The organism is Brevibacterium sp. LAARM3_SD1 (assembly GCF_057364765.1).
Genome location: NZ_JBNFOL010000014.1, coordinates 1 through 90,308, shown reverse-complemented (window position 1 = coordinate 90,308; position 90,308 = coordinate 1). Strand labels below are relative to the sequence as shown.

The window sequence follows — 90,308 nt, the reverse complement described above, 5'->3', positions numbered from 1 at the left end:
CGGCGGCCCAGCAACCTCGCGCGAGGTTGCTGGGCCGCCGTCAGGTAGTTCTGAGGAAATGGAAGTCGACAGATGCACAGAGTGATCAGACTCGAGGGGAACATCTCGAAGTTCATCGGTTGGATGCTGGTCGTCATGGCGATACTCGCGTTCATCACGGTGATCCTCTTGGCGATCTTCGCCGATCCCATACTTCTCATCTTCCTCTTCGGCCCGGTCATCCTTCTCATCGGCGCGTGGGTGAATTTCCACATGGGTGCCCGCGCCCGGCTGGAGATCACGCCCGAGGAGTTCATCTGGTGCGGCTTCACCGGCAGACCCCGTCGGATTGCGTGGAGGGATCTCGATCGCATCCTCATCCCTGCCCCTGGTTCTCGTTATCGGCTGGCGGCGGCCGCGCGTCTCAGAGACGGTCGGATCGTCGAAATCGACTCGCTGTGGCTGTCTCCGACGAACCCCGCGAACATACTCGCGCCGCCCGACCACACCGAGGCGCAACAGGCCCTCATCGACGGCCACAAAGCCTATTTGGCAAGAATGTCAGGTCAAGACCAATTCCCCATGCGCTGATAGCAGGCCTCCTTCACCACCAGCGTCATTTCGCCCCGATGCAGCGGTGCACATAGCTGCCGGCGATGAGTGATGGCGCACTGACGGTAGAAAGCGCCGCGAAGGGGAGGAAATACTAGCAGCGGTACGGTTACTGATCCGCGGTGCGTTACCGGTACCGCGGCGGCTTCTGACAGTTCGGGCAGAGGTGAGTGCCCCGCCCGCCGACGGTGATCTTGACGATCTCCGTCCCGCAGCGCACGCATTCCTGTCCCCCGCGCCCGTAGACGAGCAGAGCCCGGTCGAAGTAACCGGATTCGCCGTTGACGTTGACGTAGAGAGCGTCGAAGCTCGTGCCGCCCACGGCCAGGGCATCGCTCATCACCTTCGTCGCGGATTCGAGAACCTCGACGAGGCGGCTCTTCCGTGTCCGCGCCGGCACCGCCAGAGGGTGGACTCCCGCCCGGAACAGTGCCTCATCGGCGTAGATGTTCCCGATCCCGCTGACGAGCGTCTGATCGAGCAACGCGGCCTTGATCGCCGTGCGCTTCTTCGCCAGGTCCGCCACGACCCGTTCCGGATCGAACGCGGGCTCGAGCGGATCGGCAGCGATATGCACCGCCGAGGCGGGGACGAGCCGACCGTAGCCGTGAACAAGAGGTTGGACGCCGATATGGCCGAAGATCCGTTGGTCGACGAAGCGCAATTCGCGTTCGCTGTCGAGGTGGAGAATCGCCCGAGTGTGCCGATGGATCTCCTCGCCGGGCGAGTGGATGCGCAGCTGGCCGCTCATGCCCAGATGCACGAGGATGCCGAGCTCGGGCCGCGGCAGCGACTGACCGGAAGAGGACTCATTCCCTTCCCCCAGGCTCAGCCACATGAACTTCCCGCGCCGTTCGGCCCGTAGGATGCGCGCCCCGGTCACGGCCGAAACGAACCCGGAGACCGCGGACGGGTCGATGCGCCGCTGGGACGTCGTGCCCAGAATTCGGGGATCGGCCACCTCGGCGCCGGTGATCGTGGTTCCGGCCGTCCATTCGTCGACGCCGCGACGAACGCTTTCGACCTCGGGAAGCTCAGGCATCAGAACATCGCCCCATCAGTCAGCAAGGAAGACCCCAGCGAAGAACCTGTCGGCGAAGACGACCTCAGCAATGGACCCACCGGCAGAGGCGAACTCAGCGCCGGTAGTCCGGGTAGATGGTGCGGATGGCTTTGACAGCCACCTCGGCGGCCGCGGCTTCGGCGGCCTTCTTCGAGGATCCGTCGCCGGCGCCCCAGTTGTTCGCACCGAGCATCGCGGTGGCGGTGAAGACCATGGCATGGTCGGGCCCGGACGAGGTGATCTCGTAGCTCACGGTGCCCAGGTCGAGGTCGGCTGCGGCCTCCTGCAGTGTGGTCTTGAAGTCCATCCCCGCGCCGAGGTTGACCGCGTCGTCGAGCATTCCGTCGATGAGGCGGTGGACGAAGGCGAAGGCCTCTTCGCGTCCGCGGGAGACGAAGGTCGCGCCGATGAGGGCCTCGACGGTGTCGGCGAGGATCGAGTCCTTGTTCCGGCCTCCGGTCAGCTCCTCACCCTTGCCCAGCAGGATGTGTTCGCCGATTCCGTGCCGGCGGGCGATCGATGCCAGCGCCCGCGTGTTGACGACCGCCGAACGCATCTTGGCCAACTGGCCTTCGGGCAGATCCGGGTTGTCGTAGAACAGCGACTCGGTGGCCACAAGGCCCAGGACGGAGTCGCCGAGGAATTCGAGGCGCTCGTTGGTGGGGATGCCACCGGCTTCGAAGGCGAATGAGCGATGAGTGAGCGCGAGACGAAAAGTCTCGGGATCAATATCGATCCCGAGACTCTTCTTCAGTGCTGCTGTGGTGTCAGTGTCCACAGTCTCAGACGTCAGCGACCTTGCGGCCCTTGTACTCGAGGTACAGCGGGGTGCCGGCTGCGTCTTCGACGACCTTGGCCTGGTGGGGGCGCGAGTACACAACGCGACCGTTCTCCACAGTCTTGACCAGGTTCGGAGCCTTGGCCTTCCACTGCGAACGACGGTGGCGGGTGTTGCTGCGCGACAATTTACGCTTCGGAACAGCCACGTCTAGCTCTCTTTCTTCTCTTCCAACAGATTCTTCAATGATGCGAACGGCGATTCGGATTCGTCCTCGTCCACCTCGAGGTCCTCCCCCAGGGTGTAGCTGAACTCCTCGCTCTCATCCCGTGAGGGATTGAACGGCAGAGCCATCACGACGGCGTCTCTGATCGCGGGCTCGAGGTCGAGCTGATCCCGGTCGATGACGTAGGAGTCCTCGTCCCCTTCGGCCTGCTCATAGACGTACATCTCCTGGATGTCCACATCTATAGGCAGCTCGATGGGTTCGAGCGTCCTCGCGTCTTCGCCGCGGGCCGTCGCCGAGACTGTCCCCGACACGTAGATCCCCTCCGACACACTCTCGAACATCAGCTCGAGCGTCAGTGGTGAACCTTCCGCAACCCCGATCACTTCGATCTTGAGATCCGCTGGAGCCGACAAGGTGGTGTTCACCCGTTCCCACTCACCCGGCTGACCGAGCAATCCCATGGATCTGAGATCATAGACGAATTCAGATCTGTTCTTCATGCCCTGTCCTCCTGGTGCGTTTGAGGATGTCGCTCCTGCGTTCACACGCGACTCACCATTCTAATCATCTTGGGCGGCCATTACCAATCGATCCGGAACCGCACCGCCAGTGTTCCTCGTCACCAACACCGTTCCTCGTCACCATCGTTCGTGATGATTGCGCCAGGTCACTCCCCCGGCGATGATGAGCAGCGCCCCGGACATCGTGAACACGATCCCGGAGCCGGCGACCACCGTGAGCGCCGAGGCGGCCGATGGGATGGCGACCTGGCTGAGTCGGTTGCCCGCCAAGCGGATCGAGAGCACCGCAGCCCGATTCTTCGCATCGGCCAGCGCGGACACCCAGGACATGGTCAGCGGCTGGGTGAGCCCGAAGCAGAACCCCGCGACCGTGAGCAGCACACCGAGCATCCACGGCTGGCTGAACACGGGGATGAGGACGACGCTGATGCCGGCCATCGCCGAGGCGGTCCACAACAGAGACAGGTCCCGCCACCTGGCCGTGAGGCTTCCGATGAAGAGCCGTGAGATCACCGAGGCAAGGGTGCGCAGTGCGAGCAGCCACGTCACCGTGGTCACCGACAGTCCGTTCTGCTGACCGATGAGCGGCAGGTAGGCGGTCATCAGGTCGACGGCGGCGAGCGTGGCCATGGACGCGAAGATCGCCGGTTTCATCCCCCGCAGCGACAGCAGCGCCCACGGCGACTGTGCGCCTTCGGCCGCGTCGGCGCGGGAGACGTGCGGAGTCCTGCCGCGGAGCATGACGATGACGGCAGCGATGAGAGTGAGCGCGGAGACCGCGGTCATGAACCACAGCGCGTTCGTGATTGCCGTATCGCCGGAGGTGGCATCGGCGACCATTCCCGCCAGGGGCAGTCCGACGGTCTGGCCGACCGAGACGCCGAGGGTGAGGTGGCCGAACTTCGAGGTCATCTGCGCCGCCGGGAAGCTCTGCGGGATGAGCGCTTGGGAGGCGACCGTGGTCAGCAGCTGCCCGACGCCGAGGCTCATCGTGGCGATGAGGAGCACGCCGAGGTTGGGCGCCAAGGCCGCGAGCGCGACGGGCAGCACCGACAGGACCGTTCCCGTCCACAGCACCGCGGTGGCGTAGCCCCGATCGACGAGGCGGCCGACGAAGAGAGCGGTGAGCAGAGGGACGAGGGAGTACACGGCCGTCATCAGGCCGAGGACGACTCCCGTTCCGCCGAGCTCGAGGGTGCGGTAGGAGATGAGAACGCGGACGCCGTTGTAAGTGGCATGCGCGAGGACGGTGTGGATGACGAGGCCTGGGAACCAGGCCCGGTTCGCTGGAGTTGCCGGGCCCATCCCTCAGCGAGCGCCGTCGTCGACGGCGGCATCGCCTTGCAGGGCCGCCAGCACCGAGGTGGGGACGAGGCCTTCGATGTCTCCGCCGCCTCCGTGGACTTCCTTGATGAGCGAGGAGGAGACGTGCTCGAATTTCGGATCGCCGGGGACGAAGATCGTCTCGAGTTCGGTCAGGTGCTTGTTCATCAGGGCCATCGGCAGTTCGTAGGCGAAGTCGGTGCCCGACCGCAGGCCCTTGACGACGGCAGGTGCGCCGATTCTGGTGCAGTAATCGACGAGGAGCCCACCGGAGACGAGGTCGATGCTGATGTTCTGCGCACCCTGTGTGCGCTCGTCGTCGGCCAGGGAACGGCGGATGAGGTCCGCGCGGACCTCCGGGTCGAAGCGACCGGACTTCGAGGGATTGTGGACGACCGCCACGACGACCTCTTCGAACATCCGAGAGCTGCGGGCGATGATATCGAGATGACCCATGGTGATCGGGTCATAGGAACCGGGGCAGACGACCTTCATGCCCTCATCGTATCGTTCGGACGCTCACGCAGCTGCAGCCACTGATCGTCGGCGGGTGTCTCGTCGTCGTGGCCTTTGACCACCTGAGCTTCGAAACCGTCTTCGGGTCCGTGCAGACGCGAGGCCGCCTCGGCCATGATCCGGGCGACGATCGCCAGCGAACGGGGTTCGTCACCGGCGGCGACGGCCTCGGCGAGTTTGCGGTGGCTGTCGATGAGGTCGCACCGCACCTCGTAGCCGCGCTGATCGGACAGCGACAGCAGCCGGGTGTGGACCATCGAGACCTTCATGAGGTCGATCAGCCGCGCCGATCCGGAGCACGCGACGATCGCGTGGTGGAAGTTGAGGTCGGCATCGCCGATCGTGCGCGCAACGTTCTCCTCGATGGCGTGTTCGAGCTCCCGCAGAGCCTGGCGAATCCGTGACATGGACCGCCCCTGCCGGACGATGAGCTTGACCGCCTGCGATTCGATCGCCTCGCGAACGGCGTAGACGTCGTCGATGTCTGCGGTGCGCATCCTCCTCACATGCACGCCCCGTCCGGGAGCATGCGTCATCACGCCTTCGCTGATGAGACGCTGCAGAGCCTCCCTCAAAGACGGTCGCGACACCTCGAGCAGCTCGGCCGTGCGCACCTCGTTGATCGACTGACCGGGCTCGAGCGAACCGGAGTAGATGGCGTTGCGGATCTGGTCGACGATGAGGTCGATCGTCGAAGCGCGGACCACTTTGCGCAGCACCGGGAGCTCGGAAGTCGGAGGATTCGTCACGGTCACGATCATATAACGTTGTCAGACAGTGTGACATTCGGACAACATGAGTATTGAATACTGTTTCAGAGACGCACGTCACCATGGTGTGCCGATGTTCGACGAAAGGGACAGCTATGAAATCCATCAAGGGACTGGCCGCCGCGACCTCGATTCTCGCGCTGACGGTCACACTGGGTGCCTGCGGCGGAAGCGACTCCGACGAGTCCGCTCTGCAGAAGGCCATCGACGAAGGAAAGATCTCTGTCGGCTTCGCCGGTGAAGCCCCGTACAGCTTCGAAGAGGGCGGCGAACTCCAAGGAGCGTCGGTCGCTCTGGCGAAAGCCGTGTTCAAGGAGCTCGGCGTCGAGGACGTCGAAGGCGTCAACACCGAGTTCGGCTCTCTCATCCCCGGCCTCAATGCCGATCGCTTCGATGCGATCTCGGCCGGCATGTCGATCCTGCCCGACCGCTGCGAACAGGCGTCCTTCGGTGACCCCGAGTTCATGTACACCACTGCCTTGATGACCAAGGAAGGCAAGCTCGACGGGATGAAGAATCTCGACGACGTCAAGGAGAAGGGCGTCAAGCTTGCCACCATGACCGGCGCCATCGAATCCGACTACGCCAAGGACCTCGGCATCAAGACCCAGCAGGTCGGCACCCCGCAGGACGGCATGGACGCCGTGACCACCGGTCGCGCCGATGTCTTCGCGCTCACCGCCATCTCGCTCAACTGGATGGCGAAGAACAGCGAGGACTCCGGTGTCGAGGTCAGCGATTCATTCGTCCAGGAGATCGACGGAGTGCCGCAGGTCGGTGCCGGTGCCACGGTCTTCCGCAGCGATGACGAGGAACTGCGCGACGAATGGAACAAGGGCCTGGAGAAGATCGTCTCCGACGAGAAGGCCTACCTCGACGTCGTCGGCGACTACGGATTCACGAAGGAAGAGCGCCCCGACGGTTCGATCACGACCGATCAGCTGTGCAAGGGCGAACTTCCCACCGCTGATTCCTGAGTCGGTTCTTCCCAAGCACCATGAATGACAATGTCACGACGTTGCTGAACTTCCTCCCACAGGTGTGGGAGGGAGTTCAGACAACCATCATCCTCACGGTCGCCGGCAGCATCGGCGCCGTCATCATCGCACTCATCCTCGGTCTGACGATGACTTCACCGAGCGCCTGGTTGCGCGTTCCGGCTCGCATCGTCGTCGAGTTCTTCCGCGGCACCTCGCTGCTCGTGCAGCTCTTCTGGCTGTTCTACGTTCTCCCGCTCCTCGGCGTCGATTTCGACCCCATGGCCTGCGGTGTCGCTGCCCTGGCCCTGAACTACGGAGCCTATTCCGCCGAGGTGGTCCGCTCGTCGATCAAGACAGTGGCGCCCGGCCAGTGGGAGGCTGCGATCGCGCTGAGCCTCTCCCCCACCCGCCGCATGATCCGCGTGATCTTCCCGCAGGCGTGGGCACTGATGATTCCGTCCTTGGCGACGCTGCTCATCCAGCTGCTCAAGGGCACGGCGGTCGTCTCCTTCATCACGCTCTCCGACCTCACCGACAAGACCGAACAGCTGCGCCAGGCGACCGGCGACACGATGTTCGCCTATTCGATCAGCCTCCTCATCTACTTCGCACTGGCGTGGCTGCTCCAGGAGTTCATGAACTTCCTCGAACGCAGGGCCACTGCCGCTCTGGGCCGCAGGCGCCCGAACTCGCGCACCGATCGTCGCGAGGCCAGGCGCACGGCCCGGGCCGATGCGGCACGCACGAAGGCAGGTGACCTCTGATGTGGAATTGGGAATTCGCCGCCGAGGCGCTGCCGATCCTGCTCCGCGGGTTCGTCAACACTCTCATCGCCACCGTCGTCGGCACCGTCATCGCCGCGATCCTCGGCCTCATCCTGGCCGTGGCCATCCGCGGCCTGCCGCGCTGGATCAACTGGCTCGTCCGCCTCATCGTGGCGTTCATCCGCAACACCCCGCTGGTCGTCCAGCTGCTGTTCGTCTACTACGCATTCGCCGACATTCCGGGTCTGGTCAATGTGCCTGCCCTCGTCATCGGCTTCATCGTCATCGGCATCCACTATTCGACGTACATGTCCGAAAGCTACCGAGCCGGAATCGACTCGGTGCCGCCGGGCCAGTTCGAGGCCGCCACTGCGCTGTCGCTGCCGCCGGTGCGCACCTTCACCGCGATCGTGCTGCCGCAGGCTCTGCGGGCGACCATTCCGTCGCTGGGCAATTACGCAGTCGCGATGTTCAAGGACACCCCATTCCTGTTCGCGATCTCCGTCGTCGAGCTCGTCACCGCGGCGAAGGAATTCGGCGGGTCGACCTTCGCCTACACGGAAGCCTTCACTCTGGCGGGAATCATCTTCCTCATCGCCAGCTACCCGACCTCACTGCTCATTCAGAGATTGGATCGACGCCTTGCCACCTACTGAGAACACCCCCACTGCACCATCCGCCTCGGCGACCCCGGCGATCGAGTTCAAAGACGTGGAGAAGAGCTTCGGGCCGACCACCGTGCTCAAGAACCTCAACTTCACGGTGGCTCCCGGCGAACGCGTCACCCTCATCGGGCCCAGCGGTTCGGGCAAGACGACGATCCTGCGCCTGGTGATGACCCTCGAGGAGCTCACCGGCGGATACATCTATGTCGACGGGAAACCGCTGACCTTCGAGGAGCGCGACGGCAAGCGCGTCGAGCTGCCGAAGAAGCGCACGCGTGAGATGACCACGCGCATCGGCATGGTCTTCCAGCAGTTCAACCTGTTCCCGAACATGACTGTGCTCGAGAACATCATCGAAGCGCCCGTCCATGTGCTCGGCAAGTCCAAGGCCGAAGCGAGCAAGGAAGCCAAGGAGCTGCTCGAACGCGTGGGCCTGGCTGACAAGGCCGATGCTCATCCGACCCGCCTCTCCGGCGGTCAGCAGCAGCGCGTGGCGATCGCCCGTGCGCTGGCGATGAGCCCGGAGATCCTCCTCCTCGACGAGGTCACCTCGGCCCTCGACCCCGAGCTTGTCGGAGACGTGCTCGGAGTGCTGCGCGATATCGCCGAGACTACGGACATCACGATGCTTCTGGTCACGCATGAGATGCAGTTCGCCCGCGATGTCTCTCACCGGGTGATGATGTTCGACGGCGGTCAGGTGCTCGAAGAGGGTCCGCCGGACCAGATCTTCAACAACCCGCAGCACGAGCGCACCCGCTCGTTCCTCTCCAGCGTGCTCTAGTCCTCCGCGGCTGCCACAGCGTCGGACTCCCCGACGAGCTGGACGAAGTGGATCGCAGTCTCGCCGAAGGTCTTCGCCCGGAAGACTTCGAGGCCCTCCGGCATCGTCGGCTCCGGCGAGCGTGCGGCGCGTTCGACGACGACGATGGACTCCATGTCCAAGTGCGTGCTCAGACGACTGAGGATCTGCGTGACCGCGTCCTCACCCAACGGGTAGGGCGGGTCCATGAACACGAGGTCGAAGACCCGTGACTCCGGGTGACTGGGTCCGGGCAGTCCGGACAGGAAGTGGAGCACATCCCCGGCGTGGACCGTCGCGGAATGGTCGAGGCCGAGCTTGTCCGCGTTGGACTCCAGCGCCCGCAGCGAGGCCAGAGAGGAATCGACGAAATCGACTTGCGCCGCGCCCCGGGACATCGCTTCGAAGCCGAGACCGCCAGAACCGGCGAAGAGGTCGAGGACGTTCGCGGCCTGCAGCACTCCGTAGCCGTCGAGCATGGAGAACAGTGACTCCTTGACCCGGTCGGACGTCGGCCGGGTGTTCGCCCCCGACGGGGAGGTCAGTCTGGCCCCTTTGTGTGCTCCGGCGATGATTCTCATGTCTGCCTCCTCAGCCTGCCTCGATGAAGTGGGCGTCGTCCTCGGGCAGGACGCGCCTGATGAAGGCCTTGAGTGCAGGCACCGCTTCAAGAGTCGGGTCGATGGCCACGATCTGCTCGGCGATCGTCTTCGCTTCGGCCACGATCTCGGAGTCGCGGAGGATCGACAGGTGCCGCAGTGAGGATCCGCCCCACTGGGACCCGCTGAGCACATCGCCTTCGCCGCGGGCATCGAGGTCATATTCGGCCAGAGTGAAACCGTCGAGCGTCTCGGCCACCGCCTGCAGCCGTCCATAGCTCGCGTCCGTCTCGCTCATCTCGGTGAGCAGGAAGCACCGGGCCGAGCTGCCGTCACGTCCGACGCGTCCGCGCAGCTGGTGCAGCTGTGCGACACCGAAGTTCTCGGCTTCGATGATGACCATCATCGTCGCCCGTGCGACGTCGACGCCGACCTCGATGACCGTCGTCGAGACGAGGATCTCGATATCGCCCCTGACGAAGTCCGCGAGCACCCGATCCTTCTCCGCGGCGGACATCCGCCCGTGCAACAGGCCGAACTTCTTGCCGGTCAGCTCCGGGGTCTCCTGCAGCTTCCGCGTGATGTCTTCGATCCCCTGCTTCTGACCGAGCACCTCCCCGGATTCCGGATCTTCGATGTCCATCGGTTCGATCCGCGGGAAGACGACGAAGACTCCCCTCCCGTCCTCGACGGTCTGCCGCATGAGCTCCCGCACCCGGGCATACCAGTTCGGTTGGTCGACGATCGGCACCACATGCGTGGCGATGTCCTTCGGGCCCGCCGGCATCTCATCGAGCGTCGAGATATCGAGGTCGGCGAAGACCGTCATCGCCACCGTGCGCGGAATCGGAGTCGCCGACATCACGAGGGTATGCGGGGTCGTCTCTCCGCCCTTGGCGCGCATCGCCTCACGCTGTTCGACACCGAAGCGGTGCTGCTCGTCGACGACGATGAGACCGAGGTCGGCGAACATCGTCGACGCCGACAGCAGCGCATGTGTGCCGACGACGATGTCGATGTTCCCGGTGACGAGGTCGAGGGCGAGTTCACGACGGTCCTTCGCAGGCATCGACCCGGTCATCAGAGCCACCGTCACCTGATCGTCGTCGGAGAGCAGCGGCGACAGCGCCATCTGTTCGTTCAGCAGGCTCTGGATGGAATGGAAATGCTGAGCGGCGAGCACCTCGGTGGGGGCGAGCATGGCGGCCTGGGCGCCGGAGTCGACCGCGGTGAGCATGGCCCGCAGTGCCACGAGGGTCTTACCGGAGCCGACGTCACCGTGCAGGAGCCGGTGCATCGGCCGATCGGCGGCCATGTCCTCGGCGATCTCCTCGCCGACCCGGACCTGGGAGGCGGTGAGAGTGAAGGGCAGGTCGTCATCGAAGCGGCGGCTCTTCGCCCCTTGGGTGAGCAGCGGTGTCGCCTTCTCCGCGGCCAGGGTCGCCTTGCGGGAGGCGAATTCGGTCTGCAGGGCGAGCGCTTCCTCCCACTTCCACCGCAACCGGGCCCGTTCGACATCCTCGATCTTCCGCGGCCGGTGCATATCCTCGAGCGCGGTGCGCAGATCCGGCAGTTCGTGGGCCTCCCGCAGCCCTTTCGGCAGCGGGTCGTCGAACTCTTCGTCTCCGGCGACGGTGAGCAGGGTCTTGATCGAACTCCACAGCCGGGACTGAGCGATGCCTTTGACGGCGGGGTAGATGGGGAACGGGGAATTGAGGTCCTCGGGAGTCCATTCGTGGTCATCCTCGGTGCGGTTGAGCCACACCGGCGACGCCAGGGTCAGCTGCCCGCGGAACGATTCGACCTTGCCGCCGAAGACGACGGTCAGCCCCGGCTTCAGCGACTTCTCCAACCAGTACTGGTTGAAGAACGCGATCTTCATCGACTGCTTCCCGTCGTGGACGATGACCTCGGTGATGGTGCCTTTCCGCTGCTTCATCCGCCGCGTCTCCACCCGGATGACTTCGGCCTGGATGATGGCGGTCTCTCCCAGAGGCAGTTCGCCGAGTTCCGTGCGCTCCCCGGGCACGAGGTAGCGCCGGGGGAAGAAACGCAACAGGTCGGTGACCGTATACACCCCGCGTTTGGAGAGGTGAGTGCGGTCGGCCTTGCGGAAGTTGTCTTCGAGCCGGGTCGTCATTCGACCCCCATGATCACGAGCACCCCGGGGTCTCTGGCATCGATGTCCTGGAAGTGGACGGTCCCATGCGACTTCTGGATCCAGTCCCGCAGATGGTCGAGCACCTCCGGTGCGCAGTCGGGTCCGTGGACGACGGTGAGCAGCTCTCCCCCGGCCCCGAGCAGCCGATCGGCGAGCTTCTCGACCAAGGTCCGCAGCTCCGTGCTCTGAGTCTTCGCTCTGCCCTCGATGAATACGCGGTAGAACTGCGCCGGATGAGCCGCCACAGCCGTGCCCAGACCAGAGCCCGTGCCCTGCCCCGAACCTGCACCAGCAGCCGCACGGCCTTCCCCGTCCTCGTGGACGACGGGCAGCATCCCTGTCGGCGGGTCGGAGGCGAGCTGATCGGCCGAGTAGATCGTGCCCACCCTGGTGCCCGCGGCCGCTTCGGTCATGTCCGCAAAGATCTCCCCCGCCGGTGCGAAGGGATCGTAGACGGCCAGGGCCGAGAGCAGGGTGGCGACGTTGCGGGAGCGCACGACATGCGCGCCCAGCCCGGTCAGGGACTTCAGCGCCGAGGTGGAGCTGGGGATGACGATGACCGCCCGGTCCTCGGCGGCGATGAGTTCGGACATCGTCTCGAACAGGTCCCCCACCTCCGGGGTCAGCGCCGTGGCACCGTTGAGCGCGCTGTGCATGAGCAGTCCCGTGCCCTTGACCAGGGCGATGAGCTTCGTCTCGCCCTCCTCCTCGTGCATGCGCAGGTCTTCCATATCGAGCCGGGCGATCCCAAACTCGCCGAGGCGGTCGATGACGGTCGCGGCGGTCGCTTCGTCGGCGACGTGGACGTGGACCTTGGCCGCGTTGATGACGATGGAGGTCCCGCCGAGGCGGTCGAGTTCGTCGCCGAGCGAGTCGGTGGGTTCGGTGGCGAGGACGGCGACGATCTCGAGTTCGTCGGCGGTGGCTTCGTGGATGATCTTCGGTGCGCGGGCCACCTCGGCGAGCATCGAATCCTGCGGTGTGCGGCCGGTGACGGTGGCGTAGAGGAGGTCGAAGAGTTCGACGATTCCCGTCGATCCGGCGTCGACGACCTCGGCCTCGCGCAGCACCGTGAGCTGTCCGGTGGTCTCACGCAGGGCGGATCGGGAGCGTTCCCGCACGGCCGCGATGACCTCGAGCAGGTCTGCTCCGTCGTCGGCGCGCTCACGGGCTTCGGTGGCCATGGCGTCGAGGACGGTGAGCATGGTGCCGTCGACGGGACGGGCGACGGCGGCCCGGGCACGGTCGGACGCGGTCTCCAGGGCGGTGGCCATCGCGTCGGCGGTGGCGACGGTGACTCCGGCCAGGGCATCGGCGACTCCCTGCAGGGCGACGGCGAGGATGAGTCCGGAGTTGCCGCGGGCGCGCGTCCGGCTCCGGCGGCGAGTGCCGCGATGACGTGCGGGAGGGTGACCGGTCCGGTGAGCTCTTCGACGGCGAGGTAGGCGGCACGCAGGGTGTGGTACATGTTCGTGCCGGTGTCGCCGTCGGGGACGGGGAAGACGTTGAGCTCGTCGATCTCGGTGCGCTCCTTGCGCAGCCGGTCGACGGCGCGGCGGGCCCAGCGTGCGGCCAGACGACCGTTGAGGCTGATGGCGTTGCTCATGTCACTTCCCGAAATGGCTGAAACCGCTCGCCGGCACGGGTGTGCCGTCGAGGCTGACATCGTGTCCGGTGCGGACCCGTCCGATTCTCCGCCAGCCTACTCCAGGGGACTGACGCGACGGCGCAGACGCGGCGAAACCGTGGTCCTCTCCCCCGTCCAGGACCCAGGACAGGGCCAGATCCTCCGCTGTCGCAGCCGTCCCATTCGCTGCCCGCGCATCGAGCACGAATTCGGCCGCCGGCAGCAGCGGGTCGATGAGGTCGGCCAGCAGAGCCCTATCGAGCTCGATGCCCACCCCCGAGGCGGTCGCCACCCGGGCGAGGTCGAGGCTGAGTCCGTCGGAGACGTCGATCATCGCAGACGCCCCGATCACACGCAGTGCACCGTAGTCCGGCCGTGGGGCCAATTGAGTCTCGATGAGGGGACGCAGTTCCGGGCCGGCGGTCTCGCGTCGCAATCCGGCGAAGAGCAGGTCGAGTCCGGCGGCTGCCCGTCCGACCGTCCCGGCCAGATAGAGCGAATCCCCGGGCTGGGCGCCGGAGCGCAGAATCGCGGAACCCTCCGGCACCGTTCCGAGTGCGGTGATGGCGATGACGATGAGTTTGGATGACGACAGATCGCCCCCGATGATCGGCACCGTGCATTCCAGCGCGGCACCTGCCCGCTCGGCTTCGTCGAAGAGCCCGGAGTACAGCGCTTCGAGGTCGGCGATATCCGTGTCATCCGGTATGGCCAGGGACACGAGCAGTCCGTGCGGGACCGCGCCCATGGCGCAGACATCGGCAAGATTCTGGGCCGCGGCCTTGCGCCCGAGCAGCTCCCAGTCCAACCAGTCGCGGGTGAAGTCCTCGTTCTCCACAAGCATGTCCGCGGTCGAGACGAGTCGGCCCTCCGGTGCGGTCACCGCCGCATCGTCTCCGGGTCCGACGATCACGTGCGCGGGCTCGGGGTTGCGGGTGAGCACGCGGGAGACGATGTGTGACTCGCCAAGTTCGGACAGTCGGGTCATGGCTCCAGGTTATCGGGAGATACGGTAGTCCTATGAGATCTCGCCCTGCTTCGACGCGCCGTTCTCCGCGTCCCGCGCACCGTCGTCGTTCTCTCACCATCGTCGCCCTGGCCGCGGTGGTCACGGGTCTCGCGGTGACCGGATGTTCGCGCACCGTCATCGTCGAACCGGCCAAGGACGCGGCGGATCCGAAGTGTGCCGACATCATGCTCACCCTGCCCGATGAGATCTCGGGCCAGAAGGCGCGCACCACCTCGTCGCAGGGCACGAAGGCCTGGGGAGATCCCAACGTCGCGGTGCTGCGCTGCGGAGTCACTCCTCCCGGCCCGACGACGGATCAGTGCGTGAGCGTGTCCGGGGTGGATTGGATCTCGAAGCCGGCAGAAGACGACGATTCGACGTGGAAATTCACCAGCTACGGACGCACACCGGCCGTCGAAGTGCTGGTCAACCGCAAGGCTGAGTCCGGCAACGACGTGCTCGCCGCAATCTCACCGGCTCTGTCGAAGCTCCCACCGGAGAACGAGTGCGTCGGCGCCGAGGACATCGCCGGCTAGAGCCTGCCCGCGACGCCCCAGCTCACTTCGCGCGGGCGTGATCGATCAGGGCGATCGAGATGAGTTCGCCGATGAGTTCGGAGTACTCGAGTCCCGACTGCGCCCACATGAATGGGTACGCCGAGGTGGGGGTGAACCCGGGCAGGGTGTTGAGTTCGTTGACGACGACGTCCCCAGAATCCGTGACGAAGGTGTCGACGCGGGCGAGCCCGGTGCAGTCGAAGAGACGGAACACCGAGGCGGCCAACTCCTGAACCCGGGCTGTCACCGTCTCGTCGAGGTCGGCAGGACAGGTGACCTCCGCGGCGGCGAGGTCCAGGTACTTGGCGTCGAAATCGTAGAAGGAGTGGTCTCCGCTCACCCGGATCTCCCCCGGCTTGGACACGCGCAGATCCGTGTCAACGACGGAGCCGAGCACGGCGCATTCGACCTCACGACCGCTGACCTCGGGTTCGACGATGACCTTGGAGTCGTGCTCGAAGGCGCCGAGCAGGCCGGCTTCGAGGTCGGCCGCCTCGGCGACGCGGCTGACTCCCATGGACGATCCGGCACGGGCAGGTTTGACGAACACGGGCAGGCCGAGCGCGGCCACTCGCCTCTCCGCCTCCGCGCGGTCCGCGGCCCACATCGTCTCGGTCACGAGCTCCCACGGGCAGGTGGGGATTCCGGCCTGGGCCATGAGTGACTTCGTGTAGTGCTTGTCCATGCTCGCGGCCGACGAGAACACTCCGGAGCCGACGAAGGCGGTGCTGCTGAGTTCGAACAGTCCCTGCAGGGTTCCGTCCTCACCGAAGCGTCCGTGCAGGAGCGGGAAGAACACGTCGACCGAACCCAGTTCGGTGTAGTTGCCCTCGGCGTCGCGGTGCAGCAGCGGTGCCCCGTCGGCGGAGACCGGTGGGATCACCTCGGTGCCGTTGTCGGTGACTTCGGGCATGGCCTGCGGATCGAAGCGCATGCTCGCCCAGTCGTCGACGACCCGCCATACGCCGGTCTTCGTGATGCCGATCGGCAGGACGTCGAAGGCAGTGGTGTCGATGGCACCGATCACTCCGGCCGCCGTGACGCAGCTGACGGAGTGCTCGCTCGAACGGCCTCCGAAGAGGAATGCGACAAGGGGCCGGTGATCGTTGTCTGCCATGAGTTTCCTTGCTGAAGTGGTACTCCCGCGAACTGGGGTCGGACGCGGGGTGCGCACACCGGTTCAGGTGTGCGCGGACTGAAAGACTTTAGCTCACTTGGCCTCGAACGTGCATTCCAGCCACGCCCGTCCGATGCCCTTGAAGAACATGTTGAAGCCGGCGAAGGCCGGTGATGCGGATTCGTCGATGCCCAGCGGTTCGGCCAGGGCGGTGACGATGAAGAAGTAGCGGTGCGGTCCATGGCCCTCCGGTGGGGCGGCTCCGACGAAGCGGGGTTCGCCGGCATCGTTGCGCAGAGTCACGGATCCGCCGGGCAGGAGGTCGGCGGCCGGGTCACCGGCGTTGGTCTCCAGGCTCGTCACGGAGGCGCCGAGGTCGGTGACGACCCAGTGCCAGAAGCCCGAACCCGTCGGTGCGTCGGGGTCGTAGCAGGTCACGGCGAAGGCCTTGGTCTCCTCGGGGAATCCGGACCAGGACAGCTGTGGGGAGACGTCCTCACCGCCGGGCACGCCCATGGCACCGGAGAGCTGGGGGCCGGTGAGCACCCCACCGTCTTCGATGTCGGTGCTGGTCAGCGTGAAGGTCGGAAGTTCGGGAAGGTTGAAGAACGGTGAGTTGGCGCTCATGTGTGCTCCTAATTTTCCAGCGGGTGGCCTGAGTCGTTCGGCTCAGGCCGGTGGTCCTTCGTGCTTACGTTTCCGAGACAACAGCAATCCGGCGAGTTCGTCAACCTGCAGTTTTCCGCCCAGCACCGCGCAGACCGCCTCGGTGATGGGCAGGTCGACGCCGTTGCGGCGGCCCAGGGCCAGGACGGCGGGAGCGGACTTCACGCCTTCGGCAGTCTGGGAGGTGTGGGCGATGACGTCCTCGAGGCTCATCCCCTCACCGAGGTGGCGCCCGAAGGTGCGATTGCGCGACAGGGGTGAGGCGCAGGTCGCCACGAGGTCGCCGAGTCCGGCGAGCCCGGACAGAGTGTGTGCTTCGGCGCCCATCGCCGCGGCCAGACGAGATGTTTCGGCGAGCCCGCGGGTGATGATCGAGGCCTTCGAGTTGTCGCCGAGCTTCTGTCCGTCGGCGATGCCCACGGACAGGGCGATGATGTTCTTGATCGCACCGCCGATCTCGACGCCGACGACGTCGGTGTTCGTATACGGGCGGAAGTAGGCGTTCGCGCTGATCTCCGCGACCACCTCGGCGGTGGTGATGTCGGAGGACGCGACGACGGTGGCGGTGGGCTGCCGGTCGGCGATCTCGCGGGCGAGGTTCGGGCCGGAGACGACGGCGATCTGGGATTCGTCGACCTCGGCGACCTCGGCGATGACCTCGGACATGCGTTTGCCGGTGTCGACCTCGATGCCCTTCATCAGGCTCACGAGCTTCACTCCGCGCTTCAGGTGCGGCTTCCACCGGGTGAGGTTCTCGCGCAGGGTCTGGGCGGGGACGGCGAGGACGATGACATCGGCATCGGTGACGGCGGCGATGTCGTCGTCGGTGGAGCTCAGCCTCTCGGGCAGGGTGCGCTCACCCAGGTAGCGCTCATTGGTGTGGGTGGAGTTGATCTCGTCGGCGACCTCGGGGCGGCGGGCCCACAGGGTGACGGGGAATCCGGCATCGGCGATGACAGCGGCATAGGTGGTTCCCCACGATCCGGCTCCGAGGACGGTGATCTTGTCGACGCTCATTCGCCTGACTCCTTGCTCGTGAAACGCTGCGGCAGTTCGCGTTCGGACAGTTCGGCCACCATCGCCGCCACGGTGTTCTTCACACGCTGGGAGAGGTCTCCCATAGTCTTCTTCTCATCCCGGTGATCCCACAGGTCCGAATAGTCGACGGCGGGACCGAAGGCCACGACGCAGTCGTGGCTGAAGGGGCGGAAGCGCACCTTCTTCTGCCCGCGGGGATAGATCGTGTTCAGTCCCCAGTGGGCGACGGGGATGATCGGGGCTCCGGTCTCCAGCGCGAGCCGGGCGGTGCCGGTCTTGAAGTGCTGGGGCCAGAAGTCGGGGTCCTTCGTCAGCGTGCCCTCGGGGTAGATGACGACTGTCTGGCCGTTCGCCAGGGCGTCCTTCGCGTATTCGAGGGAGTCTCCGGCCGAGGCGGAGGCTCGCAGCACGGGGATCTGCCCGATGATCTTGAGGATCTTGCCGAGCACCCCGGTGAACAGCGTCGACTTCGCGAGGAAGTGCGGCATCCGGCCGTTGCGCTTGAGCGCCAGACCGACGAGGATCGGGTCGAGGTGGTTGGCGTGGTAGGCGGCGACGATCATACCCGTGCCGGCCGGCGGCAGGTTCTCGACGCCCCGTATGCTCATCTTCGTGGCCGTGCGCATGAGTCCGAAAGCCGCCGTGGCCGCGACGGTGCCTGCGCGGTTCTGGGAACGAACCGCTGCGGGGTCGAAGGAGACGAGATCGTGGTCGTTCGCCTCCGGTTCGGTCACCCGGCTCATGCAGAGACCTCGGCACCGAGACCGGTGAGCTTGTCGAGGAAGTTCTCGTAGCCGCGGTTGATGAGTTCGATGCCGTGGACCTCGCTCGTGCCCTGAGCGGCCAAGGCGGCGATGAGGTGGCTGAAGCCGCCGCGCAGATCGGGAACGTCGATGCGGGTGCCCTTGAGGTCGGTGGGTCCGGAGATGACGGCCGAGTGCTGGTAGTTCCGCCGGCCGAAGCGGCAGGGAGTGCCGCCGAGGCATTCGCGGTAGAGCTGGATCTGCGCACCCATATCGCGCAGGGCGTCGGTGAAGCCGAACCGGTTCTCATACACGGTCTCGTGGATGATCGACAGCCCTTCGGCCTGAGTCATCGCGACGACCAGCGGCTGCTGCCAGTCGGTCATGAAGCCTGGATGCACGTCGGTCTCGAGGGCAAAGGACCGGAGTTTGCCGCCAGGGTGGCGGAAGCGGATGCCGGACTCCTGCACATCGAATTCGCCGCCGATCTTGCGGAAGACGTTGAGGAAGGTGATGAGCTCAGGCTGGCTGGCGCCTTCGACGAAGATGTCTCCGCCGGTGGCCAGAGCCGCCGAGGCCCAGGACGCGGTCTCATTGCGGTCGGGCAGGGCGCGGTGGATGAACCCGCGGAGGGTGTCGACACCTTCGATGCGCACCACACGGTCGGTGTCGACGGTGATGATCGCGCCCATCTTCTGCAGCAGAGCGATGAGATCCATGATCTCGGGCTCGATGGCCGCGCCCCGCAACTCGGTGACGCCTTCGGCGCGCACCGCGGTCAGCAGCACCTGTTCGGTGGCTCCGACGGAGGGATAGGGCAGTTCGACCTTGGTGCCCTGCAGGCGGCTGTGGGCCTTGAGCATGATGCCGCCGGGGGTCTTATCGACCTCGGCTCCGAACTTGCGGAGCACATCGAGGTGGAAGTTGATGGGGCGGTCGCCGATATGGCAGCCGCCGAGGTCGGGGATGAATGCCTGACCGAGGCTGTGCAGCAGCGGGCCGCAGAAGAGGATCGGGATACGGGAGGAACCGGCATGGGCATCGATGTCGACGATGGACCCCGAAGCCACATCGGCCGGATCGAGGTGGAGTTCACCGTCGGTCAGGTCACCGTCGGGACCGGAGGTGACACGCACTCCGTGGAGTTCGAGGAGTCCGGTGACGATCTCGACGTCGCGGATCTGGGGCACGCCGCGCAGCACGGACGGGGTCTCACCGAGCAGAGAGGCCACCATCGCCTTGGGCACCAGATTCTTGGCGCCGCGGACTCGGACGGTGCCGTCCAGCGGATTTCCCCCACGTACTTCGAGCATGTTCCTCCCTGATTCCGATGATCGGATCCGGGCAGGATTCCACCCGGAGACGGTGCCCGCTGATTGCCGCGGGCACCGTCCTAGACTAACCCAGCCGACGGTCTCCCACCCATTCGCCGAGGTGGCCCCGAGGTCGCGTTCGAGCGTTTCGGTGGGCCGCCTCGGGGGAGGTCGGATCGTGGCGCTGGGTTGCCGCGGTGAGGGTCAGACCTTAGCGGGCAGGGTCGTGGGTTTGAAGGCGAAGCGGGAGGATTCGTAGGCGACGATCTCGTCTTCCTTGGCCAGGGTGAGGCTGATGTCGTCGTGGCCTTCGAGGAGGCGCCAGCGCGTGTAGTCGTCGATCTGGAAGGATACGGTGACGGTGTCGCACGTCACGGTCTTCTCATTGAGATCCACGGTGATCGAGGTGCCGGGGTGGTTCTCGAGGATCTTCCAGATGAGTTCGATGTCGGCCTGTTCCAGCTGGGCGGCCAGCAGGCCCTCCTTGCCCGAGTTGCCGCGGAAGATATCGCCGAAGCGCGAGGACAGGACGACGCGGAAGCCGTAGTCCTTGAGCGCCCAGACGGCGTGTTCGCGGGAGGATCCGGTGCCGAAGTCGGGGCCGGCGACGAGGACGGAGCCGTTCGCGAAGTCGGGGTCGTTGAGGACGAAGTCGTCGTTCGACCGCCAGCGGTAGAACAGGGCGTCCTCGAAGCCGGTGCGGGTGACGCGCTTGAGGAACTTCGCGGGGATGATCTGGTCGGTGTCGATGTTGGATCGGCGCAGAGGAACGCCGGTGCCGGTGTGGGTGGTGAAAGCTTCCATGGCTCGTCCTCCTTCTTCAGTCGTTCGCCGAGACGGGTGTCAGGTTCAGGGACAGGCGGTTGTCGGCCCATTCCACGGGTTCGGCATCCCGCGGCAGGTCGGCGACGTCGCCCGGTGAGGACAGGGTGCCGCGCACCGCGGTGGCTGCAGCCACGAGCGGGGACACGAGGTGGGTGCGTCCGCCCTTGCCCTGGCGGCCTTCGAAGTTGCGGTTCGAGGTCGAGGCGCAGCGTTCGCCTTCTGCCAGCTGGTCCGGATTCATCCCTAAGCACATCGAGCAGCCGGCGAAGCGCCATTCGCCGCCGAAGTCCTTGAAGATGACGTCGAGGCCCTCTTCTTCGGCCTGGAGGCGGACCTTCGCGGAGCCGGGGACGACCATGAAGCGGACGTTGTCGGCCTTCTTCCGTCCACGGACCACCTCGGCGGCGGCCCGAAGGTCTTCGATCCGGGAGTTCGTGCAGGAGCCGAGGAAGACGGTGTCGACTTCGATCTCGCGCAGCGGCGTGCCCGGGGTCAGGCCCATATAGGCCAGCGCGTTGGCCGCGGCGGCTTTGTCGTTCTCGTCGGTGAAGTCGTCGGGGCTGGGTACGCTTGCCGACAGCGGCAGGCCCTGGCCGGGGTTCGTGCCCCAGGTGACGAAGGGTTCGATGTCTTCGGCCTTGAGCACGACCTCGGCGTCGAATTCCGCGCCTTCGTCGGTGTAGAGGGTCTTCCAGTACTCGACGGCGGCGTCCCAGTCAGCGCCCTCGGGGGCGTGCGGGCGGCCCTTGACGTATTCGAAGGTCGTCTCATCGGGGGCGACCATTCCGGCGCGGGCGCCGGCTTCGATCGACATGTTGCAGATCGTCATCCGGGCTTCCATCGACAGCTGGCGGATGGCCGAACCGCGGTATTCGAGGACGTAGCCCTGTCCCCCGCCGGTGCCGATCTTCGCGATGATGGCGAGGATGATGTCCTTGGCGCTCGAGCCCTCGGGCAGGTCGCCGTCGACGGTGATCGACATCGTCTTGAAGGGCTTGAGGCTCAGTGTCTGCGTGGCGAGCACGTGTTCGACCTCGGAGGTGCCGATGCCGAAGGCGAGCGCTCCGAAGGCACCGTGGGTGGAGGTGTGCGAGTCGCCGCAGACGACGGTGGTGCCCGGCTGGGTCAGGCCCAGCTGCGGTCCCACGACGTGGACGATGCCCTGGTCGGCGTCGCCGAGGCTGTGCAGGCGGATGCCGAATTCCTCGGCGTTCTTGCGCAGGGTGTTGATCTGCGTGGCCGAAGTGGGTTCGGCGATCGGCTTGTCGATGTCCCAGGTCGGGGTGTTGTGGTCCTCGGTGGCGATGGTGAGGTCGGGGCGACGCACGGGGCGCCCGGCGAGTCGGAGTCCGTCGAAGGCCTGCGGGCTGGTCACCTCGTGGACGAGGTGCAGGTCGATGTAGATAAGGTCCGGCGCACCGTCAACACCTCGTGAGACGACGTGATCGGCCCAGACCTTCTCGGCCAATGTGCGTGGCATGGTTCCTCCCGCCGGTGCAGGGATCTCTGCACCCGATGTAGACCTGACGGGCCGAGGTACGACCGCGTCGATGAACTGCTGAGTGCGCACTGGAGTGAGTGCGTACTCGAAATCTACTCGCCCGTATCGCAATGCGAACTTGCATCTCGCCCACTGAGACGCGCACAATGGTGCCTATGACAAGCAATGGTAGCGGCGTCGGAGTCATCGACAAGGCCGCAATGGTTCTCTCCGCACTTGAGGCCGGACCCGCCTCTCTCGCCGAATTGGTGACGCTGACCGGACTGGCACGCCCCACTGCCCACCGCCTGGCTGTTGCCCTCGAATTCCACCGCATCGTCGGTCGTGATCTGCAGGGACGGTTCGTCCTCGGACCGCGTCTGGCCGAGCTGTCCTCGGCCGCCGGCGAGGATCGCCTGCTGGCCGCAGCCGGTCCCGTTCTGGGACAGCTGCGCGATCAGACGGGTGAGTCCGCTCAGCTCTTCCGCCGCCAGGGCGATCTGCGACTGTGCGTGGCCGCGGCCGAGCGTCCGGTTGGTCTGCGCGACTCCGTGCCGATCGGTGCGACCCTGTCGATGCGCGCCGGTTCCGCAGCTCAGGTGCTTCTTGCCTGGGAGGAGCCGGACCGCCTGCATACGGGTCTGCGCGGCGCGCGGTTCTCCGCCACCATGCTCTCCGGTGTCCGTCGCCGAGGATGGGCGCAGTCGATCGCCGAACGTGAGCGCGGCGTCGCCTCGGTGTCGGCTCCCGTGCGCGGGCCGAGCAATCGCGTGGTCGCGGCCGTCTCGATCTCCGGACCGGTGGACCGCCTGACTCGCCAGCCCGGTCGCCTGCATGCAAAGTCGGTCATCGATGCCGCGCGTGCACTGACCGAAGCACTCGTGCGCGGCTGAACGCAGCTGAACCATTCGCGGGCCCGGGAGATCTCTCTCCCGGGCCCGCTGTCTGTACTATGGCCCCATGATCGCCGCCCAGAGACGCAATATCATCGTCGACACGATCGAGAGAGACGGCGCCGTCTCCATCACCTCCCTGTCGGAGAAGCTCGACACTTCGGCCGTGACCATCCGCCGTGACCTCGACCAGCTCGCCGAGGAGGGCAGGCTCATCCGCACCCACGGCGGTGCCGTGCTTGCCTCGAGCGCGCGGGAGTCGAGCTATGCGGAGAAGCTCGAGCAGGCTCTGGCCGAGAAGACGGCGATCGCTCGCGCCGCTGCGGCGCAGGTGCGCAACGGCGATGTCGTCGCACTCGGGCCCGGGACGACGACCGAGCTGTTGGCCAAGGAGCTCGTCACGTGCTCAGGTCTGCGTGTGGTGACGAATTCGCTGCTCGTCGCCGAGGCCATGGTCTCCTCCCCCGACAATGAGGTCATCGTCGTCGGCGGACGGCTGCGCCATTCGATCCGGGCCTTCGTCGGCGGGGGCACGGTGTCTCAGCTGCTCAAACTGCGCGCCGATACCGTCTTCCTCTCCGGCAACGGCCTGGCCGCAGATTTCGGGCTGTCGACACCGGCGTTCCCCGTCGCCGATACGGATCGGGCGATGGCCGCCGGAGCCGGACGCGTCACCGCACTCGTCGATCACACGAAGGTCGGGCTCCGCTCGTCGGTGCTCACCGTCCCGACCGAGCAGATCCACCAGCTCATCACCGACTCGAAGAGCGAAGAATCCGAGCTCACGGCCCTGCGTGAGGCAGGCGTCGAGGTCGAGGTCGTCTGACCTGCCGACCAAACGATCAAAACTGTTCAGGTTCGATCACTAGCGATCAGGCTCACAATCCTCTAAAGTGTCCACTCGGGTGTCACACACCACAAGCATCCATGCATTGACGCATTTTGAAGCCATGCACTGACGCATATGGAGGAACCTTGGAAGCAATCCGCTTGGACGCACAGTGGATCGACTATCTGCTGATAGCGATCTACTTCATCTTCGTCCTCGGCATCGGGTGGTTCGCCAAACGCGGGATCTCCTCGAGCATCGAGTTCCTCCTCTCCGGACGGAGCCTCCCTGCATGGGTCACGGGTCTCGCGTTCGTCTCGGCCAACCTCGGCGCTGTCGAGATCATGGGCATGTCCGCTACGGGCGCCCAGTACGGCATGCCGACGATGCACTACTTCTGGATCGGCGCGGTCCCGGCGATGCTGTTCCTCGGTGTCGTGATGATGCCCTTCTACTACGGTTCGAAGGTCCGCTCTGTTCCGGAGTTCATGCGCAGACGCTTCGGCACGGGCGCTCACCTCGTCAACGCGCTGTCCTTCGCCGTCGCACAGCTGCTCATCGCCGGTGTCAACCTGTTCCTGCTGGGCACGATCGTCAACCGTCTGCTCGGCTGGCCGCTGTGGATCACGCTCATCGTCGCCGCCGCCATCGTCCTGTCCTACATCACCCTCGGCGGGCTGAGTGCGGCGATCTACAACGAAGTGCTGCAGTTCTTCGTCATCGTCGCAGCCCTTCTGCCGCTGACCCTCATCGGCCTCAACCGCGTCGGCGGCTGGGACGGACTGGTCGACAAGGTGAGCAATGACGGGATGCTCGGCGCCGAACAGCTGAGCAGCTGGCCCGGCGAACAGCTCTCCGGGTTCTCCAACCCCGTCCTCTCCGTCGTCGGCATCGTCTTCGGCCTCGGCTTCGTCCTCTCTTTCGGCTACTGGACGACGAACTTCGTCGAGGTCCAGCGCGCCATGGCTTCGAAGTCGATCAACGCCGCGCGCCTGACCCCGATCATCGGCGCCTTCCCGAAGATGCTCATCCCCTTCATCGTCGTCATCCCCGGCATGATCGCCGCGGTCCTCGTTCCGCAGATGACGCAGTTCAAGGAGATCTCGGCCAACATCGACGAGGCGACCGCGCTCGAACAGACGGGCGTGACATACAACGATGCGCTCCTGCTGCTCATGCGCGAAGTCCTGCCCAACGGCCTCCTCGGTGTGGCGATCGCCGGCCTCCTCGCCGCGTTCATGGCCGGCATGGCCGCGAACATCTCCGCCTTCAACACCGTCTTCAGCTACGACCTGTGGCAGCAGTACGTGGTCAAGGACCGCGAGGACGACTACTATCTGAAGATCGGCCGCTGGGCCACGATCGGCGCCTGCGTCGTCGCGATCTTCACGGCGCTCATCGCGGGCAACTTCTCCAACCTCATGGACTACCTGCAGACGCTGTTCGGCTTCTTCAACGCCCCGCTGTTCGCCACGTTCATCCTCGGCATGTTCTGGAAGCGGATGTCGGCGACCGCCGGTTGGGTCGGGCTCGTCGGCGGCACGCTGTCGGCCGTGTTCGTGTTCATCCTCGCCGAGACCGGCGTCCTCGATCTGCCCGGTCAGGGTGCCGCATTCCTCGCGGCCAGCACGGCGTTCGTCGTCGACATCGTCCTGTCCGTGATCGTCACCATGTTCACCACGCCGAAGCCCGCCGCGGAGCTGCGCGGACTCGTCTATACGGAGACCCCGAAGTCCGACTTCGAGGACCTCAGCGAACCGAAGCCGCCGTTCTGGAAGCGCCCCGTGCCCGTCGCGGGCGTCGCCCTGGTGCTCGTCATCATCCTCAACGTGACCTTCGGCTAAAGGAGCCAGAGACCCATGAGCAAATCCAACGAACTGACCAGGACCGCAGGCGCCTTCGACGTCCGCAACTTCATCGGTGCGCTGCTGGCGATCTTCGGCGTCATCCTCACGATCGCCGGAATCGTCGGCTTCACTCCCGACGAGGCCGAACGCACCGGCGGGGTCGATGCGAACCTGTGGACCGGCATCGGCCTCATCATCGCCGCAGCCGTCTTCCTCATCTGGGCGAAGCTGCGCCCGATCCGCATCGCCGAGACTCCCGACGAAAGTACGGACACCGGCACCGAGGCAGCCCCCGGCACGAACTGATCCCCTGAGTCCGCGCGGGGTCGGCTGATTCCCTATGCTCGCGCGGGGTCGGGTCAGAGTCCTGCCATCGCGCTCAGAGTCGCGACATCGCCGCGACAACCTCGGGGATGTCCGCGACCGGCACGGCCCTCGATCCGTTCTCGAGGACGAGGAGTCGGGCACCTGGAATTTCCCGGACGATCGCTTCTCCATTGCCCACGGGGAAGAACGGATCGAGTCGCCCGTGCACGACCAGCGTCGGCAGGATCAGCTGAGGCAGACGTTCCCGCCAGCGGGGTCGGCAGTCGAGGCGGGAGAACACCATTCCGAGCTGATCAGCCAGATGCGTCTCCGGGTTCGAGTCCTGCGTCCGCTCCCAGATCCGCACAGCGACATCGCGGGCCGCTATAGGGTCGTCACTGAGGATTCGTGCGCCCTCAGCCATGAAGTCGGCCGCCTCGTCGACGTCCGTCCAATCCGGCTGCGGCAGGGAGAAGAGCGGCCCCATCGTGGCCTCATCATGATCGGGCAGGTCATCGTCGACGGGTCCGGGAGCGACCGGGCGGGTCCCGATGAGCGTGAGCGCCGAGAACGCATCCGGATGGTCGAGAGCAGCGACCTGCGCGACCATTCCGCTGATGCCGATACCGGCCAGATGGGCGGGTCGCTCGTCGAAGGCCCGAGCGAGTGCGGCCGCATCGGCGGCGAGGTCTCGCAGAGTGTAATCCGGTGACTCGAGGTCACCGTGGCTCGAGTCACCGGCATCACGGAGGTCGCAGCGCACAACGTGGCGTCCTTGCTCTGCCAGCTGCTCGCATAGGGAGTCGGGCCAGGACAGCATCGTCGGTGCCCCGAGGCAGAGAACCAGCGGCGCATCCGGTTCACCAAACTCGTCGACGCCGAGGCTCACTCCATTGACCTCGCAGATGTCCATACCGCTCCCCCGCCTCATCGCGTCTCCATCGACCGCCGACTCGACCGCGGCCGGCTTCGGTTCAAGCATGAACCGCTGGGGTTCGGAGAGTCAACGGTGGATCAGCTCAGTCGAACCGGGCGGCGCCCCCGCCTGCACTGACGGCGAAGATGTCCGGTTCCCTAAAGCCGTGTTCGGCGAATGCTGCGGTGACGGCGTCCCCGACCATGTCGACCTGGTCTGCGTGGATGAGCGCGATCCCCGAGCCGCCGAAGCCGCCGCCGATCATCCGCGCCCCGAGCGCCCCGGCTCCCATCGCGGCCGCTACTGCCACGTCCAGTTCGACGCAGGAGACCTCATAGTCGTGTGCCAATGATTCGTGGGAGGCCACCAACAGGTCGCCGATGGCGCGGATGCGCGCGTCATGGTCGTCGCCGGCTGAGCGTTCGTTGTCTTCGAGCAGTTCGACGGCGGCGCGGACGCGCGCGTTTTCGGCGATGACGTGTCGCACGCGCTTGCGCTGTTCATCGGTCAGCTCGCTCAGGTCGACGTCATCGGCGAGTTCCCGCAGGCTGTCGACGCCGAAGATCGCGGCGGATTCCTCGCAGGTCTTCCGCCTCGCCCCATACCCGCTCTCACTGTGCGAGTGCGAGACCTTCGAGTCGATGACGAGGAGTCTGAGTCCCTCGGCATCGAGGTCGAAGGGAATCTGGCGGGCGCTGAGGTCCCGGCAGTCGAGGAAGAGTGCATACCCGGCCTCGGTCATGATCGACGCGGCCTGGTCGACGATCCCCGTCGGCGCACCGACGAAGTCGTTCTCGGCCCGCTGAGTCAGCAGCACCTTCTCCCGGTCGTCGAGACCGAGGTCGAACACCTCGTCGAGGGCGATGAGCACCGCGACTTCGAGAGCGTGCGATGACGACAGTCCGGCGCCGACGGGCACCGTGGACTCGATATAGAGATCAACTCCGCCGAGGATCGTTCCGGTCGTTTTGGCGATCTCATCGACGACGCCCGCGGCGTGGCTCAGCCAGCCGGGCAGGGTACCGGGCACGAGTTCCGCGGCCGTGAACTGGCCGGACAGGCGCTGCCCGGTTTCATCGCGATGATCAGAGACGATGCGGATGCTCTCCCCGCCCCGAGGCGGCTCTACAGTTCCCGTCCCCACGACGTCGTCCTCGCCTCGTCCTTCAGAGCTGCCCTCGGGTCGCTGACCGATGGCGACGTACACGGCCCGGTCGATGGCGATGGGCAGGACGAACCCGAGGTTGTAGTCCGTGTGTTCGCCGATGACGTTGACACGTCCGGGCGCACGGAAGGAGCCGAGCGGACGGTACCCGAACAGGGCCTCGAACTCTTCGGTGAGATGATCGGGGGTCGGGGCCGCCACGGTCGTCGACGTCTCGGCGCTCATCGTCGATCCCCTTCCGTCGCGGTCGCGGCGCTGTTCGCGGTCACTGAGCTGCTCGCACTCGCGGTCACGGCCACCTCGGCGACGGGTTCCAGGGTCACCGCACGCAGCCTGGCTGCGGTCTCTTCGGCGGAGACGTCACCGACGAAAGCGCCCATGGCGGCCTCCGACCCGGCGAGGAACTTCAGTTTGTTCTCAGCTCTCCTCGGGCTCGTGATCTCGAGGTGGAGCCATTCGGCGCGACGGTCGGCGCTGTTGACCGGCGCCTGGTGCCAGGCCGCGATATACGGTGTAGGACTCGGGTAGAGGCCGTCGATGCGCTGCAGCACTTCCGGGTAGACGCGGGCCAGGTCGTCGCGTTCGGTCTCGTCGAGTTCGTCGACGCTTCCGACCTGGCGGTGCGGCACGATGTGGACTTCGATCGGCCAGCGGGCCGCGAAGGGCACGAAGGCGGAGAAGTGATCGGTTTCGAGGATCATCCGCTCCCCTGCCTCACGCTCGAAGGCGAGCACGTCGCCGAGCAGCGATCGCCCGGTCCGGCGCAGGTGATCGTGCGCTCGTGCCGAGGTGATCGCGGTGTGCGGGGTGACATAGGGGTAAGCATAGATCTGTCCGTGCGGGTGATTCATCGTCACCCCGATCTCCTCCCCGCGGTTCTCGAACATGAAGACCTGCTCAATGCCAGGCAGGGCGGAGAGTTCGGCGGTCCGGTCGGCCCAGGCGTCGATGACCGTGCGGGCGCGTGCGGTGCCGAGCCCGGCGAAGGAGCCGGTGTGCTCAGAGGAGAAGACGACGACTTCGCAGCGGCCGAATCCGGGTCCCGACAACGCAGAGCTCACGGTGTCGGCGGAGTCGGCGGCCGCCTCGGCGAAGGTCTCGTCCACCGCCTGATACGACGGAACGTCACCGGGGCCGGGGCCGAGTGAGGGGAAGCGATTCTCGAAGACGGCGACGTCGAAGTATGCGGCCGGGATCTCCGTGGGACGGTCCGGTGTCGACGGGCACAGCGGACATTCGGCGGCGGCCGGCAGGTGGGTGCGCGTCTGCCGGTGTGTGGCAACGGCGACCCATTCGCCGGTGAGGACGTCGAAGCGCAGGATGCCGCTGTCGGGTCGCGATTCGTTGGGCCGGGGGTCGGCGGCGATCGTCGGTGCAGGTGAATCGTGGTCCTGGAAGAACAGGATCTCGCGACCATCGGACAGGTTCGCCCTTTGATGCGACGCTGGCATCAGACCTCCCAAAAGTTATCATTTTCGATCATAATGCTAACATCTGGCGGCTCGGATAGGCACGGACAGAGTAGAATATCCGCAACCGTTCCTCCCGCTCACGAGCCCCCTGGAGACCCATGACCGCCACCATCGAACTCGCATGTGACGAGTCAGCGGCTGTCATCTCCCCCATCGGCGCGAGCCTGGTTCGCTTCAGCGTCGGCGATCGTCCGGTCGTGGTGCCGATGAACGCCTTCGACGGTGCCGTGCTCGCCCCGTGGCCGAATCGGATCGATGGGGGTCGTTTCGATTTTGCCGGCGCCAGCCATCAGCTGCCGATCACCGAGCCCGAGCTGGGTAATGCTCTGCACGGTCTCGTCGCCGATGTCGAGTGGTCCGTGGTCGAGCGCACAGAGTCGACGGTCAGTCTCGAATACACGTTGGAGGCGACGGAGGGGTATCCGTTCGAGTTCGCCCTGCAGGTCGATTTCGAACTCACCGAGGCGGAGCTGCGCATGCGTGCACGTGCCCTCAACACGGGGTCCGGTCCCGCCCCGTTCGGTTTCGGTTTTCATCCGTGGCTCTCGGCTGGCGCATCTGCCGAAGATGCCGGCGGCCCGGAACATGACTGCCTTGTAGATGAGGCGCAGCTCGTCATTCCCGCCGCACATTGGCATGAGACGAATGAGCGGCTGATCCCCACGGCCGTTCGTCCTTTCGATGACGGTACGGCGGTCCCTGCCGATCACGTCTCCGATGATTCCGCATGCATGGTGTGTAAGGACTTCCGGGCATTGCGTCTGATCGGCGGAACGGTCCTCGATGACGCTTTCGGGCAACCTCGGCGCGGTGACGACGGGTGGTCGCGGGCACGGTTGAAGGGCACAGATCTGCGCGAGGTCGTCGTTGGAATGGGGCCCGGTTTCCGAACCTGGCAGACATGCACGGGTGACGGGCTCGACGAGGATCTGGCGCGGCGGGCGATTGCGATCGAGCCGATGACGTGTCCGCCGAATGCCTTCGCCGCGGGCGAGGCAGGCGTTGACTTCGATGTCGTCGACCCAGGTGACGAGCTTGCTGTGGGGTGGAGCATCGCCCTCACCGGCGTCGACGGCGAAGCTTCCGGCTCGAGTGCGGCTGAGGCTGAGAACGTCCCAGCAGGTTCCGACGGATCTTCGACAGCCCCTGAGGCAGCCGACTGAACGGGCACACTGAGCCGACTGGCCGAGTCTGCAAGCCGAGTTGCTGCTTCAGCATTCCTCCCACAATGACAGTCGCCCTGCCACGAGTCCGCGCATCCTGATAGGTTGCGACTACAGGCAGATATCAGGCGAGCGTGCCCTGCTTGGGGTGCGTTCCTTTCTCGAGAGGGACACAATGTCGACACCGCAGAACCCGAACGACCCCAACAGCAACGCGTCTGAGCACAACCTCGACGGCCAGAACTCAGCAGCGGGAGACCAGCCGAAGGATCCTCAGTCCGCTCAGCCCACCTACCAACAGGGCACCTATGATCCCAACGCCTATCAGGCACAGGGGCAGCAGTACGCGCAGCCCGGCGCCTATCAGCAGGATCCCTATCAGCAGGGCGCCTACTCCCAGGGAGCGGCGCAGCAGCAGGCTTACGGTCAGCCAGCATACGGTCAGGCACCTCAGCAGGCCGGGTTCTTCAAGTCGCTGTTCGACATCCGCTTTGACAACTTCATCGCCGTGAAGTGGGCGGGCTTCATCTACATCATCGCGATCGTGGTCGCGGCCCTGTCCTATCTCGGCACCATCGTCGCCGGAATCACCACGGGAATCGCCGCCGGTGCGACCTCAGGCTACTTCAACGACGGACCGAGCTTCAGCGTGCTGCCGCTGATCCTCTCGATCGTCTTCGGCTGGATCATTCCGGCGCTGTGGGTCATCGGCGTCCGTCTCGTGCTCGAGCTCATCGTCTCCAACATCAAGACGGCTGAGCACACGAAGCGCATCGCCGATTCCGTCTCACGCTGAACCCGATTCCACGCAAACATCCGACTGACGACTCAACCACGTCGGGAAAGTCTGGACTGGTCCTGTGACAAGGAAGTTCGCTGATGAGCGAGTATGTTGATTGGTTAAACGGGCATGACGAGCCAGTGGGTCTCACCGTGCTGCTGCCGGGGAGGAACTATCCCGCGACGATGCCGTTGCTGACCTTCGCGGGCCGAGCAGCCGTACAACACGGCTGGCACGTTCGTGCGGTGTCATGGGACGCGCCCGACCTCGACACTGAAGCCACCGTCGAATGGGTCGGGACACAACTGGCGGAGGCAGTCGGCGACTTCGAGGGTCGGGTCTTGGTCGTCGGGAAGTCGCTGGGCACTTGCGGGGCCGCCTATGCCGCCGCGCGAGACTATGAGGCCATATGGCTGACTCCCCTGCTCCATCTGCCGCAGGTGGTCCAGGCGATGTCTGACAACACAAACCGGCAGATGCTCATCGGCGGCACAGACGACCCAGCATGGAATCCTGACGCAGCGCGCTCAACCGGGGCTACGATCACCCAGATCGATGACGCCGATCATGGAATGTTCACTGACGACGCAGTGCGATCTGCGGAGATACATGTCGAAGTGACGCGTGAGATCAGCCGGTGGCTCGGAAACACATAGGTACTGCCACTCGAACGCCTGTGAATTAGAGTGAGCCCCGCACCGAAATTCGATGCGGGGCTCAACCGTACCCCCGAGCAGATTCGAACTGCCGTTACCGCCTTGAGAGGGCGGCGTCCTAGGCCACTAGACGACGGGGGCTCAGAACAACACTCCTGGACTGATCCAGACTGTGTCCGCTGGGCTACCAGGACTTGAACCTAGACTAAATGAACCAGAATCACTCGTGCTGCCAATTACACCATAGCCCAATGTTTTTCAAGGCATTCCCCGTGGAGAATTCCCTGAGCAACGAGATATAACTCTACACAAGCACACCGCCTCACGACAAATCCGAGAGCCTCATTTTCGGTGTGATCTCCTTAACACAACAGGCTGACCGAGACCGGCCCGCCGACAGGCTCAATTCTCCCCTGCCGACGAACCCCGGCCTCACCCGCGAGCGAGGCCTATGAGCCGGTCGAAGACCCTGTATCCGTCGGCGCGCAGACCATTGTGTTCGTACTCGTTCGTCACCCACGGCTGCACCCCTGACAGATGCTCGGCCGTGGCCAGCGAATACTCCACCGGCACGTAGGCGTCCTCGAAATACACTGCCGCAGCACCGCGCACCGAGGCGGCCCGCAGAGCGTCGACATCGTAGAGACCGGGCCACTGACGTGCGGCAACGAGCTCGGCCACCTCGGCGAAGGGCTCAAGCTCCGGATCCTCGTGCAGCGACTCAGGCCCGGCGTGCTCACCGGCCAGCAGAGTCGGGTCCGCACGGACGGCATCGGGCATCGCCCGCCTGGCCGCCCAGTTCGTCACCGAGCCGTCGGCCCAGCAGGATTCGTGGATGACCGCATACAGCGGATTGCGTCCCGAGAACGGCAGGGACGCAGCGAGGTCATGCCGGAACGCCGCCGAGCCGAAATCGTGGTCGAGCAGATAGTGCAGCTTCTCCGGACCGTCGGAGGACCCGAGGAAGTGCCCGAGCAGACGGATCCGCTCCGGCGTCGCCCGTGCTCCCCCGGGCAGGGCGAGACCCTCACCGACGGACGCGAGCTCGACGAGCCTGCGCATCTTCTCGAGGTCGCCGGGGAAGGCCGTGTAGTACTGCTCGGACTTGCGGATCATCCCCTCCCACGTCCGTCCGTAGACGGTCGCCGGGTCGCGGCCGATCGCCGGCAGACCGCCGGTGAAGAACACCTCGTGCAGAGCGCTCGAATGCGCGGAGATATAGCGCAACGTCGTGAATCCGCCGAAGGACTGCCCCAGCAGGGACCACGTCTCCGCGCCGAGGTGGCCGCGCAGGATCTCCGCGTCCTCGACGATCGAATCGGCCCGGAAGTAGGACAGCGCCTCGGCGATCGCGACCGGGTCTTCCCCCACCGACTCGAGGCCGGTGATGGCCCCTTCGACGGACCCGATCGGGTTCGACTTCCCGGTGCCGCGCTGGTCGAGCATGACGACCTGGAACTCCTCGAGAGCACGCTTCACCCACCCTCTGGGGCCGCCGACGATGCCCGGACGCGGAGCTTCCACGCCGGGCCCGCCCTGCAGGTACACGAGGTAGGGCTTCCGGCTGTCCGCCTCGGTGGCGATGATCCGGGCAAACACGTCGATCGTGTCCGGCAGATCCACCTTCCCCGAGGCGGCTGACGCGGCGCTCTCCCCCGCCGAGGCGGCGTCCCCCGATCGTCCGAAATGGTCGAAGGGCACGGTGATCGTCACGTCTTCGAAGTGCAGTCCCCCGCGGGTCCAGCTCGATTGCTCGACCATGGTCACAGCTGTGCCGCGAGTGCCTTGAGGCGCTTCAGCGAGGAGTCCTTGCCGAGGATCTCCATCGATTCGAACAGCGGCGGGGAGACCTTGCGGCCGGACACAGCCACGCGCAGCGGACCGTAGGCCAGGCGCGGTTTGATCTCCATCTCGTCGACGAGCTTGGCTGAGAGCACCTCTTCGAGCTTCGCCGTCGTCCATTCCTCGAGTACTTCGAGGACCTCGATGGAAGCGGCAAGAACGTCGGGCGCGGAGTCCTTGAGCGTCTTCAGTCCGTCCTCGGCCATGACGAGGTCGTCATCGGAGGTGAAGAGGAACGCGAGCAGGTCGGGAGCCTCTCCGAGCAGCTTCATGCGGGTCTGCACGAGCGGAGCCGCCTCGTCGAGGATCCGCAGCTGAGCCTCCGTCGGAGACTCCGGGAGCACCTCGGCGGCCTGGAGGTACGGCACCAGACGGTCACGGAAGTCGCCGAGCTCGAGGAGGCGGATGTGGTCGGCGTTGATGGCGGTGGCCTTCTTCACGTCGAAGCGGGCCGGGTTGGGCAGGACATCGTGGATGTCGAAGGCTTCGGTGAATTCCTTGACGCTGAAGATGTCGCGGTCGGGTCCGATGGACCAGCCGAGCAGTCCGAGGTAGTTGATGAGTCCCTCGGGGATGAACCCGTTCTCGCGGTGGAGGAACAGGTTCGATTCGGGGTCGCGCTTCGACAGCTTCTTGTTGCCCTCACCCATGACGTAGGGCAGGTGGCCGAACTCAGGGGTCGCCTCGGCGATGCCGATGGCCTTGAGGTGTTCGTAGAGAGCGATCTGACGCGGGGTCGAGGACAGGATGTCCTCGCCGCGGAGCACATGGGTGATACCCATGAGCGCGTCGTCGACGGGGTTGACCAGGGTGTACAGCGGCTGGCCATTGGCACGAACGACGACGAAGTCGGGAACAGTGCCGGCCTTGAAGGTGATGTCGCCGCGCACGAGGTCGGTGAAGGTGATGTCCTCATCGGGCATGCGCACGCGCCACACGGGTTCGCGACCCTCGGCGCGGAAGGCAGCCTTCTGCTCGTCGGTGAGGTCGCGGTCGTACCCGTCGTAGCCGAGTTTGGGGTCACGGCCCGCAGCCTTGTGGCGGGCCTCGACCTCCTCGTTGGTGGAGTAGGACTCGTAGATGTGGCCGCCGGCCTTGAGCTTCTCGATGACGTCAGCGTAGATCTCACCGCGCTGCGACTGGCGGTAGGGTCCGTTGTCGCCGCCGACCTCGATGCCTTCGTCCCAGTCCAGGCCCAGCCATTTGAGCGCCTCGACGACCTGGCCGAAGCTCTCCTCGGAGTCACGTGCCGCGTCGGTGTCTTCGATGCGGAAGACGAACTTGCCGCCGGTGTGCTTGGCGTAGGCCCAGTTGAACAGGGCCGTGCGGACCATGCCGACGTGCGGGGTGCCGGTGGGTGATGGGCAGAAACGAACTTTGACGCTCACGATTGTCCTTTGCGTGATCTTCTCGGGTGTGAGTCTGTGGTGTGCGCGGTGGCGCGGTTGGTGCGGTGGCGCCGGTGGCACCGGGTGGTGTGGTGGCGCTGGATGCGATCGCCGAGGCGGCGGTCGGCTCAGGCGTCCATGACCGGGTTCGACAGGACGCCGAGCCCTTCGATGGCGATGTCGACGCGATTGCCGGACACGATCTGGCCGACCCCTTCCGGGGTTCCGGTGAGGATGACATCGCCGGGCAGCAGGGTGATGGTCTCGGACAGGTGCTCGATGATGGTCGGGATATCGAAGATGAAGTCGGCGGTGGTGCCGTCCTGTTTGAGTTCACCGTCGACCCAGGACCGGATGTTCAGGTCGTCGACGTCGAGTTCGGTTTCGATCCAGGGACCCAGCGGGGCCGAGGTGTCGAAGCCCTTCGCCCGAGTCCACTGCTTGTCGGACTTCTGGAGGTCGCGCAGAGTGACATCGTTGCTCGCGGTATAGCCGAGGACATGGTCAAAGGCGTTCTCCGCCTTCACACCCTTGGCCACACGGCCGATGACGACGGCGAGTTCGGCCTCATAGGAGACGTATTCGCTGATCGCTGGCAGGCGGATGGGGTCACCGGGGCCGATGACCGAGGTGTTCGGTTTGAAGAAGGTCACCGGGGTCACGGGAACCTCGTTGCCGAGTTCTGCTGCGTGTGCGGCGAAGTTGCGGCCCACGCCGATGACCTTCGAGCGCGGCAGGATGGGGCTGACCAGACGCACGTCGTCGATCTTCAGCCTCTCCCCTGTCGATTGGGCCGGAGAGAAGAAGGGGTCCGAGTCGAGGACGGCGAGTTCGAGTCCCGACGTGTCCCAGTTGCCGTCGGTGATCGGCGGCACTTCACCTTCGACGACTCCGTATTTGGGTTCGTCCTGATGTACAAATCTGGCGATACGCATGTGCCCCAGTCTAGTCAGTGCGGGCCGCCGTTCGCGCGTCGGTGCTCGTCGGCGTCGCGACGTCGACCTGCGAGACTTGTGTCATGCCCGATCCGCACCTCCCGTACACCTTCGATCTCGCCCGCATTGGGGCCGGATTGCCTGCCGCCGCGCTCATTGATGAGCTGAACCTCGCCGAGGCGGCTCCCTCCCCGAGGTTGGTCGTGGAGGCTCCTCCCGGTACCGGCAAGACCACCGTGGTGCCGCCGATGATCGCCGAGTACTTGGCTGGTGCTGTCGGGTCAGCTGGCACGACCGGGTCGGCTGGCGCAGCCGGCGGCACCGGCTCAGCCGAATCCCCGAGCCGCATCATCGTCACCCAACCCCGCCGGATGGCTGCCCGCGCCGCGGCCAGGCGGCTCGCGTCGTTGACGGGGACCCGCCTCGGCGAGGTGGTGGGTTTCACCGTTCGCGGTGAGTCGCGGACCTCGGCTGCGACTCGGATCGAATTCGTCACCACGGGTGTGCTCCTGTCCCGACTGTTGCGCGATCCTGAGCTGTCCGGCGTCGCCGGGGTCATCCTCGACGAGGTGCATGAGCGGCAGTTGGATACGGATCTCGCGTTCGCGATGTGCCGGGAGTTGGCGGATCTGCGTGAGGATCTGTCGGTGGTCGTCATGTCCGCGACCTTGGATGCGCAGCTGTGGGCCGCGCGCCTCGGGGACGGGCCGCAGGCGCCGGCGAACCTGCTGTCGGTGGCCGCAGATGCTCATCCTTTGGAGGTCCGCTGGGCGCCGGCGAAGGAGCGACCGCTCGATGCGCGGGGTGTGACCTGGAATTTCCTTGATCACCTGGCCGCGGTGACGGTGCGTGCCATGGAGGAGCATGCCACCGGGGATGTGCTCGTCTTCGCACCCGGTGCGCGCGAGGTCGACGAGGTGGCATTCCGGGTGCGCCGTCGAATTGGGTCGAGCGCGGATGTGAAGGCAGGCACGAGCGGGGACGCGAGCGCGGCCGGCGGTTCGAATGCTGCAACGGTCGAGGTGCACACGCTGACGGGGCGGACGCCTGCGAAGGAACAGGACGCGATCCTTCGGCCGCGGACGGACAGTGGACGGAACCGGCGGGTCATCGTCTCGACGTCGGTCGCCGAATCGGCACTGACCATCGACGGTGTGCGCATCGTCGTCGACTCCGGACTCTCCCGGGGACCCCGCCTGGATACAAGGCGGCACATGTCCGGGCTGGTGACGATGCGGGAGTCGAAGGCCTCCGGCACACAGCGCTCCGGTCGAGCCGCCAGGCAGGGACCGGGTGTTGCGTATCGGTGCATGTCAGAGGCGGATTGGGCGAGTCTGCCCGAGCACACTCCTCCCGAGGTCGCGACCTCCGATCTCACTTCCGCGGTCCTCGCGCTGGCTGTCTGGGGCGGAGACGAGAGCCTGCTGCCCGATCCTCTGCCGGCTGGTCCGAAGCGGCAGGCAGTCGACAATCTTGTGGCGTTGGGTGCTGTGGAAGTGGCAGCGGTATCAGACGACGCAGGAACCGAGCTCCCAATCTCAGCCCTCCACGTCACCGCAACGGGGCGGACGATCGCGAGGATTCCGGCCTCGGTGTGGTCGGCACGTGGCCTCCTCGACGGGGCTGACCTGCTCTCTCCTGCTCGTGCGGCCGAGGCGATCGCCGTCATCGAGTCCGATCAGAGGGCTCCCGGCGCCGACCTCTTCGCTCTGCTGCGCCAGTTGAGACGCAGCAGAGATGCTCGATTCATTCAGGACCGCAGGCGGTTTGCGTCGACCGCTCGCGAATTCGCCTCGGAGAGCGAAGGCGAGAGCACCGGCAGCGGAACTCGCAGTGGAGGTGACGTCGCCGGCCACAGCGGAACTGCTGCCGACGAATCCACCCGCGTCTCCGGCACATCGCTCACTCCCGAGGACCTCGGCCTCGTCACCTCGTTGTCGTATCCGCTGCAGATCGCGCGGCTGCGCAGCGCCTCGGACTCCGAATACCTGCTGGCATCGGGCACCGCGGCGAGCCTTCCACGGGACTCGTCCCTGCAGGGCAGTCCATGGTTGGCCATCGCCGAGGTGGGGCTGTCCGGGTCGCGGGCAATCATCCGGTCAGCGGTTTCCATCGACGTCGACACCGCGGAACTCGCCGGCGCCGGACTGCTGCACACGGAAGAGACGGCGAGGTTCGAGAGCGGCAAGGTCCGTGCAGTTCGGCGCAGCCGCCTCGGCGGAATCGAGCTCTCGTCCACCCCGATTCAGGCCGGCCCCGAGCTCGCCCGCCGCGCCATCGCCGAATCAGTGCGCGAGCGGGGAGCCCGCGAGGTTCTGCGTCCGTCCGAGGCTTTCGAATCGCTGCGGGCCAGACTCGGTCTCCTCCGCGCGGTCTTCGGCGAACCGTGGCCGGAGGTGACGTGGGAGCACCTGTCGGTCACGCTCGATCAGTGGTGTCCGGAGGCGCTCGACCGGATCGCGAAGGGCTCCGACCCTGCCCGCGTGGATCTCACATCTGCGCTGCGCACTCTGTTGCCATGGCCCGAAGCGGCCCGGCTCGATGAGTTGGCCCCGACCCATATTGAGGTGCCCAGCGGATCCGCGATCCGTCTCGAGTACCCGGATCCCGATCTCGTCGACCCAGGCACCACTTCCGACTCGGACGACGAGGCGACGGCCGCACCCGAGCGCACCGAGATCCCGAGCCCGATCCTCGCGGTCAAACTCCAGGAGTGCTTCGGCTGGACCGATGTGCCTCGCGTCTGCGACGGGCGGGTGCCGGTCACGATGCATCTGCTCTCCCCCGCGCGCAGGCCGTTGGCGGTGACCAGCGATCTGGCATCATTCTGGGCCAACGCGTATGCCCATGTCAGAGCCGAGAATCGGGGCCGCTACCCGAAGCATCCGTGGCCGGAGGATCCGCTGACCGCGCCTGCTGCGAAGGGCACGAAGCGCTCAGGGCGCTGAGCTGGAGCCCGACTCGACGGTCTGGGACAATGGTGCGGTGACTTCCGCGCCCTCCACGACTCCCGCCCCGCACGGGGCGGGGACCGAGCGTACCGACACATCGTCGGGCCGCCTCGGTGACGGTGTGGTTCCTGCCTCCCATTGGCGCGAGTTGCGCGACGGGCACGAGCAGCGGATCGCTGAGCGCACCGATGCGCATATCGAGCGGCGGATGCGGCAGGAGAGCCATCCGGTCGAGGATTTTCTCTTCACCTATTACCCGTTCAAGGTCGGGCAACTGAAGAAATGGCACCCCGGTCCGGGTGTGCGCGTCGAACTCGCCGAGGCGGCCGATCGCCGGTATTTCGACCGACGCTGGTATCGCGTCGACGATCATCGGAACGTCGCCGAGGTGGACCTCGAGTCCTGGCGCGCGGACCGTGGGGATGGGGCGAAGTTCATAGCCTCCCTGCTGACGTCGACGTTGAACCGGGAGGCGAATTTCGGGTGTTTCGGCATCCACGAGTGGGCGATGGTCTACCGGCTCACCGACGAGCATCGTCGGCATCAGCAGGTGCCGCTGCGGCTGAGTCCGGCCGAGACCGATGCCGTCGTCGAAGGCCACCGCATCCAGTGTTCGCATCATGACGCGTTCCGTTTCTTCACCGAGCCGGCCCGGCCGCTCAACACTCTGCAGCCGAGCCGCGATGGCATGATCAGCAACGAGCAGCCAGGGTGTCTGCATGCGGGGATGGACCTGTACAAGTGGGCGATGAAGATCTCGCCGATCGCGGACTCGGACCTCGTCGTCGACTGCTTCGATCTGGCTCTCGATATCCGCACTCTGGATATGGAGGCCTCCCCCTACGACTTGCGCGGATGGGGCTACGGTGTCGTGGCCATCGAGACCGCTGCGGGCAAGGCCGAGTACATGGAACGGCAGAAGGAGTTCTCCGGCAGGGCGCAGTCGCTGCGTCGTCGGCTGCTCGATGCCTTGGCTGTCGCCGGAGTCCATCCGCGCTGACGTGTCGGCGGCTGCCGGCCCGCCACGACGTTCCTGCCACAGAGCGGACACACGCGTACTGTGCAGGTCGCGGGTCTTATGATCGAGAGTATGCGTGCCGTCGTCTTCGATCAGTTCTCTGTCCGCCCTCAGCTGCAGGAGATCTCTGCACCTGCTGCCCCCGATGCGGGCGTCGTCATCGACGTCGAGGCCACCGGGGTGTGCCGCAGCGATCATCACGCGTGGGCCGGCCACGACTCGACCATCACCCTGCCCCATGTTCCCGGGCATGAGCTGGTGGGTCGGGTCGCCTCGGCGGGGGTCGGGGTAGAGAAATTCCAGGTTGGGCAGCGAGTGACCGTACCGTTCGTGTGCGGGTGCGGGACGTGCCGGTGGTGCGACTCGGGCAATGCGCAGGTCTGCCCCGATCAGACGCAGCCGGGGTTCACTCATTTCGGGTCATGGGCGGATCAGGTCGTTATTCACAATGCCGATGCGAATCTCGTAGCTGTGCCCGAGGAGCTGCCTGCCGCGGCGGTAGTCGGGCTCGGGTGCCGGTTCGCGACGGCCTTCCACGGTCTGCGCGTGCGAGCTCGACTTGCTGCGGACGAGACGGTTGCCGTGTTCGGCTGCGGCGGCGTGGGGCTGTCGGCGATCATGATCGCCCGGGCCCTGGGCGCTCGGGTAATCGCCGTCGACGTCAGCGATGCGGCTCTGGGATCCGCCCGAAAGTTCGGTGCCGAACGATGCGTCAATGCCAGCAGTCTTGACTCGGCCGAACTCAGCGCCGAGGTGGTCGCACAGTTCGCGTCGACCGGTCCCGATGGGGTGTCGGTGACCGTCGACGCTCTGGGTCGGGAGGACACGATCCGGGCGGCGATCGGTGCTCTGGCACCGTTGGGACGGCATGTGCAGATCGGTCTGCTGCCCGCCGAGCCGGTCGTCGATCTGCCGCGCGTGATCGCTCTCGAGCTCAGTGTGCTCGGCTCGCACGGAATGGCCGCGGCCGAGTACCCGGAGCTCGTGGACCTGGTCGTCCAGGGGCGGCTGCGCCCGCAGGACCTCGTCGCCAACGTCATCGGACTCGACGAGGCACCCGCGGCGATGGAGGCGATGGGCTCTCCCGCCGCCTCGGCAGGGATGACGATCATCGACCTGGGGCGCTAATGCCCATCACCCTTCGCCGAGTGACTCCCGCATACCCGTGGCGAGGGAATCGATGAGGTCCTGATCCCCGCGGACACCAGGTTGGAATGGCAGCCGCAGGTGGTCTTTGTTCTTGTCCCGGTAGCGCGGAATGACGTGCATGTGGAAGTGGAAGACTGTCTGCCACGCATCGGCACCGCAGCAGTTGAGGAGGTTGACGCCGTCCGCTCCCCACGCCGAATAGGCGTGCTTGGCGATGCGCTGAGACTCGAGCGTCACCGCCGTCAGATCGTCAGCCGGGATGTCCCGCAGATCCGTGCTGTGACGTTTCGGCACGACGAGCAGATGCCCGTCCGATCCCGGCTGGATGTCCATGAATGCGAACGTCGATTCGGTCTCGGCGATCGGCGCACTCGGCGCCTCACCTGTGATGATCTGGCAGAAGATGCAGTCGCTGCTCATCAGATCCGATTCCTCCCTCACCGTGAGTGGGCTGGTGTTCTGCTGCGCCTCTCAGACCATGATGGCGAGGACGACGTTCGTATCCTGGCTGTCCCAGCGGCCCAGCAGCAGACCGGCGTCGGACTTCTCCGCCGGCGACTCGGGAGACAGGCGGTAGAGGATCTCGACGTCTCCTGCACCTGGCAGCGGCCCAGTTCCGAAGGCGTGAGCCACATCGGTGATCTCTTCGCCCCGGTTGCCCTCATCGTCGACGCGGTACTGCTTCGCAGCCGTTGACGCTGTGGCGATGGTGTGGTCGAGGCGCTGCCGGAACAGCGGGTCACCCATGCCGGCGTAGACCCACCGCTTGCCGAGCACCGAGTGCTCCATATTCGCCACGAAGGCCTGGTCGGCGCCCTCGAGCGGTGCACCGCGGTAGGTCAGCGGCACCTGCAGCAGCTGGTCGCCGCTGCGCACAATGTGGATCTCGATGCCGACCTCACCGGCGGGGTCATCGAAACGGTATGCGGTGACGGCTTCGAGCGGGTTCGCCTCGAGGTCGAGCTCGGTGGCCCAATCCTGTTCGGCCACCCAGTCGGTGACGACGTCGAGCTTGCCAGGGTTGAGCTGAGCTGCGTAGATATCTGCCATGGCGGTTCCTCCTGAGAACTGGGTGACGACGGTCTCAGGTGCTGCTGGTGTCAGGCCTTCCGAGTGCCGGGGATCCATTCTCCGTCGACGACTTCATAGTCGGCGAAGACGGCCGGAGCCTCTTCGCGCATGACTTCACCGATCTTGTTGAAGATGAGGCGGATCTCCTCTTCGGCACCCTTCGCGGTGCGCATCTCGATGACGTGGCGCAGTGAGCGGAGGTTCGCGGTGTAGACGATGCCGGTGGCCAGGCCCTCGGGGGCGAAGCGGCGCATGAACGAGGTCATGTGCTTCTTGTGCGAGAACTTCGTGCCTTCCTCGTCGAGCTCGAAGTGCTCGGCCATCCACTTCTGGTGCTCCTCGAGGGTGTCGAGGACCTTGAGGCTGCGTTCCATGAGCTCGGGATCTTCCCGCGCCCACTCCGGGAACCAGAACGGAATGTCGGAGAGACGGACGTAGCGCAGCGATTCCTGCGAGAACGCCGATCCTGCACGGTGACGGATGAGTTCGTGGGTGAGCACGCGTGAGACGTTGTGGAGGACGAAGGTGAAGTTCGCGTGTTCGAGCACGGATCCGTGCTGGGACTTCACGACGTTGCCGAGGTACTGCGCGGAATCGGTGCGCACGCGCGAGACGTTCGGGTTGAGTCCCGGCTCCCACGAGCGATAGCACATGCGTCCGGAGAACTCGAGGAGATCCTCGGCGTCCGGGGATTCGGCCTCTTCGACACGGTCCGCCCAGGAGGTTCCGCCCACCCCGTCGAGGTAAGTCCTCATCGCTTCCCAATCGATACTGGGCTTGGCGAGCAGTTCAACGGACGGTTCGACCTGGCGCATGGCTCTCCTAGTGAAGGGGACGTGATTGATTCCCAATCCTACAGACAGCTCGACTCGTTTCGTTGATGGGTCCGCGCCGAAATTCTGTTCGTCTCAGCCCTGTTGGCTGGAGGCCTCGAAGCGTCCATGTTCGTCGAGGTTCCGTAAGCTTCCGCCCGCATCGACGACATAGGCCGCGGCATCCGCAGATTCCACCATCACCGAGGTGGCCACGCCGTCCACGTAGACGACCGCGGCATGGTCATCGATGGCGATCCCCGGTGCGGGCAGGCTCCCATCCGTGATCCAGCCGAGGAATGATTCCTCCCGCCCTGGTTCTCCGTGGAAGTGCGGGCAGGAACTCCCCCGCAGAAACCCGAGCCCGTCGCTCAACGGTGCCAGCGGACCGAACGAATCCGTCGAAGAGGCGTCGAACCAGCAGTTCGCACCGGCACTGATCCCGGCGAGGATCGTGCCGCCGGCAGCCGCCTTCCTCATCAGATCGTCGACTCCATGCCGACGCCAGAGGCTGAGCAGGTTCGCTGTCGAGCCGCCGCCGACATAGATGAGGTCCATGTCGAGCAGCATCGCCGGATCCTGATAGTCCCACGGACTCTGTCCGAACAGGGAGAGGACGTGGGTCTGTGCTCGACCGTCGAAAGCCGCTTCGAACCTCTCGATGTAGTCACGGCTGTCGCCGGAGGCGGTGGGGACGAAGCAGACTCGCGGAAGCCCGGATGCGGCACCTCGCCCACTCACATCTGCGGAAGTCGATCGACCTCTGTCCGCGGACGTCCGCCGCCTCGCCATCAGCAGAAGTTCGTCGTCAATGGCCGAGTTCCCGGTTTCGGACATCGAGAACCCACCGCCGCCGAGAGCCACGATCGTGCCCCGGAAAGCGGTGGGTTCGGAGGCGTTCACGCCACCCGGTGCGTCCACTTCTCGGTCCCGAATTTCTCGTCGACGAGTTCCTGCGCCCGCTTGAGCTCCTCCGGGGTGTAGGTGCCAAAGGTGGCCCCATATCGGCTGGCGAAGGTGTCGGCCATGACATCGATGATGTCCTTGCGTGCCTCACCGGTCTGGCTCCGCAGCGGATCGACGCGCTTCTTCGCACTCGCCACGCCCTTGTCGGAGATCTTTGCTTCGCCGATGCGCAGAACTTCGACCATCTTGTCCGCGTCGATGTCATAGCTCATCGTCGCGTGGTGGAGCAGTGTGCCGTCGCGCATCCGCTTCTGTGCGGCACCGCCGATCTTGCCGCCGGTCGAGGAGATGTCATTGATCGGTTTGTAGAACGCCTCCACCCCGAGGGTCTTCAGAGCCGCGAGCACCCACTGGTCGAGGAACACGTACGACTCCTCGTAGTCGAGACCGGCGACGAGGGCAGGCGGGACGAACATCGAATAGGTGATGCAGTTGCCGCCCTCCATGAACATGGCTCCGCCGCCGGAGATGCGACGTACGACCTGAACCTCGTGCTTGTCCACACCTTCGGGCCGCAGCTCGTTGACGTAGGACTGGAAGGCACCGATGACGGTGGCCGTGTCCTCCCACTCCCAGAACCGCAGCGTCGGCTGGCGACGACCTGCCGCGACCTCTTCGAGCAGAACCTGATCGAGCGCGACATTGAGCTGAGTGGGCAGCACCTCGCCGCGGATGACCTGCCAGTCGAAGTCGGTGAAGTTCGCTGCCGAACCCAAAGCGCGACGCACGACCGTGGCGATGTCGGCAGTGGAGAACCCGTGCATCGCCAGTTCTGAACCGTAGCCGGCCAAGGCCTCGTCGAGGCGGCCGCGCAGTGTCGCATTGTCGGCGTTGACGCTGGCGCCGACGAGGGCCGGTGCGAGGTCGAAGTAGGCTTCTTCGGGTTCGAGGAAGAAGTCACCGGAGATCTTCAACTCGGTGATGGTCTTACCGTCGGAGGTCACATCGGCGACGACGAGTTTGCCGCCGATGACCTTGTATTCGCCGTGGAAGTGCTGCGTCTCGTTCGTCATGTCTCCCAACCTACTCTCCTGTCAGTGCGTTCCACATGAACCGGTAGCTCAGGGCCCGGGTGAACGCGGTCTGCTCATTGTCCGAAGCGGCGGAATGTCCGCCTTCGGTGTCTTCGAAGAACCACACGTTCTCAATTCCCTGAGCCTGCATCCGGGCCGCCATCTTCCGGGCCTGTACAGGTCCCACCCGGTCATCCGAGGTCGCCGTCCAGAACAGCACCGGCGGATAGTCCTGCCTGTCTTCGAGGAGATGGTAGGGCGAGAATTCCTTGATGAACGCCCAGTCCTCGGCCACGTCCGGGTCACCGTATTCGGCTTTCCACGAATAGCCGGCGCTCAGCTTCGTGTATCGGGCCATGTCCAGCAGCGGAACTCCGCAGGAGACCGCGCCGAAGAGCTCGGGATACTGGGTGAGCATATTGCCGACCAGCAGGCCCCCATTCGATCCGCCGGCGCAGGCGAGAGTCTTCGGGCTCGTCACTCCGCGAGCGATGAGATCGTGCGCCACGGCCGAATGGTCTTCATAGCAGCGCATCCGGTTCTCCCGCATAGCGGAGGTGTGCCACTCGGGTCCGTATTCGCCACCGCCGCGGATGTTCGCCAGCACGTAGACGCCTCGGCGGCCTTCTGGGAGGGTGCTTCCGGTGGTGCTCCGACTCAGCCAGCCGATGCCCACGACGGGTGAGTATCCGGGAGTGCGGCTGACTTCGAATCCGCCGTAGCCGTCGAGCAGTGTGGGATTGTCACCGTCGAGCATGAGGCCCTCGGCCCCGATCTGGAAGTACGGGATCTTCGTTCCGTCGGCGCTGGTGGCGAAGTGCTGCTGAACGCTCAGTCCTTCGGCGTCGAACATCGCCGGTGCCGATTTGATCACCTCTGTTGTGGGTTCAGCCGAGTCCGTTCCCAAGGTTCCGTAAGACAGGGTCGAGGGAGTGAGGAAGCCGGTGCTGACCATCCAGAAGTCGTTGGCGGTGGCCGGATCGAACTTGTCGACCGCGCCGAGGCCGACCATGTGATTGGCAGGAACACCGGGCAGGGTGGATTCGACGAAGTCGTTGCCCAAATCGAGGACTGTGAGCTTCGACTGCACGTCGGCGAGCAGCTCGAGCACGAGGTAGTCGCGTGTGAAGGTGAAGGACTGCAGCGAGGTGTGGGCATCCGGGGTGAAGATCACGCGCGGAGTGATCTCGCCTGCCTTGACCGCGTCGATATCGGCGATGGCAAGGCCGCCGGCTGCCACCTCGGTGGTGGCGGACTTCCACGTCGACTGGGGACGGAAGAGCACGAGGTCGCGTTCGAAGCCGACCTCGACGTCGGTGGGGACGTCTACTCGGTTGAGTGCGTCGGCCCACTTCGTCGGTTCGGTGGAGAGCGAACCGTCTGCGGCCGTGATGTCGTCGAGGTCGAGGAAGCTCATCGTCGAATTGAAGAAGTCGATGGCATCGACGATGACGGCGCGATCGGGGGTTTCGGCGTCGGGCCGGATATCGCTGCCGACGAAGATCGCCACATGGTCACGGGGCACTTCGGCGACGATCGGGGCGTCGTCGAGGCTCTGGCCTCGGCGGAGGGCTCTGGCTTGGCGTGGATACGACGAGGTCGTCAATGAGTCGGCGTCGGTTTCGGTGGCGACGAGCACGGTGTCATCGTCAAGCCAGGCCAGCCGCGTCTTGGCTGCGGGGATGTCGAAGCCACCGGCGACGAAGGCGCGGTCGTCGAGGTCGAATTCGCGGACTCGGTGCGAGTCGCCTCCATCCGGGGACAGGAGGACGAGTGCGCGCCGATTGTCGCTGCGGCGCACCATCGCACCTGACCAGACCCAGGCGGTGTCTTCGTCTGCGGCCAGTTCGTCGAGGTCGAGCAGCACCTCCCAGTCGGGTGCGGCAGTGCGGTAGCTGTCCCAGGTGGTGCGTCGCCACAGGCCCTTCGGGTTCGTCTGATCCCGCCAGAAGTTATAGAAGTGGTCCCCACGTTTGGTGACCATCGGAATGCGGTCGTCGGAGTCGAGCGCGGTGCGCAGATCACCGGAGATGTCGTCGAAGAGGTCGTCGTGGAATCGCTCGAGGGTCTTCGCGTTCTGGTTCTTCACCCAGGCGATCTGCTCCTCGCCATAGATGTCTTCGAGCCAGAGGTTTTCGTCGTCGGGCAGATCGGCGCTCGTCGTCGGGGCCGTCGCTGGGGAGTCTTCTTCACGCATGGCCCCATCCTAGTGACCGCCACTGACGTGGGTGCCTCACCGTGGGCTGCGGAACATGACCAGGCCGGGCTGCCCGTTGGGAGCTTCGGGGCCATGGCCGAGCTCGGTGAAGCCGAGTCTCTCGTAGAGCCGTCGTGCCGGGCTGTCGATGTCGTCGGTCTGCAGCCAGCAGCCGTACTGTCCGACCTCCCCGATCCACGCTTCGAGAGTTCGCCGGCCCAAGCCTCGATCGCGCTGTTTCGGTTCACGGGCGAGCAGATTGAGGGCAAAGGTCGATTCGAGTTCGGTCGAAGCCTCGCCGAGGCGGCTCTGCAGTTCGAATGCCCACGGATACTTCTGTTCTTCCCATTTCCAATGGTGGCCGTAGGCGAATGAGCTCAGCCGTCCGTCGGGCTGGGCCCGTGTCAACGTCATGAGGACCTGTCCGTTGCGGACGGAGATGTCGTAGACATCGGCAAACATCGCCGCGAACCGGGGGTCCTCGTTCAGCGGTGGTTCAGCGGCAGCCGCGCCGTAGAGCGCTTCGATCTCGCTGCGGGGAGGGAGGACTCCGGAGATCCCCGGGCCCGAGGGCACGCCCCGCCACAATGGGCCCAGCCCATTGAGCATTCCCCACACGATTTCGACCGCTGGGCCGTCTGCTGGGACGGAGCGTGCAAGGAAGTCACCGGGCGACGGCTGCCCGTTGAGGTCGTTCATAACTATCACCATAATCCTGCGATGGATCAGGCAGTTGAACTTTCGGTGACCACTTGCCATCGCCCCGGAGGACACGTTATGAGCAGGGCCTCGCCCGCTCGTTCGCCGCCCCTGGCAACCGCTCTTCCTCCTGGGCGATGGCTCGGGTCACGGCTCTTCCACCTAGCCGACGACTTGGCTCACCGCCTGCCCCTATGCTCGAGAATTGCAGCGCAGAGGAGTTCTTCGGTGGGACTCATCGGTCGTTCGTCGGCATCAAAGATGTCGATTCCAACTGTCGTCCCGCCGATATCGACGGTTGCCGGCTGCGAGCTCCGGCGTTTGTACCGCCATGGGATCATCACCGAAAACTCGGGACCGGATTTCAGTGGCGCAGGACAAGCACTGTCACCTGGCGAGGCAGCAGCCGCATCAGCTGAGGCTTCGTCATGACGCTCCCCCGGTTCGGGACCGTGTTGCCGACCGGGATCGCGCTCTTTGCCACAATGTTCTTCCTGACTGGCAGCACCCTTGGTATCGAGAGGATGCTTTGGATCGGGAGGACCGAGTGGTTTGGTGCGGGTCTTGTAGTGGTGGCCGGTCGGTGTGACGACCTCGAGGGCATCGGCTGTCGCCTTATGGCGCCACCCGCCGAGTTCCTTGAGATAGTTGCAGGCCGCACACAGTCCAGACGAGTTGTCCCAATCGGTTTCCCCGCCGGCGGCGACGCCCTCTGCGTGGTCTGCGTGTTTGATGGGCGCCTCGCACCAGGGCGAGCGACAGACATCGTCGCGGAAGACGACCATTCGCCGAAGCAGGCGGGAGAATTCCCGGCGGCGCGAGTCCATCCGCACGAGCTGGCCGTCCTCGGGCCGCGTGTACAGCCTGCGGATGAAAGTGGCAGCTTCGTTCTCGGCCACGATGTTCCGTGCGGCTTTCGCCGGGATCGGTCCGACACCGGGGAACCACGCCGATTCCTCTCCTGGCCCGAACAGACTGCTCGCGTGCATGATGAGGTGGACCTCGGTCGGCACGGCCTGGGCGGATTCCTGCCCGGTCAGTCGCTCGACCAGCAGATCAGCCGCGATCTGGCTCTGCGATCGCCCGTCGGAATCGCCCGTAGCGATGACGGTTTGGGCCGACTTCTTGAGGTTGGCGAATGCAGCCACGGCCTGCGACATCGGCAGCAGGGCGGTCAGATAGGCCATATTGCCCGGCGCGGGACGCACACTGACCGAGCGCTCTTCGACACAGCGCTCCAGGTGGTCAACCGCAGCCTGCTGGTCGAGCTTCTGCGCCAGCGCCCGCACTTCGTTTCCGAGGCGCCTGACACCGACCTCTGGGAGGCGTTCGGCCATGCGCTCGTCGAGCTCGAGCTTCTTCTCCCGTGGAAGCCAGTCGGACTCTTTGGCGACGACCCTCGCCTTCTCTTCGGAGATGTCGCCGCCCTTCATTGCTGCGTAGGTCTTGGGCAGGTCCATGAGGAGAGTGCGGGAGAATTTCAGCAGTGCGTCTCCACGGGAGCGCGAGACCTTCCGCGCCAAGGCCACCTCGGCGCCGAGGCCGCGTCCCTGTTTCTTGCCGGCAACCCCGTCCTCGGCTTCGCGGTTGCGGCGGAGCATGTCAAAGGTCGTGGTTTCGCGGGCCTGTGCGGCAGCACAGGCGGAGGTCAGCTCCTCGAGTGCCGTGATGCGATCGATCGCTTCTTCCTCGGTCTTGGCCGGAGGCAATTCGGACAGGCTGTCGCGCCACCGAAGGATATCGGTGAGTGCGTCTGGAACCTGCTTTGCCTCCATGCCCAGAACACTATAGGTCGGCACTGACACGAGAAATATGACCAGCGTTCTCGCAGGTCAGAGGCTATACCTGCGATTTCAGGGCACTTCCTCGGCGATGCCAGTGCTCACAGACTGGAAGAGCCCCTAACGGAGCAACCTCGGAGCGGAGAGATGAGCGAGCTCAGCTCAGTTCTTCGCCGGTAGTCTCTCGTGCGAGGAAGCCCATGAGCAGCACTGCGACGACGACAAGCGCACCGGTGAGGATGAACGTCAGGGTGAGTCCGAGCACCGGCCACATGAACGCACCGAACACGATCGGGGCGATTCCCGTGGCCAATCTCGACGCCGCTGATGCCCAGCCGAAACCGGATCCGCGCAGTCGGGTCGGATAGAGCTCGGAGACGTAGGTGTAGAGCGTCGGAATGGCGATCTGGATGACGAAGCCGAACCCGATGATCGTGGCCTTCGCCCCGAACGTGAGGTTCGCACCGGAGGCCTCGATGAACACTGCCGCCCCGACGAGGAGCACCGCGGCCACGATCGACGAGACTCCGAGCACCCATTTGCGACCGAACCGTTCGACGATGAGCGCGGAGACGATCACGCCGAGGATGCCCACTGCCGTCATCGCCCCGGTGACGAGGAACGCCGCCTGATCGGCGAGCCCCTGCTTCTTGAGGATCCCCGGCAGCCATGTCAGTGCCGCATAGTAGACAAGAAGGACGGAGACGAAGAGCGCCCAGGCCACGAGTGTCGTCTTCGCGGAGTGCTGCCACAGCTGTACGAGCTGACCACTGGCTGCGCGAAGTTGCCTGCCGACCTTGGGTCCGTTGGCCGGTGTCGCTGGCCTTGCGTCCGGGGCCGCACCATGTCCGCCCACCGGTTCATGCGTCCATTCGGTGACGTCGGCTCCGGTGCGTTCGACGAGGCGGGCGATGATGGCATCGGCTTCTGCGTAGCGCCCGACGGAGGCGAGATAGAGAGGTGATTCCGGAATTCCGAAACGCACGGCGACGGTGAGCAGGGCGGGAATGATCATGACGAGCATGATCAGTCGCCAGTCCCCGAAGTCGAGCAGGTAGGCCGACACGAACGCGCAGAGCGAAGCTCCGATCGGCCACCAGCCGTCCATCGCGGTGAGGACACGTCCGCGGTGGCGGCTGGGAGTGAACTCCCCGACAAGGGCGTAGTCGACGGGGATGCATCCGCCGAGCCCGAATCCGGCGAGGAAACGGAAGAGGATGAACCACCCGTAGGCGGGTGCGAATGCTCCGGCGACGGTGAAGATCGAGAACACGAGGAGCGTGAGGGTGAACGCTTTCTTCCGCCCGATGACATCGGCGATGCCGCCCCAGATGAAGGCCCCGAGAGCCATGCCGATGAGGTTGGCGGTCGCGATCCAGGCGGCCTGGCCGACGCTGAGACTCCAATAGTCGCTGAGCAGCGGAATGAGGAATCCGTTGAGGGCGACGTCCCACGCGTCGAACATGAAACCGAGCCCGCCGATGAAGAAGATGGCACCTTGAGTGCGCCATTTCCATGGCAGGCGAGCGATGACTTCGGAGGCTGTCGGTACCGACGCCGAGGTGGTCGTGTGCACGAGGCCACAGTACCTCAATTAACGCACAACTGAGTAAAAGAATTCGAGTGCGGTCACAGAAAAAGGCGGGCCGCCGCGAATCTCTTCGCAGCGGCCCGCCTCATGAGCATGGTCGGGAAGCGCCCAAGCCAGGCCTCACCACCCACAACGGTCAGCACTGCTCAAAGCAGACGGAGCCACTTACATCAGCCGGCGCCGCACAGACCAGACGGTGCCTAACGAATCAGGCCAGGCGCACGAGCCAGCTGTTCTTGTCCTCGACGCGTCCGTACTGGATGTCGAGCAGCGTCTTGCGCAGCTCCATGGTCTTCTCACCAGCGTCCTCACCATGGTCGATGGTGAAGTCTTCGCTGACGAGCTTGCTGATCGGCGTGATGACCGCAGCGGTGCCGCAGGCGAATGCCTCGACGATCTCGCCGCTGGCAGCACCCTCACGCCACTCTTCGATGGAGATCTGACGCTCTTCGGGCTCAAGCCCGAGCTGCGGTGCGAGCTCGAGCAGCGAACGGCGGGTGACACCGTCGAGGATCGAATCGCTGAGCGCAGGAGTGAGCAGCTTGCCGTCCTTCGTCACGAGCATGAGGTTCATACCGCCGAGCTCGTCGACGTACTTGTTCTCGACCGAATCGGTGAAGAGCACCTGCTGGCACCCATTGGCGGCCGCCTCATTGGTTGCCACCAGCGACGATGCATAGTTGCCGCCGCACTTTGCGAAACCGGTGCCGCCGGCGCCGGCGCGCTTGAGCTTCGGCGAGAGCCAGATCGACAGCGGCTTGATGCCGCCGGAGAAGTAGGGTCCGGCCGGCGAGGCGATGACGTAGTAGTCGACCTCGTGGCTCGCCCGCACGCCGAGGAAGCGCTCCGTGGCGATCATGAACGGGCGCAGGTACATGCTCGACTCGTCGGCTTCCGACTCCGGCGTCGGGACCCAGGCCTGGTCAAGGCTGACCAGCTGCTTGAGCGAATCGATGAAGTCCTCTTCGGACAGCTGCGGCAGCGCGAGGCGTTCGGCGGACTTGTTGATGCGCGCGGCGTTGCGCTCGGGTCGGAAAGTCCACACCGAACCGTCGGCGTGACGGTAGGCCTTGAGCCCTTCGAAGATCTCCTGGGCATAGTGGAGAACTGCTGCCGCCGGATCGAGCAGCAGCGGCCCATACGGCCGGACCTCGTGCCCCTGCCAACCGTCATCGACCGTGTATCGGATGTGCGCCATATGGTCGGTGAAGTACTGGCCGAAACCGGGGTCCTTCTTGATGTTCTCGCGCACCAGCTCGGGTTGCGGCTGGAGGTTCTTAAGAACGGTGAAATCTGTCATGAAAACTCTCTTCTCATTTGTGATGAGTGACACTTTCAGGGTAGTCCATCACCCCGGTGCTCGTTGCACCGGGGTGATGTCGTCGATCCTGAGAACAGGTGTCGCTCGTTTGGGTTCAACCTCGCAGAGGTGACCCCGTCGTCACCTGCCCGCCCCCTCGCCGAGGCGGTCGATCACGTCAGCCGAGACGTGCCGCGATCGCGTCGCCCACCTCGGTGGTGGACCGCTTCGTTCCGTCGCGCCCGGCAAGGTCGGCCTCAACGGCCGTCTCGATCGCCTTCGCCACGGTCTCGAGTCCCAGATGGGAGGCCATGAGGGCTCCCGAGAGGATCGAGGCGGTCGGGTCGGCGATCTGCTGGCCGGCGATGTCCGGAGCGGACCCGTGGATCGGCTCGAACAGGCTCGGCGCGGTTCCTTCGACATTGAGGTTCCCCGAGGCGGCCAGACCGATTCCGCCGGTCACCGCAGCAGCGAGGTCGGTGAGGATGTCACCGAAGAGGTTGTCGGTGACGATGACGTCGTAGCGCTCGGGGTTCGTGACCATGTAGATCGTGCACGCATCGGTGTGCTCGTAGTTGACGGCCACCTCGGGGTACTCCTGGCCGACCTTCTCGACCACGCGACGCCACAGGTGACCAGCATGGACCATGACATTGTGCTTGTGCACGTAGGTGAGCTTCTTGTTCCGGGCCTGGGCGCGGGCGAAGGCGTCGCGGACCGCGCGCTCGACTCCGTACCAGGTGTTGACCGAGACCTCGGTCGCAACTTCCTGCGGGGTGTCCGTGCGCACGGATCCACCCGATCCGGTGTACGAACCTTCGGTGCCCTCACGGACGACGACGAAGTCGATCTTGCCGGGATCGGCCAGCGGGCTGGTGACTCCGGCGAACAGCTTCGAGGGGCGCAGGTTCACTGCATGGCCCAGCCCGAAGCGCATCTTGAGGATGACTCCGCGCTCGAGCACGCCGGAGGGCACGGACGGATCCCCGCAGGCGCCGAAGAAGATGGCATCATGTCCACGCAGCGATTCGAGCTCTTCGTCGGTGAGCGTCTCACCGGTCTCGTGGTAGCGCTGCGCGCCGACGGTGTAGTCGGTGAGCTCGAGCTCGACGGGCTCGCCGGACACCTCGATGGCGCGCTTGAGGACTTTGAGGCCTTCGGGGACGACCTCGTTGCCGATTCCATCTCCGGGCATGACTGCGATTGAGAACTTCATGCTCACAGAATAGGACTCCATCTCACGATACAACTGCGGCGTCTTACAATGTGAACTGTCGTCCGCGGCGATGCGCAGGCGAGGAACCGCGACCCGCAGTGAGCATCGTGCCCGAAAGCGGCCAGCCACCTCCGAATACGGCCGACAGCCCTGGGCGCACCACTCCGCGATACGTGTGCGGGCATGAACAATTTCACGTCCCAAACCCTGCTTTCAGCTACACATCCGACGCCGCAGGGACGAAGATGGATAGTGCACCCCAAACCCCGTGGGGGCCACACAGAAACAGCCCCGAGAGAAAGTCGATCATTGACCGAGACCATCCGCAACGCCCGTGCCGCAGCCCTGCCCGCCAAACTCTCCCGGTCCTGGCTGCTCGTCAATGCTGCGAAGGAGGAGATCTTCACTCCTGCGCAGACTTCGGAAGCGGACTCCGTCATCTTCGATCTTGAAGCCTCCGTCGCCGACGACAAGAAGCTCGAGGCTCGTGACAATGTCGTGCGCGCACTCGAGAACGGAATGTCGGCCTGGGTGCGCATCAACAAGATGGAATCCGAATTCTGGGACGACGACCTCGCCGCCGTCGCCATGCTGCCTGGCCTGCGCGGAGTCATGCTCCCTGAGACCGAACGCCCCGAACAGGTGTCCTACACCGCGATGCGTGCGAAGGCCGGACTTCCCGTGCTCGCCCTCCTCGAATCGGCGCGCGGAGTGGAGAACGCCACCCGCATCGCCGAGGCGCCCGGCACCTTCCGTCTGGCCTTCGGAACCAATGACTTCCGCAAGGACACCGGCTTCTCCGGCGATCCGATGGCCCTGGCCTATGCCCGTTCGCGCCTGACGATCGCCTCCCGCATGGGCGGCCTGCCCGGCCCCATCGACGGACCGTCCCCCGCCGATGCCGATGATGAGAGGGTCTGGGCCGACGCCGAGGTCACCCACATGATGGGCATGACCGGAAAGCTCGTCCTCACCGTCGACCAGGTCAACACCCTCAACGAGGCGATGAGCCCGAGCGAGGACGAACGCGACTGGGCCCGCCAGATGCTCGAAGCCGCCGAAGGCGGGTCCGAGATCACCGACGGCTCCTACCTGCCGCGCCTGGCCCGTGCGAAGAAGATTGCTTCCTTGGCGGACACCTACGGTCTCTGGAACGCTTGAACCGGCAGCCGTCCTGGCTGCTCTGGGCGACGCTGCCCGCCGCCCTGTTCGTCATCGCCTTCGGACTGTGGCTTCACCTCGAGTGCATCGGCCCGACCCCGATCGATCAGTCCTGGCTGGAACTCGTCGGCCTCGATCGGGGCTCGGTGCCGTACTGGATCTCCGTCGTCCTCGCCGAGGTCGGCGGCGGCACCGGCGTGGTCATCTGCACCGCGCTGCTCACCGGCATCTTCGTGCTGCGCAGACGATTGCGCTCGGCGATCTTCCTCGTCACTACGATGCTCGCCGGCGTCGCGGCTTCGGAGATCCTCAAGGCCATCGTCACCCGCCTGCGGCCGGGTGATCAGCTCTACGAGTCCTTGGGCTTCTCCTATCCCTCGGGACATTCGATGGGCGCGGCCGCACTGGCCATGAGTCTGGCGATCATCGCCTGCCGCCGACATCAGCGCGAATCAGCAGCTCAGGCAGCAGAAACTCAGCCACCGAGGATGGGCTTCCATTGGTCGTTCATCCTCGCCGCGGTCTGGATCCTCGCCATGATGTGGTCGCGTACCGCACTCCAGGTCCACTGGCTCACCGATACGATCGCCGGAGCCTTCATCGGCATCGCCGTCGCCGTTCTCGCCGACGAGTTCTGGACCCTGACAGCACAGAGGACCCGTTCACCCCGCTTCGCTCTGTGGCTTGCGGGATGAACGGGTCCTGTTGCTGCGGCTTCAGTCCTCCTGCAGCGAGACGCCGGTGAAGGCCGAGGCGTTCACGGCACCGGCCACGGCCTTGACGACCTCGTCGGAGACGACAGAATCCACGGCTAGGACGGACAGCGCCTCGTTGCTCGTCGATGCGGGCGAGACCTGCATGCCCGCGATATTGACGTTGTTGGCACCCAGCGCCAGACCCAGCTGACCGATGATTCCCGGACGGTCCTCGTAGCGGAAGATGAGCAGGTTGTCGGTCAGCTCGATCTCGAGCGAGTAGCCGTCGACTTCGGTGAGCTTCTGCACGAGCTTCGGTCCGGTCACGGTGCCGGACACGGAGATGCGCTGCCCGCTGCTCGTCGTCGCGGTCAGACGGGTGATGTTGCGGAACGATTCGCAGTACGGATCGGTGACGAGTTCGACGCCGATTCCGCGCTCTTCGGCCAGCAGCGGAGCATTGACATAGGAGACCTGGTCGGACACGACGTCCTTGAACAGGCCCTTGAGTGCGGAGAGCTTGAGGACGGAGACGTCCTTGTCGGCGATCTCGCCGTTGACCTCGACCTTGAAGTGCGTGACCGAGGAGTCGGCCAGCGCATTGACGACCCGGCCCAGACGTTCGGCCAAGGGGATGCCGGGACGCACATCCTCGTGGATGGCACCTCCTGCGACGTTGACCGCGTCGGGGACGAGCTCGCCGGCCAGGGCCTTGCGCACGGACTTCGCCACGGCGACGCCGGCCTTCTCCTGGGCCTCATGGGTCGAGGCGCCCAGGTGCGGGGTGACGTTGACGGCGTCGAGGTCCATGAGCGCCGAGTGCTCCGGCGGTTCGACGTTCCAAACGTCGATTCCGGCTCCGCCGACCTCACCGCTGGCCACGGCCTCGGCCAGGGCCGCCTCGTCGATGATGCCGCCGCGGGCGACGTTGATGAACCGGGCGCCGGGCTTAGCCGCCTTGAGCTCCTCGGTGCTGATCATGCCGACGGTCTCCGGCGTCTTGGGCATGTGCACGGTGACGAAGTCGGACACGGCGAGCAGACCAGGCAGGTCGAGGACCTCGACGCCCATCTGAGCCGCACGGGCCTGAGTGATGTAGGGATCGTAGCCGACGAGGCGCATGCCGAAGGCCTTCGCGCGCTCGGCGACGAGTCCGCCGATGCGGCCGAGGCCGACGATGCCCAGGGTCTTCTCGTAGAGTTCGACGCCGGTGTACTTCTTCCGGTTCCACTCCCCTGCCTTCAGCGAAGTGTTTCCGGCACCGAAGTAGCGAGCCGAACCGAGGATGTGAGCCATCGTCAGCTCGGCTGCCGAGATGATGTTCGACGTGGGTGCGTTGACGACCATGACACCCGCCGAGGTGGCTGCGGGGACATCGACATTGTCGAGTCCGACTCCGGCGCGGGCGATGACCTTGAGGTTCTTCGCAGCGTTGATGGCTTCGGCATCGACCTGCGTGGCCGACCGGACGAGGATCGCATCGGCGTCGGCGATGGCGGGCAGGAGCTGGGATCGGTCAGCGCCCTCGGTGTGACGGATCTCGAAGTCTCCTCCGAGAGCTTCGATGGTGGCCGGTGACAGTTCTTCGGCGATGAGCACGACGGGCTTGGGCACTGATTTCCTCCTGTTGCGTCCGGACGCGTCCACCTTATGAGACTTTCAGGATTCCTTCACAAGGTCTCAGATTCTGGGAACAATCGCTCAACAGAACTGCCAGCCGGATCAGAAACCGTTCGGCGAATACGGCGCTCGGCCGAGACTGAACATCGCACTGGCGAGCACAGCGGACCCCGGTGTGTGCTCATCGATGCGTCCAGCCGGGCGAGGATGACGGGATCGGCACCGCCGAGGAACAGGGAACCGAGCTCGGCGATGCCGAGCCCCAGATCTGCCGGCGTCGAATCGGAGGCGGGGGTCACCTCGGCGCTCTCACCATCCGAGGTGATCGTGAAGCGTCCACCGGCGAGGTCGAGGGAATCGTCGATGTCGATCGTCAGCGTTCCGGGCACGTACCAGGGCCGGGCTTCGAGCGCGGCCTTGACGTCGAGGATGCGGATCCAGATGTTGTCCTCGCTCGCGACAGTCTTCACGCGCCGGGAATCGGTGAGCAGCCACGGCAGCGGGGAGTACTCGGCGGACTCGCCGAAGGTCACGCGGGTCGACAGGTCGATGGCGGCGAGGAACGACCACAGGGAAGCGTAGGCCGCATCGGTGGCGGCCACGAAGTCGATGATGTCGACGGTCGGCGGGGTCTTCGACCAGCCGGCGAATTTGTAGGACACATAGCCGTCGGGCTCGCCATGTTCGTCGAAGTGCAGGGCCGCGCGGACGCCGCGATCTTCTTCGCCGGTCTCGGTGTTCAGCGCCCCGGTGGCACGTTCGATGTAGGTCTGCTGGCGCTCCATCGCTCCGGGCGAGGTGCGCATGAATCGGTCGTAGATCCTCGGAGCGAGTTCGCGCAGCTCGCTGGGCAGGCACATCTCGACCCGGCGATCGGGTTCGCGGACCATCTTGAACCCGGGTGAGGTGTCGACCTCGATCGAACGCAGCCAGGTGGCCACGCCGAAGCCGAAGCGCGAGTAGATTCCGCCTTCGGTCGCGGTCAGTGCGGCGAACGGGTAGCCGGCGGCCTTCGCCTCGGCGAGGTCGGTGGTCATGAGCGATCGGAGGAGTCCGCGCCGGCGATGCGTCGGGCGCACCGTGATCCAGGTGATGAGGTGGCCGGGCACCAGTCGGCCGCCGCCGACGTTGACGAGCTTTTCAAACCACGCGAAGGTCGCGACCGGGATGGACGAGTCCAGTCCGTGTCCGAACTCCTGGTCGGCGTAGACGGCCGTGAGCTTGCGCCCATCGGCGATCGCCCGCTTCACTCGTCCGACCAGGGCCTTATCCGTGGAGCGGGGGTCGTGGAAGCCGACGCTCGTCGAGGCGAAGTACGCCTTGGTGCGCTCATCCGGCTCGCCGGTGGCTTCGTCGATGGTGGGCTCGAAGTCTTCGAATCTGTAATTCGTCACACATCCACAGTAGTCCAGTTCGGTGCCGCCATCGGAAGATTCTCCCGGGTGAATGCGCAGGAGCCCCGGACACCACACGGTGTCCGGGGCTCCTCTGCTCAGTTCTGCTCAGTGTCGAGCGATCAGACTCAGCGAGCGGCAGTGCCCTCGGTGTAGTCGTCGTCCGAGTCCTTGAGCCATGCGAACATCTTGCGCAGTTCGCGGCCGGTGGACTCGATCGGGTGCTGCTCTTCCTTGGCGCGCAGCTCCTTGAACTCCGGTGCGCCGTTCTTCTGGTCGTTCATGAAGCGCTCGGCGAACTTTCCGTTCTGGATGTCGTCGAGGACGCCCTTCATGTTCTCCTTCACCTCGGGGGTGATGACGCGCGGGCCGGAGACGTAGTCGCCGTACTCAGCAGTGTCGGAGCAGGACCAACGCTGCTTGGCGATGCCGCCTTCGACCATGAGGTCGACGATGAGCTTGAGCTCGTGGAGGACCTCGAAGTAGGCGATCTCGGGCTGGTAGCCGGCCTCGGTCAGGGTCTCGAAGCCGTACTGGACGAGGTGCGAGACGCCGCCGCAGAGCACGGTCTGCTCACCGAACAGGTCGGTCTCAGTCTCCTCGGTGAAGGTGGTCTTGATGCCGCCGGCGCGCAGGCCGCCGATGCCCTTGGCGTAGGACAGGACGGTGTCCCAGGCCTTGCCGGAGGCGTCGACCTCGACGGCGACGAGCACGGGCACACCGCGGCCGTCGACGAACTCACGACGGACCACGTGGCCGGGTCCCTTCGGGGCGACCATGATGACGTCGACGCCCTCGGGTGCCTTGATGTAGTCGTAGCGGATGTTGAAGCCGTGGATGAACACGAGGGTCTTGCCGGGAGCCAGCTGATCCTTGATCTCGTTGTTGAAGATCTCGGCCTGAACCTGGTCGGGTGCGGCGATGGTGATGACATCGGCCCATGCGGCCACCTCGGCGGGGGTGCCGACCTCGAGGCCTTCGGCCGTGGCCTTGTCCCGGCTGGGCGAACCTTCCTTGAGACCGATGCGGACTTCTGCGCCGGAGTCGCGCAGGCTCAGCGAGTGGGCGTGGCCCTGGCTGCCGTAGCCGATGACGGCGACCTTCTTGCCCTGGATGATCGACAGGTCTGCATTGTCGTCGTAATAGCGTTCTGCTGCCATAGTTCTAGCTCCTTATGCTTACGGGGTGATGTCCCCATTGTTTCACAGTTCGGTACTGCTGTTCACTTATTGAGATGACGGGGGTTCCACAGGTTGGAACGCGAAATCAGCTCCGGAGGGCGCGGTCGGTGATCGACTTCGCACCACGGCCGATGGCCACGGTTCCCGACTGCACGATCTCCTTGATGCCGAAGGGCTCGAGGACCTCGCGCAGCGCTTCGACCTTGCCGAGTTCACCGGTGGCCTCGATGCTCACGGAGTCCGGTCCGACGTCGACGATCTTCGCGCGGAACATCTCCACCGCCGAGGCGACCTGCGGACGTGTCGCCGTATTCGCCTTGACCTTGTAGATGATGTGCGCACGACGCACCGAGGTCTCGGGTTCGAGCTCGACGATCTTGATGACGTTGACGAGCTTGTTCAGCTGCTTCGTCACCTGCTCCAGGGGAACATCGTTGACGTCGACGACCACCGTGATCCGCGAGAGCTCTTCGTGCTCGGTCACACCGACGGCGAGGCTGTGGATGTTGAAGCCGCGACGGGCGATGAGCCCGGTGAACCGGGTGAGCACACCGGGCTTGTTCTCGACCAGGACAGAGAGTGTGTGCCGGCTGTTGTTCATTCCAGGCCTCCTTCGATCTGAGCCACGGAACGCACCGTGCCGTCTTCGTTCGCTCCAGCCTCGGCGATGGCGCCTCGGCTTCCTCTTCGCCCTCCCCGTCGAATTCGGGGCGGATGCCGCGGGCGTACTCGATCTCATCGTTCGACACACCTGCCGCGACCATCGGCCACACCATCGCATCCGGCGGGACTGTGAAGTCGAGGACGACCGGTCGGTCATTGATCGACAGCGCCTTCTCGATCGCGGCGTCGACATCCTCGTTGCGGTCCACGCGCAGCGCTTCGCAGCCGTAGGCTTCGGCCAGTTTGACGAAGTCGGGGATGCGGATCGTCTCGTGACCGGTGTTGAGGTCGGTGTTCGAGTAGCGGCCGTCGTAGAACAGGGTCTGCCACTGGCGGACCATGCCCAGGGACGAGTTGTTGATGATCGCGACCTTGATCGGGATGTTGTTGAGCGCGCAGGTGGCCAGTTCCTGATTGGTCATCTGGAAGCAGCCGTCACCGTCGATCGCCCACACGACACGGTCGGGCTGACCGACCTTCGCACCCATCGCTGCGGGCACGGAGTAGCCCATGGTGCCGAGTCCGCCGGAGTTCAGCCAGGATTTGGGACGCTCGAACTCGATGAACTGAGCCGCCCACATCTGGTGCTGTCCCACTCCTGCGGCATAGACCGCCTCGGGGCCGGTGAGAGCGGAGATCCGGGAGATGACGTACTGCGGATCGCACAGTTCGCCGTGCGTCTCATAGCCGAGCGGATAGGTCTGCTTGAGACGATTGAGGAAGCGCCACCACGGTTCGCGCTGACGCTCCAGGGCCTTGGGGAACTTGCTGCGCATCTCCGCGAGCATCTCGGCGAGCACTTCGCGGGCATCGCCGACGATCGCGACATCGACCTCGCGGTTCTTGCCGATCTCGGCCGGATCGATATCGGCGTGGATGACCTGCGCGTTCGGGGCGAAGGAATCGAGCTTGCCGGTCACTCGGTCGTCGAAGCGGGCGCCGATGGCGATCAGCAGGTCGGCCTTCTGGAAGGCGGTGACGGCAGGCACGCTGCCGTGCATTCCGGGCATGCCCAGGTGCAGGTGGTGGGAGTCGGGGAAAGCTCCGCGGGCCATGAGCGTGGTGACCACGGGGATGTTCGTGGCCTCGGCCAGGCGCAGCAGCTCCTTCTCGGCCTCCGAGCGGATGACTCCGCCGCCGATGTAGAACACGGGGCGCTGAGCCTCCGACATCAGACGCGCGGCCTCGCGGATCTGCTTGGCGTGCGGCTTGAGGATCGGGCGGTAGCCGGGCAGCGCCGGCTCCTCCGGCCAGACGAACGGAGCCGTGCCGGTCTGGGCGTCCTTGGTGATGTCGACGAGCACGGGGCCGGGACGACCGGTGGTTGCGATGTGGTGGGCGTTGACGAGGACTCCGGGGATATCCTCGGCGCGGGTGACGAGGAAGCTGTGCTTGGTCACCGGCATCGTCATGCCGACGATATCGGCTTCCTGGAATGCGTCGGTGCCGAGCAGCGTCGAGGCCTGCTGGCCGGTGATCGCGAGCATCGGCACGGAGTCCATGTTCGCGTCGGCCAGCGCCGTGATGAGGTTGGTCGCACCCGGACCCGAGGTGGCGATGCACACGCCGAGCTTGCCGGATGCGGCCGCATAGCCTTCGGCCGCGTGGCCGGCGCCCTGCTCATGGCGGACGAGGATATGGCGGATCTTCTCGGTCTCGAAGAGCGGGTCATAGGTGGGAAGGATGGTGCCGCCGGGAAGCCCGAATACCGTGTCGACCTCGAGCTTCTCGAGGCTGCGGACGATCGCCTGCGCGCCGGTGAGGACCTCGGGGCCGGTATTGCGGCGAATACTGGACGGTGTGGCTGTGACCGGTGCGGACGCGGGTTGAGTGCCCGTGTCCTTCGCGGTCGAGGGCTTGGCTGCCATCGATTCCTATCCTTCCTAGGTTTCCTTCTCATCTCCGCATTAAAAAAGCCCCTCCGGATTCGGTAGGGGCGCGCGGAACGTGTCGTCTCGACAGGCTACGGAAGATCCGCGCTCTGGCTAATAACGACGACAAGAAGGTGAGTCATGCCTCAATAGTTCACCGCAGCGCTTGAGGGTGTCAAACCTCGCAAACGTTCGTCCCAGAATTCGAGACTTCGGATAGTTGCCATGCGAGACTCGCCGAGGCGGCGCCGCGATCACATCTGCCCACCGTCCACGGCCCGTCAGCGCTATTCAGCAGTGTCATTCAGCGCAGAAAGACAGTCCGATTCAGCGCACAGAGAAACGGGAAGCCCGTTTGCCGGATTCGTGGAATAGGTCACAGTGTCCGACTAGGCTGGAGTATCGTGCGCCCCCTCCTCCGTTTCTGGCCTGATCTCCGCTCACGCATCGGCGTGTACGCCCTCGTACTCGTCCTCACTCTCCTGGCCAACGGAATCCAGCTCATCATCCCGTGATCACCGGATACATCGTCGACGGGCCCATCGCCCACCGCGATCTGTCGGCCTTGTGGCTGCCGGTTCTCGGGGTGCTGTTCATCGGCATCGCCGAGGCGGTCGGAATGTGGGCGAGGCGCATGGTCGTCGCTCCCGTCGTCTCGCATTGGGAGGTGACGTGGCGTTCGCGTCTGTTCGATCGTCTGCAGTACACCTCGGTGGCGATCCATGATTCCTGGGAGTCCGGCCAGCTGCTCTCGCGCGCGGTGAATGATCTGTCCCAGCTGCGTCGCTTCTTCGCGTTCGGTCTGCCGTTCCTCCTCTCCACACCGATCGTGCTCGCCGTCGGCACGGTGATGCTCGTGATCATGCAGCCGGTGTTCGGTCTGATCATGATCATCATGGCGGTGCCGGCGATCATCGCGGTCGCCGTCTTCGAGAAGCACTACCGCGAGACCTCCCGCCGGTCGCAGGACACGATGGGCGAACTGACCACGGACGTCGAGGAATCCATTCAGGGCATCCGCATCCTCAAGTCCTTCGGCCGCTCCCCCTGGGCCGCCGAGCGCTTCTCCGAGATCTCGACCCGGCTGAAGTCCCTGGAGGTCCGCAAGGCGAAGCTCGACTCGTGGCTGTGGAGCGTGCTTCTGCTGCTGCCGACTCTGGCGCAGGCGGCGATCGTCGCCGTGGGCACCTGGGGAGTCATCGAAGGCTGGACGACGATCGGCACGGTCGTGGCGGCCGTGACGATCTCGATGGTGCTGCGTATGCCCATCGAGATGCTCGGCTTCCTGCTCGCCGATGCGCTCATGGCGCTGACCGCCGCCGGCAGGTACTGGGAGGTCATCGACATCCGCCACGACATCACCGATACCGACGGCGGTGTCGACGATGCTCCCGAGGTCGGGCGGTACAGCGGGAAGCTGCGCTTCGACGATGTCGACTTCCATTTCGCCGATACCGAACGGCTGACCCTGCAGGGCCTCGATCTCACCATCGCGCCCGGTCAGACCCTCGCTCTCGTCGGGGCGACCGGCTCGGGGAAGACGACGCTGGCGTCGTTGGTGCCCCGGCTGCAAGACGTCTCCGCCGGGACGGTGAGCATCGACGACGTCGATATCCGGGATATGCCGGTCAACGAGCTGCGCCACCTCGTCTCCGTGTCCTTCGAGGATCCGATTCTGTTTTCGACTTCGGTCGCCGAGAATGTCGAGATGGGTGCGCCCGGCGCGAGCGAGGATGAGATCTGGGAGGCCCTCGAGATCGCGGCGGCGAAGGACTTCGTCTCCCGACTGCCCGATGGGTTGGACACGCAGGTCGGCGAGCAGGGACTGTCTCTGTCCGGCGGTCAGCGTCAGCGCCTCGCTTTGGCCCGAGCGGTCATCGGTCGCCCGCGGGTCCTCGTCCTCGACGATCCGCTCTCGGCCGTCGATGTCGACACCGAGGATCGGGTGCAGCGGGCTCTGCGGGAGATCCTGCCGGATTCGACGACGCTCATTATCGCCCACCGCCCCTCTACGGCGGCGCTGGCCGATGTCGTGGCTGTGCTCGATGAAGGACGGGTTGCGGCACTGGGCACGCACGAACAGCTGCTCGAATCCTCGAAGCTCTACCGCGAGCTCATGGGGGCGAGCGCGAAGTCCGATGCGCACACGCATCCGGGGACGGCCGCCTCGGCGACGGAAGGAGGACCCTCATGAGCATGCCCCGTCTCGACAGCGACGACGAAATCGAGCAGCTGCCGCCGGACATTGCGAAGAAGGCGCGCGCCCTGCTGATGTCGCTGGTCAGACCGCATCTGGCAATGGTTGTGTTCCTCGCCGTCATCGTCGTGCTCACAGCCGTATTCATGGTCATCGGGCCGGTCTTCATCGCCGACGCCCTCGATAACGGCGTTCCGGCGGCGATCGACGGCGATATGGATCCGCTGATTCGGGCGGTCACGCTCTTCATCGTCTCGGCGGTCGCCGGGGCGATTCTGGCGTTCACGTCGACCCGGCTGGTCGGGATCACGGCGCAGAAGATCCTCTTCACCCTGCGAGAGCGGGTCTTCACTCATGTGCAGCGTCTTGACCTGGGCTATCACGAGAAGTCGACCTCGGGTCGGCTCGTGTCCCGGCAGACCTCGGACATGGAGTCGGTGCAGCAGTTCCTGTCGTATTCGCTCTTCGATACGGCGCTGGCGGTGCTGCAGATGCTCTTCATCGCCGTCACCCTGGTGGTCCTCGATATACCGCTGGCGATCGTCGTCTTCGCCGGGTTCGTGCCGCTGTTCTTCATCACGAAGTCCGCGCATTCGACTCAGCGCAGCGCCTACCGGCGGACGCGGGCGTCGATTGCGAAGGTCATCGTCCACTTCGTCGAGACGATGGGCGGCATCCGCGCCGTGCAGGCGTATCGCCGTCAGCCCGAGCGGCGCGGGACCCTGAGCGATCAGGATGCTCGCTATCGTGATGCGAACACCGATGCCCTGCGCGGGGTGGCGTGGTTCGCCGGGTGGACGCGGATGATCGGCAACGTCACGCAGACGGTCATCATCGTCATCGGTGCGTGGCTCGTCATCGAGGGGTGGACGCAGGTCGGCGTGCTCGCCGCGTTCATCCTCTACCTGCGCCGTTTCTACGGCCCACTCGACGAACTCGTGCAGGCGTTCAATCTCTATCAGTCCGCCTCGGCGGCGTTGGAGAAGATCGCGGCGGTCCTCGACACCGACCCCGAGGTGGTCGAGCCGACCCAGCCACGTGCGCTGCCTGCGCACGCGAGCGGTGCGGCCCCGTCTGCGGATGATGCCGACTCCGCAGCGACGAAACCTGCCAATGGCCGCGCGCTCGATCTCGATCAGGTCCGCTTCGCGTACGCAGACGGCCCCGATGTCCTCCCCCGCTTCAGCCTCCACATCCCTGCGGGGCAGATCGTCGCACTCGTCGGGGCCACCGGCGCGGGCAAGTCAACGCTGGTCAAGCTCGTCACCCGCTTCTACGATCCAAGCGTTGGTCGGATCACCCTCGACGAGGTGGATCTGCGTGACCTCGATGATGCGCAGCTGCGATCATCGGTCGTCATGGTCACTCAGGAGTCGTTCCTCTTCGCCGGCACCATCGCCGACAACATCCGCATCGGCAACCCGAACGCCAGCGACGAGGATGTTGTTGCCGCAGCGACCGCCGTCGGCTTGGATGCGTACATCAGACGGCTGCCCGAGGGCTATGCCACGGATGTCAAGAAGCGCGGCGGTCGGCTGAGTTCGGGACAGCGTCAGCTCGTGTCATTCGCCCGAGTGTTCCTCGCCGATCCGGATGTCGTCGTCCTCGACGAGGCGACCGCTCACCTCGACATCCCGTCCGAACGCCTGGTGCAGAACGCTCTGGCCACGGTGCTCAAGGGCCGGACTGCGATCATCATCGCCCACCGCTTGTCCACCGTCGAGATCGCCGACCGCGTGCTCGTCATGGAATCCGGCCGATCATCGAGGACGGAACACCGGACGAACTCATCTCCGGCACCGGCAAGTTCGCGCAGCTGCACCAGGCCTGGCGCGACTCCCTCGTGTGAGGGTCACTCGCTGATCAGCGGCACGAACCGGTACCAGCCGTGCCGAGTGATCGTCAGTTCGTCTGTGTCGCGCCCGCCACGGACGACTCGGAGCATCTCCCCCGCGACGGGAACGACCATCGTGGCGCCGACGGCCAGCTGATCGACGATCTCGTCGGGCAGTGAGTCGGCACCGGCGGAGACGAGGATCCGGTCGAACGGGGCCTCAGCCGGGAGTCCGAGGGCACCTGGGGCGGCTTCGTGGATAGCCACCTCGGCGAGGGTCTCGCGGTCTGCGAACTCGGCGGTGACGGCCTCGATTGCTTCCCGCGAGGATTCGACGAGCTGCGCATGCCGTTCGACGCCGACCACTCGCCCGGTCGGACCGACGAGGACGGCGAGCAGCATCGACGTCCACCCGGACCCCGAACCGAGGTCGAGGACGACGTCACCCGGCTGAGGGTCGAGGAGCCGGAGCATGTCGGCGACGGTGCTCGGCTGCGAATTCGTCTGCCCCTGCCCGATCGGCAGGGGCACATTGTCGGAGGCGTGCCGTCGTTCCGCCATCGGCAGGAACGGTTCGCGTGGAACCCGGGCGAGCGCCTCGGCGATTCGGTCGTGATTCGCATGAGTTGTCATGGCTCCTCCGATCAGAAACGGCCACCGGTACCTTCCATTGTGCCGATCCATGCGGAGGGCGCAATGCCGTCACCGAGTATCGTTGTCCCGTGACTCAATCTGATCTCGCCCGCGCCCAGAGCCTCATCACCTCGATTCCCGACTATCCAGAGCCGGGAGTGATGTTCCGCGACATCTCCCCGCTGCTGGCCGATGGCCCGGCCATGCGGGCCGTCACCGAGGCGCTCATCGAACCCTTCGCCGGACAGTTCGATATCGTCGGCGGGCTCGAAGCCCGCGGATTCCTCTTCGCGGGTGCCATTTCAGCATTGACGGGGGTCGGAATTCTGCCGATCCGCAAGGCCGGCAAGCTCCCCCGACCAGCTGCTTCCGCGTCCTACACACTCGAATACGGCACCGCCACCATCGAAGGCCCCGATGTCCTGAAGGAGGGCGAGCGCGTCCTCCTCATCGATGACATCCTCGCCACCGGCGGGACGCTCACAGCGGCCCAGTCCCTCGTACGCGATCTCGGTGCCGAGGTCATCGGTTCGGCAGTGGTCCTCGAACTGACTGAACTGGGCGGACGCGAACACACCGGAGAGGTACACGCCCTCTACGTCGAGTGAGGATGTCGCCCGCATCGCTCGGCGCCGACAATCGGTCTGCCGCGCACTCAGCGGCAGGTGTCGTAGATGGTGCGCAGCTGATCCTGAGTCGTCTGAGTTGCCGATGTGATCTGGCGGTCCGGATCCTCGTCATACTCGCATCCGCCTACGTTGGCTGAGCCCTTGGTCGAATAGTCAATGGTGCCGGTCGGATCTGAGCCCAGAGCCCAATCGAAGTACCAGGGCTGAGCGCCTGAGGAATCAACCCGTTCGATGATGCCTCGCAGCCGGCTGACCACGTCCGGTCCATCAGGGACGACCACGAAGAGCCCCGACACCTGGTTGTCATCGATCACGACCTGCACTGTCATGGGGAGAATCGGTTCGATTGCGGTCTCCAGGCGAGCCTGCGCCTGCTCCGCGTAGGGGAAAGCCACGGCCCATTCAGTCTGGGCGGAGTCTCTGACCCTCAGGTCGAACTGTTCGGTACCGAGCTCTGCCCTCACTGCGTTGATCGTCCCAAAGATGTCGTTCTGCGGATCCGTCAGCTCCAGGACATCTTCGAAGGTCGTCTGTTCCGAAGCTTGACGCCATTCCAATCGGTTGACAGACATTTCTGATGCGAGCGCGAGAAGGTACGATGCCCTGTCCGCCATGATGTCGCTGCTCGTAGCGTCTCTGATCTCGACTGCTCGACCTGACAAGAGCAACCTGAGTTCCTGATCGTAGCGATCGAACTCGTCGCCCGTCTCGTGGTCGAGTGCGGCGGCCACATCGACGGATTGGGCGGTTGATGCACCGGGCGCCATCTTGACGATGTAAGTGATACTTCGGCCGGAGTCGAAACCGTTCTGGTACTGGGTCTCAACGTCCGCCACACCCGGTTTCCCGGACAGGACCGCGCCGATGTCATCTGCACGATCACTGAGATCAGGGCCCTGACATGCCGAGAGTCCAACGGCTCCGACGACAGCAACAATCAGGGCCGCAACTCGACGGCGGCGAGCTCCTCTTTCCAACATGCTCACCAACTTAGCGGAGGATCCTCAGCCGGCCTCCGCCGGGCCTACATCGCCTCAGCCGATACGGATGAGGCTGTCGCCCGCATCGATCGGCCCCGCCTCGGCGACGCTCAGGTCCTCGACGTCGGCTTCGAGGACGACGACCGGTACGACCACGGACTTCTCTGCCTGCCGTGCGGCAGCCAGGTCCCAGACGATGATCTCGTCACCGGCCTCGACCTGCTGCCCGGCCTCGGCGCGGAGGGTGAAACCTGCGCCTCCCAGATGGACTGTGTCGATGCCCAGGTGGACGAGCACCCCCTGATCGGGCCGGTGGGAGATGACGAATGCATGAGGTTTGAGGCTCGTCAGCTTTCCAGAGACGGGCGCCGTGACCGTCAGCGTCGCACCCTCACCGGGGTCGATGGCAGCTCCGGGACCGACGAGCGCCTTTGCGAATACCGGGTCGGGAACGTCCGTCAGGGGTACCACCGTGCCGGTGATGGGTGCAGCGATTGTGACTGCCATAGTCAGCAGGCCGCCTTTCTCCAAAATCAGAAATATTTCGCCTAGACTGACCTCAGAGTACAGACAAGGCTCACTGTCGACCAGAAGTTGCTCACCGGCGAGCAGAGGAGACGAAGACGTGACTCAGCCCATGAGGTCTTCGATGTCATCGACGAGGTTGTCGGCCTCCGGACCGACGACGACCTGGACCGCGCTGCCCTGGACCACCACACCGAAGGCACCGGCTGCGGTGAGCGCCTGCTCATTGACGAGCGAGTCATCGTCGACCTCGACCCGCAGCCGGGTGATGCACGCTTCGATGTCGTCGATGTTGTCGGCACCGCCCAGGCCGGCGAGGATCTGCGCTGCTTTGTCCATGTCAGTCACCTTCATCTCCGGCGCTGATGCGCCGGCGTCGATTTCACGTTCTGCGATCTGCGTCACAAGTCTACGGCGACTCGTGACCGACTGCCCCACTTCCGAGGAGGAATCCGATGGCCATCCCATCCGCTGAGGCACCGAAGAAACGCAAGAAGGCGATACCGGGATTCGCCCAACTCCAACGCATCGGCCGCTCTCTCATGCTTCCGATCGCTGTCCTGCCTGCCGCGGCCCTGCTGATGCGCTTCGGTCAGCCGGACATGCTCGGTGCAGACGGACTCGGCCAGTTCGCAAGTTGGTTGCTGCCGGTGGCGACGGTCTTCGCGGCCGCTGGTTCTGCTCTGTTCGACAACCTGCCGTTGATCTTCGCCGTCGGTGTGGCCATCGGATTCGCGAAGAAGGCCGACGGCTCCACCGCGCTGGCCGCGGTCGTCGGGTATATGGTCCTCACCGGAGTCTTCACGGCCATGTCTCCGAGCTTCGGCTCGGACAACGGCGAGGGTGAGAACGTCATCAACTTCGGAGTGCTCGGCGGAATCGTCGTCGGCATCATCACCGCCCTGCTCTATCAGCGCTATCACCGGATCAAACTGCCGACCTACCTCGGTTTCTTCGGCGGTCGTCGTTTCGTTCCGATCGTCACCGCGGTCGCGTCGATGGTCATTGCCGTGGTCATGGCCCTGATCTACCCCGTCTTCGACGCTCTCATCAACAAGGGCGTGGGCGGCTTCCTCATGGAGCACGGAGCCAATCCGGGCACCGGGTTCGTCTTCGGCACGATCAACCGCCTCCTCATCCCCTTCGGGCTGCACCACCTGCTGAACAATCTGCCGTGGTTCCAGCTGGGTTCGTGCACGACCGCATCGGGAGACACCGCGCACGGCGACATCACCTGCTTCTTCTCCGGCGCGGACGGCACGGCGGACTGGACGGGATCGTTCATGACCGGGTTCTTCCCGATCATGATGTTCGCCCTTCCGGCCGCGGCCCTGGCCATCTATCACACCGCCCATCCGAACCGCCGCAAGGTCGTCGGCGGCATCATGCTCTCGGTGGCGCTGACCTCTTTCGTCACCGGTATCACCGAGCCGCTCGAATACGCCTTCGCCTATGTCGCATTCCCGCTCTACGCGGTCCACGCCGTGCTCACCGGCACGTCGTTTGTGGTGGTGAATGCACTCGGAATCAAATCCGGATTCGGCTTCTCGGCCGGTGCGCTGGACTATCTGCTCAACCTCGGTCGAGCGTCCGAACTCTCCGGCGGCATCGGGCCCGTCCTGCTCCTGCTCGTCATCGGCCTGGCCTACGCCGTCATCTACTACTTCCTGTTCCGCTGGGCGATCATCAAGTTCAACCTGCATACCCCGGGTCGCGAAGACGAAACCGACACCGGCACGGGTGCTCCGTCGGTCTTCGACGAGGCCCAGATCGCCGCCGAGGAATCCACGGGCAAGAAACGCGCACAGGACGAAGGCAGAAGCTGAAGGAATGTTCCGGGCCTCAGTGACGTTATTGGCTCGGTTCGGCGCTCTCACCGGGTGCCGAACCGGCGGACCCGATCAGCCTCGGCTCCGTCCTGACCAGTGCATACGTGACGAAAGGCGGCACCATGACGGTTCCCACACTCACTCTCAACGACGGCAAGACGATCCCTCAGCTGGGCTTCGGCGTCTTCAAGGTCGACCCCGACGAGACGGAACGCATCGTCACCGACGCCCTCGAAGTCGGCTACCGCCACATCGACACCGCCGCCGTCTACGGCAACGAGGAAGGTGTGGGCCGGGCCATCGCGAAGTCCGGGATCGCCCGTGACGAACTCTTCGTGACGACCAAGCTGTGGAACGACCGCCACGGCGCAGAGGAGTCCAAACGCGCCCTCGGCGAATCCCTGGAGAAGCTCGGCCTCGACCACGTCGATCTCTACCTCATTCATTGGCCGACCCCGCAGAACAAGAATTCCGTCGAGACGTGGGAGGCCTTCCCCTCCTACCGCGATCAGGGCCTGACCACCTCGATCGGCGTGTCGAACTTCGACCACCGGTTCCTGCCCGAGATCCTCGACACCGGCATCATCCCCGCCGTCGACCAGATCGAGGTCCACCCTCAGTTCCAGCAGGTCGAGACCCGTCCGCTGCTGGCCGAGAACGACATCAAGATCGAAGCCTGGGGACCGCTGGGACAGGGCAAGGTCGACTACGCGAGCACCGTCATCGGTGAGATCGCCGCCGACCACGAGAAGTCCTGGGCCCAGACCATCATCCGCTGGCACCTGCAGAAGGGGCACATCGTCTTCCCGAAGTCGAACAACCGCGACCGCATGGAGCAGAACTTCTCCGTCTTCGACTTCGAACTCACGGACGCCGAGGTGGCAGCCATCGATGCGCTCGAAAACGGCGGTCGCGTCTCCGCCGATCCCGCCGAGGTTAACTGACCCCGTCAGCAATACCTCGCCGAGGCGGCCCTCCCCTAGTCTGGACCGCTGAGAACGAAGAAGCCGCCGAAGAGTTCCGACTCTCCGGCGGCTTCGTCGTTCTCGGTCAGGCGTTCATTCCGCCGGTTGTCCTCAGGCGCCGAGGACGACGGCGTCGATGAGCACCGGTCCGTCGGCCTGCAGCGCTTCCCGGTAGGCGGCGTCGAACTCCTCGCGAGTCGTCGTCCGGCTGGCCGGAACACCGTATCCCTGTGCCAGGGAGACGAAGTCGATCGTGCCCAGGGTCAGGCCCGGGGTGTCCGGGACTCCCATGCGCTCTGCGAATCCGGAGAGCGCACCGTATCCGGAGTTGTTGACGATGACGAAGATCGTCTTCGTACCCAGCTGAGCGGCCGTGTACAGAGCCGTGAGCCCGTAGTTCGCAGAACCGTCGCCCACGGTGGCGACAACGGTCTTCTCCGGGTCGCCGAGGGCCATGCCGACGGCGACCGGCAACCCGAAGCCCAGTCCTCCCGAGGCCGGGAAGTGATACATTCCGGGCCGGTCGATGACGATCCGCTCGAGGTAGTCGAGGTCGAGGGTGGTCGTCTCATTGACGTAGACGACACTGTCGTCGACGTGCTCGTTGAGGACATCGAGCACCTCGGTGCCGGCCATCCCCTGCTCCGATCGGGCAGGAGCGGTGACGGTTCGGGACCCGCGGTCGCCTCGGCGAGTTCCTCGATCGGTCGTCGCCTCCGCGAGGTCGGCGAGCGCAGCGGCGACATCGGCGACGACGGCGCGGCCGAACGGTGCCCGCGTCGCCTCCCGTGGATCCTGGGTGATCTGGATGACCTCGGTGCCCGGCTCCAGGTAGTTCGCCGGTTCCCAGCGGTGGTATCTGAAGGTGGCGGCGCCCATGACGAGGACGACGTCATGGCCGGACAGTCGGTCGCGCACCGACTTGATGCCCGGAACCAGGACGCCTTCGAAGTTCGGATGGGTTGTGGGGAACGGGCACCGCGTCGGCGAGGGCGCGACATAGACGGAAGCACCGAGGCGCTCGGCCAGCACCACCGCGTCCTCATAGACCGTCGGATCGTCGACGGCGGCGGCATCGACCTGTGGCCCGAGGACGAGAGCGGGGTTCTGCGCCCCGTCGAGGACGTCGGCGAGCTCGCGCCGCAGCGAATCCGACATGGTCCCGGCCGTCGTCACCGAACGCTTCGTCAGCAGCTCGTCGTCGGCAAGTGCTGGCTCGTCCCAGTCGTCGAGGGGGACGGACACGTAGACGGGCCCGCTCGGTTCGGTGGCTGCCTCGAATGCGGCCTGCGACAGGGTGCGCGGCACGTCGGTGGCCGACAGCGGCTCGTGTGAGTATTTCACCAGCGGGGCGGGCAGAGTCGAGGCGTCGACATTGGCCAGCATCGTCTCCTGGCCGACGGTTCGGCGAACCTGCTGACCAGCGAGGACGACGAGCGGAACGTGGCCGTAGTGGGCGTTCGTCAGGGCGCCCATGCCATTTCCCGACCCCGAGGCGGCATGCAGGTTGACCAGCGCGGGCCGTCCGGTGGCGCGTGCGTATCCTTCGGCCATGCCGACGACGACCTGCTCGTGCAGACCGAGGATGAAGCGGAAGTCGTCACCGAGCCCGGCGAGGAACGGCAGTTCGTTCGAGCCCGGGTTGCCGAAGATCGTCGTCATCCCGTGGGCACGAAAGACCTCCAGACTCGCGTCGAGGACTGTCTTCTCACCTTCGGGCTGATCGGCCATTGTGCCTCTTCTTTCGTTTTGCGTGCTCTCGCGGTGGGGCGACGAGGGATGGCGTCCTTCTCACCTCACCATAGCCGTGGCTCATACGTTCCGGCTCAGCCGATCACGCGGATCGGCTCTCCCGAAATCCAGGCCGCGATGTCCTCGACCGCCTGAGTGAAGAAGATCCGATAGGTGTCTTCGGTGACGTAGCCCAGGTGCGGGGTGAGCACGGTGCGCGGTGTGCTGCGCAGTCGATGGTCGACCGGCAGCGGTTCTTCGTCGTGGACGTCGAGTCCCGCGCCGCGGATCCCGCCGGCTTCCAGCACGGTGATGAGTGCATCGGTGTCGACGAGTCCCGCGCGGAGGTGTTGACGAGGATGCTGCCTGGCTTCATCGCCTCGAGTTCCGCAGCTCCGACGAGTCCTCGGCTGCGTTCGCTCAGCTTGTAGTGGATCGTCACCACGTCGGCGGTGGAGAACAGTTCGTCCTTGCTCACGGCGCGCACGCCCAGGCCCTGTGCGCGCTCGGCGTCGAGGTTCTGGCTCCACGCCACGACCTCCATGCCGAACGCCGCACCGACCCGTGCGACCTTCGTTCCCAGACGTCCCAGACCGACCACGCCGAGGCGGTGCCCATCGAGGTCTCCACCGACCGTCGACTGCCAACCGCCGCCTCGGAGGGCGGCGTCCTCGGCCGGGATGCTGCGCAGAACGGAGAGGATGAGTCCCCAGGTCAGTTCCGGTGTCGCCGAGGTGGTCGACTCGGTTCCGCAGACCACGATCCCCTTCGCACGCGCCGCCTCCACGTCGATGGAGGCGTTGACCCGTCCCGTGGTCACGAGCAGACGCAAGCCCGGCAGCCGTTCCAGCCGACCGGCGGTGAAGGCGGTTCGCTCCCGCATCGCCACGACCACCTCGGCGCCGGAGAGGACCTGCACCAGGTCATCGTCGTCGACGATGGGACGATCGATGAACTCGACCTCGGCGTCGAGACCGCTCCAGTCCGCGAACTTGCCTGCCACCTGCTGATAGTCATCGAGAACGACGATGCGCATTGTGTTCCTCTCCTGAAGTCGTGTGACCTACATCCTAGAGCCGATCGCCGAGGCGGTGCAGACTTGAGTCTGCACCGCCTCGGCGATGGTGGAACCGGACCGTATCGCTGAGTGTCACCCGAGGGTGAGCGGAATCAGCAACGGACCTTGAGGTGGATCAGAAGCAGACCGCGCCCTTCGACGCCGACTGCACGAGCTTCGCGTACTTGCCGAGCACACCGGTGAGGCGATGGTTGTCCGGGATCGTCCAGGTCTTGCGACGCTCCGCGAGCACCTCCTCGTCGACGTGGAGTTCGATCGAGCGAGCCGCGATGTCGACGGTGATCTTGTCCCCGTCCTCGACGAGCGCGATCGGACCGCCGTCGACCGCCTCAGGCGCAATGTGGCCGATGCACAGACCGGTCGAACCGCCGGAGAAGCGACCGTCGGTGAGCAGCAGGACGTCCTTGCCGATGCCCGCGCCCTTGATGGCGCCGGTGATCGCGAGCATCTCGCGCATTCCGGGTCCGCCCTTGGGTCCTTCGTAGCGGATGACGACGACGTCGCCCTTCTTCAGTTCTCCGTTGAGCACGGCGTCCATGGCCGGCTGCTCCTGGTCGAAGACGCGAGCGGTGCCTTCGAAGACATCGGCGTCGAAGCCTGCGGACTTCACGACCGCGCCTTCGGGAGCCAGCGATCCCTGCAGCACGGTGAGACCGCCGGTGGCGTGGATCGGGTTGTTGAGCGCGCGCAGGATCTTCCCGTCCGGGTCCGGCGGGTTGATCGACTCGAGGTTCTCGGCCACAGTCTTGCCGGTCACGGTCAGGCAGTCGCCGTTGAGCAGACCGGCGTCGAGGAGGGCCTTCATGATCACGGGTACGCCGCCGATCTTGAAGACGTCGTTCATCACGTACTGGCCGAAGGGCTTGACGTTGCCCAGGTGCGGAACCTTGTCTCCGATGCGGTTGAAGTCATCGAGCGCGAGTTCCACTCCCGCCTCGTGGGCGATGGCCAGCAGGTGGAGGACCGCGTTCGTCGAACCGCCGAAGGCCATGACCACGGCGATCGCATTGTGCAGCGATTCGCGGGTGATGATGTCCTTCGTGGTGATGCCCTGGCGCAGCATATTGACAACTGCCTCGCCGGACTTGCGGGCGAACATCGTGCGGTTGCGATGGATAGCCGGCGGTGCGGCCGAACCCGGCAGGGACATGCCCATGGCCTCGGCGGCCGAAGCCATGGTGTTCGCGGTGTACATTCCGCCGCAGGCACCCTCACCGGGGCAGACGGCCCGCTCGATGGCGTCGACGTCCTTCTGGGACATGGTGCCCGCACGACAGGCGCCGACGGCTTCGAAGGCGTCGATGAGGGTGACTTCCCTCTCCGAGCCGTCCTCCATCTTCGCGGTTCCCGGCATGATCGAACCGTTGTAGAGGAAGACGCTCGAGAGCCCGAGGCGGGCGGAGGCCATGAGCATTCCGGGGATCGACTTGTCGCAGCCGGCCATGAGCACGGAGCCGTCGAGTCGCTCGGCGCTCATCACGGTCTCGACGGAGTCGGTGATGACCTCACGGGAGACCAGCGAGTAGTGCATGCCCTCGTGACCCATCGAGATTCCGTCCGAGACGGAGATGGTGCCGAATTCCAGCGGGAAGCCACCGGCCTCGTGGACGCCTTCCTTGGCGGCCGAACCGAGACGCTGCAGCGACATGTTGCAGGGGGTGATCTCATTCCACGAGGTCGCATCGCGACCTGCGGCTTCACCCAGTCGTCGTCGCCCATGCCGACGGCGCGCAGCATTCCGCGCGCGGCGGTGGCCTCGAGGCCGTCCGTGACATCGCGAGAACGGGGTTTGATGTCGGGAGTGGTGTTGTCTGTATCGATGCTCATGCAGGCATGCTACGCCCGATTTCAGCATCCGCACGCCGGACTCTCGGATGGTGGAACCTCTTCTGGGCACCATGCGAGAGTCCGACAGCGAGGCAGGGGGCCGAGCCCCCTTAGGTCAGATTCACGTGACCTTACTGCCCGAGACCTCAACAGCTGCTTAGACCGTGCATTTGCGAGAACGACCAATCGCAATCGATCGCTTATCCGTCTAACTTGCTCAGAAAGATACCTTCTGCCGCGACCACGTTCTGGGCAGTCTGCGAATCGCACCATCTCGACGCCGCCCGCAAACGATGCAACCTGTAGAAATACTTCGACTACACGTTCGATGCATTTGTCAGCGCAACAGTTTTTGAATAATCAGCAAATCATTCCGTGCTTCGCTCAGACGGACTCTCCATGGTTCCCCGAACGGTTCACTTTTCAAACGCAAGACCGCAAAAGAGTCCGCAACCCGGTCAACACGATGCGCGACTTCACTAGAGTCAGCCACCTCTGGAAGATGCTGTTGCAAACTTAGCACTAGCCGATCCAACCGGCTCCGAATCGCGTAAGCGGAACGCGGATCCTCAATCGACTCAAGCAACCGCCCCAGGCGCCGCTCGATCACTTCACACTTATCCATCAATCAAACGACCCCCTGACTCCTTCACGCGCAACTTAGCTATCAAGCTCTGAGCAAAGGCTAGCCACTCCTTAACCATACCAGAGTTACCTTCCCAGCTTTCAGAAGAAATAGAGGAGTACAACCACACAAACCCACTACTCGAGCTACCGGGAGTTTTCACATTCCAAAGGTCGGCGGCCAATTCGACCGAATCGTACCTCGAAAAATTTGGCTCGCCTGCCATATAACAACCTAAAATAGCCAGGTGACGAACTAGCTTGGCTGTCACCTGGGCTTCAAAGACCAGAGGCGTATCACCGATCCCAAGCGCTTCTAAGACATCATCTACAACAATTTCAAATGAGTCCAAGTCTTTCGCTGCACCCCCATACTCCTGCAACGATTCTAAAAGTCGCTTAAATTCGGCTCTTTCTGAACGAGATCCAGAGATTATTCTTGATTCATTCTTGAGATGCAATAAGAAAAGTGAACCAGATTTTGCCATCCGATTCATCTCCGACCAGCTGTAAGCTCCAGCACGCCCCTGACAATCCACGTGCAAAACATCTGTATCGCTTTGCTCATCCGAGTCACCTCGAGCCTTCGACCCATATAGCACTTTAAGGGTCACGAGCGACGCCCCTCATAAATTCGAGCAAAGAGCAACGCAACGAACATAGCGGAAAAACACAAAGCCCAGAATCCTCCCTAACAGAAGAAACAATTGCATAGCAGTGCCATCTACCACATAGGCAAATTGCACATCAATGGGCGACACTGAGAAGAATCCGATCAACGCAAGTTCATACCATTCAACTTCTGGACGAATTACTGACACGCCAGTAATCAGAACAATAATAGCCCAAAACGCCGCCACGAGGAACCAGTTCCTCACGATGACCTCCAGACGCCGAGCACGACCCCATATGCCCTCGAACAACTTAATTCTAAAATAGCGAAGAGCATGTTCTACTCGATCAACGCTATTATACTTCTCCTTGTAAAAGGGTTGCTGCTGAAGAACTACCGCTTTCAAGAATTCTTTGTCACCATGAATAGCCTGTTCTCGGTATTTATTTGCGTCTCTAGTAGCTCCTTGGAGCGTAGCTTCGTCTGCCAAATTACTTGCCAGGTCGCGCAGGAGGTTACCTTCTCGCGGCAAAGATTCCTTCAATCTCTCAAACGGAACAAAGCATCCCCTGAATGAGTTATAAAATCTTATATCGCTAGAAACGAGACTCACCCTCATTAAATCACAGTTGATGAATCTAGAGGCTTTCACTTCGCATCTCAGGAATTTCGCGCCCCGGAAATAGGCCGAAAGAAACACAACATTTTCGAAGATACAGTTCTCGAACACTACATCCTTGAACGAAGTATTTGCGAAGGTAGTATGGCGAAATGTCTTGCCCTTTATCTTTCTCCCGTCGAGTCGATCGGCCTCGAAGAGAGCATCACAATACAAATCTTCGTCAGAAGTCAATTTTGTCGGAGTTCGACCGCGCATAAACTCTGCTGTCAAAACTTCCGCCCTTCCTCAAAACTGGTTATGCTTCGAAGCGATACTGCTAGTTTGTTCGCTAGCGCCTATTAAAGCTATTCAATGTTTAAATATTCTAGACCAGAGTGTGGCGATCCGCGTGTTCTTCCGAGAGGCTCCGGGTTGGAACTACACGTAGTTCGTCGACTCACACATTAATGAGATTGACCGGCTGCTCGCCGTCGTTGATCCGCCTGACCTGCTCGGCGAGAATCTTCACGACTCGGGGCTCGAACGCCGAGGTGTCGCCTCCGACGTGGGGCGTAATGAGGGTGTTCGGGGTGCCCCACAGTGCGTGGTTGCGCGGCAGCGGCTCCGGGTCGGTGACGTCGAGGGCGGCATGGAGTCGGCCGGTGGCGAGCTCGGCCACGAGCGCATCCGTGTCGACGACCTTGCCGCGGGCGACGTTGACGATGAGCGCATTATCGGGAAGCTGGCTGAGGAACTTCTCGTCGACGAGGTGGTGGGTGCCCTCGTTGAGCGGGGTGATGAGCACAACCACCTCGGTGTGGGGCAGCAGCTTCGGCAGCTCGTCGACGCCGTGGATCTTCCCGCGCTCGTCCTCACGCGCGGTCGAGGCCACTCGGATGAGCTGGACTTCGAAGGGGTCGAAGCGGTCGGCGATGGCCGAGCCGATCTCACCGACGCCGATGATCATCACGCGACGGTCCTGCAGCGAACGGTAGCGATGGTGCTCCCACACCCGGGAGACCTGCGAGCGCACGGCGTCGTCGATTCCGCGCAGGCTGGCCAGGGTCAGTGCCAGAGCGAGCTCGGCGGTTCCTCCGGTGTGCACGCCCGAGGCGGTCGCGACCTGGATCCCGCGTTCGGGCAGGTGGGAGACGGGGTCGAATCCGGTCGTCTGCGTGATCACCAAGCGCAGGTTGGGCAGTTCGTCGAGCAGCTCGATCGTCGGTCCGGAATCCAGGTAGGGCAGGACGACGACGTCGACATCGTCGCGGCTGAGCTTGGCCGAACGTTCGGCATCGGAGAAGACGACGAGGTCGACATCGGCGCGCTGGTGAGCGGGGATCTGAGCGATCACACGGTTGCGGAGCTCGGAGTTCGGGAAGGCGATTGTGGTGATGGACATGCCCACATTGTGGCACGCAGACCCGCCCCGTGCCGAGAACTTCGTCACTCTGAGATGGCGGGCCTCAGCACACGGGAGGAACCCGCTTCATCACTCGGCCGGGGCCCGCTTCATCACTCGGGCAGGGAGTTCCCGATCCGTGTGAAGACGGCCTCGATCACCTCGAGTTCGGCGTCGCTGACATGGTCGAAGAAGACCTCATCGACATAGCTCTTGTGCTGGGACCCGGCGGACAGGAATGCCCGCGCCCCCGCCTCGGTGAGTGCCACATTATGGGCACGCCCGTCTTCGAGGCATTGAGTCTTCGTCACGAGCCCCGCGTCGACGAGGACCTTGATCCGATAGTTCAGCCGCGATGGCGAGAAGACGAGCTTCTTCGCCAGGGCGCTCATCGTCAGCGTCCGCTCCGGCGCTTCCCACAGCAGGAGCAGCGTGTTGTAGTCGCTGACGTCGAGCCCCGCATCGTCCTTGAGCTGGACTTCGAGGGCCTGACGGAGGCGCTGCGAGGTCTCGAAATAGGTTCGCCACGCGTTCTGCGCCAGCGCCTCCTTCCCGAGCCCGAACCTGATCTCCGTCATCTCAGCCCTCGAGCAGCTGCGCGAAAGGGGTGACGTTCGCGGGGTCGAATTCGTCGACGATTCCGCGATTCGCCGAGGCGGCGCCCGTGGTCGCACCCGACCCTGCACCTCCGCGCGGATCGGGGTCGGCCACCTCGGCGAGGTCGTCGTTTCCGGCCCCGATGATCGTCGCGGTCAGGGAGACGAGCTCCTCCCCCGCCTGGCGGATCCGGGCGGTCAGCGCCCGGCCGCCCTCGACGGTCCCCCAGTCATCGGTCGCGGCGAAGACAGTCGTGGGCACGACGATGCCCTTGAGGTAGGACAGCATCGGCCGCAGCACCGCGTCCCCGGCCAGGGAATGGCGCGCCGTGCCGCCGGTGGAGCCGATGAGCACGGGCTTGCGGCTCAGCGCTTTGTCATCGATCAGCTGCCAGAACAGGGTGTGCAGACCGACCGGGGCGGCCTTGTACACCGGCGCGACGGTGACGATCGCATCGGCTGCGGCGATGGTCGCGAAGGCCGACTCGAGGGCTTCGGAACGGAACCCGGTCAGGGTCATGTCCGTGATCGCGGTGGCGAGGTTGCGGACGTTGATGACGTCCGTGGTCACGTCGATGCTCACCGACTCCCCCGCCGAGGCGGCAGATGCGAGCACTCGATCGGTGAGTTTGAGTGTGGTCGAGTCCTCGCTGAGCGAGGTGGTCACGGCCACGATGTGCATCGTGTTCGTGCTCATGAGCGATTCGCTCCTTCCTGTGTCGCATTCTGGGCCGCTTCGGCGGCGCGTGCCTGCCGGTCTTCGAACGCACGCGATCCCTCTCCGCCTCCGGGGATCGGGTCGCGGCCTTCGCGGTGCCGGATGACGAGGGATTCGTGGGTCGGGGCATCGGGGACATCGACCGGCCGGCCCTTCGCGAACTCCTCGCGGAGAACGGGGATGACCTCTTCGCCGAGCAGGTCGAGCTGTTCGAGCACGGTCTTCTGCGGCAGTCCCGCATGGTCGATGAGGAAGAGCTGGCGCTGGTAGTCTCCGGCCCAGTCGCGGAAGCTCAGGGTGCGTTCGATGACCTGCTGGGGTGACCCGACGGTCAGCGGAGTCTGCGTCGAGAAGTCCTCGAGGCTGGGTCCGTGGCCGTAGACCGGGGCGTTGTCGAAGTAGGGACGGAACTCGCGGACGGCGTCCTGGGAGTTCTTGCGCATGAATACCTGACCGCCGAGGCCGACAATCGCCTGGCTGGCCTTGCCGTGGCCGTAGTATTCGTAACGCTGGCGGTAGAGCTGAACCATCCGCGCGGTGTGCGAGGTCGGCCAGAAGATGTTGTTGTGGAAGAATCCGTCGCCGTAGTAGGCGGCCTGCTCGGCGATCTCGGGGCTGCGGATCGATCCGTGCCACACGAACGGCGGCACATCGTCCAGCGGGAACGGGGTGACGGTGAAGCCGCCCAGCGGAGTGCGGAACTTGCCTTCCCAGTCGATATTCTTCTCACGCCACAGGCGGTAGAGGAGGTTGTAGTTCTCTACCGCCAGCGGGATTCCGGCGCGGATGTCCTTGCCGAACCACGGGTAGACAGGACCGGTGTTTCCGCGGCCCATGATCAGGCTGATGCGGCCGTCCGAGAGGTGCTGGGCGTAGGAGTAGTCCTCGGCGATGCGCACGGGATCGGTCGTGGTGATGAGCGTCGTCGCCGTGGAGAGTTCGAGCTTCTCGGTCTGTGCGGCGATATTGGCCAGCAGGATCGGCGGGTTCGCCGGGGCCACGAAGGGCGGGTTGTGGTGCTGACCGGTGGCGAAGACGTCGAGGCCGACTTCTTCTGCCTTCTTGGCGATCTCGACGGTGTTCTTGATCCGCTGATTCTCGCTGACGGTGGTGCCGTCGGTGGGGTCGGTGGTGACATCGCCGATGGTGAAGATTCCGAATTCCATGACGCCTCCTGCATCTGGGCCCCACGGTTTTCGAGGCCGCCCTGCTGATTGGATTAACTTCAATTTTGAAGTAGTTAGTTGAAATCTTAACAGACGTGGTCGCGAAAGTATTCCCGGCCCCTGAGCGGGCGTCTGGACGGCCCGAGCACACTATCGCCGCAAGCAGCCGATTGTTGGGTCGATCCACGGTGATTCCCGCCCGACTTTCACCGTGGATCGACCCAACAATGCACGAAAAGCGGCTCCCGCCCGCAGGCAGGAGCCGCTTTCAGTCCGGCAGCAGGAGCCGGATCAGATCCAGAGGGCGGGGTCCTCGAGGACGAAGTCCGGGTGCGTCGTCGACGATTCAGCTCCTGCCTTCGCCGAGGCGGCGCCGTCCTTCTTCTTCGAGCGCACGGTTGCGGGGATGCCCACGGCGCTCGAGTCGGCTGGCACGTCCTTGACGACGACGGCGTTGGCTCCGACCGCGGAGTTGTCGCCGACGACGACCGGGCCGAGGATCTTCGCCCCGGCCCCGACGAGCACGTGATTGCCGATCGTCGGGTGACGCTTCGTCTGCGCCATCGAGGTACCGCCGAGGGTGACCTGGTGATAGAGCATGACATCGTCGCCGACTTCGGACGTCTCGCCGATGACGACTCCGTTGGCATGGTCGATGAAGAAGCGCCGCCCGATCCGAGCCCCCGGGTGGATCTCCACGCCGGTCAGCGTCCGCACGAGCTGGGACATCAATCGCGCCGGAACCTTTCCGGCGTCGTGCTGCCACAACCGGTGGAGTCCGCGGTGCGCCCAGATGGCATGCATCCCGGGGTAGGAGACCAGGGAGACGAAATCGTTGCGCGCCGCCGGATCGCGTCGCTTCACCGTCTCGAGGTCTTCTCTCAGCGTCTCGCGCACACCGGGTCGGCTCAGTCCATAGGCGGCCGCCCCCACAGCCGCCGTGGCCGCTGCCCACAGTGCCTTCATCATTGACTCCCTTGCTCAGTCGTCTCGGTCCATCTCGTGCAAGTCGGATCCGGGCGGAAGAATTCCCGCAGCGGTCCGACATCGGACTCTGCAGACAGCGAGGGCGCCAAACCGAAGTCTGACGCCCTCGTGCCGCTGCCATGGAGTCAGTCCATGTACTCGGCAAACAGCGGAGTCGACAGATACCGCTCGCCGTAGCTGGGGATGATGACGACGACGCGCTTGCCGGCGTTCTCCGGTCGAGACGCGACCTTTTCGGCAGCGAAGAGTGCGGCGCCGGAGGAGATGCCGACGAGCAGGCCCTCTTCGAGAGCGACGGCGCGAGCCCGCTCGAAGGCGTCGTCGTTGTCGATATCGACGACTTCGTCGTAGATATCAGTATTGAGCACCTTGGGCACGAAGTTCGCGCCGAGGCCCTGGATCGCGTGCGGTCCGGCCGTGCCTTCGGTCAGCAGCGGCGAAGCGGCGGGCTCGACGGCGACGATCTTCACATCCGGGTTGGCCTCACGCAGCGCGGCTCCCGCGCCGGTGATAGTCCCGCCCGTGCCGATGCCGGAGACGAAGATGTCGACCTTGCCGTCGGTGTCGGCGAGGATCTCTGGACCAGTGGTGGCCTTGTGGATCTCGGCATTGGCCTGGTTCTCGAACTGGCGCACGAGGACGGCGCCGTCGGAAGCAAGCTCTTCGGCCTTGGCCACTGCGCCCTTCATACCTTCGGCCTTGTCGGTGAGGACGAGTTCGGCACCGAAGGCGCGCAGCAGGGCGCGACGTTCCTTCGACATCGATTCGGGCATCGTGAGGACGACCTTGTAGCCGCGGGAGGTGCCGACCATCGCCAGAGCGATGCCGGTGTTGCCGGAGGTGGCTTCGACGATCGTGCCGCCGGGCTGAAGTTCGCCGGACTTCTCGGCTGCGTCGATCATCGCCACGCCGATGCGGTCCTTGACGGAGTTGCCGGGGTTCGAGGATTCGAGCTTCGCCACGATCTCGGCGCCCGACCGGTCACTGGCCTTGTTGATGCGGACCAGCGGCGTGCGGCCGACGAGTTCGGAGACATTGTTGAAGATGGTCAAAGTAAGTCCTTTCACGATTCTTTGTGCACCGCCGTCGGCGGCCACTCGCCGTTCGGCGGACGTGCACCTGAACGGGTGGAGCGACAGCTTGCATCTCGTGGTCCGAGACGGCTTGCCCTCATCATAACCACGCCGACCCTGAACGTGTTCCCAGATATGTTGCTCAACAATCTGTGTTCGCTGGGGGCGAAACTTTATGACAACACCTATCACATACCCGAGATAGCCGCATATCCATCCACCCGCTTGAGCGCGGTATGCGATCAACCGCTGAGCAATCGGTGGACACGATTACCGAGGCGGCCCTCCCCCCGAGATCGCGCCCGAGCGCTGCGATCGGGCGGAGTCTGAGACGGTCTCAGGTGACCGATACGATTGTCCTCATGGCTATTCATCCCATCGTCGTCTACGGCGAGCCCGTTCTGCATCGTCGTGCCGAGAAGATCACCGAGTTCGACGAGGACCTTGCCGAACTCGTCGCAGACATGCACGAGACGCTCGACGCCAGCAACGGTGTCGGACTGGCCGCACCGCAGATCGGCGTCGGCAAGTCCATCTTCGTGTTCAACGCCGACGATGACTATGGGGTGCGTCGTCGCGGCACCTTCGTCAATCCCGTGCTCATCGCCTCGAAGGTTCCCGACACCCGTCCCGATCCTGACGATGAGACCGAGGGATGCCTGTCGGTTCCGAGTCTCGATTTCCCCCTCAAACGTGCCGACCGAGTCACCGTCAACGGCTTCGATGAGAAAGGCGAACCGGTGACCCTGAGCGCTGACGGGTGGTTCGCCCGCATCATGCAGCACGAATACGACCACCTGCAGGGAACCCTCTACGTCGACCGTCTCGACAAGCGGTGGTCGAAGAAGTGGAAGAAGGCCCAGCAGGCTCACGGCTTTGATCAGCCGGGCCTGTCATGGATGCCGGGAGTCGACCCCGACCCCTTCGGTCACTGAGTTCGCCCCGATCAGAGCCTAAGCCTCGAGCTCGTCCACGGACTTCTGAGCCGCGGCCAGGCGGGAGTCGAAGTCGTCGAAGTCATCGGCAGTCTGGTCGAGTTCGGCGACGAGCCCGGAGATGATCGACGACTGCGAATCCGCATCGATGCGCAGCTCCCTGAACTGCCAATCGGCGGAATCATCGGCCGCGGTGCGAGACAGCACATCGAGCACTCGATCGCCGAGCTCGCGAGAGCGTTCGGAGTTGTGCAGCAGCATCAGCTGCTGGTCGAGTTCGAGGAGGCGCTCATAGTATTCGTGCATCGACTCCACGCGGCGCGCCATCGACGAGAAGGCGACGGCAAGCTTCGACAGATAGGTCTCCACCGACTTCGCGGTTCCCGCATCGCGGATGCCTTCGATCTCCTCGCGCAGGCTGACGAGTTCCTGCAATCGCACTCCGATGGAGGCCACAGCATGGTCGAGGTCGACGCGGGAGACGTGGTCTTTGAGTATCGGATGTGTCCAGGCACGCGTGCGCACGATCTTGCGGGCGATTGTGACAGCGAGATGGAACAGACGCTGCTCGTCGGTGTCCCGGCCTTCCTTGCGCCCTGGCAGATAGCCGAGACTGGCCGGAGTCACCCACTGGGCGCCTGAGACCTTGCGCCGATTCTTGCGGCTCAGACGCTTCGGATCACGCAGGTATTTGGGGCCCGTGACCGCGGCGAAGATTCCGGTGCCCAATGCCGTGGCCGCACCCATTCCGCCGAAGGTCAGTGCGGCATCGGCGAAACCCGAGACCAGAGCCAGTCCCCCGGGCGCCGCGAATCCCGCGGTCACGGCGGTACCGGCGGCAGTGCCGCCCTTGAACAGGACGCTGGAGCGGAAGAAGTTCCGGCTCATCCCACCGGTGAGCATGATCGCGCTCGGAGCCCCGGCCGTGTAGCGGTATCCGCGGGCGCTCCAGGCACGCAGCACCGCCTCGTTGACGCTGTCGGGCACGAGCACCCGATAGATCGGTGCGGACTTCCCGCATTCGCTCTTCCACAGCGATTTCCACTCAGACACCGCTTCACCTCCACGCGTGTGGGTCACGCACTCGGCCCTGTCCCTGCGGGCCATCGGTTGCGGGGAATGCGAACAGCCACACCCTCCGCTGTGCTCGGGAAACCGGTCGGTTCCCTTGGACGCACAGTCTAGAGGGTGTGGCTGGATCAATCCTGAGTCCTGCTCGGCACCATCAGGCGCCGGCATCGACCAGGATCAGTGCGGACCTGTACTCAGCCGTTGATCTTCGCGAGGATGAGGTCCTTGGCCTTTCCGGCATCGGCCTGTCCGCGGGTGGCCTTCATAATCGGACCCATGAGCGCGCCGATGGCCTGCATCTTTCCGCCCTTGATCTTCTCGACCACGTCGGGGTTGGCCGCGATGGCCTCCTCGACGGCGGCTTCGAGTGCACCGGTGTCCTCGACGATTTCGAGGTCGCGGGCCTTCATCACCTCGGCGGGCTCGCCTTCGCCGGCTGAGACTCCGGTGAGCACATCCTTGGCCAGCTTGTCGTTGAGCTTGCCCTCGTTGATGAGCTCGACGAGTCCTGCCACCTGGGCAGGTGTGACGATCTCGGTGGGGTGCTTGTCCTCCTGGTTGGCCAGGCGGGCGACCTCACCGGTCCACCACTTGCGTGCCGCGGCAGGCTTCGCACCGGCGGTGACGGTGTCCTCGATGGCTTCGAGGAGTCCGGCGTTGACGATGTCGCGCATCTCCAGGTCGGAGAACTTCCATTCCCCGAGGAGGCGGCGACGCTTCTGCGCCGGCAGCTCGGGCAGGCTCGCCCGCAGCTGATCGACCCATTCGCGGGACGGCTGCAGCGGGACGAGGTCCGGCTCGGGGAAGTAGCGGTAGTCGTCGGCGTCGGACTTCGGACGCCCCGAGGAAGTCTCTCCGGTCTCCTCGTGGAAGTGGCGTGTCTCCTGGACGACCTTCTCCCCCGCTTCGAGGAGAGTCGCCTGGCGGGCGATCTCGAAGCGCACTGCGCGTTCGATCGAGCGGAAGGAGTTGACGTTCTTCGTCTCCGTGCGGGTGCCCAGCGGTGCCTCGGGGCTCTCCCGCAGGGACACGTTGACGTCGGCGCGGACGTTGCCCTGTTCCATGCGGGCCTCGGAGACGTCGAGGGCGCGGAAGATGTCCCTCAGCGTGCGCACATAGGCGGCGGCCACCTCGGCGGCCCGTTCCCCTGTCCCGGTGATCGGGTGGGTGACGATCTCCACGAGCGGCACCCCGGCTCGGTTGTAGTCGACGAGCGAATGGTCGGCACCCTGGATGCGGCCGGTGGCACCTCCCACGTGGGTGTTCTTGCCGGCGTCTTCCTCCATGTGGGCGCGCTCGACGGGGACGGTCACGATGGTGCCGTCTTCGAGCTCAACCTCGACCTGTCCTTCGGCCGCGATCGGCTCATCGGACTGGCTGGTCTGGAAATCCTTGGGCACGTCCGGGTAGAAGTAGTTCTTGCGGGCGAACCGGCAGGTTTCGGCGATCTCGCAGCCGAGGGCCAGACCGATCTTGATCGCGTATTCCACGCCCTTCTCGTTGACCACGGGTAGAGAGCCGGGCAGACCGAGCGAGGTGGGGGTCACGTTCGTGTTCGGTCCCCCGCCGAAGGTGTTGGGGGCGGAGTCGAACATCTTGGTCGCGGTGCCGAGTTCGACGTGGACCTCGATGCCGATGACCGGATCGTATTTGTTGATCGCGTCTTCGTATTTCACTTGGCGTTCAGTCCTTCCGCGAGAGTGTCGAGCACGCGTCCGGCGGCGATTCGAGTGCGCCTTCCAAGGGTCCGGCCACCTCGTAGAGTTTGATGTCCTCACGGGCCGGAGCCAGGATCTGGAAGCCGACGGGCAGACCATCGGTCAGGCCCGCGGGCAGGGACAGTCCGGGGATTCCGGCGAGGTTCGCCGGGATCGTCGCCACGTCGCCGAGGTAGAGGGCCATCGGGTCGGCGGCCTTCTCCGCACCGAACTTCAGTGCGGTCGTCGGAGTCGTCGGGGACACGAGGACGTCGCAGGCGGCGAAGGCCTTGGCGAAGTCGTTCTGGACCAGGGTGCGGATCTTCTGCGCCGAACCGTAGTAGGCGTCGTAGTAGCCGGCCGACAGAGCGTAGGTGCCGAGGATGATGCGGCGTTTGACCTCATCGCCGAAGCCTGCGGCACGAGTGGCCGACATGACGGTCTCGGCGGTGACGGGACCGGATTCCGGTTCCACGCGCAAGCCGTAGCGCATGCCGTCGTAGCGGGCGAGGTTCGAAGACACCTCGGAGGGCATGATGAGGTAGTAGGCGTCGAGGGCGTAGGAGATCGACGGGCAGTCGACTTCGACGATCTCGGCTCCGGCAGCGGCAGCGGTTTCCAGGGCCGCGGTGAACGCGGTGCGGACGCCGTCCTGGTAGCCTTCACCGGCCAGCTGCTTGATGACGCCGAGCTTCTTGCCCTTGAGTTCGCTGGTCTGGGCGGCATTCAGGAATCCGCCGACCTCGTCGGGCAGCGACGTGGAGTCGAGCGGATCGTGTCCGGCCAGCAGTTCGTGCAGGGCTGCGGCGTCGGCGACGCTGCGGCCCATCGGTCCGACCTGGTCGAGGCTCGAGGCCATCGCGATGATGCCGAAGCGCGAGATCGAACCGTAGGTCGGCTTGACGCCGACGGTTCCGGTGAACGCGGCGGGCTGGCGGACGGATCCGCCGGTGTCGGTGCCCACGGACAGCGGGGCCTGGAATCCGGCGAGGGCTGCGGCGGCGCCTCCGGAGGAACCGCCGGGGACGTGTTCGAGGTTCCATGGGTTGCGGGTGTTGCCGAAGGCCGAGTGCTCGGTCGTCGAGCCCATGGCGAATTCGTCGAGGTTGGTCTTGCCGAGCACCGGCAGACCGGCGGCCTTGATCTTGTTGTGCACCGTCGATTCGTAGGGCGGAACCCAGTTCTCGAGCATCTTCGATCCCGCGGTGGTGGCCACACCTTCGGTGACGACGAGGTCCTTCAGCGCGACTGGGACGCCGGCCAGGGCGTGGACGTCCTCACCGGCGGAGCGCTTAGCGTCGACGGCCTTCGCGGTCTCCAGGGCGAGTTCGTCGGTGACGGTGATGAAGGAGTTGAAGTCATCCTCGGTGGCGGAGATGCGGTCGAGGTGGGACTGCGTGACTTCGACGGAGGAGAACTCGCCGGACTTCAGTCCTGCGGCGAGTTCGAGGGCGCTCTTGTTCGTCAGTTCGGTCATCTCATTCCTCCCCGAGGATCTGCGGGACGAGGAACTTGTCGTCCTCGGCGGCCGGGGCCGAGGCCAGTGCCTGTTCGCTGGACAGCGTCTCGCCCACCACGTCGGGGCGCATGACGTTCGTCAGCGGGATGGGGTGGCTGGTTGCGGGCACGTCATCGCCGGCCACTTCGTTGACCCTGGCGACGTTTCCCAGAATTGTGCTCAGATCGCCCGCGAGCGATTTCAGCTCGTCTTCGCTCATGGCGATCCGAGACAGTGAAGCCAAATGCTCCACCTGTTCGGGGGTGATTGCGGAAGACTCCGTCATTCCCTGCCTTTCATCGTCGTTTTCACTCGCCACCAGTCTAGTCTCTTCAGCGGACCCGCCCCCGCCGTTGCGCTGTGACCTTCCCCCAGAACTACCTGACGGCGGCCCAGCAACCTCGCGCGAGGTTGCTGGGC

General features: G+C 64.9%; 79 protein-coding genes, 2 tRNA genes and 4 pseudogenes. 24 read left to right on the top strand and 61 right to left on the bottom strand.

Translation table 11 applies throughout. The features are described from left to right. Positions 1-72 precede the first annotated feature (72 nt). Positions 73-570: a hypothetical protein gene (locus AC2W7L_RS10055; RefSeq protein WP_486004343.1), complete on the top strand. Its 498-nt coding sequence runs from the start codon at positions 73-75 to the stop codon at positions 568-570. A gap of 148 nt (positions 571-718) precedes the next feature. Here AC2W7L_RS10055 and mutM read toward each other — a convergent pair whose 3' ends face one another. The 7 genes from mutM to AC2W7L_RS10020 form a co-directional block, all read right to left on the bottom strand. Further along, positions 719-1,633, bottom strand: a complete 915-nt coding sequence (mutM, locus tag AC2W7L_RS10050; protein ID WP_486004342.1) for a bifunctional DNA-formamidopyrimidine glycosylase/DNA-(apurinic or apyrimidinic site) lyase — start codon at positions 1,631-1,633, stop codon at positions 719-721. 94 nt (positions 1,634-1,727) lie between these two features. After that, positions 1,728-2,432, bottom strand: a complete 705-nt coding sequence (gene rnc / locus AC2W7L_RS10045; protein WP_167197498.1) for a ribonuclease III — start codon at positions 2,430-2,432, stop codon at positions 1,728-1,730. Between the two features lie 4 nt (positions 2,433-2,436). After that, positions 2,437-2,640, bottom strand: a complete 204-nt coding sequence (rpmF, locus tag AC2W7L_RS10040; RefSeq protein WP_025777330.1) for a 50S ribosomal protein L32 — start codon at positions 2,638-2,640, stop codon at positions 2,437-2,439. 2 nt (positions 2,641-2,642) lie between these two features. Continuing rightward, the gene (locus tag AC2W7L_RS10035; protein WP_228281272.1) at positions 2,643-3,206 is read right to left on the bottom strand and encodes a YceD family protein; all 564 of its coding nucleotides are present in this window, start codon (positions 3,204-3,206) and stop codon (positions 2,643-2,645) included. Positions 3,207-3,299: 93 nt separating this feature from the next. After that, on the bottom strand, positions 3,300-4,487 hold the full coding sequence (locus AC2W7L_RS10030; protein ID WP_486004341.1) for an MFS transporter: 1,188 nt from the start codon (positions 4,485-4,487) through the stop codon (positions 3,300-3,302). Positions 4,488-4,490: 3 nt separating this feature from the next. Beyond that, a complete protein-coding gene (gene coaD / locus AC2W7L_RS10025) occupies positions 4,491-5,000 on the bottom strand; it encodes a pantetheine-phosphate adenylyltransferase (RefSeq protein ID WP_486004340.1) in 510 nt (169 codons plus the stop codon). Beyond that, positions 4,997-5,770, bottom strand: coding sequence for a GntR family transcriptional regulator (locus AC2W7L_RS10020; protein WP_486004339.1), 774 nt, complete (start codon positions 5,768-5,770; stop codon positions 4,997-4,999). Before AC2W7L_RS10020 ends, coaD begins: the two co-directional genes overlap by 4 nt. A 116-nt stretch (positions 5,771-5,886) precedes the next feature. Between AC2W7L_RS10020 and ehuB the strand changes: the two genes are divergently transcribed. Genes ehuB through ehuA form a run of 4 tightly spaced genes read left to right on the top strand, consistent with a single transcriptional unit; the run spans position 5,887 to position 8,984 of the window. After that, positions 5,887-6,768, top strand: a complete 882-nt coding sequence (gene ehuB / locus AC2W7L_RS10015) for an ectoine/hydroxyectoine ABC transporter substrate-binding protein EhuB (RefSeq protein ID WP_486004338.1) — start codon at positions 5,887-5,889, stop codon at positions 6,766-6,768. A 20-nt stretch (positions 6,769-6,788) separates the two neighbouring features. Continuing rightward, entirely contained in the window at positions 6,789-7,535 is a 747-nt protein-coding gene (gene ehuC, locus AC2W7L_RS10010) for an ectoine/hydroxyectoine ABC transporter permease subunit EhuC (protein ID WP_486004337.1), read from the top strand. Then, entirely contained in the window at positions 7,535-8,191 is a 657-nt protein-coding gene (ehuD, locus tag AC2W7L_RS10005; protein WP_101544587.1) for an ectoine/hydroxyectoine ABC transporter permease subunit EhuD, read from the top strand. Before ehuC ends, ehuD begins: the two co-directional genes overlap by 1 nt. Next, positions 8,178-8,984, top strand: coding sequence for an ectoine/hydroxyectoine ABC transporter ATP-binding protein EhuA (ehuA, locus tag AC2W7L_RS10000; protein WP_167197517.1), 807 nt, complete (start codon positions 8,178-8,180; stop codon positions 8,982-8,984). The genes ehuD and ehuA overlap by 14 nt, the downstream gene beginning before the upstream one ends. Here the strand turns inward: ehuA and rsmD are convergent. The 4 genes from rsmD to thiL form a co-directional block, all read right to left on the bottom strand. Further along, positions 8,981-9,583 (bottom strand): 16S rRNA (guanine(966)-N(2))-methyltransferase RsmD, encoded by a 603-nt coding sequence (gene rsmD / locus AC2W7L_RS09995; protein ID WP_486004336.1) that lies wholly within the window; start codon positions 9,581-9,583, stop codon positions 8,981-8,983. The genes ehuA and rsmD overlap by 4 nt on opposite strands. A gap of 10 nt (positions 9,584-9,593) precedes the next feature. Further along, complete coding sequence (locus AC2W7L_RS09990) at positions 9,594-11,741, bottom strand: ATP-dependent DNA helicase RecG (RefSeq protein WP_486004335.1); 2,148 nt, start codon at positions 11,739-11,741, stop codon at positions 9,594-9,596. Next, on the bottom strand, positions 11,738-13,090 hold the full coding sequence (locus AC2W7L_RS09985) for a DAK2 domain-containing protein (protein WP_486004345.1): 1,353 nt from the start codon (positions 13,088-13,090) through the stop codon (positions 11,738-11,740). Before AC2W7L_RS09985 ends, AC2W7L_RS09990 begins: the two co-directional genes overlap by 4 nt. A gap of 279 nt (positions 13,091-13,369) precedes the next feature. Next, positions 13,370-14,377 (bottom strand): thiamine-phosphate kinase, encoded by a 1,008-nt coding sequence (gene thiL / locus AC2W7L_RS09980; RefSeq protein ID WP_486004334.1) that lies wholly within the window; start codon positions 14,375-14,377, stop codon positions 13,370-13,372. 32 nt (positions 14,378-14,409) lie between these two features. Between thiL and AC2W7L_RS09975 the strand changes: the two genes are divergently transcribed. Then, positions 14,410-14,934: a DUF3515 domain-containing protein gene (locus AC2W7L_RS09975; RefSeq protein WP_486004333.1), complete on the top strand. Its 525-nt coding sequence runs from the start codon at positions 14,410-14,412 to the stop codon at positions 14,932-14,934. A gap of 22 nt (positions 14,935-14,956) precedes the next feature. Here AC2W7L_RS09975 and AC2W7L_RS09970 read toward each other — a convergent pair whose 3' ends face one another. The 7 genes from AC2W7L_RS09970 to leuC all read right to left on the bottom strand — a co-directional run bounded on the left by AC2W7L_RS09970 (position 14,957) and on the right by leuC (position 22,137). Next, the gene (locus AC2W7L_RS09970) at positions 14,957-16,072 is read right to left on the bottom strand and encodes a D-alanine--D-alanine ligase family protein (protein WP_486004332.1); all 1,116 of its coding nucleotides are present in this window, start codon (positions 16,070-16,072) and stop codon (positions 14,957-14,959) included. Between the two features lie 93 nt (positions 16,073-16,165). Next, on the bottom strand, positions 16,166-16,699 hold the full coding sequence (locus tag AC2W7L_RS09965; protein WP_486004331.1) for a YbhB/YbcL family Raf kinase inhibitor-like protein: 534 nt from the start codon (positions 16,697-16,699) through the stop codon (positions 16,166-16,168). A 42-nt stretch (positions 16,700-16,741) separates the two neighbouring features. Next, complete coding sequence (locus tag AC2W7L_RS09960) at positions 16,742-17,755, bottom strand: NAD(P)H-dependent glycerol-3-phosphate dehydrogenase (RefSeq protein WP_486004330.1); 1,014 nt, start codon at positions 17,753-17,755, stop codon at positions 16,742-16,744. After that, the gene (locus AC2W7L_RS09955; protein ID WP_486004329.1) at positions 17,752-18,519 is read right to left on the bottom strand and encodes a lysophospholipid acyltransferase family protein; all 768 of its coding nucleotides are present in this window, start codon (positions 18,517-18,519) and stop codon (positions 17,752-17,754) included. Before AC2W7L_RS09955 ends, AC2W7L_RS09960 begins: the two co-directional genes overlap by 4 nt. Then, positions 18,516-19,832: a UDP-N-acetylglucosamine 1-carboxyvinyltransferase gene (gene murA / locus AC2W7L_RS09950; protein WP_486004328.1), complete on the bottom strand. Its 1,317-nt coding sequence runs from the start codon at positions 19,830-19,832 to the stop codon at positions 18,516-18,518. The genes AC2W7L_RS09955 and murA overlap by 4 nt, the downstream gene beginning before the upstream one ends. A 204-nt stretch (positions 19,833-20,036) precedes the next feature. Next, positions 20,037-20,636, bottom strand: a complete 600-nt coding sequence (leuD, locus tag AC2W7L_RS09945; RefSeq protein WP_167197550.1) for a 3-isopropylmalate dehydratase small subunit — start codon at positions 20,634-20,636, stop codon at positions 20,037-20,039. A gap of 16 nt (positions 20,637-20,652) precedes the next feature. Further along, on the bottom strand, positions 20,653-22,137 hold the full coding sequence (gene leuC, locus AC2W7L_RS09940; protein ID WP_486004327.1) for a 3-isopropylmalate dehydratase large subunit: 1,485 nt from the start codon (positions 22,135-22,137) through the stop codon (positions 20,653-20,655). A gap of 176 nt (positions 22,138-22,313) precedes the next feature. Between leuC and AC2W7L_RS09935 the strand changes: the two genes are divergently transcribed. The 4 genes from AC2W7L_RS09935 (at position 22,314) to AC2W7L_RS09920 (ending at position 26,012) form a co-directional block, all read left to right on the top strand. Further along, the gene (locus tag AC2W7L_RS09935) at positions 22,314-23,030 is read left to right on the top strand and encodes an IclR family transcriptional regulator (protein ID WP_025777351.1); all 717 of its coding nucleotides are present in this window, start codon (positions 22,314-22,316) and stop codon (positions 23,028-23,030) included. Between the two features lie 67 nt (positions 23,031-23,097). After that, on the top strand, positions 23,098-23,856 hold the full coding sequence (locus AC2W7L_RS09930; RefSeq protein ID WP_486004326.1) for a DeoR/GlpR family DNA-binding transcription regulator: 759 nt from the start codon (positions 23,098-23,100) through the stop codon (positions 23,854-23,856). Positions 23,857-24,005: 149 nt separating this feature from the next. Then, positions 24,006-25,703, top strand: a complete 1,698-nt coding sequence (locus AC2W7L_RS09925) for a sodium:solute symporter family protein (protein WP_486004325.1) — start codon at positions 24,006-24,008, stop codon at positions 25,701-25,703. 15 nt (positions 25,704-25,718) lie between these two features. Beyond that, entirely contained in the window at positions 25,719-26,012 is a 294-nt protein-coding gene (locus AC2W7L_RS09920) for a hypothetical protein (RefSeq protein WP_486004324.1), read from the top strand. A 73-nt stretch (positions 26,013-26,085) separates the two neighbouring features. On the opposite strand, the gene AC2W7L_RS09915 is transcribed toward AC2W7L_RS09920, so the two are convergent. From AC2W7L_RS09915 to galT, 3 genes are all read right to left on the bottom strand, one after another. Next, a complete protein-coding gene (locus tag AC2W7L_RS09915) occupies positions 26,086-26,943 on the bottom strand; it encodes an alpha/beta fold hydrolase (RefSeq protein WP_486004323.1) in 858 nt (285 codons plus the stop codon). 88 nt (positions 26,944-27,031) lie between these two features. After that, entirely contained in the window at positions 27,032-28,318 is a 1,287-nt protein-coding gene (locus AC2W7L_RS09910) for a galactokinase (protein WP_486004322.1), read from the bottom strand. After that, entirely contained in the window at positions 28,315-29,544 is a 1,230-nt protein-coding gene (galT, locus tag AC2W7L_RS09905) for a galactose-1-phosphate uridylyltransferase (protein ID WP_486004321.1), read from the bottom strand. Before galT ends, AC2W7L_RS09910 begins: the two co-directional genes overlap by 4 nt. A 119-nt stretch (positions 29,545-29,663) precedes the next feature. Here galT and AC2W7L_RS09900 point away from each other — a divergent pair, with 119 nt between their 5' ends. The 3 genes from AC2W7L_RS09900 to AC2W7L_RS09890 all read left to right on the top strand — a co-directional run bounded on the left by AC2W7L_RS09900 (position 29,664) and on the right by AC2W7L_RS09890 (position 32,165). Continuing rightward, the gene (locus AC2W7L_RS09900; protein WP_486004320.1) at positions 29,664-30,728 is read left to right on the top strand and encodes an aldose 1-epimerase family protein; all 1,065 of its coding nucleotides are present in this window, start codon (positions 29,664-29,666) and stop codon (positions 30,726-30,728) included. Between the two features lie 175 nt (positions 30,729-30,903). Further along, positions 30,904-31,524 (top strand): DUF4282 domain-containing protein, encoded by a 621-nt coding sequence (locus AC2W7L_RS09895; RefSeq protein ID WP_486004319.1) that lies wholly within the window; start codon positions 30,904-30,906, stop codon positions 31,522-31,524. Positions 31,525-31,607: 83 nt separating this feature from the next. Beyond that, positions 31,608-32,165: an alpha/beta fold hydrolase gene (locus AC2W7L_RS09890; protein ID WP_486004318.1), complete on the top strand. Its 558-nt coding sequence runs from the start codon at positions 31,608-31,610 to the stop codon at positions 32,163-32,165. A gap of 68 nt (positions 32,166-32,233) precedes the next feature. Here the strand turns inward: AC2W7L_RS09890 and AC2W7L_RS09885 are convergent. The 5 genes from AC2W7L_RS09885 to AC2W7L_RS09865 all read right to left on the bottom strand — a co-directional run bounded on the left by AC2W7L_RS09885 (position 32,234) and on the right by AC2W7L_RS09865 (position 36,330). Then, positions 32,234-32,306: transfer RNA gene (locus tag AC2W7L_RS09885), tRNA-Glu, on the bottom strand. A 38-nt stretch (positions 32,307-32,344) separates the two neighbouring features. Further along, positions 32,345-32,416 (bottom strand) — tRNA-Gln (locus AC2W7L_RS09880). 181 nt (positions 32,417-32,597) lie between these two features. Beyond that, on the bottom strand, positions 32,598-33,926 hold the full coding sequence (locus AC2W7L_RS09875) for an alpha/beta fold hydrolase (protein WP_486004317.1): 1,329 nt from the start codon (positions 33,924-33,926) through the stop codon (positions 32,598-32,600). 2 nt (positions 33,927-33,928) lie between these two features. Continuing rightward, positions 33,929-35,395, bottom strand: coding sequence for a glutamate--tRNA ligase (gene gltX / locus AC2W7L_RS09870; RefSeq protein ID WP_486004316.1), 1,467 nt, complete (start codon positions 35,393-35,395; stop codon positions 33,929-33,931). A 128-nt stretch (positions 35,396-35,523) separates the two neighbouring features. Then, the gene (locus AC2W7L_RS09865; RefSeq protein ID WP_167197584.1) at positions 35,524-36,330 is read right to left on the bottom strand and encodes a fumarylacetoacetate hydrolase family protein; all 807 of its coding nucleotides are present in this window, start codon (positions 36,328-36,330) and stop codon (positions 35,524-35,526) included. A gap of 83 nt (positions 36,331-36,413) precedes the next feature. Here AC2W7L_RS09865 and AC2W7L_RS09860 point away from each other — a divergent pair, with 83 nt between their 5' ends. The 3 genes from AC2W7L_RS09860 (at position 36,414) to AC2W7L_RS09850 (ending at position 41,427) form a co-directional block, all read left to right on the top strand. Then, positions 36,414-39,278 (top strand): ATP-dependent RNA helicase, encoded by a 2,865-nt coding sequence (locus AC2W7L_RS09860; protein ID WP_486004315.1) that lies wholly within the window; start codon positions 36,414-36,416, stop codon positions 39,276-39,278. Positions 39,279-39,315: 37 nt separating this feature from the next. After that, on the top strand, positions 39,316-40,281 hold the full coding sequence (locus AC2W7L_RS09855) for a 3-methyladenine DNA glycosylase (RefSeq protein WP_486004314.1): 966 nt from the start codon (positions 39,316-39,318) through the stop codon (positions 40,279-40,281). A gap of 90 nt (positions 40,282-40,371) precedes the next feature. Next, a complete protein-coding gene (locus AC2W7L_RS09850) occupies positions 40,372-41,427 on the top strand; it encodes a zinc-binding dehydrogenase (protein WP_486004313.1) in 1,056 nt (351 codons plus the stop codon). A 6-nt stretch (positions 41,428-41,433) separates the two neighbouring features. Here AC2W7L_RS09850 and AC2W7L_RS09845 read toward each other — a convergent pair whose 3' ends face one another. From AC2W7L_RS09845 to AC2W7L_RS09795, 11 genes are all read right to left on the bottom strand, one after another. Then, complete coding sequence (locus AC2W7L_RS09845; protein WP_486004312.1) at positions 41,434-41,868, bottom strand: HIT family protein; 435 nt, start codon at positions 41,866-41,868, stop codon at positions 41,434-41,436. A 51-nt stretch (positions 41,869-41,919) separates the two neighbouring features. After that, positions 41,920-42,498: a maltokinase N-terminal cap-like domain-containing protein gene (locus AC2W7L_RS09840; protein WP_486004311.1), complete on the bottom strand. Its 579-nt coding sequence runs from the start codon at positions 42,496-42,498 to the stop codon at positions 41,920-41,922. A gap of 50 nt (positions 42,499-42,548) precedes the next feature. Further along, complete coding sequence (gene thyX / locus AC2W7L_RS09835) at positions 42,549-43,334, bottom strand: FAD-dependent thymidylate synthase (protein WP_486004310.1); 786 nt, start codon at positions 43,332-43,334, stop codon at positions 42,549-42,551. Between the two features lie 93 nt (positions 43,335-43,427). Then, complete coding sequence (locus AC2W7L_RS09830; protein ID WP_486004309.1) at positions 43,428-44,234, bottom strand: Type 1 glutamine amidotransferase-like domain-containing protein; 807 nt, start codon at positions 44,232-44,234, stop codon at positions 43,428-43,430. Next, on the bottom strand, positions 44,231-45,310 hold the full coding sequence (gene lplB / locus AC2W7L_RS09825; RefSeq protein ID WP_486004308.1) for a lipoate-protein ligase small subunit: 1,080 nt from the start codon (positions 45,308-45,310) through the stop codon (positions 44,231-44,233). The genes AC2W7L_RS09830 and lplB overlap by 4 nt, the downstream gene beginning before the upstream one ends. A 10-nt stretch (positions 45,311-45,320) precedes the next feature. Beyond that, positions 45,321-47,507: a prolyl oligopeptidase family serine peptidase gene (locus AC2W7L_RS09820; RefSeq protein ID WP_486004307.1), complete on the bottom strand. Its 2,187-nt coding sequence runs from the start codon at positions 47,505-47,507 to the stop codon at positions 45,321-45,323. A 36-nt stretch (positions 47,508-47,543) separates the two neighbouring features. Further along, positions 47,544-48,206, bottom strand: a complete 663-nt coding sequence (locus AC2W7L_RS09815; protein ID WP_486004306.1) for a GNAT family N-acetyltransferase — start codon at positions 48,204-48,206, stop codon at positions 47,544-47,546. A 179-nt stretch (positions 48,207-48,385) separates the two neighbouring features. Beyond that, entirely contained in the window at positions 48,386-49,981 is a 1,596-nt protein-coding gene (locus AC2W7L_RS09810) for an HNH endonuclease (RefSeq protein ID WP_486004305.1), read from the bottom strand. 163 nt (positions 49,982-50,144) lie between these two features. After that, positions 50,145-51,563, bottom strand: coding sequence for an MFS transporter (locus AC2W7L_RS09805; RefSeq protein ID WP_486004304.1), 1,419 nt, complete (start codon positions 51,561-51,563; stop codon positions 50,145-50,147). Positions 51,564-51,786: 223 nt separating this feature from the next. After that, positions 51,787-52,878, bottom strand: a complete 1,092-nt coding sequence (locus tag AC2W7L_RS09800; protein ID WP_486004303.1) for a branched-chain amino acid aminotransferase — start codon at positions 52,876-52,878, stop codon at positions 51,787-51,789. A 178-nt stretch (positions 52,879-53,056) separates the two neighbouring features. Further along, entirely contained in the window at positions 53,057-54,094 is a 1,038-nt protein-coding gene (locus AC2W7L_RS09795; protein ID WP_486004302.1) for a 3-isopropylmalate dehydrogenase, read from the bottom strand. A gap of 309 nt (positions 54,095-54,403) precedes the next feature. On the opposite strand from AC2W7L_RS09795, the gene AC2W7L_RS09790 reads away from it, so the two are divergent. After that, positions 54,404-55,255: an HpcH/HpaI aldolase/citrate lyase family protein gene (locus tag AC2W7L_RS09790; protein WP_486004301.1), complete on the top strand. Its 852-nt coding sequence runs from the start codon at positions 54,404-54,406 to the stop codon at positions 55,253-55,255. Then, complete coding sequence (locus AC2W7L_RS09785) at positions 55,252-55,950, top strand: phosphatase PAP2 family protein (protein ID WP_486004300.1); 699 nt, start codon at positions 55,252-55,254, stop codon at positions 55,948-55,950. Before AC2W7L_RS09790 ends, AC2W7L_RS09785 begins: the two co-directional genes overlap by 4 nt. 21 nt (positions 55,951-55,971) lie before the next feature. On the opposite strand, the gene serA is transcribed toward AC2W7L_RS09785, so the two are convergent. The 5 genes and pseudogenes from serA to AC2W7L_RS09760 all read right to left on the bottom strand — a co-directional run. Next, complete coding sequence (gene serA, locus AC2W7L_RS09780) at positions 55,972-57,564, bottom strand: phosphoglycerate dehydrogenase (protein ID WP_486004299.1); 1,593 nt, start codon at positions 57,562-57,564, stop codon at positions 55,972-55,974. Positions 57,565-57,620: 56 nt separating this feature from the next. Further along, positions 57,621-58,964, bottom strand: coding sequence for a GNAT family N-acetyltransferase (locus AC2W7L_RS09775; protein ID WP_486004298.1), 1,344 nt, complete (start codon positions 58,962-58,964; stop codon positions 57,621-57,623). Positions 58,965-59,092: 128 nt separating this feature from the next. Then, complete coding sequence (gene ilvC, locus AC2W7L_RS09770; RefSeq protein WP_169252741.1) at positions 59,093-60,124, bottom strand: ketol-acid reductoisomerase; 1,032 nt, start codon at positions 60,122-60,124, stop codon at positions 59,093-59,095. A 106-nt stretch (positions 60,125-60,230) separates the two neighbouring features. Continuing rightward, the gene (gene ilvN / locus AC2W7L_RS09765; protein ID WP_265417612.1) at positions 60,231-60,746 is read right to left on the bottom strand and encodes an acetolactate synthase small subunit; all 516 of its coding nucleotides are present in this window, start codon (positions 60,744-60,746) and stop codon (positions 60,231-60,233) included. 91 nt (positions 60,747-60,837) lie between these two features. Beyond that, positions 60,838-62,676 (bottom strand): annotated as a pseudogene (locus AC2W7L_RS09760) (acetolactate synthase large subunit); the annotation flags it as partial. A 514-nt stretch (positions 62,677-63,190) separates the two neighbouring features. Here AC2W7L_RS09760 and AC2W7L_RS09755 point away from each other — a divergent pair. Both AC2W7L_RS09755 and AC2W7L_RS09750 read left to right on the top strand, forming a co-directional pair. Further along, positions 63,191-64,873: an ABC transporter ATP-binding protein gene (locus AC2W7L_RS09755; RefSeq protein ID WP_486004297.1), complete on the top strand. Its 1,683-nt coding sequence runs from the start codon at positions 63,191-63,193 to the stop codon at positions 64,871-64,873. Next, positions 64,870-66,725: pseudogene (locus AC2W7L_RS09750) on the top strand (ABC transporter ATP-binding protein). The gene AC2W7L_RS09755 and the pseudogene AC2W7L_RS09750 overlap by 4 nt, the downstream one beginning before the upstream one ends. Positions 66,726-66,728: 3 nt before the next feature. On the opposite strand, the gene AC2W7L_RS09745 reads toward AC2W7L_RS09750, so the two are convergent. Then, complete coding sequence (locus AC2W7L_RS09745; protein ID WP_486004296.1) at positions 66,729-67,343, bottom strand: protein-L-isoaspartate O-methyltransferase family protein; 615 nt, start codon at positions 67,341-67,343, stop codon at positions 66,729-66,731. Between the two features lie 89 nt (positions 67,344-67,432). Here AC2W7L_RS09745 and AC2W7L_RS09740 point away from each other — a divergent pair, with 89 nt between their 5' ends. Next, complete coding sequence (locus AC2W7L_RS09740) at positions 67,433-67,951, top strand: adenine phosphoribosyltransferase (protein ID WP_486004295.1); 519 nt, start codon at positions 67,433-67,435, stop codon at positions 67,949-67,951. Positions 67,952-67,998: 47 nt separating this feature from the next. On the opposite strand, the gene AC2W7L_RS09735 is transcribed toward AC2W7L_RS09740, so the two are convergent. From AC2W7L_RS09735 to AC2W7L_RS09725, 3 genes are all read right to left on the bottom strand, one after another. Beyond that, on the bottom strand, positions 67,999-68,703 hold the full coding sequence (locus AC2W7L_RS09735; protein ID WP_486004294.1) for a hypothetical protein: 705 nt from the start codon (positions 68,701-68,703) through the stop codon (positions 67,999-68,001). A gap of 303 nt (positions 68,704-69,006) precedes the next feature. Next, on the bottom strand, positions 69,007-69,459 hold the full coding sequence (locus AC2W7L_RS09730) for a PTS sugar transporter subunit IIA (RefSeq protein ID WP_486004293.1): 453 nt from the start codon (positions 69,457-69,459) through the stop codon (positions 69,007-69,009). 123 nt (positions 69,460-69,582) lie between these two features. Continuing rightward, positions 69,583-69,945, bottom strand: a complete 363-nt coding sequence (locus AC2W7L_RS09725; RefSeq protein WP_265417620.1) for a PTS sugar transporter subunit IIB — start codon at positions 69,943-69,945, stop codon at positions 69,583-69,585. Here AC2W7L_RS09725 and AC2W7L_RS09720 point away from each other — a divergent pair. Further along, positions 69,933-71,303 (top strand): PTS transporter subunit EIIC, encoded by a 1,371-nt coding sequence (locus tag AC2W7L_RS09720; RefSeq protein WP_486004292.1) that lies wholly within the window; start codon positions 69,933-69,935, stop codon positions 71,301-71,303. The genes AC2W7L_RS09725 and AC2W7L_RS09720 overlap by 13 nt on opposite strands. A 125-nt stretch (positions 71,304-71,428) precedes the next feature. Continuing rightward, positions 71,429-72,250 (top strand): aldo/keto reductase, encoded by an 822-nt coding sequence (locus AC2W7L_RS09715; protein WP_486004291.1) that lies wholly within the window; start codon positions 71,429-71,431, stop codon positions 72,248-72,250. Between the two features lie 132 nt (positions 72,251-72,382). Here AC2W7L_RS09715 and mdlC read toward each other — a convergent pair whose 3' ends face one another. From mdlC to cysK, 11 genes and pseudogenes are all read right to left on the bottom strand, one after another. Next, positions 72,383-74,002, bottom strand: a complete 1,620-nt coding sequence (gene mdlC, locus AC2W7L_RS09710; RefSeq protein ID WP_486004290.1) for a benzoylformate decarboxylase — start codon at positions 74,000-74,002, stop codon at positions 72,383-72,385. A gap of 95 nt (positions 74,003-74,097) precedes the next feature. Continuing rightward, positions 74,098-75,038 (bottom strand): annotated as a pseudogene (locus tag AC2W7L_RS09705) (D-2-hydroxyacid dehydrogenase family protein). Between the two features lie 157 nt (positions 75,039-75,195). Then, positions 75,196-76,907: pseudogene (ilvD, locus tag AC2W7L_RS09700) on the bottom strand (dihydroxy-acid dehydratase). A 617-nt stretch (positions 76,908-77,524) separates the two neighbouring features. Continuing rightward, positions 77,525-78,145 (bottom strand): hypothetical protein, encoded by a 621-nt coding sequence (locus tag AC2W7L_RS09695; protein WP_486004289.1) that lies wholly within the window; start codon positions 78,143-78,145, stop codon positions 77,525-77,527. Positions 78,146-78,157: 12 nt separating this feature from the next. Beyond that, positions 78,158-79,036 (bottom strand): pentapeptide repeat-containing protein, encoded by an 879-nt coding sequence (locus tag AC2W7L_RS09690; RefSeq protein WP_486004288.1) that lies wholly within the window; start codon positions 79,034-79,036, stop codon positions 78,158-78,160. Between the two features lie 166 nt (positions 79,037-79,202). Then, positions 79,203-80,147: a 2-hydroxyacid dehydrogenase gene (locus AC2W7L_RS09685; protein WP_486004287.1), complete on the bottom strand. Its 945-nt coding sequence runs from the start codon at positions 80,145-80,147 to the stop codon at positions 79,203-79,205. 113 nt (positions 80,148-80,260) lie between these two features. Next, entirely contained in the window at positions 80,261-80,725 is a 465-nt protein-coding gene (locus tag AC2W7L_RS09680) for a MarR family winged helix-turn-helix transcriptional regulator (protein ID WP_486004286.1), read from the bottom strand. A 1-nt stretch (position 80,726) separates the two neighbouring features. Then, complete coding sequence (locus AC2W7L_RS09675) at positions 80,727-81,440, bottom strand: NAD(P)H-dependent oxidoreductase (RefSeq protein WP_486004285.1); 714 nt, start codon at positions 81,438-81,440, stop codon at positions 80,727-80,729. Continuing rightward, positions 81,437-82,627, bottom strand: a complete 1,191-nt coding sequence (locus AC2W7L_RS09670) for an LLM class flavin-dependent oxidoreductase (protein ID WP_486004284.1) — start codon at positions 82,625-82,627, stop codon at positions 81,437-81,439. Before AC2W7L_RS09670 ends, AC2W7L_RS09675 begins: the two co-directional genes overlap by 4 nt. A 291-nt stretch (positions 82,628-82,918) precedes the next feature. Continuing rightward, positions 82,919-83,593, bottom strand: coding sequence for a serine O-acetyltransferase EpsC (gene epsC, locus AC2W7L_RS09665; RefSeq protein WP_486004344.1), 675 nt, complete (start codon positions 83,591-83,593; stop codon positions 82,919-82,921). Between the two features lie 146 nt (positions 83,594-83,739). Next, on the bottom strand, positions 83,740-84,666 hold the full coding sequence (cysK, locus tag AC2W7L_RS09660; RefSeq protein WP_486004283.1) for a cysteine synthase A: 927 nt from the start codon (positions 84,664-84,666) through the stop codon (positions 83,740-83,742). 383 nt (positions 84,667-85,049) lie between these two features. Here cysK and def point away from each other — a divergent pair, with 383 nt between their 5' ends. Further along, positions 85,050-85,622, top strand: a complete 573-nt coding sequence (gene def / locus AC2W7L_RS09655; protein WP_172171172.1) for a peptide deformylase — start codon at positions 85,050-85,052, stop codon at positions 85,620-85,622. An 18-nt stretch (positions 85,623-85,640) separates the two neighbouring features. Here the strand turns inward: def and AC2W7L_RS09650 are convergent, their stop codons facing one another. From AC2W7L_RS09650 to gatC, 4 genes are all read right to left on the bottom strand, one after another. Beyond that, positions 85,641-86,675 (bottom strand): hypothetical protein, encoded by a 1,035-nt coding sequence (locus AC2W7L_RS09650; RefSeq protein WP_367647470.1) that lies wholly within the window; start codon positions 86,673-86,675, stop codon positions 85,641-85,643. A 212-nt stretch (positions 86,676-86,887) separates the two neighbouring features. Continuing rightward, on the bottom strand, positions 86,888-88,369 hold the full coding sequence (gene gatB, locus AC2W7L_RS09645; RefSeq protein WP_486004282.1) for an Asp-tRNA(Asn)/Glu-tRNA(Gln) amidotransferase subunit GatB: 1,482 nt from the start codon (positions 88,367-88,369) through the stop codon (positions 86,888-86,890). A 7-nt stretch (positions 88,370-88,376) separates the two neighbouring features. Beyond that, on the bottom strand, positions 88,377-89,867 hold the full coding sequence (gene gatA / locus AC2W7L_RS09640; RefSeq protein ID WP_486004281.1) for an Asp-tRNA(Asn)/Glu-tRNA(Gln) amidotransferase subunit GatA: 1,491 nt from the start codon (positions 89,865-89,867) through the stop codon (positions 88,377-88,379). A 1-nt stretch (position 89,868) separates the two neighbouring features. Further along, positions 89,869-90,174 (bottom strand): Asp-tRNA(Asn)/Glu-tRNA(Gln) amidotransferase subunit GatC, encoded by a 306-nt coding sequence (gatC, locus tag AC2W7L_RS09635; protein ID WP_062862017.1) that lies wholly within the window; start codon positions 90,172-90,174, stop codon positions 89,869-89,871. Between the last annotated feature and the right edge of the window lie 134 nt (positions 90,175-90,308).

Excerpts from the sequence above, each read along its gene's own strand:
- AC2W7L_RS09715 (WP_486004291.1), top strand. The coding sequence starts at position 71,429 with ATGACGGTTCCCACACTCACTCTCAACGACGGCAAGACGATCCCTCAG.
- AC2W7L_RS09810 (WP_486004305.1), bottom strand. The coding sequence starts at position 49,981 with ATGGAGGCAAAGCAGGTTCCAGACGCACTCACCGATATCCTTCGGTGG.
- AC2W7L_RS09910 (WP_486004322.1), bottom strand. The coding sequence starts at position 28,318 with ATGAGCGCCGAGACGTCGACGACCGTGGCGGCCCCGACCCCCGATCAT.
- AC2W7L_RS09920 (WP_486004324.1), top strand. The coding sequence starts at position 25,719 with ATGAGCAAATCCAACGAACTGACCAGGACCGCAGGCGCCTTCGACGTC.
- AC2W7L_RS09745 (WP_486004296.1), bottom strand. The coding sequence starts at position 67,343 with ATGACAACTCATGCGAATCACGACCGAATCGCCGAGGCGCTCGCCCGG.
- AC2W7L_RS09680 (WP_486004286.1), bottom strand. The coding sequence starts at position 80,725 with ATGACGGAGATCAGGTTCGGGCTCGGGAAGGAGGCGCTGGCGCAGAAC.
- gatA (WP_486004281.1), bottom strand. The coding sequence starts at position 89,867 with ATGACCGAACTGACGAACAAGAGCGCCCTCGAACTCGCCGCAGGACTG.
- mutM (WP_486004342.1), bottom strand. The coding sequence starts at position 1,633 with ATGCCTGAGCTTCCCGAGGTCGAAAGCGTTCGTCGCGGCGTCGACGAA.
- AC2W7L_RS09815 (WP_486004306.1), bottom strand. The coding sequence starts at position 48,206 with ATGAACGACCTCAACGGGCAGCCGTCGCCCGGTGACTTCCTTGCACGC.
- leuD (WP_167197550.1), bottom strand. The coding sequence starts at position 20,636 with ATGGAAGCTTTCACCACCCACACCGGCACCGGCGTTCCTCTGCGCCGA.
- AC2W7L_RS10055 (WP_486004343.1), top strand. The coding sequence starts at position 73 with ATGCACAGAGTGATCAGACTCGAGGGGAACATCTCGAAGTTCATCGGT.
- AC2W7L_RS09840 (WP_486004311.1), bottom strand. The coding sequence starts at position 42,498 with ATGGCAGATATCTACGCAGCTCAGCTCAACCCTGGCAAGCTCGACGTC.
- AC2W7L_RS09800 (WP_486004303.1), bottom strand. The coding sequence starts at position 52,878 with ATGACAGATTTCACCGTTCTTAAGAACCTCCAGCCGCAACCCGAGCTG.
- AC2W7L_RS09975 (WP_486004333.1), top strand. The coding sequence starts at position 14,410 with ATGAGATCTCGCCCTGCTTCGACGCGCCGTTCTCCGCGTCCCGCGCAC.
- ilvC (WP_169252741.1), bottom strand. The coding sequence starts at position 60,124 with ATGGCAGCAGAACGCTATTACGACGACAATGCAGACCTGTCGATCATC.
- ehuC (WP_486004337.1), top strand. The coding sequence starts at position 6,789 with ATGAATGACAATGTCACGACGTTGCTGAACTTCCTCCCACAGGTGTGG.
- ehuD (WP_101544587.1), top strand. The coding sequence starts at position 7,535 with ATGTGGAATTGGGAATTCGCCGCCGAGGCGCTGCCGATCCTGCTCCGC.
- murA (WP_486004328.1), bottom strand. The coding sequence starts at position 19,832 with ATGCTCGAAGTACGTGGGGGAAATCCGCTGGACGGCACCGTCCGAGTC.
- ehuB (WP_486004338.1), top strand. The coding sequence starts at position 5,887 with ATGAAATCCATCAAGGGACTGGCCGCCGCGACCTCGATTCTCGCGCTG.
- epsC (WP_486004344.1), bottom strand. The coding sequence starts at position 83,593 with ATGAAGGCACTGTGGGCAGCGGCCACGGCGGCTGTGGGGGCGGCCGCC.
- AC2W7L_RS09675 (WP_486004285.1), bottom strand. The coding sequence starts at position 81,440 with ATGAGCACGAACACGATGCACATCGTGGCCGTGACCACCTCGCTCAGC.
- thiL (WP_486004334.1), bottom strand. The coding sequence starts at position 14,377 with ATGACCCGACTGTCCGAACTTGGCGAGTCACACATCGTCTCCCGCGTG.
- AC2W7L_RS09850 (WP_486004313.1), top strand. The coding sequence starts at position 40,372 with ATGCGTGCCGTCGTCTTCGATCAGTTCTCTGTCCGCCCTCAGCTGCAG.
- AC2W7L_RS09895 (WP_486004319.1), top strand. The coding sequence starts at position 30,904 with ATGTCGACACCGCAGAACCCGAACGACCCCAACAGCAACGCGTCTGAG.
- AC2W7L_RS09860 (WP_486004315.1), top strand. The coding sequence starts at position 36,414 with ATGCCCGATCCGCACCTCCCGTACACCTTCGATCTCGCCCGCATTGGG.
- ilvN (WP_265417612.1), bottom strand. The coding sequence starts at position 60,746 with ATGAACAACAGCCGGCACACACTCTCTGTCCTGGTCGAGAACAAGCCC.
- AC2W7L_RS09970 (WP_486004332.1), bottom strand. The coding sequence starts at position 16,072 with ATGGCAGACAACGATCACCGGCCCCTTGTCGCATTCCTCTTCGGAGGC.
- def (WP_172171172.1), top strand. The coding sequence starts at position 85,050 with ATGGCTATTCATCCCATCGTCGTCTACGGCGAGCCCGTTCTGCATCGT.
- AC2W7L_RS10030 (WP_486004341.1), bottom strand. The coding sequence starts at position 4,487 with ATGGGCCCGGCAACTCCAGCGAACCGGGCCTGGTTCCCAGGCCTCGTC.
- AC2W7L_RS09730 (WP_486004293.1), bottom strand. The coding sequence starts at position 69,459 with ATGGCAGTCACAATCGCTGCACCCATCACCGGCACGGTGGTACCCCTG.
- leuC (WP_486004327.1), bottom strand. The coding sequence starts at position 22,137 with ATGCCACGCACATTGGCCGAGAAGGTCTGGGCCGATCACGTCGTCTCA.
- AC2W7L_RS09935 (WP_025777351.1), top strand. The coding sequence starts at position 22,314 with ATGACAAGCAATGGTAGCGGCGTCGGAGTCATCGACAAGGCCGCAATG.
- AC2W7L_RS09720 (WP_486004292.1), top strand. The coding sequence starts at position 69,933 with ATGGCCATCCCATCCGCTGAGGCACCGAAGAAACGCAAGAAGGCGATA.
- AC2W7L_RS09915 (WP_486004323.1), bottom strand. The coding sequence starts at position 26,943 with ATGAGGCGGGGGAGCGGTATGGACATCTGCGAGGTCAATGGAGTGAGC.
- gatC (WP_062862017.1), bottom strand. The coding sequence starts at position 90,174 with ATGACGGAGTCTTCCGCAATCACCCCCGAACAGGTGGAGCATTTGGCT.
- AC2W7L_RS09795 (WP_486004302.1), bottom strand. The coding sequence starts at position 54,094 with ATGAAGTTCTCAATCGCAGTCATGCCCGGAGATGGAATCGGCAACGAG.
- AC2W7L_RS09890 (WP_486004318.1), top strand. The coding sequence starts at position 31,608 with ATGAGCGAGTATGTTGATTGGTTAAACGGGCATGACGAGCCAGTGGGT.
- thyX (WP_486004310.1), bottom strand. The coding sequence starts at position 43,334 with ATGCGCCAGGTCGAACCGTCCGTTGAACTGCTCGCCAAGCCCAGTATC.
- AC2W7L_RS09725 (WP_265417620.1), bottom strand. The coding sequence starts at position 69,945 with ATGGGATGGCCATCGGATTCCTCCTCGGAAGTGGGGCAGTCGGTCACG.
- galT (WP_486004321.1), bottom strand. The coding sequence starts at position 29,544 with ATGCCAGCGTCGCATCAAAGGGCGAACCTGTCCGATGGTCGCGAGATC.
- AC2W7L_RS09875 (WP_486004317.1), bottom strand. The coding sequence starts at position 33,926 with ATGGTCGAGCAATCGAGCTGGACCCGCGGGGGACTGCACTTCGAAGAC.
- rsmD (WP_486004336.1), bottom strand. The coding sequence starts at position 9,583 with ATGAGAATCATCGCCGGAGCACACAAAGGGGCCAGACTGACCTCCCCG.
- AC2W7L_RS09685 (WP_486004287.1), bottom strand. The coding sequence starts at position 80,147 with ATGTCCATCACCACAATCGCCTTCCCGAACTCCGAGCTCCGCAACCGT.
- AC2W7L_RS09960 (WP_486004330.1), bottom strand. The coding sequence starts at position 17,755 with ATGAGCGTCGACAAGATCACCGTCCTCGGAGCCGGATCGTGGGGAACC.
- AC2W7L_RS09930 (WP_486004326.1), top strand. The coding sequence starts at position 23,098 with ATGATCGCCGCCCAGAGACGCAATATCATCGTCGACACGATCGAGAGA.
- AC2W7L_RS09670 (WP_486004284.1), bottom strand. The coding sequence starts at position 82,627 with ATGGAATTCGGAATCTTCACCATCGGCGATGTCACCACCGACCCCACC.
- AC2W7L_RS09955 (WP_486004329.1), bottom strand. The coding sequence starts at position 18,519 with ATGAGCCGGGTGACCGAACCGGAGGCGAACGACCACGATCTCGTCTCC.
- mdlC (WP_486004290.1), bottom strand. The coding sequence starts at position 74,002 with ATGGCCGATCAGCCCGAAGGTGAGAAGACAGTCCTCGACGCGAGTCTG.
- AC2W7L_RS09820 (WP_486004307.1), bottom strand. The coding sequence starts at position 47,507 with ATGCGTGAAGAAGACTCCCCAGCGACGGCCCCGACGACGAGCGCCGAT.
- coaD (WP_486004340.1), bottom strand. The coding sequence starts at position 5,000 with ATGAAGGTCGTCTGCCCCGGTTCCTATGACCCGATCACCATGGGTCAT.
- AC2W7L_RS09900 (WP_486004320.1), top strand. The coding sequence starts at position 29,664 with ATGACCGCCACCATCGAACTCGCATGTGACGAGTCAGCGGCTGTCATC.
- AC2W7L_RS09965 (WP_486004331.1), bottom strand. The coding sequence starts at position 16,699 with ATGAGCGCCAACTCACCGTTCTTCAACCTTCCCGAACTTCCGACCTTC.
- AC2W7L_RS09865 (WP_167197584.1), bottom strand. The coding sequence starts at position 36,330 with ATGCGTATCGCCAGATTTGTACATCAGGACGAACCCAAATACGGAGTC.
- lplB (WP_486004308.1), bottom strand. The coding sequence starts at position 45,310 with ATGACGAACGAGACGCAGCACTTCCACGGCGAATACAAGGTCATCGGC.
- AC2W7L_RS09845 (WP_486004312.1), bottom strand. The coding sequence starts at position 41,868 with ATGAGCAGCGACTGCATCTTCTGCCAGATCATCACAGGTGAGGCGCCG.
- AC2W7L_RS09990 (WP_486004335.1), bottom strand. The coding sequence starts at position 11,741 with ATGACGACCCGGCTCGAAGACAACTTCCGCAAGGCCGACCGCACTCAC.